Origin of the sequence: Nonomuraea aurantiaca (assembly GCF_020215705.1) — a bacterium.
Classification (GTDB): Bacteria; Actinomycetota; Actinomycetes; order Streptosporangiales; family Streptosporangiaceae; genus Nonomuraea; species Nonomuraea aurantiaca.
In genome coordinates this window covers 170,862-283,266 of sequence record NZ_JAIWNB010000010.1, presented here as the reverse complement: position 1 = coordinate 283,266, position 112,405 = coordinate 170,862, and the positions used below count along the sequence as shown (strand labels likewise).

The 112,405-nt window shown below is 69.5% G+C and carries 113 protein-coding genes (2 of these 113 only partly in view); 57 read left to right on the top strand and 56 right to left on the bottom strand.

Annotated elements, in window-relative coordinates:
• From LDL49_RS24880 to tsaD, 6 genes are all read left to right on the top strand, one after another.
• Positions 1-640, top strand: partial view of a hypothetical protein gene (locus LDL49_RS24880; protein ID WP_225293874.1) — the 3' portion only. It extends 56 nt beyond the left edge of the window; the window shows 640 of its 696 coding nt (coding positions 57-696); the start codon falls outside the window, past its left edge; the stop codon is at positions 638-640.
• A gap of 3 nt (positions 641-643) precedes the next feature.
• The gene (locus LDL49_RS24875; protein WP_225293872.1) at positions 644-1,180 is read left to right on the top strand and encodes a class F sortase; all 537 of its coding nucleotides are present in this window, start codon (positions 644-646) and stop codon (positions 1,178-1,180) included.
• Positions 1,177-2,106: a phosphotransferase gene (locus LDL49_RS24870; protein WP_225293870.1), complete on the top strand. Its 930-nt coding sequence runs from the start codon at positions 1,177-1,179 to the stop codon at positions 2,104-2,106. Before LDL49_RS24875 ends, LDL49_RS24870 begins: the two co-directional genes overlap by 4 nt.
• A gap of 67 nt (positions 2,107-2,173) precedes the next feature.
• Positions 2,174-2,818: a tRNA (adenosine(37)-N6)-threonylcarbamoyltransferase complex dimerization subunit type 1 TsaB gene (tsaB, locus tag LDL49_RS24865; protein ID WP_225293868.1), complete on the top strand. Its 645-nt coding sequence runs from the start codon at positions 2,174-2,176 to the stop codon at positions 2,816-2,818.
• Complete coding sequence (gene rimI, locus LDL49_RS24860) at positions 2,815-3,282, top strand: ribosomal protein S18-alanine N-acetyltransferase (protein ID WP_372470419.1); 468 nt, start codon at positions 2,815-2,817, stop codon at positions 3,280-3,282. The genes tsaB and rimI overlap by 4 nt, the downstream gene beginning before the upstream one ends.
• The gene (tsaD, locus tag LDL49_RS24855) at positions 3,275-4,306 is read left to right on the top strand and encodes a tRNA (adenosine(37)-N6)-threonylcarbamoyltransferase complex transferase subunit TsaD (protein ID WP_225293866.1); all 1,032 of its coding nucleotides are present in this window, start codon (positions 3,275-3,277) and stop codon (positions 4,304-4,306) included. Before rimI ends, tsaD begins: the two co-directional genes overlap by 8 nt.
• On the opposite strand, the gene LDL49_RS24850 is transcribed toward tsaD, so the two are convergent.
• A complete protein-coding gene (locus LDL49_RS24850) occupies positions 4,287-5,210 on the bottom strand; it encodes an NAD-dependent epimerase/dehydratase family protein (RefSeq protein WP_225293864.1) in 924 nt (307 codons plus the stop codon). The genes tsaD and LDL49_RS24850 overlap by 20 nt on opposite strands.
• 98 nt (positions 5,211-5,308) lie before the next feature.
• On the opposite strand from LDL49_RS24850, the gene LDL49_RS24845 reads away from it, so the two are divergent.
• Complete coding sequence (locus tag LDL49_RS24845; protein ID WP_225293862.1) at positions 5,309-5,518, top strand: hypothetical protein; 210 nt, start codon at positions 5,309-5,311, stop codon at positions 5,516-5,518.
• Complete coding sequence (locus tag LDL49_RS24840) at positions 5,497-5,718, top strand: hypothetical protein (protein ID WP_225293860.1); 222 nt, start codon at positions 5,497-5,499, stop codon at positions 5,716-5,718. Before LDL49_RS24845 ends, LDL49_RS24840 begins: the two co-directional genes overlap by 22 nt.
• Position 5,719: 1 nt before the next feature.
• On the opposite strand, the gene LDL49_RS24835 is transcribed toward LDL49_RS24840, so the two are convergent.
• Entirely contained in the window at positions 5,720-7,609 is a 1,890-nt protein-coding gene (locus tag LDL49_RS24835; RefSeq protein ID WP_225293858.1) for an apolipoprotein A1/A4/E family protein, read from the bottom strand.
• A 179-nt stretch (positions 7,610-7,788) separates the two neighbouring features.
• On the bottom strand, positions 7,789-8,985 hold the full coding sequence (locus tag LDL49_RS24830; protein WP_225293856.1) for a class I SAM-dependent methyltransferase: 1,197 nt from the start codon (positions 8,983-8,985) through the stop codon (positions 7,789-7,791).
• 280 nt (positions 8,986-9,265) lie between these two features.
• Between LDL49_RS24830 and groES the strand changes: the two genes are divergently transcribed.
• From groES to LDL49_RS24810, 4 genes are all read left to right on the top strand, one after another.
• Positions 9,266-9,577 (top strand): co-chaperone GroES, encoded by a 312-nt coding sequence (gene groES / locus LDL49_RS24825; RefSeq protein ID WP_184958020.1) that lies wholly within the window; start codon positions 9,266-9,268, stop codon positions 9,575-9,577.
• A gap of 77 nt (positions 9,578-9,654) precedes the next feature.
• Positions 9,655-11,274, top strand: a complete 1,620-nt coding sequence (groL, locus tag LDL49_RS24820; protein ID WP_225293855.1) for a chaperonin GroEL — start codon at positions 9,655-9,657, stop codon at positions 11,272-11,274.
• 386 nt (positions 11,275-11,660) lie between these two features.
• Positions 11,661-12,296 (top strand): sigma-70 family RNA polymerase sigma factor, encoded by a 636-nt coding sequence (locus tag LDL49_RS24815; RefSeq protein WP_225293976.1) that lies wholly within the window; start codon positions 11,661-11,663, stop codon positions 12,294-12,296.
• Positions 12,293-12,445, top strand: a complete 153-nt coding sequence (locus LDL49_RS24810; protein WP_219531431.1) for a hypothetical protein — start codon at positions 12,293-12,295, stop codon at positions 12,443-12,445. Before LDL49_RS24815 ends, LDL49_RS24810 begins: the two co-directional genes overlap by 4 nt.
• Here LDL49_RS24810 and LDL49_RS24805 read toward each other — a convergent pair.
• Complete coding sequence (locus LDL49_RS24805) at positions 12,406-12,783, bottom strand: DUF5319 domain-containing protein (RefSeq protein WP_225293853.1); 378 nt, start codon at positions 12,781-12,783, stop codon at positions 12,406-12,408. The two genes, LDL49_RS24810 and LDL49_RS24805, sit on opposite strands and share 40 nt — an antisense overlap.
• 39 nt (positions 12,784-12,822) lie before the next feature.
• The gene (locus tag LDL49_RS24800; RefSeq protein WP_225293851.1) at positions 12,823-13,812 is read right to left on the bottom strand and encodes a helix-turn-helix transcriptional regulator; all 990 of its coding nucleotides are present in this window, start codon (positions 13,810-13,812) and stop codon (positions 12,823-12,825) included.
• A gap of 432 nt (positions 13,813-14,244) precedes the next feature.
• On the opposite strand from LDL49_RS24800, the gene guaB reads away from it, so the two are divergent.
• The gene (gene guaB / locus LDL49_RS24795) at positions 14,245-15,726 is read left to right on the top strand and encodes an IMP dehydrogenase (protein ID WP_225293849.1); all 1,482 of its coding nucleotides are present in this window, start codon (positions 14,245-14,247) and stop codon (positions 15,724-15,726) included.
• 3 nt (positions 15,727-15,729) lie between these two features.
• Complete coding sequence (locus LDL49_RS24790; RefSeq protein ID WP_225293847.1) at positions 15,730-16,851, top strand: GuaB3 family IMP dehydrogenase-related protein; 1,122 nt, start codon at positions 15,730-15,732, stop codon at positions 16,849-16,851.
• Between the two features lie 199 nt (positions 16,852-17,050).
• Here LDL49_RS24790 and LDL49_RS24785 read toward each other — a convergent pair whose 3' ends face one another.
• Together LDL49_RS24785 and LDL49_RS24780 are read right to left on the bottom strand one after the other, a co-directional pair.
• Positions 17,051-17,833 carry a MerR family transcriptional regulator gene (locus LDL49_RS24785; RefSeq protein WP_225293845.1) on the bottom strand — a complete coding sequence of 261 codons (783 nt, stop codon included), beginning with the start codon at positions 17,831-17,833 and terminating at the stop codon, positions 17,051-17,053.
• Positions 17,834-17,974: 141 nt separating this feature from the next.
• Positions 17,975-19,537 (bottom strand): serine hydrolase domain-containing protein, encoded by a 1,563-nt coding sequence (locus tag LDL49_RS24780; RefSeq protein WP_225293843.1) that lies wholly within the window; start codon positions 19,535-19,537, stop codon positions 17,975-17,977.
• A gap of 180 nt (positions 19,538-19,717) precedes the next feature.
• Here LDL49_RS24780 and LDL49_RS24775 point away from each other — a divergent pair, with 180 nt between their 5' ends.
• The 4 genes from LDL49_RS24775 (at position 19,718) to LDL49_RS24760 (ending at position 23,604) form a co-directional block, all read left to right on the top strand.
• Positions 19,718-20,191 carry a nuclear transport factor 2 family protein gene (locus LDL49_RS24775; protein ID WP_225293841.1) on the top strand — a complete coding sequence of 158 codons (474 nt, stop codon included), beginning with the start codon at positions 19,718-19,720 and terminating at the stop codon, positions 20,189-20,191.
• A gap of 6 nt (positions 20,192-20,197) precedes the next feature.
• Positions 20,198-20,779, top strand: coding sequence for a TetR/AcrR family transcriptional regulator (locus tag LDL49_RS24770; RefSeq protein ID WP_225293839.1), 582 nt, complete (start codon positions 20,198-20,200; stop codon positions 20,777-20,779).
• Positions 20,780-21,520: 741 nt separating this feature from the next.
• Complete coding sequence (locus tag LDL49_RS58455; RefSeq protein ID WP_225293837.1) at positions 21,521-22,954, top strand: serine hydrolase; 1,434 nt, start codon at positions 21,521-21,523, stop codon at positions 22,952-22,954.
• 158 nt (positions 22,955-23,112) lie between these two features.
• On the top strand, positions 23,113-23,604 hold the full coding sequence (locus LDL49_RS24760) for an RNA polymerase sigma factor (protein ID WP_225293835.1): 492 nt from the start codon (positions 23,113-23,115) through the stop codon (positions 23,602-23,604).
• On the opposite strand, the gene pip is transcribed toward LDL49_RS24760, so the two are convergent.
• Both pip and LDL49_RS24750 read right to left on the bottom strand, forming a co-directional pair.
• Complete coding sequence (gene pip / locus LDL49_RS24755) at positions 23,574-24,566, bottom strand: prolyl aminopeptidase (RefSeq protein ID WP_225293833.1); 993 nt, start codon at positions 24,564-24,566, stop codon at positions 23,574-23,576. The two genes, LDL49_RS24760 and pip, sit on opposite strands and share 31 nt — an antisense overlap.
• Positions 24,567-24,683: 117 nt before the next feature.
• Positions 24,684-25,961, bottom strand: a complete 1,278-nt coding sequence (locus LDL49_RS24750; protein WP_225293831.1) for a S1 family peptidase — start codon at positions 25,959-25,961, stop codon at positions 24,684-24,686.
• A gap of 203 nt (positions 25,962-26,164) precedes the next feature.
• Between LDL49_RS24750 and LDL49_RS24745 the strand changes: the two genes are divergently transcribed.
• On the top strand, positions 26,165-26,845 hold the full coding sequence (locus LDL49_RS24745) for an SDR family oxidoreductase (protein WP_225293829.1): 681 nt from the start codon (positions 26,165-26,167) through the stop codon (positions 26,843-26,845).
• 8 nt (positions 26,846-26,853) lie between these two features.
• Here LDL49_RS24745 and LDL49_RS24740 read toward each other — a convergent pair whose 3' ends face one another.
• Complete coding sequence (locus tag LDL49_RS24740) at positions 26,854-27,594, bottom strand: TetR/AcrR family transcriptional regulator (RefSeq protein ID WP_225293827.1); 741 nt, start codon at positions 27,592-27,594, stop codon at positions 26,854-26,856.
• Positions 27,595-27,701: 107 nt separating this feature from the next.
• Between LDL49_RS24740 and LDL49_RS24735 the strand changes: the two genes are divergently transcribed.
• Positions 27,702-28,127, top strand: coding sequence for a nuclear transport factor 2 family protein (locus LDL49_RS24735; protein WP_225293825.1), 426 nt, complete (start codon positions 27,702-27,704; stop codon positions 28,125-28,127).
• Here LDL49_RS24735 and LDL49_RS24730 read toward each other — a convergent pair.
• Positions 28,124-28,693 carry a dihydrofolate reductase family protein gene (locus LDL49_RS24730; protein ID WP_225293823.1) on the bottom strand — a complete coding sequence of 190 codons (570 nt, stop codon included), beginning with the start codon at positions 28,691-28,693 and terminating at the stop codon, positions 28,124-28,126. The two genes, LDL49_RS24735 and LDL49_RS24730, sit on opposite strands and share 4 nt — an antisense overlap.
• 109 nt (positions 28,694-28,802) lie before the next feature.
• On the opposite strand from LDL49_RS24730, the gene LDL49_RS57080 reads away from it, so the two are divergent.
• Both LDL49_RS57080 and LDL49_RS24725 read left to right on the top strand, forming a co-directional pair.
• A complete protein-coding gene (locus LDL49_RS57080; RefSeq protein WP_263655458.1) occupies positions 28,803-28,937 on the top strand; it encodes a hypothetical protein in 135 nt (44 codons plus the stop codon).
• Between the two features lie 63 nt (positions 28,938-29,000).
• Complete coding sequence (locus LDL49_RS24725; protein WP_225293821.1) at positions 29,001-29,567, top strand: alpha/beta hydrolase family protein; 567 nt, start codon at positions 29,001-29,003, stop codon at positions 29,565-29,567.
• On the opposite strand, the gene LDL49_RS24720 is transcribed toward LDL49_RS24725, so the two are convergent.
• The 4 genes from LDL49_RS24720 to LDL49_RS24705 all read right to left on the bottom strand — a co-directional run bounded on the left by LDL49_RS24720 (position 29,557) and on the right by LDL49_RS24705 (position 33,442).
• Complete coding sequence (locus LDL49_RS24720) at positions 29,557-30,381, bottom strand: class II fructose-bisphosphate aldolase (RefSeq protein WP_225293819.1); 825 nt, start codon at positions 30,379-30,381, stop codon at positions 29,557-29,559. The two genes, LDL49_RS24725 and LDL49_RS24720, sit on opposite strands and share 11 nt — an antisense overlap.
• Positions 30,382-30,468: 87 nt before the next feature.
• Positions 30,469-31,440, bottom strand: a complete 972-nt coding sequence (locus LDL49_RS24715; RefSeq protein WP_225293817.1) for a 1-phosphofructokinase family hexose kinase — start codon at positions 31,438-31,440, stop codon at positions 30,469-30,471.
• Positions 31,440-32,573, bottom strand: coding sequence for an N-acetylglucosamine-6-phosphate deacetylase (gene nagA / locus LDL49_RS24710; protein ID WP_225293815.1), 1,134 nt, complete (start codon positions 32,571-32,573; stop codon positions 31,440-31,442). The genes LDL49_RS24715 and nagA overlap by 1 nt, the downstream gene beginning before the upstream one ends.
• Entirely contained in the window at positions 32,570-33,442 is an 873-nt protein-coding gene (locus tag LDL49_RS24705) for an SIS domain-containing protein (RefSeq protein ID WP_225293813.1), read from the bottom strand. Before LDL49_RS24705 ends, nagA begins: the two co-directional genes overlap by 4 nt.
• Positions 33,443-33,570: 128 nt before the next feature.
• Between LDL49_RS24705 and LDL49_RS24700 the strand changes: the two genes are divergently transcribed.
• On the top strand, positions 33,571-34,341 hold the full coding sequence (locus tag LDL49_RS24700; RefSeq protein WP_225293811.1) for a DeoR/GlpR family DNA-binding transcription regulator: 771 nt from the start codon (positions 33,571-33,573) through the stop codon (positions 34,339-34,341).
• 298 nt (positions 34,342-34,639) lie between these two features.
• Entirely contained in the window at positions 34,640-36,370 is a 1,731-nt protein-coding gene (locus tag LDL49_RS24695) for a glycerol-3-phosphate dehydrogenase/oxidase (RefSeq protein ID WP_225293809.1), read from the top strand.
• A gap of 7 nt (positions 36,371-36,377) precedes the next feature.
• On the opposite strand, the gene LDL49_RS24690 is transcribed toward LDL49_RS24695, so the two are convergent.
• Positions 36,378-38,336 carry a beta-propeller domain-containing protein gene (locus LDL49_RS24690; protein WP_225293807.1) on the bottom strand — a complete coding sequence of 653 codons (1,959 nt, stop codon included), beginning with the start codon at positions 38,334-38,336 and terminating at the stop codon, positions 36,378-36,380.
• Positions 38,337-38,374: 38 nt separating this feature from the next.
• Positions 38,375-40,486: a serine/threonine protein kinase gene (locus tag LDL49_RS24685; protein WP_225293805.1), complete on the bottom strand. Its 2,112-nt coding sequence runs from the start codon at positions 40,484-40,486 to the stop codon at positions 38,375-38,377.
• A gap of 73 nt (positions 40,487-40,559) precedes the next feature.
• Between LDL49_RS24685 and LDL49_RS24680 the strand changes: the two genes are divergently transcribed.
• From LDL49_RS24680 to LDL49_RS58450, 4 genes are all read left to right on the top strand, one after another.
• Positions 40,560-42,065 (top strand): succinic semialdehyde dehydrogenase, encoded by a 1,506-nt coding sequence (locus LDL49_RS24680; RefSeq protein WP_225293803.1) that lies wholly within the window; start codon positions 40,560-40,562, stop codon positions 42,063-42,065.
• Positions 42,066-42,080: 15 nt separating this feature from the next.
• Positions 42,081-42,662, top strand: coding sequence for a TetR/AcrR family transcriptional regulator (locus LDL49_RS24675; RefSeq protein ID WP_225293801.1), 582 nt, complete (start codon positions 42,081-42,083; stop codon positions 42,660-42,662).
• A 38-nt stretch (positions 42,663-42,700) separates the two neighbouring features.
• Positions 42,701-43,459 carry an MBL fold metallo-hydrolase gene (locus LDL49_RS24670; RefSeq protein WP_225293799.1) on the top strand — a complete coding sequence of 253 codons (759 nt, stop codon included), beginning with the start codon at positions 42,701-42,703 and terminating at the stop codon, positions 43,457-43,459.
• A gap of 105 nt (positions 43,460-43,564) precedes the next feature.
• A complete protein-coding gene (locus LDL49_RS58450; protein ID WP_308016182.1) occupies positions 43,565-43,783 on the top strand; it encodes a hypothetical protein in 219 nt (72 codons plus the stop codon).
• Positions 43,784-43,798: 15 nt separating this feature from the next.
• Here LDL49_RS58450 and LDL49_RS24660 read toward each other — a convergent pair whose 3' ends face one another.
• The gene (locus tag LDL49_RS24660) at positions 43,799-44,545 is read right to left on the bottom strand and encodes an N-acetyltransferase (RefSeq protein ID WP_225293797.1); all 747 of its coding nucleotides are present in this window, start codon (positions 44,543-44,545) and stop codon (positions 43,799-43,801) included.
• Positions 44,546-44,578: 33 nt separating this feature from the next.
• Complete coding sequence (locus LDL49_RS24655) at positions 44,579-45,055, bottom strand: Lrp/AsnC family transcriptional regulator (protein WP_225293795.1); 477 nt, start codon at positions 45,053-45,055, stop codon at positions 44,579-44,581.
• Between the two features lie 178 nt (positions 45,056-45,233).
• On the opposite strand from LDL49_RS24655, the gene LDL49_RS24650 reads away from it, so the two are divergent.
• Both LDL49_RS24650 and guaA read left to right on the top strand, forming a co-directional pair.
• On the top strand, positions 45,234-46,727 hold the full coding sequence (locus tag LDL49_RS24650; RefSeq protein ID WP_225293792.1) for a DUF885 family protein: 1,494 nt from the start codon (positions 45,234-45,236) through the stop codon (positions 46,725-46,727).
• An 88-nt stretch (positions 46,728-46,815) separates the two neighbouring features.
• Complete coding sequence (gene guaA / locus LDL49_RS24645; RefSeq protein WP_225293791.1) at positions 46,816-48,363, top strand: glutamine-hydrolyzing GMP synthase; 1,548 nt, start codon at positions 46,816-46,818, stop codon at positions 48,361-48,363.
• Positions 48,364-48,451: 88 nt separating this feature from the next.
• On the opposite strand, the gene LDL49_RS24640 is transcribed toward guaA, so the two are convergent.
• Positions 48,452-48,859 (bottom strand): RidA family protein, encoded by a 408-nt coding sequence (locus LDL49_RS24640; protein ID WP_225293789.1) that lies wholly within the window; start codon positions 48,857-48,859, stop codon positions 48,452-48,454.
• Between the two features lie 471 nt (positions 48,860-49,330).
• On the opposite strand from LDL49_RS24640, the gene LDL49_RS24635 reads away from it, so the two are divergent.
• Positions 49,331-50,200: a hypothetical protein gene (locus tag LDL49_RS24635; RefSeq protein WP_225293787.1), complete on the top strand. Its 870-nt coding sequence runs from the start codon at positions 49,331-49,333 to the stop codon at positions 50,198-50,200.
• Here LDL49_RS24635 and LDL49_RS24630 read toward each other — a convergent pair.
• Together LDL49_RS24630 and LDL49_RS24625 are read right to left on the bottom strand one after the other, a co-directional pair.
• Positions 50,197-50,394: a hypothetical protein gene (locus tag LDL49_RS24630; RefSeq protein WP_225293785.1), complete on the bottom strand. Its 198-nt coding sequence runs from the start codon at positions 50,392-50,394 to the stop codon at positions 50,197-50,199. The genes LDL49_RS24635 and LDL49_RS24630 overlap by 4 nt on opposite strands.
• A gap of 17 nt (positions 50,395-50,411) precedes the next feature.
• Positions 50,412-50,897 carry an RICIN domain-containing protein gene (locus LDL49_RS24625; protein WP_225293783.1) on the bottom strand — a complete coding sequence of 162 codons (486 nt, stop codon included), beginning with the start codon at positions 50,895-50,897 and terminating at the stop codon, positions 50,412-50,414.
• Between the two features lie 235 nt (positions 50,898-51,132).
• Between LDL49_RS24625 and LDL49_RS59770 the strand changes: the two genes are divergently transcribed.
• Positions 51,133-51,792 (top strand): DUF2306 domain-containing protein, encoded by a 660-nt coding sequence (locus LDL49_RS59770; protein WP_263655455.1) that lies wholly within the window; start codon positions 51,133-51,135, stop codon positions 51,790-51,792.
• A gap of 175 nt (positions 51,793-51,967) precedes the next feature.
• Positions 51,968-52,330, top strand: a complete 363-nt coding sequence (locus LDL49_RS24615; protein ID WP_225293781.1) for a hypothetical protein — start codon at positions 51,968-51,970, stop codon at positions 52,328-52,330.
• A gap of 64 nt (positions 52,331-52,394) precedes the next feature.
• Here the strand turns inward: LDL49_RS24615 and LDL49_RS24610 are convergent, their stop codons facing one another.
• The gene (locus LDL49_RS24610) at positions 52,395-52,769 is read right to left on the bottom strand and encodes a DUF397 domain-containing protein (RefSeq protein ID WP_308016181.1); all 375 of its coding nucleotides are present in this window, start codon (positions 52,767-52,769) and stop codon (positions 52,395-52,397) included.
• Positions 52,666-53,529: a helix-turn-helix domain-containing protein gene (locus LDL49_RS24605; protein ID WP_225293779.1), complete on the bottom strand. Its 864-nt coding sequence runs from the start codon at positions 53,527-53,529 to the stop codon at positions 52,666-52,668. The genes LDL49_RS24610 and LDL49_RS24605 overlap by 104 nt, the downstream gene beginning before the upstream one ends.
• A 566-nt stretch (positions 53,530-54,095) precedes the next feature.
• On the opposite strand from LDL49_RS24605, the gene LDL49_RS24600 reads away from it, so the two are divergent.
• The gene (locus LDL49_RS24600) at positions 54,096-54,599 is read left to right on the top strand and encodes an ATP-binding protein (protein ID WP_225293777.1); all 504 of its coding nucleotides are present in this window, start codon (positions 54,096-54,098) and stop codon (positions 54,597-54,599) included.
• Positions 54,600-54,642: 43 nt separating this feature from the next.
• On the opposite strand, the gene LDL49_RS24595 is transcribed toward LDL49_RS24600, so the two are convergent.
• The gene (locus LDL49_RS24595; RefSeq protein ID WP_225293775.1) at positions 54,643-55,239 is read right to left on the bottom strand and encodes a short chain dehydrogenase; all 597 of its coding nucleotides are present in this window, start codon (positions 55,237-55,239) and stop codon (positions 54,643-54,645) included.
• A gap of 131 nt (positions 55,240-55,370) precedes the next feature.
• Between LDL49_RS24595 and LDL49_RS24590 the strand changes: the two genes are divergently transcribed.
• Positions 55,371-56,252 (top strand): helix-turn-helix transcriptional regulator, encoded by an 882-nt coding sequence (locus LDL49_RS24590; RefSeq protein ID WP_225293774.1) that lies wholly within the window; start codon positions 55,371-55,373, stop codon positions 56,250-56,252.
• A gap of 57 nt (positions 56,253-56,309) precedes the next feature.
• Here LDL49_RS24590 and LDL49_RS24585 read toward each other — a convergent pair whose 3' ends face one another.
• Positions 56,310-57,581: a CU044_5270 family protein gene (locus LDL49_RS24585; RefSeq protein WP_225293771.1), complete on the bottom strand. Its 1,272-nt coding sequence runs from the start codon at positions 57,579-57,581 to the stop codon at positions 56,310-56,312.
• 253 nt (positions 57,582-57,834) lie between these two features.
• Here LDL49_RS24585 and LDL49_RS24580 point away from each other — a divergent pair, with 253 nt between their 5' ends.
• Together LDL49_RS24580 and LDL49_RS24575 are read left to right on the top strand one after the other, a co-directional pair.
• A complete protein-coding gene (locus LDL49_RS24580) occupies positions 57,835-58,620 on the top strand; it encodes a collagen-like domain-containing protein (protein WP_225293769.1) in 786 nt (261 codons plus the stop codon).
• 92 nt (positions 58,621-58,712) lie between these two features.
• Entirely contained in the window at positions 58,713-59,075 is a 363-nt protein-coding gene (locus tag LDL49_RS24575; RefSeq protein ID WP_225293768.1) for a winged helix-turn-helix transcriptional regulator, read from the top strand.
• A 4-nt stretch (positions 59,076-59,079) separates the two neighbouring features.
• Here the strand turns inward: LDL49_RS24575 and LDL49_RS24570 are convergent, their stop codons facing one another.
• The 12 genes from LDL49_RS24570 to LDL49_RS24515 form a co-directional block, all read right to left on the bottom strand.
• A complete protein-coding gene (locus tag LDL49_RS24570; RefSeq protein ID WP_225293766.1) occupies positions 59,080-60,540 on the bottom strand; it encodes a hypothetical protein in 1,461 nt (486 codons plus the stop codon).
• 19 nt (positions 60,541-60,559) lie between these two features.
• Positions 60,560-61,237 (bottom strand): polysaccharide deacetylase family protein, encoded by a 678-nt coding sequence (locus LDL49_RS24565; RefSeq protein WP_225293764.1) that lies wholly within the window; start codon positions 61,235-61,237, stop codon positions 60,560-60,562.
• Between the two features lie 10 nt (positions 61,238-61,247).
• Positions 61,248-61,910 (bottom strand): class I SAM-dependent methyltransferase, encoded by a 663-nt coding sequence (locus tag LDL49_RS24560; protein WP_225293762.1) that lies wholly within the window; start codon positions 61,908-61,910, stop codon positions 61,248-61,250.
• A 9-nt stretch (positions 61,911-61,919) separates the two neighbouring features.
• Positions 61,920-62,615, bottom strand: a complete 696-nt coding sequence (locus tag LDL49_RS24555; RefSeq protein WP_225293760.1) for a class I SAM-dependent methyltransferase — start codon at positions 62,613-62,615, stop codon at positions 61,920-61,922.
• 5 nt (positions 62,616-62,620) lie between these two features.
• Complete coding sequence (locus LDL49_RS24550) at positions 62,621-63,877, bottom strand: dolichyl-phosphate beta-glucosyltransferase (protein ID WP_225293758.1); 1,257 nt, start codon at positions 63,875-63,877, stop codon at positions 62,621-62,623.
• 74 nt (positions 63,878-63,951) lie between these two features.
• The gene (locus LDL49_RS24545; protein ID WP_225293756.1) at positions 63,952-64,989 is read right to left on the bottom strand and encodes a hypothetical protein; all 1,038 of its coding nucleotides are present in this window, start codon (positions 64,987-64,989) and stop codon (positions 63,952-63,954) included.
• Positions 64,986-66,209, bottom strand: coding sequence for a hypothetical protein (locus tag LDL49_RS24540; protein WP_225293754.1), 1,224 nt, complete (start codon positions 66,207-66,209; stop codon positions 64,986-64,988). The genes LDL49_RS24545 and LDL49_RS24540 overlap by 4 nt, the downstream gene beginning before the upstream one ends.
• 67 nt (positions 66,210-66,276) lie before the next feature.
• Positions 66,277-67,455 (bottom strand): acyl-CoA reductase, encoded by a 1,179-nt coding sequence (locus LDL49_RS24535; RefSeq protein ID WP_225293752.1) that lies wholly within the window; start codon positions 67,453-67,455, stop codon positions 66,277-66,279.
• Between the two features lie 56 nt (positions 67,456-67,511).
• Complete coding sequence (locus LDL49_RS24530) at positions 67,512-68,543, bottom strand: LuxE/PaaK family acyltransferase (RefSeq protein WP_225293751.1); 1,032 nt, start codon at positions 68,541-68,543, stop codon at positions 67,512-67,514.
• Entirely contained in the window at positions 68,540-69,799 is a 1,260-nt protein-coding gene (locus LDL49_RS24525; RefSeq protein ID WP_225293749.1) for an AMP-binding protein, read from the bottom strand. The genes LDL49_RS24530 and LDL49_RS24525 overlap by 4 nt, the downstream gene beginning before the upstream one ends.
• Before the next feature lie 260 nt (positions 69,800-70,059).
• Entirely contained in the window at positions 70,060-70,812 is a 753-nt protein-coding gene (locus tag LDL49_RS24520) for an SDR family NAD(P)-dependent oxidoreductase (protein WP_225293747.1), read from the bottom strand.
• Positions 70,793-71,038 carry an acyl carrier protein gene (locus LDL49_RS24515; protein ID WP_225293745.1) on the bottom strand — a complete coding sequence of 82 codons (246 nt, stop codon included), beginning with the start codon at positions 71,036-71,038 and terminating at the stop codon, positions 70,793-70,795. Before LDL49_RS24515 ends, LDL49_RS24520 begins: the two co-directional genes overlap by 20 nt.
• Positions 71,039-71,199: 161 nt before the next feature.
• On the opposite strand from LDL49_RS24515, the gene LDL49_RS24510 reads away from it, so the two are divergent.
• Genes LDL49_RS24510 through LDL49_RS24500 form a run of 3 tightly spaced genes read left to right on the top strand, consistent with a single transcriptional unit; the run spans position 71,200 to position 75,596 of the window.
• On the top strand, positions 71,200-72,036 hold the full coding sequence (locus LDL49_RS24510; protein WP_225293744.1) for a hypothetical protein: 837 nt from the start codon (positions 71,200-71,202) through the stop codon (positions 72,034-72,036).
• Positions 72,033-73,694: a class I SAM-dependent methyltransferase gene (locus LDL49_RS24505; protein ID WP_225293741.1), complete on the top strand. Its 1,662-nt coding sequence runs from the start codon at positions 72,033-72,035 to the stop codon at positions 73,692-73,694. The genes LDL49_RS24510 and LDL49_RS24505 overlap by 4 nt, the downstream gene beginning before the upstream one ends.
• 15 nt (positions 73,695-73,709) lie before the next feature.
• A complete protein-coding gene (locus tag LDL49_RS24500) occupies positions 73,710-75,596 on the top strand; it encodes a glycosyltransferase family 2 protein (RefSeq protein ID WP_225293739.1) in 1,887 nt (628 codons plus the stop codon).
• 57 nt (positions 75,597-75,653) lie between these two features.
• Here the strand turns inward: LDL49_RS24500 and LDL49_RS24495 are convergent, their stop codons facing one another.
• Together LDL49_RS24495 and pseB are read right to left on the bottom strand one after the other, a co-directional pair.
• Entirely contained in the window at positions 75,654-76,778 is a 1,125-nt protein-coding gene (locus LDL49_RS24495; RefSeq protein WP_225293737.1) for a DegT/DnrJ/EryC1/StrS family aminotransferase, read from the bottom strand.
• Entirely contained in the window at positions 76,778-77,761 is a 984-nt protein-coding gene (gene pseB / locus LDL49_RS24490; protein WP_225293735.1) for a UDP-N-acetylglucosamine 4,6-dehydratase (inverting), read from the bottom strand. The genes LDL49_RS24495 and pseB overlap by 1 nt, the downstream gene beginning before the upstream one ends.
• Before the next feature lie 88 nt (positions 77,762-77,849).
• Here pseB and LDL49_RS24485 point away from each other — a divergent pair, with 88 nt between their 5' ends.
• On the top strand, positions 77,850-78,578 hold the full coding sequence (locus tag LDL49_RS24485) for a cytidylyltransferase domain-containing protein (protein ID WP_225293733.1): 729 nt from the start codon (positions 77,850-77,852) through the stop codon (positions 78,576-78,578).
• Positions 78,575-79,681, top strand: a complete 1,107-nt coding sequence (locus LDL49_RS24480) for a PseG/SpsG family protein (RefSeq protein WP_225293731.1) — start codon at positions 78,575-78,577, stop codon at positions 79,679-79,681. Before LDL49_RS24485 ends, LDL49_RS24480 begins: the two co-directional genes overlap by 4 nt.
• A gap of 43 nt (positions 79,682-79,724) precedes the next feature.
• Here the strand turns inward: LDL49_RS24480 and pseI are convergent, their stop codons facing one another.
• Together pseI and pseH are read right to left on the bottom strand one after the other, a co-directional pair.
• Positions 79,725-80,768 (bottom strand): pseudaminic acid synthase, encoded by a 1,044-nt coding sequence (gene pseI, locus LDL49_RS24475; RefSeq protein WP_225293729.1) that lies wholly within the window; start codon positions 80,766-80,768, stop codon positions 79,725-79,727.
• Positions 80,765-81,268 carry a UDP-4-amino-4,6-dideoxy-N-acetyl-beta-L-altrosamine N-acetyltransferase gene (gene pseH, locus LDL49_RS24470; RefSeq protein WP_225293727.1) on the bottom strand — a complete coding sequence of 168 codons (504 nt, stop codon included), beginning with the start codon at positions 81,266-81,268 and terminating at the stop codon, positions 80,765-80,767. Before pseH ends, pseI begins: the two co-directional genes overlap by 4 nt.
• Positions 81,269-81,424: 156 nt before the next feature.
• Between pseH and LDL49_RS24465 the strand changes: the two genes are divergently transcribed.
• The 3 genes from LDL49_RS24465 to LDL49_RS24455 are packed head-to-tail and all read left to right on the top strand — an operon-like array spanning position 81,425 to position 84,804.
• Positions 81,425-82,864, top strand: coding sequence for a glycosyltransferase family 2 protein (locus tag LDL49_RS24465; RefSeq protein ID WP_225293725.1), 1,440 nt, complete (start codon positions 81,425-81,427; stop codon positions 82,862-82,864).
• A 49-nt stretch (positions 82,865-82,913) separates the two neighbouring features.
• On the top strand, positions 82,914-83,738 hold the full coding sequence (locus LDL49_RS24460; protein WP_225293722.1) for a CDP-alcohol phosphatidyltransferase family protein: 825 nt from the start codon (positions 82,914-82,916) through the stop codon (positions 83,736-83,738).
• Positions 83,739-83,754: 16 nt separating this feature from the next.
• Positions 83,755-84,804 (top strand): sulfotransferase family protein, encoded by a 1,050-nt coding sequence (locus LDL49_RS24455; RefSeq protein WP_225293720.1) that lies wholly within the window; start codon positions 83,755-83,757, stop codon positions 84,802-84,804.
• A gap of 12 nt (positions 84,805-84,816) precedes the next feature.
• Here LDL49_RS24455 and LDL49_RS24450 read toward each other — a convergent pair whose 3' ends face one another.
• From LDL49_RS24450 to LDL49_RS24415, 8 genes are all read right to left on the bottom strand, one after another.
• Positions 84,817-85,881 carry a glycosyltransferase gene (locus LDL49_RS24450; RefSeq protein ID WP_225293717.1) on the bottom strand — a complete coding sequence of 355 codons (1,065 nt, stop codon included), beginning with the start codon at positions 85,879-85,881 and terminating at the stop codon, positions 84,817-84,819.
• Positions 85,878-88,514, bottom strand: coding sequence for a bifunctional glycosyltransferase/CDP-glycerol:glycerophosphate glycerophosphotransferase (locus LDL49_RS24445; protein WP_225293715.1), 2,637 nt, complete (start codon positions 88,512-88,514; stop codon positions 85,878-85,880). The genes LDL49_RS24450 and LDL49_RS24445 overlap by 4 nt, the downstream gene beginning before the upstream one ends.
• A gap of 97 nt (positions 88,515-88,611) precedes the next feature.
• Positions 88,612-89,322, bottom strand: coding sequence for an SRPBCC family protein (locus LDL49_RS24440; RefSeq protein WP_225293713.1), 711 nt, complete (start codon positions 89,320-89,322; stop codon positions 88,612-88,614).
• Positions 89,323-89,397: 75 nt separating this feature from the next.
• Positions 89,398-90,252: an FAD binding domain-containing protein gene (locus LDL49_RS24435; protein WP_225293973.1), complete on the bottom strand. Its 855-nt coding sequence runs from the start codon at positions 90,250-90,252 to the stop codon at positions 89,398-89,400.
• Complete coding sequence (locus LDL49_RS24430; protein WP_225293712.1) at positions 90,249-92,564, bottom strand: xanthine dehydrogenase family protein molybdopterin-binding subunit; 2,316 nt, start codon at positions 92,562-92,564, stop codon at positions 90,249-90,251. The genes LDL49_RS24435 and LDL49_RS24430 overlap by 4 nt, the downstream gene beginning before the upstream one ends.
• Positions 92,561-93,043 carry a (2Fe-2S)-binding protein gene (locus LDL49_RS24425; RefSeq protein WP_225293710.1) on the bottom strand — a complete coding sequence of 161 codons (483 nt, stop codon included), beginning with the start codon at positions 93,041-93,043 and terminating at the stop codon, positions 92,561-92,563. The genes LDL49_RS24430 and LDL49_RS24425 overlap by 4 nt, the downstream gene beginning before the upstream one ends.
• 71 nt (positions 93,044-93,114) lie before the next feature.
• Complete coding sequence (locus LDL49_RS24420; RefSeq protein ID WP_225293708.1) at positions 93,115-93,318, bottom strand: hypothetical protein; 204 nt, start codon at positions 93,316-93,318, stop codon at positions 93,115-93,117.
• Positions 93,308-94,939 (bottom strand): PspC domain-containing protein, encoded by a 1,632-nt coding sequence (locus LDL49_RS24415; protein WP_225293707.1) that lies wholly within the window; start codon positions 94,937-94,939, stop codon positions 93,308-93,310. The genes LDL49_RS24420 and LDL49_RS24415 overlap by 11 nt, the downstream gene beginning before the upstream one ends.
• Before the next feature lie 113 nt (positions 94,940-95,052).
• Between LDL49_RS24415 and LDL49_RS24410 the strand changes: the two genes are divergently transcribed.
• From LDL49_RS24410 to LDL49_RS24385, 6 genes are all read left to right on the top strand, one after another.
• On the top strand, positions 95,053-96,261 hold the full coding sequence (locus LDL49_RS24410) for an ATP-binding protein (RefSeq protein WP_225293705.1): 1,209 nt from the start codon (positions 95,053-95,055) through the stop codon (positions 96,259-96,261).
• Positions 96,258-96,890 carry a response regulator gene (locus LDL49_RS24405; protein WP_225293703.1) on the top strand — a complete coding sequence of 211 codons (633 nt, stop codon included), beginning with the start codon at positions 96,258-96,260 and terminating at the stop codon, positions 96,888-96,890. Before LDL49_RS24410 ends, LDL49_RS24405 begins: the two co-directional genes overlap by 4 nt.
• Before the next feature lie 184 nt (positions 96,891-97,074).
• Entirely contained in the window at positions 97,075-98,475 is a 1,401-nt protein-coding gene (locus tag LDL49_RS24400) for a glutamate-cysteine ligase family protein (protein ID WP_225293701.1), read from the top strand.
• Positions 98,472-99,116 carry a neutral zinc metallopeptidase gene (locus LDL49_RS24395; protein WP_225293699.1) on the top strand — a complete coding sequence of 215 codons (645 nt, stop codon included), beginning with the start codon at positions 98,472-98,474 and terminating at the stop codon, positions 99,114-99,116. The genes LDL49_RS24400 and LDL49_RS24395 overlap by 4 nt, the downstream gene beginning before the upstream one ends.
• A 108-nt stretch (positions 99,117-99,224) precedes the next feature.
• A complete protein-coding gene (locus LDL49_RS24390; protein ID WP_225293697.1) occupies positions 99,225-99,482 on the top strand; it encodes a WhiB family transcriptional regulator in 258 nt (85 codons plus the stop codon).
• Between the two features lie 76 nt (positions 99,483-99,558).
• Positions 99,559-100,254: a CPBP family intramembrane glutamic endopeptidase gene (locus LDL49_RS24385; RefSeq protein ID WP_225293695.1), complete on the top strand. Its 696-nt coding sequence runs from the start codon at positions 99,559-99,561 to the stop codon at positions 100,252-100,254.
• A 31-nt stretch (positions 100,255-100,285) separates the two neighbouring features.
• On the opposite strand, the gene LDL49_RS24380 is transcribed toward LDL49_RS24385, so the two are convergent.
• A complete protein-coding gene (locus LDL49_RS24380) occupies positions 100,286-101,059 on the bottom strand; it encodes a helix-turn-helix transcriptional regulator (RefSeq protein ID WP_225293693.1) in 774 nt (257 codons plus the stop codon).
• Positions 101,060-101,160: 101 nt separating this feature from the next.
• On the opposite strand from LDL49_RS24380, the gene LDL49_RS24375 reads away from it, so the two are divergent.
• Positions 101,161-102,201, top strand: a complete 1,041-nt coding sequence (locus LDL49_RS24375) for a hypothetical protein (protein WP_225293691.1) — start codon at positions 101,161-101,163, stop codon at positions 102,199-102,201.
• A 54-nt stretch (positions 102,202-102,255) separates the two neighbouring features.
• Positions 102,256-102,483, top strand: coding sequence for a hypothetical protein (locus tag LDL49_RS24370; protein ID WP_225293689.1), 228 nt, complete (start codon positions 102,256-102,258; stop codon positions 102,481-102,483).
• A gap of 76 nt (positions 102,484-102,559) precedes the next feature.
• Here the strand turns inward: LDL49_RS24370 and LDL49_RS24365 are convergent, their stop codons facing one another.
• Positions 102,560-103,279 (bottom strand): PIG-L deacetylase family protein, encoded by a 720-nt coding sequence (locus LDL49_RS24365; protein ID WP_225293688.1) that lies wholly within the window; start codon positions 103,277-103,279, stop codon positions 102,560-102,562.
• Positions 103,280-103,512: 233 nt separating this feature from the next.
• Here LDL49_RS24365 and pcrA point away from each other — a divergent pair, with 233 nt between their 5' ends.
• On the top strand, positions 103,513-105,762 hold the full coding sequence (pcrA, locus tag LDL49_RS24360; RefSeq protein ID WP_504854016.1) for a DNA helicase PcrA: 2,250 nt from the start codon (positions 103,513-103,515) through the stop codon (positions 105,760-105,762).
• A 98-nt stretch (positions 105,763-105,860) separates the two neighbouring features.
• Here the strand turns inward: pcrA and LDL49_RS24355 are convergent, their stop codons facing one another.
• Together LDL49_RS24355 and LDL49_RS24350 are read right to left on the bottom strand one after the other, a co-directional pair.
• The gene (locus LDL49_RS24355; protein WP_225293686.1) at positions 105,861-106,871 is read right to left on the bottom strand and encodes a L,D-transpeptidase; all 1,011 of its coding nucleotides are present in this window, start codon (positions 106,869-106,871) and stop codon (positions 105,861-105,863) included.
• Between the two features lie 131 nt (positions 106,872-107,002).
• The gene (locus tag LDL49_RS24350; RefSeq protein ID WP_225293684.1) at positions 107,003-107,776 is read right to left on the bottom strand and encodes a DNA replication complex GINS family protein; all 774 of its coding nucleotides are present in this window, start codon (positions 107,774-107,776) and stop codon (positions 107,003-107,005) included.
• A 147-nt stretch (positions 107,777-107,923) separates the two neighbouring features.
• Between LDL49_RS24350 and galE the strand changes: the two genes are divergently transcribed.
• Together galE and LDL49_RS24340 are read left to right on the top strand one after the other, a co-directional pair.
• On the top strand, positions 107,924-108,910 hold the full coding sequence (galE, locus tag LDL49_RS24345) for a UDP-glucose 4-epimerase GalE (RefSeq protein ID WP_225293682.1): 987 nt from the start codon (positions 107,924-107,926) through the stop codon (positions 108,908-108,910).
• 49 nt (positions 108,911-108,959) lie between these two features.
• Positions 108,960-109,142 carry a VOC family protein gene (locus LDL49_RS24340; RefSeq protein WP_225293680.1) on the top strand — a complete coding sequence of 61 codons (183 nt, stop codon included), beginning with the start codon at positions 108,960-108,962 and terminating at the stop codon, positions 109,140-109,142.
• A gap of 105 nt (positions 109,143-109,247) precedes the next feature.
• Here the strand turns inward: LDL49_RS24340 and LDL49_RS24335 are convergent, their stop codons facing one another.
• Complete coding sequence (locus LDL49_RS24335) at positions 109,248-110,123, bottom strand: hypothetical protein (RefSeq protein WP_225293678.1); 876 nt, start codon at positions 110,121-110,123, stop codon at positions 109,248-109,250.
• A 156-nt stretch (positions 110,124-110,279) separates the two neighbouring features.
• On the bottom strand, positions 110,280-111,182 hold the full coding sequence (locus LDL49_RS24330) for a hypothetical protein (protein ID WP_225293675.1): 903 nt from the start codon (positions 111,180-111,182) through the stop codon (positions 110,280-110,282).
• A gap of 222 nt (positions 111,183-111,404) precedes the next feature.
• Here LDL49_RS24330 and sucC point away from each other — a divergent pair, with 222 nt between their 5' ends.
• Positions 111,405-112,405 carry the 5' portion of an ADP-forming succinate--CoA ligase subunit beta gene (gene sucC, locus LDL49_RS24325; protein WP_225293673.1) on the top strand. 181 nt of this gene lie beyond the right edge of the window, so the window shows 1,001 of its 1,182 coding nt (coding positions 1-1,001); it begins with the start codon at positions 111,405-111,407; the stop codon falls past the right edge of the window.

Genomic DNA, 112,405 nt, shown 5'->3' with positions numbered 1-112,405 from the left:
CGCGGGAGCCATGGTCATGATCGGTGCGGTCGGCTGCTCGGCCTCCGCGCAAACCTCAGCGACTCCCACACCCTCGGCCTCGGCCACCGGCTCGGTCAGCGCCACGCCGACCGTCACCGTGAGCAGGAAACCCATCCTGGTCGAGCTCAGCCCCGCCAAGGTCACCGCGGGTGAGACCTCGAAGGTGTGGATCTTAGCCAATTGCCCCGTCCCCAGCGGCGGCCCCGCGCACACCGGCACCGCCACGTCCAAGGCGTTCATCAACGGTGTGTCGCTGACCACCGCGCCGACGTCCTCGACGGCCACGCCCGCCCCGACCGGCACGGCGGCCGGCAACCCGTGGGTACGCGGCGAGGCGCAGGTGTCGGGCACGGTCAAGCGCGGCACCTACCCGGTCGAGGTCAAGTGCGACGGCACCAACGACACCGGCAAGGCCACCCTGCGCGTCGTCAGCGCGACCGCTGACACCTCCGACGACAGCTCCACCAAGGCGCCCACGAAGGCGCCCAGGGCGGGCGGCGGCGGCACCTTCGGCAAGGACGTCGACGAGGGTTCGGGGATGCCGGTCGGCGGCGTGCTGGTCGGCGCGGCCGTGCTGGCGGCGGCCGGCCTGCTGATCAAGCGCCGCGTCCGGGGCTAGCCGATGGCCCGCCCTGGACGGGTGGTCATCGCGGGAGCCGTCACCGGCCTGGTGCTGGTGGCGTTCGGCAGGTCCTACCAGGCCACCACCAAGTCGGCCGGCTCCGTCGTGCCCGAGAGCATCGACATCCCGTCGATCGAGGTCGAGGCGCCGCTGATGAAGCTCGGCCTGAGCAAGGACGGCGAGGTCGAGCTGCCGCCGTACGAGAAGCCCAAGATGGCCGGCTGGTACACCGGCAGCGCGGTGCCCGGCGACAAGGGCGCCTCGGTCATCATCGGCCACGTCGACACCAAGACGGCCCCTGCGGTGTTCTTCAAGCTCCGGCAGGTACGCAAGGGTGAGATCGTCAAGGTCGAGCGGAGTGACGGCAAGGTCGTCAAGTACAAGGTCGACTCGGTCGAGCAGGTGTCGAAGGACCACTTCCCGGCCAAGCGGGTGTACATCGAGGACGGCCTGAAGCTGGTGACCTGCGGCGGCAAGTTCGACTACGCCAAGGGCGAATACGTCGACAACATCATCGTCTACGCTTCCAGAGCGTGAGCGAGCAGACCCATCCGCCCGCGTCGGGCGCGCGCGTTCCCTGGCCGGAGGTGCATCCGGCGGCCCGCGCGGCCGTCGAGGAGTTCCTCGGCGCCCCCGTGACCGAGGCCGTGACGCAGCCGGGCGGGTTCTCGCCCGCGGCGGCCGCACGGCTGCGTGCCGCGAACGGCCGGCGCGTCTTCGTCAAGGCCGTCGGCCCGGAGCCGAACCCCGACAGTGTCCGCATCTACCAGGCCGAACGCGGAATCGCCGCCGCCCTTCCCGAGTCCGTGCCCGCGCCGCGGCTGCTGACCTCCTTCGAGACCGAGGGCTGGGTGGTGCTGGTCTTCGAGGACATCGAGGGCCGCCACCCCGAGCTGCCCTGGCGCCGCGCCGAACTCGACCGGGTGCTGGCGGCGGTTCGGCGCATGTCGGCCGCGCTCACGCCCGCGCCGATCGAGGCGCCGCCGGTCGCGGAGGTGTTCGGCGAGGCGTTCCGGGGCTGGCGCAGGCTGCTCGGGGAGGACACCACCGGTCTCGATCCGTGGGCGCTGCGCCACCTCGGCGCGCTGGCCGAGCTGGAGTCCGGCTGGGCCGCGGCCGCCGCAGGCGACACGCTGCTCCACGCCGACCTGCGGGCCGACAACCTGCTGCTCACCGACGAGCGCGTCTACGTGGTCGACTGGCCATGGGCCTGCGTCGGCGCGGCCTGGTTCGACTCCCTCGGCATGCTGCCCTCGGTCGCCATGCAGGACGGGCCGCCACCGCAGGAGCTCTTCCCCGACCCCGATCCCGCCGCCACGGCGGTGATCGCCGCGATCTCCGGCTACCTGGTACGGCAGGGCCGGCAGCCGCCGCCACCCGGCCTGCCCACGGTCAGGGCGTTCCAGCGGGCGCAGGGCGTCGTGGCTCTTGACTGGCTGAAACAGCGCACCCGCTGGGCGTGACTCTCTTGGCTGGTGGAAACAGCGCACCGGCTGGGCGTGACCCGGCGGGCGGGTAGGCTAAACAGTCGTGCTGGTCCTGGCCTTTGATACCGCGACGCCCGCCGTCACAGCCGCGCTCCACGACGGGCGGCGAGTGCTCGCCGAGTCGACGACGATCGACGCCCGACGACACGGTGAGCTGCTCATCCCCACCGTCGAGACCGTGCTGCGCGAGGCGGGTGCGGCCCTGTCCGAGGTGACCGCCGTCGTGGCGGGCAGCGGACCGGGCCCCTACACCGGGCTGCGCGTCGGGCTGATGACCGCGCAGGGGCTCGCCACCACGCTGGCCGTCCCCGCGTACGGCATCTGCACCCTCGACGCCGTCGCCTACGGCAGCGGGCTCGCCGAGCCGTTCCTGGTCGCCACCGACGCGCGGCGCAAGGAGGTGTTCTGGGCGCGCTACTCCGACGCCCGCACCCGGCTCGACGGGCCGTTCGTCGACCGGCCCGCCGAGGTGCCGGTGGAGGGCCTGCCCGTGGTGGGTGCCGGTGCCGGGCTCTACCCCGACATCCTGGGGCAATCCGACGCACCGCCGTACCCCTATGCCGGGTTCCTGGCCGCCCTGGCGGCCGAGCGCATCGCGGCGGGGGAGCCGCTCGGCCCGCCGCGCCCGATCTACCTGCGGCGGCCCGACGCGGTGGTGCCCGGCGCCCCCAAGAGGGTGACGGCGTGAAGCGCAGGCAGGTGGACGTGCGGCTCCGGCAGATGGCCGAGGCCGACCTGCCGGCGGTCATGGCGATCGAGCGCGACACGTTCCCGCTCGACGCGTGGAGCGAGGCCATGCTCCGTGGCGAGCTGGCCGACCAGCCGCGCACCAGGCACTACGTGGTGGCCCTCGTCGGCCAGGAGATCGTCGGCTACGCGGGCCTGGCCGCCGCGGCCGACCAGGCCGACGTCCAGACCATCGCGGTCGTCCAGCCGCACCAGGGCACCGGCATCGGCGGCGCGATGCTGGCGGAGCTGCTGGCCGAGGCCGGCCGGCGCGCGGTGCGGGAGATCTTCCTCGAGGTGCGGGCCGACAATCCGCAGGCGCAGGGGGTCTACGAGCACTTCGAGTTCGAGGTGATCGGCCGGCGCCGCCGCTACTACGACGACGGCACCGACGCGATCATGATGAGAAGGAAGCTGGATGGCTGACGCACCCCTGGTCCTGGGTATCGAGACCTCCTGTGACGAGACCGGCATCGGCATCGTCAGGGGTCACACGCTGCTGGCCAACACGATCGCCTCCAGCATGGAAGAGCACGCCAGGTTCGGCGGCGTCGTGCCGGAGGTCGCCTCGCGCGCCCATCTGGAGGCGATGACGCCGACGGTGGAGGCCGCGCTGGCGCAGGCCGGGCTGAAGTTCTCCGACATCGACGCGATCGCCGTCACCGCCGGTCCTGGGCTGGCCGGGGCGCTGCTCGTCGGCGTCGCCGCGGCCAAGTCCTACTCGCTCGGCCTCGGTGTGCCCCTCTACGGCGTCAACCACCTGGCCGCCCACGTCGCCGTCGACCAGCTCGAACACGGCCCGCTGCCCAAACCGTGCATCGCCCTGCTGGTCTCGGGCGGCCACTCGTCGCTGCTGCTCGTGCCCGACGTGGCCGAGGACGTGATCTCGCTCGGCTCCACCGTCGACGACGCGGCCGGGGAGGCGTTCGACAAGGTGGCGCGGGTGCTGGGCCTGCCGTTCCCCGGCGGCCCGCACATCGACAAGGCCGCCACCTCCGGGTCGGGCACGGCCGTCGCCTTCCCCCGGGGCAAGATCGACGACGGCACGCTCGACTTCTCCTTCTCCGGGCTGAAGACCGCCGTGGCGCGCTGGGTCGAGGCCCGCGAGTCGGCCGGCGAGTCCATTCACGTACCCGACGTGGCGGCATCCTTCCAGGAGGCCGTGGTCGACGTGCTGACCCGCAAGGCGCTTCAGGCCTGCCGCAAGTACGAGGTGCGTGACCTGCTGATCGGCGGGGGTGTCGCGGCCAACTCCCGGCTGCGCGCCCTGGCCCAGGAGCGGTGCGACGCGGCGGGCGTACGCCTGCGCGTGCCCCGTCCCGGACTGTGCACCGACAACGGCGCGATGGTCGCGGCCCTGGGCTCCGACCTGGTCGCCGCGGGCGTCACCCCGTCGACGCTGGACATCCCCGCCGACTCGTCGATGCCGATCACGACCGTGCACGTGTGAGCCCCGTGCGATAGGTGGGGTAGGCGGGGGTCCAGCCGAGTTCCTGTTTCGCGCGGTCGCTGGACAGCCGGATGCGCACGCCGGTCATGAAGGCGTGGATGTACGGCGTCGGCCTCAGCAGCGAGCCGGGCACCCGCAGCGGTGCGGGTGCCTTCGCCGCCTCGGCCAGTGCCCGGACATATGCGTCGAAGCTCACCGGCTCGTCGTCAGCGATGTTGTACGCCCGCCCGGCCCCGCCCCGGTCGAGCGCGGTGACGGCGGCCGAGGCGGCGTCATGGACGTGCACGAGCGAGATGACGCCGGCCGGGTGTACTTCCGGCAGCATCCGTCGCCGCGCCATGGCCATCATCTTCCGCGTCGTCACCTCGGGACCGTAGAACAGGCCGTAGCGCAGGGAGATGCCGTCGATGCCCGGCGTGTTGAACACCTGCTCCTCGTTGGCCCGCATCGACCTCATGTGCACGCCGAAAGGGCCCTTGGCGGGCTCGGCGGACGGCCGGTCCTCGGTCACCGGCTCCGGGCCGTGGTCACGGTAGCCGTACCCGAGGAAGAACGACTGCGTGACGAAGCGGTGCGCGCCGATCTCCTTGGCGGCCGCGATCAGGTTGGCCGTGCCCCGGTCGCGCAGCGCGCCCGTCGGATACAGCTGGCGGTGGAACAGCGGCAAACCGGTGATCGCCGTCGCCTGGTGCATCACCGCGTCGGCCCGGTGACCCCGCACCGCGGCGAGCAGGGCGTCGCGGTCCATCATGTCCGCGACCAGGCCCGTCGCGCCTGCCTCCGCCAGCTTGGCGGCACCCCGCTCGGAACGGGTGAGGCCGATCACCTCATGACCGGCGGCGAGCAACTGGGGGATCAGCTCGGTGCCGACGGTGCCGGTGGCTCCTGCCAGAAGTACCTTCATGCCTCTCCTTGTCGTCCGGTGGCGTCCTCCTGCAACGGATGCGTGGTGGGCCGGATGTGACATGCCGAGCTGTCATGTGGCCCAGGTGCCCGTTGCGCGTGTGGCCCACATGCCCGTTACGGTGGGCCGGAACCGTCTCCCGGAGACCGCAGGGGGACCTGGAGGGGGCCGGTGTCGACCTGGCCCAGGTGGGCAATCCGCGGGCCTACCTGATCCGCATCGCTGTCCGGCGGTCCCTGGAGCGGCTGCGTGGCCTGCGCGCCGCCAGAGAGGACCACACCGGCCCGTGCCTGCCCGAGCACTGGTGACCGCCGACTGCCCGGTCACAGCCGCTCAGAACGTCACCACGGGCCTGCTGGTCGTACTGGAGACGCTGTCACCCCTGGAGCGGGCGGCGTTCGCGGCGAGGGCGGGCGGCAGCCTCGCCGACCTGCCGGCGGTGCTGTCTCGGCTCTACGCGCTGGTCAGCCCGGACAAGCCGGCGATCCTGGCGGTGCCGGACAGGTAGCTCAGTCTTTTCTCGTAGGGCGGAGGAGGGCTTCGGCGAGGGCGAGCATGGTCTCCTCCAGAGCGCCCAGGCGCCTGGTGAGGTCGGTGGTGGCGGGCTCGACGATGTCGGTCACCGTCTGGGTGAGCTCGGTGCGGTCGGGGCGCGCCGCGACCAGCTCCGTGAGCACCGCCGCGGCGGCGGCCAGGCGCTCGCCCTGGTGGGTGGTCTGGGAGTCGAGGAGCTCGCCCACCCGCTCGCCGATGCTGAGCGTCGCGGGCAGCTGGCCGATGCGTTGGTTGACGGCCTCGATCCGGTCGTCGACGGCTTCGAGGTGCTCGCCGGCCTGCTCGGCGCGCTGGGCGAGGCCGGTCAGGTTGGTCTCCACGCCGCTGAGCTGGGTGCCGAGACCGTCGAAGCGGGTGGTCACCCGCTCCTCCACCTCGCCCAGGCGTTCGTCGAGCGAGTCCATGCCGTTGTCGAGCTGGTTGAAGCGGCCCTCGTTGCGGGTGGCGGAGTCGATGAGGTGGCGGTCGGCGGCGGCCAGGCGTTCGTCGAGCCGGATGAAGTGGCCGTCGACGCGGCCGTCGAGCGTGTCGAAGCGGTTGTCGTGGCGGGACAGGTGGCCGTTCACGGTGGTCAGGTGGCCGCTCACCGTCGTCAGGTGGCCGTTGACCGTGGTTAGGTGCTCGTCGACGCCGCCTAGCCGGCTGTCGAGGGCGCCGTGGACGTCGAGGAGCTTGCCGTCGACGCCGTCCAGGCGCCCGGCCACGCGCTGCTCGGCCTCGTCGAGGCGGCCCGCCAGGCGCTGCTCGGTCTCTCCGAGGCGGCTGGTGGCGCTCTGGTGGGTGTCGTCGAGATGTTCGGTGAGGGTCTGCCCTGTTTCGAGGAGCCGGGCGGTCAGCGCCTGCTCGGCCTCGTCGAGGCGGTCGGCCAGGCCCTGCTCGGACTCGCCCAGACGGGCGGTGAGCCCCTTTTCGGTCCTGTCGAGGTGCGTGGTCAGGTTCTGCTCGGTCCGGTCGAGGCGGCCGGTGAGCCGCTGGTCCAAGCCGGTCAGGAGGTTTTCGGTCTCGCCGAGACGTTCGGAGAGGCGCTGTTCGGCGCTCTCCACCTGGGCACCCAGCCGGTCCGTGGCCGCGGTGAGCTTGCCGCCGAGCTGGTGGGCGGCGGCGGTGAGCCGGCCGTCGAGCTGCTCGGCGTTGGCGGCGAGCTTGCCGTCCAGCTGTTCGGTCACCCGCTCGGCGGTGGCGGTGAGCCTGCCGTCGAAGCTGTCGGGCAGCTCCAGCAGCGCGCCCTCGATGCGGTCCGTACGGGCGGTCAGCTCGGCGAGCGACTTGTCGATGCGGCTGAAGCGGCCCGCGGCGGCCTCCATGCCCGTGTTGAGGTGGCCCAGCCTGACGCCCAGGTCGCTCATCCGCTTGGTGATGCCCTCGGTGAAGTCGAGGACCGCCTGCAGCTTCTTGAGCACCTCGTCCACGTTGTCGCCGACGGTGCCGACCTCGGCCCAGAGCCCCGGCAGCTCCGCCACCGGCGCGACCCGCTGGTGAACCGACTCCACATGCGCGTCAACGGTGCCCACCTGCTCGCCAACGGCGTCAACGTGGTCGCGTACGGCCTCGACATGCTGGGCCAGGCCCTCCGCCCACATCGGCGGCTTGGCCGCGATCTCGTCAAGGCGTCCGCTCACCGTCTCCAGCGTGCCGCTCAGACCCCCCAGCTCCCGCTCGCGAACCTCCCGGAGCAGCCACTCCATACCCTCAAGGCGCTGGCGGATCTCGTCGAGGACGGCTCCCTGGGTCCGCTGCTCGTAGACGTGGTCCTGGGACGCACGCGCGAGCAGGTCCCGCATCCTTTCGGAGATGGCGGAATCGCCGCCTGCCTGTAGAAGGGTGGTGTGGTTGGAGTGATCCACCGAAAGGCTCCTTCGCTCGCCGACGGTCTGCCGCGCAGCGGTGGGACAGGTCCGGTTTGCAGATGAAACGAGAACGCGGCTAACCGCCAAAGGGGAAGGACTCCCGCGTGCTCACCTTAGCCGCTCGATCAAGGTCCGTCAGGAGCGAAATAAAAGATCGGGGTTGTCCCGAGAACGTCCTATTTTGTCATTTGTGCAGGTGGGGACGGGTGACAAATCAGGACGGAAGGCTTATCCATGATTCGGGTAAGCATGATTACCGCTGTTTTGTCACCCGAAAGACGCAGGTCATTTCTGAGCCGTTCGATGTCGACCGCCGAGGCTCGCTTCTTGATGATGACATTTCCGATTTGCCGTTCGCGGAGGGTGGCGCGGAGGCGCTTCAGCGAGAAGGGCAGCACTTCTTCCACCGCGTAACGCGCGGCCCATGGGGTGTCGAACGGCTCGTCGCCGGTGATGTAGGCGATCATCGGGTCGGGGAGTCGGCCGCCGACCATCTCGGCGACCTCTCCGACAAGGTGCGCGCGGATCGCGGCCCCGTCGGGTTCGTACATGAAGCGACCGACGGGGCCGGTCGGCGCCTCGGCCCCGCGGGCGATGAGTGTCTCTCCGCCGGGCAGCAACGTCGCCCGGCGCACCGACCCCACCGATCCCTCTGCGGTGCCGGTCCAGAGGGCTGCCTCCTTCACCTCGCCCTTGTACGACACCCACTCGGCCTCGGCCTCGCCCGGGATGAACTCGTACGGGATGCCCGGAGCCACCTTCAGGCAGGCCCGCCCAGCCCTGGCGACCAGGTCGAGCACGACCGGCCACGGCGGCGAGTAGGCCATGGGGTCGAACGTCCTGCCCCGGTTCGTCCGGCGGGCGGGGTCGGCGAACAGCCAGTCGTAGTCCTCCGGCGAGACCGTCGCCGCGTCGGCCTCGCGTACGGTGACCCGATCCGCGAGCCCGAGCGCCTCTGCGTTGGCCCTGGCGACGGCGACGGTCAGCGGGTCGAGGTCCACGGCGTCCACGACGCAACCGGCGCGGGCCAGGGCGAGGAAGTCGCCGCCGATACCGCAGCAGACGTCCACGACCCGGGTCCCACCGGCGGGGCCGGCCAGGCGGCGGGCCCGGTGGGCGCCGACCTCGGCCCGGGTGGCCTGCTCCAGGCTGTGCGGAGTGAAGTACATGCGCGCCGCGTCGGCGCCGAACTTGGCCTTGGCGCGCTCGCGCAGCGCCGCCTGGGTGAGCGCGGCCGACGTGAGGGCGGCGTCGTACGACCTGCGCAGCCTCGTCGCCGCGGCCACCGGATCGGCTCCCACCACCTCGACGGCCTCGGCGAGTGCGCGCTGCCCGCGCGGGGTGAGCAACTCGGTGAAGGCGTCGAGATCCACGTCACCCGACGTTAGCGTCTCCCCGCCGCACCCCGGCCTGCCCCCGTGCGTCAACAGTGCGTGTCACCCCAATTACCCTCAACCTTGGGCAAGCTCTTGGGCCTTATCGCTCTGAGCAGACGCGTTCGTGTTGACTGTCAAGCCCCTCTTGCATATGTTTCCTGTTGGCACTCTCCCCTTGAGAGTGCCAACGTGCGACGAGGCAGGTCTGACACCCGCGACGGCAGGCCCCGCTGGTCGCCTCTTCTAGATCATTCAAATCTGAAGGGGAGGTCCGATCGTGACGACCGCCACCAAGGTTCCCGTTAAGCCGCTCGGCGACCGCATCGTGGTTCAGCCGCTTGAGGCCGAGCAGACGACCGCTTCCGGCCTGGTCATTCCTGACACTGCCAAGGAGAAGCCGCAAGAGGGCAAGGTCCTCGCGGTGGGCCCGGGCAACTGGGATGAGGACGGCGACAAGCGTATTCCGCTCGACGTCGCTGAGGGCGACATCGTCCTCTACAGCAAGTACGGCGGCACTGAGGTCAAGTACGGCGGCGAGGAGTACCTCGTGCTCTCCGCCCGCGACGTTCTCGCGATCATCGAGAAGTAAGCCGGATGCGTCGGGCCCCGGGCGCGCGCTTGAGCGCGTGCGGCCGGGGCTTTCGACGCTAGGAGAGGACTTTCAGCATGGCGAAGATCCTAGCGTTCGACGAGGACGCACGCCGCGCGCTTGAGCGCGGCGTCAACGCCCTCGCGGACGCCGTGAAGGTAACCCTCGGCCCCCGTGGCCGCAATGTCGTCATCGACAAGAAGTTCGGTGCTCCGACGATCACGAACGACGGTGTGACCATCGCTCGTGAGATCGAGCTGGAGGAGCGCTACGAGAACCTCGGCGCCCAGCTCGCCAAGGAAGTCGCCACCAAGACCAACGACGTCGCTGGTGACGGCACCACCACCGCGACCGTCCTGGCCCAGGCGATGGTCCGCGAGGGCCTGCGCAACGTGGCCGCCGGCGCCTCGCCGCTGTCGCTGAAGCGCGGCATCGACAAGGCCGCCAAGGCGATCAGCGACAAGCTGCTCGCCAGCGCGCGCCCGGTCGAGGACAAGAAGGAGATCGCGAACGTCGCGACCATCTCCGCCCAGGACGCCAAGATCGGCGACCTGATCGCCGAGGCGTTCGACAAGGTGGGCAAGGACGGCGTTCTCACCGTCGAAGAGTCCAACGCCATGGGCATGGAGCTCGAGTTCACCGAGGGCATGCAGTTCGACAAGGGCTACCTGTCGGCGTACATGGTGACCGACCCCGAGCGCATGGAGGCCGTCCTCGAAGACGCCTACATCCTGCTCACCCAGGGCAAGATCTCCTCGATCTCCGACTTCCTGCCGCTGCTCGAGCAGATCGCGCAGACCAAGAAGCCGCTGCTCGTGGTCGCCGAGGACGTCGAGGGCGAAGCCCTGGCCGTCCTGGTCACCAACAAGATCCGCGGCACGTTCACCTCGGTCGCCGTCAAGGCTCCGGGCTTCGGCGACCGCCGCAAGGCCATGCTGCAGGACATCGCCATCCTCACCGGTGGCCAGGTCGTGAGCGAGGAGGTCGGCCTCAAGCTCGAGAACGTCGGCCTTGAGGTGCTCGGCAACGCCCGCCGCATCGTCGTGACGAAGGACAACACGACCATCGTCGACGGCGGCGGCGACCAGCAGGCGATCGAGGACCGGGTCAAGGAGATCAAGATTGCCATCGAGCAGTCCGACTCCGACTGGGACCGCGAGAAGCTGCAGGAGCGCCTGGCCAAGCTGGCCGGCGGTGTGTGCGTGCTGCGTGTCGGCGCCGCCACCGAGGTGGAGCTCAAGGAGAAGAAGCACCGCCTCGAGGACGCGATCTCCGCTACGCGCGCCGCGATCGAGGAGGGCATCGTCTCCGGCGGTGGCTCCGCGCTGATCCACGTCGCCAAGGACCTCGACGACCTGGGTCTGACGGGCGACGAGGCGACCGGTGTCGCCATCGTCCGCCGCTCGCTGGTCGAGCCGACGCGCTGGATCGCCGAGAACGCCGGTCTCGAGGGCTACGTGGTCACCCACAAGGTCTCGGAGCTGTCGGCGGGCCACGGCCTCAACGCCGCCACCGGCGAGTACGGCAACCTGCTCGACCAGGGTGTCATCGACCCGGTCAAGGTCACCCGTTCGGCCGTCCAGAACGCCGCGTCGATCGCCGGCATGCTCCTCACCACCGAGGCGCTCGTCGTCGAAAAGCCGGAGGAGGAGCCGGCCGCCGCCGGTCAGGGCCACGGTCACGGCCACGGCCACTGAGCCGTCCTTTCCACTGGGCCGTTCCTTTCCGCACCCGACCCGCGCCTGATTCCAGGTGCGGGTCGTGTGCTTTCTCCGGCGCGCCCCTGGTCTCGTACCTCCGCAAAGCCATGTATGGCATATGACATACGGGCAATCCAGGCGAAGCTGCTGAGAGGGTGGGCGAAGGGCGATGAACCGGGAAAGCGCTTTATTCGGGTAAACCGGATGTGTGGCTTAAGCGTCTAGGCGTCTGACAATTTCTGCACATTTGGGGTTATGGGATGAAATATTCTTCCGCAATAAAGGCTTAGTGTGGCCGGTCGATTACTGGCCGTTATCGCCGCGTCAATGTGACCAATCCGTAGCCGTTCGCGATGACGACAGGCCCGATCAGTGCGGGCATCATGCCTATCGTGAGCGAGGGAAGCGTCGCCGACGCCAAAATTGGGGTAAGGCTCGCGTCGAGACTTCCGGCACGGACGGATGACTCCGACCTAAGGGAACTGACGAGCCTCGCCGTGCAGGGAGATCGCAGTGCGATCGAATCTCTGCTGGGCGAGTTGCGTCCGATGGTGGTGCGCTATTGTCGCGCCAGGCTGGGCAGGGTTTCAGGGCAATATCACATTGCCGATGACGTAGCCCAGGAGGTGTGCATCGCGGTCCTGTCCGCGCTGCCGCGATACCGCGACATGGGACGGCCTTTCGCCTCCTTCGTCTTCGGTATCGCCTCGCACAAGGTGGCCGACGCGTTGCGGAGCTCGGTCCGCTCGGCCGTACCGACTCAGGATCTACCGGACGGGCCGGACGATGGACCGGGGCCCGAGGAGACGGTGGTCCGCTACATCGAGGTGGAGTATGCCCGCAGGCTGCTCGCCAGACTCCCCGACAACCAGCGCGAGTTGCTGTTGTTGCGGGTGGTGTCGGGGCTGTCGGCGGAGGAGACCGGTAATGTACTCGGTATGTCACCAGGTGCGGTCCGTGTTGCCCAGCATCGAGCGCTGGCGAGGCTGCGGCAGATGGCCGAACTGGAGTCGGCTTGACGCCGGAGGAGCAGACTGACGCGCTCCTCGACGTGCTGGCCCGCGGCGAGCTGCCCGATTCTCGCGATCCGGCCGCACGGCTGCTCGCCGTGCTGCTGGACGACGTGGATCAGCGGCGCTCCTCGGTGTCGATGACACCGTCGACGTAGCCTCTGGCGTATTCCCAGGTCACGTAGTCGGCCGGGTCAGGGTGAAAGGCCGGCTCGTGCATCTGGGGCTGGCCTTTGTCGATCATCTGGCGCAGATTGCCGCGCAGCAGCTCCCAGTCGAAGAAGTGCTGCTCGCCGCATTCCGGGCAGTCGAGCACCAGTCCCAGCACTCCCTGCTGCTCTAACAAGGAGCGGAAGACCTCGACGTCGGCCAGGTCGGTGATGGCCTCGTCGCGCTCGGAGGCGGTCAGCGGTTCGGCGTCGTCGAGCTCGCCCATCGCTGAGGAAGGGTCGTTCGGGTCGTCCGCGAACGGGTCGCGGGGGACGTCTTCCAGCACCTTCCCACCATATGACCGATGCGGCCACCGCGGTGGTGATTAGCTCAGCCAGCCCCGCCGCGCGGCCTCCACACCTGCGTGAAAGCGTGATTGCGCGCCAAGCTGAACCATGGCGTCGGCAAACCTTGCCCGTACCGTGCGTACGGAGACACCCAGCTGACGGGCTATGGAGTCGTCGCACATGCCCTGCGCCGCGAGCCGCAGCACCTGCACCACGCCCTCGCCGCGGCGACCCCAGGGCAGGGGTACGGCCCGGCCCCACAGCTCCTCGAAGAGCGACCGGAGCATGCCCACGACGATCGGCGTCCGTACCAGGTAGAAGTTGTAGGCGTGGTCGGGCAGGTTGCCGCCCCATAGCGCGGGCAGGCCGGCGGCGTCGGCTCCGGCGGTCATGAACCAGCTCGGCACCCGGTCCAGCGTGCGTACGGCCCCGCCGGCGGCCAGCAGTCTGGTCAGCTGGTCGCGTACGCCGGGCAGGGTCAGCGTGGAGACCGGGATGACGGCCCGCACGTTCAGCAGTTTCCGCTGTTGTGCATCGATCCAAGGATCGGCAAATTTTCGGACGAAGTCCGCCATGGTCCGCTCGTCGGGAATCGCGGTGAGTAAGCGCATCGGCGGGGACTGCACCGCCATGCCCACCACGCTTTCGTAGAGCACGTCGGCCCCGCTCACCATCTCGACCCGGAACGCGCCGTTCTGGTAGTCGTGCCCCACGTCGTAGTCGCGGATCAGCCCGCGGATCGAGCCGAGCGCGGAATCGATACGCCGGCTCTCCTCGGCCAGCCGGTCGAGGCGGTCGGCGATCAGCCGGCCGAGCGCGGCGGCGGGGTGCCGGGCGAGGTATTCGCCCGATTGTTCGTCGATCACTCCGAGCCTGACGAGATCGTCGAGCTGTCTGCTCACTTTGTCGACGGGACCGTCCATGGCCTGGGCCAGTTCGGTACGCGTGGCCCTGTGCAGGCGCAGCACCGCCGTGTAGAGCGCGGTCTGAGCCGGGTCCAGGCCCAGCGTCGCGAGGGGATCGGACACGGTGGGAGACTCGCTGCGCATAAAAGGGGCTCCGTAGGGGGGACACGGGCGTGTCGTGAGAATAACTCGGCGATACGTCCTTGTCCGCTCCTTGCGTGGACTCCTTGGCCACATGTGCAACTTCGTGCAATTGCACGTTTTCACATTGCGGTGTGCCGTTGAGTAACGCAGGCTTAACCCAGCGTCGGCATCCACTTGAGCTGGCAGCGCTGGCCATCAGGACGCGGAGGGGGGTTCGGTGGCGCTTTAATGCGCTTCCGCCCGGATGTCGGTGGCCGGAGGATGGGGCGGATCACCGACCGCCCCATCCTTCGGCTCTTTGGGATGCCGGGGGTACGACGGGCCGTGGGGGTCATCGTGCTCCCGGCCTCGGGACGTTTTGCATGTAGGCCCTAGACTTGCCTCATCAGCATCGGCAGGAGGGGCCGCAGCATGTCCAAGTTCACCGAGACGGGTCTGACCTTCGACGACGTGTTGCTCGTCCCAAGCTATTCAGACCTGCAACCCGGTGACGCGGACACCGGTTCGCGCCTGTCGCGCGGCATCAACCTGTCGATCCCGCTGGTCTCCGCCGCGATGGACACGGTCACCGAGGCCCGCATGGCCGTCGCCATGGCCCGCCAGGGCGGCATCGGCATCCTGCACCGCAACCTGTCGGTGGAGGAGCAGGCCCAGCAGGTCGACCTGGTCAAACGGTCCGAGGCCGGGATGGTCACCAACCCGGTCACCTGCACTCCCGACAACACGCTGGCCGACGTGGAGCGGCTGTGCGCGACGTACCGGATCTCCGGGGTGCCCGTCACCGACCTGTCCGGCGTGCTCGTCGGCATCGTGACCAACCGCGACATGCGCTTCGAGACCGACCAGTCGCGGCCGGTGCGTGAGGTCATGACTCCGATGCCGCTGGTCACCGCCCCGGTGGGGGTGTCGCGCGACGACGCGTTCGCGCTGCTGCGCCGCAACAAGATCGAGAAGCTGCCCCTGGTCGATCCCGACGGCAGGCTGCGCGGCCTGATCACGGTCAAAGACTTCACCAAGAGCGAGCAATATCCGCTGGCCACCAAGGACGCGGACGGCCGCCTGGTCGTCGGCGCCGCCGTGGGCGTCGGCGGTGACGCGGAGCTGCGGGCCAAGGCGCTGATCGAGGCGGGCGTCGACGTGGTCGTGGTCGACGTCGCGCACGGCCACTCCAAGGGCCTGGCCGACATGGTCGCCAAGCTCAAGGCCAACAGCAAGGTCGACGTCATCGGCGGCAACATCGCGACCAGGGCGGGCGCCCAGATGCTCGTCGACGCGGGCGCCGACGCGGTCAAGGTCGGCGTGGGCCCCGGCTCCATCTGCACCACCCGCGTCGTGGCCGGCGTGGGCGCGCCGCAGGTCACCGCCATCTACCAGGCGTCGCTGGCGTGCGGGCCCGCCGGGGTGCCGGTCATCGGCGACGGCGGCCTGCAATACTCCGGCGACATCGTCAAGGCCATCGCCGCCGGCGCCGACACGGTCATGCTCGGCTCGCTGCTGGCCGGCTGCGAGGAGTCGCCCGGTGAGCTGATCTTCATCAACGGCAAGCAGTTCAAGTCGTACCGGGGGATGGGCTCGCTCGGCGCGGTCCGCAACCGCGAGCGCGGCGGCATGTCCTTCAGCAAGGACCGCTACGCGCAGGCCGACATCGGCGGCGAGGACAAATACATCCCCGAGGGCATCGAAGGCCAGGTCCCCTTCCGGGGCCCGGTCGCGGCGGTCGCCCACCAGCTCGTCGGCGGCCTGCGCCAGGGCATGTGGTACGCCGGCTGCCGCACGATCACGCAGATGCACACCGACTGTGAGCTCATGCCGATCACGGCGGCGGGACTCACGGAGAGCCATCCCCACGACATTCAGATGACCGTGGAAGCCCCGAACTATCACAGAAGGTAAGACATGACTCAGCAGGTGGAGATCGGCCGGGGCAAGACCGGTCGCCGGGCCTACGCGCTCGACGAGATCGGCCTCGTACCCTCCCGGCGCACTCGTGACCCGGAGGAGGTCTCGATCGCCTGGCAGATCGACGCTTACCGGTTCGAACTACCCGTGGTCGTCGCCCCCATGGACAGCGTGGTCTCGCCCGCCACCGCGATCGAGATCGGCCGCCTCGGCGGTCTGGCGCCCCTCGACCTCGAAGGGCTCTGGACCCGCTACGACGACCCGTCGCCGCTGCTGGAGGAGTGCGCCTCGCTCGACGCCGAGGCCGCGACCAAGCGGCTGCAGGAGATCTACACGGCGCCGATCAAGGAAGAGCTGATCGGCCGCCGGATCGCGGAGATCCGGGAGTCCGGCGTGACCACGGCGGTCCGCCTGTCTCCGCAGCGTACGGTGCAATATCACAAGACCGTCATCGACGCGGGCGTGGACATCTTCGTCATCCGCGGCACCACGGTCTCGGCCGAGCACGTCTCGGGCCGGGCCGAGCCGCTGAACCTCAAGCAGTTCATCTACGAGCTCGACGTGCCGGTCATCGTGGGCGGCTGCGCCACCTACACGGCCGCCCTGCACCTCATGCGCACCGGTGCGGCTGGCGTCCTGGTCGGCTTCGGGGGCGGCGCCTCGCACACCACCCGCAACGTGCTGGGCGTGGCCGTGCCGATGGCCACCGCGATCTCCGACGTCGCCGCCGCCCGCCGCGACTACATGGACGAATCGGGCGGCCGCTACGTCCACGTGATCGCCGACGGCGGCATGGGCACCTCGGGCGACATCGCCAAGGCCATCGCCTGCGGCGCCGACGCGGTCATGGTCGGCTCGCCGCTCGCCCGCGCGACGGAGGCCCCCGGTCATGGCTTCCACTGGGGCTCGGAGGCACACCACCCGGACCTGCCTCGAGGCCGGCGGGTGGCGTTCGACACGGTGGGCACCCTGGAGCAGATCCTGCACGGGCCGTCCAGCGTGGCTGACGGGTCCATGAACCTGATGGGGGCGTTGAAGCGGACGATGGCTTCGACGGGTTACTCGGACATCAAGGAGTTCCAGCGCGTCGAGGTGGTCGTCGCTCCCACCCAGCGCTGATCGTTTGGGCGCCCACCCGCTTCGGGCCTAAAGGGCTTCGCGGGTGGGCGCTTCGCGCTTCGGGGGCAGACGTCGCTTCCAACGGTACTGATCGTGGGCGGCACCCCGGTGCCACCACCCCGGCGTGACGCCGTACCGCCGCTCCAACGGTGTCTGCGGGCAGATCCCGGCCGGCCGCCGGGCCGAAGGGCCGGGGCGGTCAGTGGGTGCCTGGTCTGGGGATGTGGATGCCGGCGGCGCGGAGCTTGGTCTCGACGAGCGCGACCCCCTGGGCCGCGGCCGAGCCCTGCTCTTCGCCGTGGAGGGCGATCAGTTCGTATCGGGTCGCGGCCTCGGTGCGGGCTTGCAGACCGGTCACGATCTTCAGCTGTGCGGGGTTGGCGAGGAAGTGGTCGGCCATGGCGGTGGCGAGCTCGGCGATGCGCGGGTCGTCCGGTTCCCAGTCCGCGGCTTCGGCGCCGCGCTTGATCAAGGCGACGAACCGGGTGTCTTCGAGGGCCTGCTCGACATGAGTGAGGTAGTCGTCGAAGCCCTCGGGGACCAGGGCCCTGGCCAGCACCCAGCCTTCCCTGGCGGCCGCCACGTCCGCCGCGGAGAAGCCGAGGCCGGACAGCCGCTCCAGCAGCGCCACAGCACGGTCAGGCAGCAGAGCCCGGTCACCATCGGCGAGCCGGCGCAGCGTGTCACGCCGCGCGATCAGCTCCTCGATCCGTTCGTCGAGCTGCCGCTCGACGTCGGCGAGCGCGGTGGCGAACAGCGCGGGGTCGGCGTCGAGCAGAGGCCCGATCTCGGCCAACGGCACCCCGGCGGCGGCCAGCGTCCGGACCTGGACAAGGCGCAACAACTCGGCCGATCCGTACCTCCGGTAGCCGGAGCTGTCGCGTTCCGGCTCCTTCACCAAGCCAAGCTTGTGGTAGTGCCGCACCGTCTTCACCGTGACGTCGACGAATGCCGCCGCCTGCCCGATCGTGACTCCGTTCATCTGCGCAATCCTGCCTTGTGCTCGAGCTCGGCGACTAAGCAGACCACAGCCGAGCATGTGGACGGGCCACGCCGAGCTCGGCGTGGCCCCGGTTCGCGTTCTACCTGATGCCCGCCCTCGAGGCGTACGGGTCACAGGTGCTCAGTCCGTCGGCTGAGCCGGATCGGTCTGCCCACCACCGAACACCTCGTTGAGGAGCCTTTGCTGAGCGTTCTGGAATGCGGCCGCGATGGACAGGTCGGCGTCGTCCACGCAGTTCAGAGCGGCGATCAGGGTCTTGCTGCCGTCGGGTGTGCTGGACATCAGCGCCGCATGGCCCACGGCGGCGCCGTTGTGGGAGATGACCGTGCCGTTGTCCGTGGTCACCACGAACACTCCCAGGCCGTAGTCCATGTTCGGGATGCCCGTCGGGTGCGGGGTGCACATCTCGGCCAGCAGCGGGGCCGGCAGGAGCTTGCCGCCCAGCAACGCGGAGATGAACGTGTGGAGGTCCTGGGTGGTCGAGATCATGTCACCGCCGCTGGAGATCCAGGAGGGGTTCTGGCGGGTGATGTCGATCGTTTTCTGCTCGCCCGCGTCCTCGTACTGGTAGTAGGCGTGGGCGTGCGGCGCGGGGATCTCCGGCGAGGCGTCCGGCAGCATGGTGCCCGACAGCCCGAGCGGCTCCAGGATCAGCCGCCGCATCTCCTCGGCGACCGAACGGCCGGTGACCTTCTCGATCAGCAGCCTGGCCAGCACGTAGTTGGTGTTGGAGTAGCTCCAGCCCGTGCCCGGCTCGAACCGCGCAGGCTTGGACAACGCCAGACGTACCAGCTCCTCCGGCCGGTAGGTCTTGAGCCGGTCGTCCACCCACTCCTTGCCCGTGGTGCCGTAGGGGATGGGGATCCCCGGTACGACCGTCCCGTCGTCGTAGACCTCGCCGCTGAAGTTGAACACCCCGCTGGTGTGCTGCAACAGCATCCGCACCGTGATCCGCTCGTCCAGCCCGAACTCGGGCAGGTAGTACGCCGCCGGGGTGTCCAGCCCGACCTTGCCCTCGGCCACCAGCTGCAGCACCAGGGTCGCGGTGAAGGTCTTGGTGGCGCTGCCGATCCGGACATGCCCGTCGATCGGCGGCTTGGCGGTCCCGCCCAGCACGGCCGCCCCCGCGCTGCCGGCCCACTCGCCCCGCTCATCGTGCACGCGCAGCGAGACCCCGACGAAACCGGAGTCGACGATCTCCTCGATCGCCTTCCGCAACTCCGGGCGATCCTGCCCGGTAGCCGTCTCTGGACCGGCCTCGCGGTCCGCAGTGTCTACCCTGGCGGCGTCGAGGGCCGCGGTGATCTTGCGGGCCATCTCAGTCGTGGCAGGGCTCGGCTGGCCCTGGTGAATCTGGGCGGTCTCGACAGCGATGAGAACGGTGCCGCGGAAGTTGTCGGCCTCGGCCGGATCCTGCTTCTTCAGCAGGTTCATGGCCGTGGTCAAGGCCGGCAGCACGCGGTCGGCGATCTCGGCCACGGACTTGCCGGCCAGGTCCTTGCCCTTGGGGTACGTGGCGAGCACGTGACCGATCAGACCGGTGGCCGAGCCTAGGGCGATGCTGCCGTTGGCAGCGATCTTGTGGGGCTTGCCGGCGGCGCCGGCGGCGGCCATCAGCGACACGGCGCCGTACGCGGCGATCCGCAGGGTGCTCTTGTCCTGGTCGGAAAGGGTGATCGTCATGGTGGTTCGATCCTTCGAATCCGTTATGTCCGGGTCGGCGTTTGCCGCTGCGCCGAGCTTCCACCCTGACCCAAGGTCAACCTCAACTGTGATATAGCTCACAGCTGTGGCGAGGCCGACGACTGACATGGTTACTGCGACCTGCTAGGTTATTGGTCAATCACTAACATAGGAGCGGATATGACAGCCGAGCCAGACGACGCCGGCCGCCGCGCCGCTGCCCAGCACACCGTGGCCGAGCATCTGCGGCTTACCGCGGCGGGCCGCGTCGACGAATGGGTGACGCTGTTCGCCCCGGACGCGGTGCTCGAGTTTCCGTTCGCGCCGGCCGGCGTGCCGCTACGGGTAACGGGGCGCGACGCACTGCTCGCGCACATGAGCAACTTTCCCGAGACCTTCGACGTAGAGTTCGTCGACCTGGCGTTCCATCCCACGGTCGATCCGAGTCTCGTGATCGCCGAATTCCGCTCGACGGGCACTGCACTGCCGACCGGGAAGCCGTACGAGCAGAAGTGCATCTCCGTCGTCCGGACCGATGACGAGGCGCGCATCACCCACTACCTGGACTACTGGAACCCGCTGGTGGCGATCGAGGCCCTCGCACCCCACGACGTGCCGTCCGACCCTGACCTCAGCGTGACTTTTGGAGGCTGAGAGCCCATGCCCGCCGCCGGCACCAGCACGAAGAGCGACGAACGACGTCGGGCCATCGTGGCCGCCGCGATGGACTGCTTCGCGCAGAAGGGTTTCTACGGTACGACGACGCACGAGATAGCCGAGCGGGTCGGCATCTCTCAGCCGTACCTCTATCGCCTGTACCCGAACAAGCAGGCGCTGTTCGCGGCGGTGGTCGACCACGTGTCCGTCGTGATGACCGAAACCTTGGTCACGCACTCGCGGGTGTCGGGTGGGGTCGGTCCGGTGTCCGAGGCGGCGTCTGGTGGGGCCGGGCCGACGTCCGAGGCGGTGTTGGATGCGGCGCGCGGCGCGTATGCCGCGCTCATCGCGGATCGGACCATCCTGCGTTTCCTCATGCACGCCAACTGTGCCGCCGGTGAGCCGCTGGTAGGGGAGGCCGTGCGTCGGTGCTACGCCAAGCAGGTCGACGTCGTTCGGCAGTTGCTGGGCAACGACGACGCCGTGCGGCGCTGGTTCGGCGCCGGAATGCTCGACAACGTGGTCGCCGTCCTGGGTCTGGCCGACATCGATGAGCCGTGGGCGCGGGTCCTCGCCGCTCGATGACCTGACATGGGGGGATACGCCCGCCGACCGATCTAGGCGGGCAGGCTCTACGAGGAGCCGTCGGGGTCGCCGAGGATTATGAACGGCTGACCAACGGGCACCCCCAGCGAGGCACTCGACTGCGCCTGCACCCTCCACCTCATCCTCTGCCACGGCGTGAACTCGAAGGCTGCTTCGTGGCAATACTGATGAGGATCCAGATGATAGAGGTATGCATGAGCTCGGGTAGCGGCCTGGTTCCCGGAAAGCCGCCCGCGATCACCGATCTGCTTCGTATCGGGATCCCGTAGGAGACCTGAGGGATGTGGATGTCTGGGCGATTCCTACCCGTTCGCGGTCGGATGGGGCGTGCGTGACGGTGGCTTGGTCCGGTCTGCGCGGCGGGTGAAGTCGAAGGCGTCGAAAATCCGAAACCAAGATCCAGACTGTGTTAAGGTCACGAACCTGCATCGGGGGATGCCATGACGGGGCGCAGATGTCATCGAGCGGCGGGTGATAAGCCGCGAAGGGCTCTGAGGTCGTCACCTATGAGCGGGCTCGGACGGGTGAGCTCACGGGGATAGCCCCCGGCCATGCGGTGCGATCGCCCTCGCCGGGGGCTGGTCGTGTGACGGTTGCCCCTCTGAGTGCTCTTTCCATGGACGAGCGAGCCCGTTCCTCGCTGTGTTCGAGGTCCGCGTCACCTACCGACAAACCTGGACTCCCTAAGCCGGGAACGTCTACCCAGGAGGATTACAGATCGTGTCTATTTTCCGAACCAGAACGAGTCGTGCCGTGGCCGCGCTGTCCACCGCCTCGCTGCTGTTAGCCGCCGTGACGCCGCCGGCCCAGGCCAGCGCCGATGCCGGCGGCGTCGCCGCCTTCCTGCAAGACACCATGGACGATCTGCGCTTCGAGCAGGTCCTGGACCTGGCGCCGCCGACGTCCCCGCAGGCTCGGACGCTTTCCGGCGGGGTCGACAAGGACGCGAGGACGGCCGCCGACTACGCCCGGTTGTTCGCCAATGCGGCCGATCCCAAACCCATCGTCCAGCAGCCGCAACTCGACGTGACCGTACTGGAACTGGACCGGCGGGGCCGGCCGGTGTCGTCCGGCACGGTCCTGATGAGCCCGCAGTATCCGAACGGGATCGTCGTGCCGGTGGACCAGAACTTCCACACCGACCAGGTGCGCTGGCGGCAGTGGGACGACGCCGGATGGTACGCCAACCAGGGCAAGGGCACCATCGACATCGTGCCGGGCCGGGAGAACGCGCCCATCGACTTCATGCTCCCCTACCCGGCCTCCGTCCTGAAACTGATGGTCAACTTCGGGGTGCTGCGCCTGGTGGACAAGGGCGTGATCAAGCTCGACGACACCTACGACTACCAGCCGACCACGGTCAGCTCACTGTGCGGTGGACCGTCGAGCAACACCATCAGCGCCTACATGGACGCCTCGATCACCTCCTCCTCCAACGCCGCGTCCTGTGCGCTGGTGAAGCTGCTGCACGACAAGGGCGCGGTGGACGAGCTCAACCAGACCTTCCAGGACCTGGGCCTGGAGACCATGCAGCTGAAGAACACCAACCCCGCCAACGGCGGCCGCTGGTCCAACCCCGTCACGATGAGCTCGTTGGACACGGCCAAGCTGCTCGCGCTGGTCGATGGCGTACAGGGCACGGCGTGGACCGCCCCCAACGGCGCACCGGTCACCGGCGCGGTGCTGAGCCCCACCTCCCGCCAGGTCTTCAAGAAGCTGCTCGGCGAGCAGGGCTTCAACGACATGCTCTCCACCACCAACCGGTGCGGCAGCGCGTACCCGGCCGCGGGCATCCCGCAGCGGGTGGCTTCGCGGTGGGTGGCCGCCGATGGCACGGTGACGGTCGAGGGCAACAAGTTCGGCAAGGACGTCCGGCCCTGCAACAAGCAGGCGCAGGTCACGTTCGCGCACAAGACCGGCTGGGTCGGCAACTCGGGAGCTGACGCGGGCATCGTGCGGTCCCTGCCGGGCAAGGCGGGCCGCCACTACGTCGTCGTGGCCTTCACCAACCTCGGCACCCAGTACGTGGACGCCAACCGGCCGGCGACCGAGCCCGGCATCTACCCGGTCGCCTACACCGAGAAGCTGGCCCAGCTGGGCTCGGCGATCGACCGGTACGAGGCCGCCTGGCTCGCCCGACGTACCAAGAGCTGATCATCCGCAGGGCCCGCCGCGTTGACGGCGGGGCCATGACCAATGTTCCCGGCCCGCGACCGTCGCGCGCCGGGAACATTGTCGTCTCTGCTCACTCTCATAACGCCTTTTCGGCAGCTGACCAAGAAGGGAGGTAATCGACGAAGGGAGCATGGCCGGTGCGTCGCAGACAGTCGGACATCGCCACAGACCCGGAGGCTTTCGAAGCCTTCTACCGGCGCCACGTCGACGCGATCACGCGGTTCCTGGCTCGCCGGGTCGATGATCCGCACACGGTCGCCGACCTGGTGGCGGAGGTCTTCCTCGCGGTGCTCGACTCCGCCCACACCTACCGGCCCGGGCTCGGTAGCGAGATCGCGTGGTTGTACGGCGTGGCTCGCAACACTCTCTCGGCCGAGCGGCGGCGGGCGTTCAAGGAGACGAGACTGGCCGATCGCATACGCGGGCGAAGGCAGCTCGACTCCGACGATGTCGCCGAGCTGGAAGAGCGGATCGACGCGGAAAGCGCGGCCAGGCAGGCCTTCCAAGCCATGGCCGGATTTGCAGGCGGCGCCGCTGGCCAGACTCCCGCCCGCCTGCCAGATTCCCGCCCGTCTGTCACACTCCCGCCTGGCAGCCGTCACGCGATCCGCCCCACGGTGGGCGGCTGAACGAGGGAGGCGGAGCGGTAGCCGTCCGTGGCCGCGATGAGCTCGTGCAGCGTGCCGGGTTCGGCGCCCGCGTGACCGGCGTCCTCGACGATCCGCAGCTCCGCCTCCGGCCAGGCCAGATGCAGGTCCCACGCCGCGTCAGGCGGCGTCTTCATGTCATAGCGGCCGTTCACGATCACGCACGGGATGTGCCGGATCGCGGCCACGTCGAGCAGCTCGCCCTCCTCCAGGAAACACGCCTGGCTGAAGTAGTGCGCCTCGATGCGGGAGAAGCCCACCAGCTCCCGGTCGTCCAGAGGTGGCGGCGGGGCGGGGAGCAGGGTGTTCGCCGACAGTTCCCAGGCCGCCCAGGCCCGCGCGGCCGGTACGTGCACCTCCGGGTCCTGGTCGGACAACCGGCGGTGGTAGGCGGCGACCAGGTCGTCCCGCTCCGTCTCAGGGATGAAGTCGCGGAAGGCCGCCCACTCCCGCGGAAAGAGCCGGGCCGACCCGGTGCCGGTGAACGCCCACGCGTCATCGGCCTTGCTCGCCAGGTAGACGCCGCGCAGCACCAGCTCGCTCACCCGCTCCGGGTGCCGCCGCGCGTACGCCAGCGCGAGCGTCGACCCCCACGAGCCACCGAACACCTGCCAGCGCTCGATATCAAGGTGCTGCCTGAGCCGCTCTATGTCCGCCACGAGGTGCCAGGTCGTGTTGGTCTCCAGCGACACCCCGGGGTCGGCCGCATGTGGTCGGCTGCGCCCGCAGTTGCGCTGGTCGAACAGGACGATGCGGTACGCCTCGGGATCGAAGAACCGCCGCTGCGGCGGTAACGACCCGCCCCCGGGACCGCCATGCAGAAAGACGACAGGATTTCCGTCGGGGTTGCCGCTGACCTCCCAATAGATCTCGTTCCCGTCGCCCACTTCGAGCATCCCGGTCTCGTACGGCTCAATCGGTGGATAAAAGGTCTTTTGTTCCATGGCTATCAGACATACACGCCGACGCCACTCCGCGCGCACACCACGTCGCCCACCCCGACACGTGGTCGGGGTGGGCGGGCATTCCTGTCCTTCGGAAGATCCGGCGCGACCCAAGGGCTACCAGACCTGGAGCAAGGCGCCGAATTCCAGGTCCACGTCCCAGACGCGGGAGAATATGATCACGGATCCGCCGTCCGCGGCGCCGCAGTACACCTTCTTGCTGACGGCCGAGGTGATGCCCTGGGCGGCGACCTCGTCGAACCAGTTGGTGTAGGAGTAGACCGGGCCCCCGCTGTCACCGTGTGCGACGGCGCAGCCGCCGCCGACGCTCTTGGCGCGGACCATGTGCTTGACGTACTGACCGTTGGTGTAAGTGCCGCTCCAGCCGGTCTCGGTCACCTTGATGAGGCAGTTCTCGCCCAGGGTGGCCCCGGAGTTGCAGACGAAGTTGCCCACGTGCGCCTTCCACAGCGCCACCACCTTGTTGCTGGTGGAGGCGGTGCTGCTGCCGTCGAAGACGTTGGCGGTCGCGTCGGCGAGCACGATCGCGGCGTCTCGCTTGGCGACGCGCCAGGACAGCTGACCCATGTGGTTCGCCGGGCTGATGCCTCCGCCGTCGTAGAACTGGTCCCAGACATTGCCGCAGTGAGCGGCGGTGAGGAACCCCGGGGTGCCGTACTTGTCATAGACTGCGAAGCCGGAGCTGCAGCCGGCCCCCGACTGCTGGTTCCAGGTCCGGCCGCCCGCGTAGTAGCTGGGCACGTCGTCCTGCCTGCTGTAGGCCGGGCTGAACTCCTCTCCCTTCTCGAGGGTGATCGGCGCGGTCGTGCCGCTGGGCCGCTGCAGCTGCTGCGGGTCGGTGTCCTGCCCGGTGACCGAGAGCCGGATGCCGCTGCCGTCCGGCTGCGGCGCCGCGCCGCTCGCCTGGCCGGCCTCGGCCCACTTATCGGCCTCCTGCAGGAGTTGCGCGTTGGTGTAGGCGGCCGGCAGTACGGTCACCGGAGCCGTCTGCCGTCCCTGGTCGATCGTGGTCTGTACGGCGGGCGGCACCGTGCCCCGCCAGTACAGGCGTACCTCGTGGTTCTCCGGTGCGACGATGATCCCTCCGTACCCGTCGGCGTTCTCGGCCGACTCGGTGAGGCGGTCGGCCACCCCGTTCAGCCGAGTCTGCTCCGAGAACAGCGCCTTCCAGTCGGCGAACCCGCCCGGCACCGCCCCCCGCGGCCCTGTCGCGTCCCTGTCCGGAGTCTTGCCGCCCGAGTCGTCGGTGGCCCGCGCGGTCATGGCCGGGTCGTCGGTGGCGGTCTGCGCCGTGGCTGCCCCCGCGCCCAGAAAGGGCAGCAGCGCACAGGCGGTGCTGAGGATGGTCAGGCGTAAGCGGACTTTCTTCTGCATGAGTTGAACCCCCGTGTGTGTGACAAACGCGAGTCATCACAGCATGGGAATCACGGCATGTTCCGCGTCCAATTACGGGCGCGGTCTGTGCACCCCGCCCTTGCGTCGCATACCGGCTCGTCTACGTAGCGGGAGATTCCGTGTGCTTCTGGTCACCCTGGGATGGGGCTCGGGGAGCGGGTCCCGGGGATAGGCTCGAACGAATGAATCGAATCTGCCTGGTCACCGGGGCCAACCGGGGCATCGGATTGGAGGTCTGTCGCCAGCTCGCGCTGGCGGGGGACACCGTCATCCTTACCGCCAGGGATCTGGGGAAGGCGGAGAAGGCGGCGAGCGGACTGAGCGGGATCGTGGTGCCGCGGCAACTGGATGTCGGTGATCCTGACTCGGTGCGCCGGTTCGTCGAGGAGTTGCCGTACGACAAGGTAGATGTCCTGGTCAACAACGCCGCCATCCACTACGACACCTGGCAGCGAGCCGAGAACGCCGACCTCGACGTCGTGCGGGAGGCTCTGGAGACGAACCTGCTGGGGACCTGGCGGGTGACGTTGGCGCTGCTGCCGTCGTTGCGGGCCGGCGATCATGGGCGGGTGGTGAACGTCTCCAGCGAGGCCGGGTCGCTGGCCGTCATGGGCGGCGGCACTCCCGCGTACACCGTGTCGAAGACCGCGCTCAACGCGCTGACCAGGATGCTGGCCGCCGAGCTGCGCGAGGATCGGATCCTGGTGAACTCCGTCTGCCCCGGGTGGGTGGCCACCGACATGGGCGGGGCCGGCGGGCGGCCGGTCGCCGAGGGGGCGCGGAGCGTGCTGTGGGCGGTGGATCTGCCGGATGGCGGGCCTACCGGGGGGTTCTTCCGTGACGGCGAGGCTCTGGCCTGGTAGTCCACCCGTCAGCCGGTGGTCCGGCGGCGGTGGGCCTTCTGCCTGCAGGCGCCGCCGCAGAAGCGGGGTGGGCGGCCGGTGCGGGGCGCGTGGATGATGGTGCCGCACTCCTCGCAGCGAGCCGCGGGAGCGGGCTCCGCAGAGGTTTCGTTACGGGACTCAAGTTTCGTCACAGGTTTCGTTACGGTGGGCAGCGGGGAGCGTCCGGCGCGGAGGCCGTCCAGGACCAGGGCGGTGGGCCTGCCGGGGGTGGTGCTGTGCGCCTCCATCGTGAGGCATCCCGCCATCAGCGCCATGACGTCCGTCAGCTGCGCGTCCGGGCGTACGGCGCCTGCCTGGCGGGCCCGGTCGAGCAGGGCGGCGAGGGCGAGGCCGTAGCGTCGCCGGGCCTCCAGCGCAATCTCCGCCTTGAGGCCGGAGGCGAAGGATTCGCAGAGCGCCTTGTTGAGTCCGGCCTGCTCGACGGTCGAGGAGAAGGCGGTGAAGAACGCCGCTCCGGTCTCCGCTTCGCCGGTGGCCAGCAGGGCGGTGAGCTCGTCGGCCAGGCGTTCGATCCGGTCGTGGACCACCGCCTCGAACAGCGCCTCCTTGCTGGGGAAGTGCCGGTAGACCGTGCCCGCGCCGACGCCCGCGCGTCTGGCGATCACGTCGAGCGGCACTGACAGACCCTCCGCCGCGAACGCCTCCTGGGCCGCCTCCAGCACGCGGGCGCGGTTGTGCCGGGCGTCCGCGCGAGCGGCGCTCGTCATGTGGCCTCCCATGCGTCGGGCGGTGCCCGGATTGACAAGCGGAACGAGCGTTCCGTAGCGTCTAACCGGGTTGACCGTTCCGATTCTACGCAGAACGAGGAGTTCGCATGACCGTACCGACATACCCGACCGCCCGAGAGGTCGTCGATCGCTTCCTGCGGGCGTCCGTGGACGGCGGACTGGCCGACCTGTACGCCCCCGACGTCGTGATCGAAATACCGTTCGCCCCGGCCGGCATCCCTCGGCGCTCGCAGGGACGTGAGGAGCTGCGGGCCAGGTTCAAGGCCGCCGAAGGCGTGCTGCGCTGGGAGCGGACGGACAACGTGCTGATCCATGAGACCACTGACCCCGAGGTGGTCATCGTGGAGTTCGACATCCACGGCTCTCTCGTCGCCTCGGGGCGGTCCGTCGTCTCGTCGTACATCATGGTCATCCGGGTGCGGGACGGCTTGATCGTCCATTCCCGGGACTACGGGAACCCCATGGCCATGGAGGAGTACCGCGAGGAGCTCATGGGCGCGCTGAACTCCTAACGCGCGTACCTCATGACGACCGCGCCGTTGCCGAACGTGCGCGTCGCGGTCAGCTTGAACAGGGTCGGTCGGAACTCTCCGTCGAAGGCGGGGATGCCCGACCCCGCCACCACCGGATAGGTCTTGACGATCAGCTCGTCGATCTCCGGCAGCAGCGCGCCGGCCAGCTTGCCGCCGCCGCAGAGCCAGATGCCGAGGCCGTCGTCCTCCTCCTTCAGGCGGCGGACCAGCGCGAGGGGGTCGCCGGAGACGAGCTCCACCGCCGGGTCGGCGATCTCCGGGATCGTGGTGGAGAAGACGTACTGACGCAGGTGGGCGTAGGGGCTGGTCAGGCCGATGTCGAGGACCGGCTGGTAGGTGCCCCGGCCCATGAGGACGGTGTCGAAGCACTTGTTGGGCGCGGCGAGACCGATCTGCTTCCGGATGTGGGTGGGGACGATCTCGGGGGCCTCTTCGTTCATGTGGGCGGCCAGGTCGTCGGACACCGGGTAGAAGTCGAACTCGCCGTGCGGGCCGGCGATGTAGCCGTCGATGGAGGTCGCGACGTAGTAGGTGAGGCTTCGCAAGATGATTACTCCAGTTGTAGTACTGCGGATGAAGTGTCTTCATCGTAGTACTACAACTGGAGTGGTTTCTACGTATACGCCGTAAACGTTCTCCGTGTACGCTGTATACATGACAGCGGAAGACGCCACGCTCAAGGTCGTCCCCCAGGAGAAGAAGCCCAGGCGGCGCCTGCGGCGGATCATCATCGTGACGGTGCCCGTGCTGCTGGTGGCCCTGGTCGGCGGCGCCTTCGGGCTCGCCTGATGGGGGAGCGACCTCGCCATCAAGCCGGACCATCGCTTCTCCACGCACCCCGACCACTCCAACGTGGTGCTCGAAGTGAAGCGGGTCGGCTCCGGCGAGAACGTGGTCATCGGCTCGCCCAACGCGTACACGCGAAGGCGCGGGACGTTTCGGATGGTGTGGGACGGCGCCGAGGCGAAGATCGGCGATGTCGTCGCCGGTTCGGCGGGCGCCGTGGAACGGCCCATCCTGAGCGGCCCGGCTCCGTCGGTCGGGACCACGGTGGACGTGACCGGCGTGATGATCAGCGACCCGAAGAGCTCCCTCGGGCTCGACTACTCGGAGGTCTCGGTGCGCACCGAGCTCGGCCCGGCCCCGGCCTGGTACGTACCGGCGTCCGGGTCGACGTGGGTGATCGCGGTCCACGGGCAGAAAGACACCCAGGCCCCGCTGGCGATGGACCGCGTTTTCGTCGCGGCGGCCAAGAAGGCGCACTGGCCGGTGGAGTACGCGGAGTTTCCCGGCGCTGAGCACGTCGAGTCGTGGAACTCCGACCCGGCCCGCTACGAGAAGGCGGTCACCGACTTCTTCACCCGCACGGTGGTCGCGACCGAGCGTGGCCAGAGCGGAGCCGCTGGGCTCAGCTTGTGAGGACGCCGAGGAGGTGGGTCACCTCACGGGCCACGGCGTCGCGGCCCGCCCGCAGGTACTTGCGCGAGTCGACCACCTTCTCGTCGCCGGCCAGGTAGTCGCGTACCGCGCCGGTGAACGCCTTGTTCAGGTGCGTGGCGATGTTGATCTTCTTCATGCCGTGCCGTACGGCCGCGCGAAGGGTGTCGTCGGGCACCCCCGACGAGCCGTGCAGCACCAGCGGGACCGCCACGGCGGCGCGGAGCTCGGCGATGAGGTCCAGGTCGAGCACGGCGTCCTTGGTGGTCATCGCGTGCGAGGTGCCCACGGCGACGGCCAGCGCGTCGACGCCGGTACGCGCCACGTAGTCCACCGCCTCGTGCGGCTTGGTACGCGCGCCCGGCGCGTGCACGCCGTCCTTGCCGCCCACCTCGCCCAGCTCGGCCTCCACCCACACGCCCCGCTCGTGGCACCAGGCGGCCACGTCGGCGGTGGCGGCCACGTTCTCCTCGTCGGGCAGCGCCGACGCGTCGAACATCACCGAGCCGACCCCCAGCTCCACCGCCTCTTCGACCAGGGCGCGATCGGTGGCGTGGTCGAGATGCACCGCCACCGGGACGGCGGCTCCTCTGGCGACCGCGAGGCAGGCGAGCGCGATGGGTTCCAGGGCGCCGTGGTAGCGGACGCAGTTCTCGCTGATCTGCAGGACGACCGGCAGGCCCAGGGCCTCGGCGCCCCCGATGATGGCGGTGGCGTGCTCCAGCTGGATCACGTTGAACGCGCCCACTCCGGCGGGTGATTCGCGGACGATGTCGCCGATTCGGGCGAGGGGCATGACGGCTCCTTTGACGTTTCCTCGGGCGATTCTTCAGATGGTGAAGGCGGTTCCTCGGGCAACTCTTCGGACGGCGAAGGCGGTCCCTCAGACGATGACGATGCGGGGGTGGATGTCGGCGTAGACGTCGCGGTCGAAGTCGCCCGCCACGGGCGCCGCGACCGCCGCGGCGCCCAGCGCCGCCGCCCGGGTGAGCCGCTCGGGCCACGGGGACCGCTCCACGAGCCCCAGCGCCAGCCCGGCGACCAGCGAATCACCGGCGCCGGTCGGATTACCTTTCACCTTGTACGGCATGCGCGCCCGGAAGATCCCCTCGGGCGTGACGGCCAGCAGACCGTCGGCGCCCATCGACACGACCACCGACTCGGCCCCGCGACCGCGCAACGCCTGCGCGCCCTCCTCGGGACCGCCGTCCGGCACCGCCCGCGCGAGCTCCTCGGCGTTCGGCTTGACGATCGAGGGGCGGCCGCCGGGGGCATGCCGCAGCGGCTCGCCGTCGGCGTCCACGATGGCGGGCACGCCGTGCTCGGCGGCGAGGGCGGCCAGGGTCGCGTACGCGTCGAGCGGCACGCCCCTGGGCAGGCTGCCCGAGATGACGACCGCATCCGCCGTGACCAGCAGGTCGGTGAAACGGCCGACCATCCGCCCGAACTCGGCCGCCGTGACCTCCGGCCCCGGCTCGTTGAACAGCGCGGTCTGGCCTCCGGAACCCCGCTCGCCGCCTGGCGCGGCCCCTCTGGAACCCTGCTCGCCGCCCGCCACAGCCTGGCCGGAATCCGCGACCACCAGCGTCGTGCGCGAGTCGGCCGCGATCCCCACGAAGGCGTGCGGCAGTCCGGCCGCCTCAAGGTCGGCCTCGATGGCCCGGCCGGTCGGGCCGCCCGCGAGGCCGGTGACCAGCACGTCCTGACCGAGCGCGGCCAGGACACGGGCCACGTTGACGCCCTTACCGCCGGCCCGCCGGTGTACGGCGGCGACGCGGTTGACCCCGTCCCAGTCGACGCGGGGCACCTGGTAGGTGACGTCGAGGGCGGCGTTGAGCGTCACGGTGAGGATCATCAGGGCTCCACGATCCAGGCTCCGCGCTTCATCACACCCGCCACCTCCAACTCGTCGGACAGGACCACCAGGTCGGCCGCCTTGCCCACGGCGATCGAGCCGGCGCGGTCGGCGACGCCCAGCACGCGGGCCGGCGTCAGCGAGGTGAGCTGGACCGCCTCGGACAGCGTCAGGCCCACCTCCCGCACGGCGCGGCGGAAGGCCACGTCCATGGTGAGCGTGCTGCCCGCGATCGAGTCGCCCTCGGCCAGCCTGGCGACGCCGTCGGTGACGATCACGTCCATGGAGCCCAGCACGTACGTACCGTCGCCCATGCCGGCGGCGGCCATCGCGTCGGTGATCAGCGCGGTCCTGGTGGGCCCGGCGACCTCGTAGGCCAGCCGCAGCATGGCCGGGTGCACGTGCACGCCGTCGTTGATCAGCTCGATCGTCACCCGCTCGTCCTCCAGCAGCGCGGCGACGGGGCCGGGGGCGCGGTGGCCGAGCGGCGGCAGCGCGTTGTAGAGGTGCGTGGCCACGGTCGCGCCGGCCTCGATGCCCGCCAGCGTCTGCTCATAGGTGGCGTCGCTGTGGCCGAGCGCGGCGAGCACGCCCTCGGCGGCGGCCAGCCGGATCGTCTCAAGGGCGCCGGGCAGCTCGGGGGCGATGGTCAGCATGCGTACGTGCCCGCGTCCGGACTTCAGCAGCCCGGCGAACTCCCGCGGCGACGGCTCGCGCAGCAGCCCGGGGTTGTGGGCGCCGCAGCGGGCCCGTGAGATGTACGGGCCTTCGAAATGGATTCCGGCCAGCAGGCCGTCGTCGCACAGCTCGGCCAGTGACGACGTGGCGCGGGCCAGGTCGTCGAGCGCGCCGGTCACCAGGCTGGCCACCATCGTCGTGGTGCCGTGGCGCTCGTGCAGCGCCACGGCGTCACGCGCTCGGTCCTGCTCGCCGGTCGGGAACGAGCCGCCCGCTCCGCCGTGGTTGTGCAGGTCGACAAAGCCGGGCACCACGTGCCGCCCGCCCAGGCTGTGGCCCGCGCGAGGGGCGGCTCCGTGCCCGACGTGCGTGATGCGGCCGTCTTCGATGGTCAACCACCCGTCGTGAACTCCCTCGGGAGTCACGATGCGGGCGTCGGCAAGAGTAAGGCTCATGAAGAAAGGATCACAGATCGGGTGAGGTGCAGGGGCTCGTCCGGGTCGAGACCCCTGGCGAACGCCCTGGCGACCGCGACCCGCTGCGCCCTGATCAGCTCGGCCATCGGGTCGAGCCCGGTCTGGAAGAACGTGCCGCCGGTCTCCTCGACCTGCTCGCGCAGGCCCTCGGGGGCGGTGCCGAGCATCCAGGTGACGCGTCCCGGGCCGGCGATGCTGATGGGGCCGTGACGGTATTCCATCGCCGGGTACGCCTCGGTCCACGACCGTGACGCCTCGCGCATCTTCAGCGCGGCCTCCTGGGCCAGGCCGACCGACCAGCCGATGCCGAGGAAGCTGAACTGCTCCGCGTCGGTGAGCTCGGCGGGGAGCGGGGCCGCCACGGCCTGTTCGGCGTCGGCGATCGCCTGGGTGAGGTCCTCGCCCAGGCTGGCGCGGAGCATGGCCAGCTGCGTGGTGGCGAACCGGGTCTGCACGACCGACTGCTCGTCGGCGTAGTCGAGCACGATGACGTCGTCCGCGGCCGTCATGACCGGCGTGTTCGGGTCGGCGGTGATGGCCGTGGTCCTGGCGTCCGTCCTGCGCAGCAGCTCCAGGACCTCGGTCGTGGTGCCGGAGCGCGTCAGAGCCAGCACGCGGTCGTACGAGCGGCCGGTGGGTGCCTCCGAGGCGGCGAACGCGTCGGTCTCGCCCAGTCCCGCGCGCTCGCGCAGGGTGGCGTAGGCCATCGCGATGAACCACGACGTCCCACAGCCGATGACGGCGACCCGCTCACCGGGGCGGGGCAGCGCGCCGACGGGTACGTCCGCGACGGCGCGACGCCAGCACTCGGGCTGGGAGCCGATCTCGGCCTCGGTGTGGGTGGTCACCACTTGCCTCCCCGTGATTGATTGTTTCTGCTGTTTTTATAGCATAAAGGAGCAGAAATTTGCACCGGTGGCTTGACCTCCCAGGTTGTGCCACGCTTGGCCCCGACGGATCTCAAAGGGGAGGCATCGTGTCCCGCTACGATCGTTGGAACGCGATTCTCGAGCTGCTCGCGCAGGAAGGACGGCTCTCCGTCGAGGAGGCCGCCCAAGAGCTCGACGTCTCCACCGCCACGATCCGCCGCGACTTCGACCAGCTCGCCCAGCAGCAGATGCTCATGCGCACGCGGGGCGGGGCCGTCGCCCAGAGCGTCAGCTACGACCTCCCGCTGCGCTACAAGACCGCCCGGCACGCCGACGAGAAGCACCGCATCGCCGCGGCGGCCGCCGAGCTGGTCTCGCCGGGCGCCGTGATCGGGCTCAACGGCGGCACCACGACCTCCGAGCTGGCCCGCACGCTGGCCACCTGCCCAGCGCTGGAATCGGGCGTCACCATCGTCACCAACGCCCTGAACATCGCCTCGGAGCTCACGGTCCGCCAGCACGTCAAGATCGTGGTCACCGGCGGCGTGGCCAGGCCGCAGTCCTACGAGCTCATCGGCCCGCTGGCGTCGGGCGTGCTCGAACAGGTGACGCTCGACGTGGCCTTCCTGGGCGTGGACGCGCTCGACGTGGAGCTGGGCGCCTCGGCCCACCACGAGGGGGAGGCCAGCGTCAACCACCTGCTCATCAGCCGCGCCGCGCAGGTCGTGGTGGTGGCGGACTCCTCCAAGATCGGCAAGCGGGCGTTCTCCCGCATCTGCCCCACCAACCAGATCGACACGCTGGTCACCGACGCCCAGCTCTCCGACTCTCTCGCCGGCGAGCTGACCGACGCGGGCGTAAAGGTCATCCGCGCCTGACGGGCCGCACCGCTCGCTCCCGCCTCCGTCTCAGTGTGTTCGTCCACTCCTCCGCCTCAGCGCGTTCCCCGACTCTTCCGCGGGCCGTAACGGCGCTCGGCCACCATCCGGTCAGAGGCCGTCTCCTGGAGGCCCCCAAACATGGTCGGCGGGTGGCGGGTGACCCATGCGTGCCGTACAGGAGCCATCTCCTGAGGACCCCAGGCATGGTCGGCGGGTGGCGAGTAACCCATGCGTGCCGTACAAGAAAAGAGTGAAGTTTGTCGCAGGAGACCCTGCGGCGGGTAAGAGGAGGGGCATGGCGGGAAGGGGAATCGCCCGGCTTGGGCCTGGAGAGCGGACCTCGGCGCTGGATTGGATGGGGGCACAGGAACTCGACGTGGTCGTGGTCGGCGGGGGAGTCGTCGGCGCGGGGATCGCGCTCGACGCCGTCACCCGAGGGCTCGACGTCGGCCTGGTGGAGGCGCGCGACTTCGCCTCCGGTACGTCGTCGCGATCCTCCAAGCTGATCCACGGCGGCCTGCGCTACCTGGAGCAGCTCAATTTCGAGCTGGTCAGGGAGGCACTCCAGGAGAGGGCGCTGCTGTTGCAGCGAATCGCGCCGCATCTGGTCCGGCCGGTGCCGTTCCTGTTTCCGATGACCCACCTCGGGTGGGAGCGGCCATACGTGGGGGCGGGGGTGGCCCTCTACGACGCCCTGGGGTTCGCCTCGGGGCTGACCCGCGGGGTGCCGGGGCATCGGCACCTGTCCAGGAGCAGGGCGTTGCGGCTGGCGCCCGCGTTGAAGCGGACCGCGTTCACCGGCGCGGTGCAGTACTGGGACGCGCAGGTCGACGACGCGCGCTACGTGATGACGATGCTGCGCACGGCGGCCACCTACGGCGCGCACGTGGCGCCGCGGGCCCAGGTCGTGGGGTTCCTGCGCGAGGGCGAGCGGGTCACCGGCGTGCGGGTGCGCGACCTGGAGAGCGGCGCTGAGCTGGACGTACGCGCCCGGCAGGTGGTCAACGCGACCGGCGTATGGAGCGACGACATCCAGGAGCTGGTGGGCGGCCGGGGCCAGATCCATGTACGGGCCTCCAAGGGGGTCCACCTGCTGGTCCCACGCGACCGGATCCACTCGCTCACCGGAATCATCCTTCGCACCGAAAAATCCGTACTTTTCGTGATTCCGTGGGGGCGGCACTGGATCATCGGCACCACCGACACCGAGTGGAAGCTGGACAAGGCGCATCCCGTGGCGTCGCGGGTCGACATCGACTACCTCCTCGACCACGTGAACGCCGTCCTGTCCGTGCCGCTGACGCGGGACGACGTCGAGGGCGTCTACGCGGGGCTGCGGCCGCTGCTGTCAGGTGAGTCGGAGGAGACGTCGCAGCTGTCGCGCGAGCACGTGGTGGCGCATCCGGTCCCCGGCCTGGTGATGATCGCCGGCGGGAAATATACGACTTATCGGGTTATGGCGAGGGACGCCGTCGACGCCGTCGCCCACGGGCTCGACCAGCGGGTGCCGAGATCGTGCACGGACCGCATCCCGCTCGTCGGCGCCGAGGGCTACCAGGCGCGGTGGAACGCCAGGCACCGGCTCGCCCACACCTCGGGCCTGCACGTGGCCCGCATCGAGCATCTGCTCCAGCGCTACGGCTCGCTCGTCGACGAGGTCCTGGAGCTGATCGACCACGACAGGTCGCTGGCCCGGCCGCTCGGCGGGGCCGACGACTACCTGCGCGCGGAGATCGTCTACGCGGCCACCCATGAGGGTGCCAGGCATCTCAACGACGTACTGACCAGGCGGACGCACATCTCGATCGAGACCTTCCACCGCGGCCTGGCCAGCGCCCACGAGGCCGCCGAGCTCCTCGCCCAGCCGCTCGGCTGGGACGGCGAGCAGGTCAAGCGCGAGGTCGAATACTTCACCAAGCGCGTCGAGGCCGAACGCCTGTCCCAGCAGCAGGACACCGACCAGGAGGCCGACGCGATCAGACTCGGCGCGCCCGAGATCGTGCCGGTCGCCCTCCCCGAGCAGTGACCCCCTTTTAGCGGAGCGGGATGTACGTCTGCTCGGCCAGCGTGGTCGCGTCGTTGACCTGGACGCCGTCCGTGGAGACGGTCCAGATCGAGTCGCCGATGACCATCGCGCGCTGGATGCTCGGCTGGTACGCCCCGTCCTTCGGCCGCTGGACCGGATGCTTGATCATGCCGAGCTTCGTCACTGCGGAGTCGTCGATCTTCAGGACCACGGCGCCGATCTCTTCCTTGTTCTGCTCGTAGGTGTTGAGCGGAATCACCGACAGGCCGGTCTTGGGCCAGTACAGGAACGCGTGCGGGTCCCACTCCGCCTCGGAGCCCGAGTTCTTCTGGAACATCTGCGACAGCCGCTTCGGGTTCGCCGGGTCGCTGACGTCGAAGAGCGAGATCTGCGTGCCGAGCGTCCGGCCCTTCTCGCTGGCCTCCTGCCCGATCCCGATCAGCCGGCCGTCGCCGCCGGGGTGGAGGTAGGCGGAGTAGCCGGTGATCTTCAGCTCGCCGGTCACCTTGGGCGCGGCCGGGTCGCGCAGGTCGAGCGTGTAGAGCGGGTCTACCTGCTTGAACGTGACGCAGTAGCCGACCGGGCCGATGAACCGGACCGAGTAGATGCGCTCGCCCTCACCCAGGCCGCCCACTTCGCCGACCTTGTCCAGGGTGTCGGCCTTGAGCACGTACACGCTGCTGGTGCTGGTCTTCTGGGCCTCGGAGTTGAGCGTGGTGGCGACGCGCAGGTTGCCGTCGTACTCCGACAGCGAGTACTGGTTCAGCAGCCGTCCCGGCACCTTGCCCGAGGCCACATAGGTGGGCGGACCCGGGTGGCCGATGTCGAAACGGTGGACCTCGGTCTCTTCAGGCGGGGCGGTCGGTGTCGGAGTGGGCTCGGGGCTGAGCGTGACCTTGGCCGAGGGGGTGGGTTCGGTCGGGTCGGGTTCGGTGGCGGGGGCCTGGGGCGTGTCCTCCACGGCCGCCATCGGCACCGGCCACCACCAGCGCGGGTTGCTGGTCACGTACAGGCTCTGGCCGGTGCCGTAGACCGTGTCGCCGTCGGCCGCGAGGCTGATCGGGTCGGTGCCCGCCTCCGTGAGGCCCTGGGCCAGGTCGATGGTGTGCACGGTCAGCAGCGAGGTGCCGGTGTAGTCGGCCGGATGGCTGACCCGCGCGCAGTCGACCGTCTTCTTGGTGACGGTCCCGGCCGCGTCCGTGATCTGGATCTTGGGCAGCCAGGCGTCGAGCGGCGCCCGGCGTACCGCCGCCGCGTTCGCCTTCTTCATCTCGGCCTCGGAGGCGTTCTCCTTCGGTTGCGGAAAGGTGATGTCGGGCTGGCTGCGGGTGACGAGCCGGACGGTCGAGCCGACCATCCTGGCGTCCACGTACGTGCCCTGCGGCTTGATCGTCCCGAGCACCTTGGGCTCACCGGACAGGTCCACCAGCAGGTATCGGGTCTCGCCGACGGGCGCGAACGTCTTGTACATGATGTCGCCCCCGCGATACAGCACCAGCGCGCGGTCGCCCGAGACGAGCAGGTCGGCGGGGGCGTAGGCGGGCTCGTCGGCCTTGGTGAGCTTGACGGACCCGGTGAGCTTCCTGGAGGCCGTGTCGATGATCCGCAGCGTGCCGCCCGCGACCGTGATGATCCGGTTGCCGTCGGTCTTGACCAGGTCGGGCTCGTCCACTCCCGCTTCGTGGGTGTTGGTCGTGGAGTGCTCCGGGGCGGTGTCGGCGGTCGCCTCCATGGACTTCTGGCGGGTCATGTACATGGGCATCGGGCCGCCGAAGCCCCACTGGCCGACGTTGCTCGCCGCGTGCTCGCGTAGCCCGGCGAGCATGTCGTCGCACCCGTTGTAGGAGACCAGGCGCACCTGCAGGCGCTGCTTCACGGGCGCGGTGCCCCCCGGCGCCGAGGTGCAGGCGGAGATGGCCGTCGCGAGGGCCGCCCCGGCCACGACCGTACGGATCAGCGTCTTCATGACCTCATTGACGGATCTCCGCGCCTGGCGGTTCACGATCATCCAGGAGGATCGACCGTGAAGACCGGGCTGAAGTCGAGGTTCTCGGGGATGTCGAGCAGTTTGCGGACAAGTTTGCCCTGGAAGTCCGCCACCTGGATCTCGTCCCTGGGGGAGTTGTCCTGCTCCCAGCAGTAGACGTGGGTCTCGTTGTACCAGCCGAGGACCTTGTCGCAGTCGGAGGTGAACCGGCGGACCCGGTCGCCGCTCTCCGTGTTCCAGACGCAGTGGTCGCCGTCTCCGCCCTTGGGGCAGTTCGTGATGAACACCTTGCCGGAAGGGGAGAAGATGTCCTGCGTGCCGGAGGCCAGCGAGCCGATGTTCGCCAGGGTGCGGGTGGCCTGGCCCTTCGTGTCGTAGAAGCGCAGGCCGCGCCCGGGGGACATGTTGACCACGCCCTCCTCCTCGCCGTCCCAGCCGAAGGCGGTCTTGCGGATCGTGGTGTCGGCCACGGTGACCACCTTGGCGTCCTCGGCCGCCACGTCGACGATGACGAAGCCGAGGTAGAGCCAGTTCTTGCCCGACTCCTTCTCGATGTTGAGCAGGATCTTCGAGCCGTCCTTCGACCAGGCGCGGATGCTGCTGATCAGCGGCTTGCGCACGGTCTTGATCGTGGTCCTGTCGCCGGACCGCCGGTCGGTGATGATCACCGAGTCGTAGTCGTCGGAGGTGTAGTTGCGGCCGCGGCCGACCATGGAGTGGCCGTCGGGCGAGACCAGCGTCTCCCAGTTGCCGGCGTATTTGGTGAACGTGCCGCGCAGTGAGTTGCGGGCGTAGTCGATCCAGTCGTCGGCCTTCTTGTTGTAGATCTCGTACGAGGTCAGCGTGATCGGGTCGGCCGGATTCTCGTACAGGGAGATGGCGCCACCGGGTATTGCCCGCTTCGTGCCCCTCCGCGGCACGCCCGGCGGCGTGGTGCTGGGCTTCCTGGCGGACTCCGTGGTGGAGGCGCGGCTGTTGGCGGTCAGCGTGGCGGCCGGGGGCTTGGTCTGGCTGATGACCACGCCGACGCCGGCCAACACGAGCAGCGCGACGGCCACGGTCACGCCGATGACGATGGGCGCCCTGCTCTTCTTCTGCTGGGAGTGTCCGGGGGAGTACGGGCTCGGATGCGTCGGCCGGTGGTCGCCCGTGGGCGGCGGTCCGTAGTGGTGGCCGGGCGCCGAGGGCGGCCCGCCGGGCAGAGAAGGCGGCCCCGGGTGAAGAGGTTGACCGGTCACGGGCGGTTGGGCATAGGGCGCCCGCCAGGGCTCCGCCGGGGCGGCCGCCGCCGCGGCCTGGGCGAGCATGCCGGAGTTGGGCTCCGGGTGCTGCAGCAGGCGCATGATCACCTGCTCCGCCGTCGGCCGCTGCGCCGGATCCTTGGCCAGGCACGCGGCCACCACGTCGAGCAGCGGACCGTGCAGCCCGCTCATGTCCGGCTGGTGGTTCAGCACCCGGTTGATCACCGCGGGCATCGTGTCGCTGCCGAACGGCGAGCGCCCCGAGGCGGCGAACACGATCGTGCTCCCCCACGAGAACAGGTCGGCCGCCGGTCCGACGGTGTGGCCCATGACCTGCTCGGGCGGCATGTACGAGGGTGTGCCCACCGGCATGCTGCTGATCGTCGAGGTGGCGTTGAGCGCCCTGGCGATGCCGAAGTCGATCACCCGCGGCCCGTCGGCGCCAATGATCACGTTGGCCGGTTTGAAGTCACGGTGCACGATCCCGGCCTGGTGGATCGCGGCCAGCGCGGTCGCCGTGCCGATGGCCAGGCGGTGCAGGGCCGTGCCGGTGCGCGGGCCCTCCTCCTGGACGACCCGCTGGAGGGAGGGGCCCTCGATGAACTCGCTGACGATGTACGGCCGGTCGTGCTCGATGCCCGTGCCGAGCACCGCGGCGGTGCAGAACGGCGCCACCTGCTGGGCGACCTGGACCTCGCGCAGGAACCGGCCCACGCTCACCTCGTCGCCGGCCTGTTCGGGGCGCAGCCACTTGACCGCCACGTGCGTGCCCGCCGGGTCTCTGGCCAGGTAGACGACGCCTTGGCCGCCTTCGCCCAGCCGGCCTAGGAGAGGCAGACCTCCGAGCCTCTCGGGGTCTCCCGGTCTGAGTGGCGCGAAGGAAGGCATGAAGGGATTGTGTCCCCATGCCATGGATTGGCAAAAACTACCCGCCGGTAGCGATCCGGAATACCCTGCTTCCATGCACGTGACGTCCAGTGGCAAGACGGCTGAGATCATCGCACCGTTCACCGGCGAACCCCTCGTCGAGCTGCCCGTTTCCGGGGTGGATGACGTACATACGGCATATGAGAAGGCGCGGGCGGCGCAGGCGGAGTGGGCCGCGCGGCCGGTCGCGGAGCGGGCGCGGCCGTTCCTGCTGCTGCACGACGCGATCCTCGACCGCAGGGACGAGATCCTCGACATCGTCCAGAACGAGACCGGCAAGGCCCGCAAGCACGCCTTCGAGGAGGTGCTGGACGTGGCGGGCTGCAGCCTCTACTTCGCCCGGCGCGCGCCCGGCCTGCTCGCCCCGCGACGGCGCGCCGGCATCTTCCCCGTGGCCACCCGGGTGACGGAGCTGCGCCGGCCCAAGGGCGTGGTCGCGCTGATCACGCCGTGGAACTACCCGCTCTCCCTGGGCGTCACCGACGCCGTGCCCGCGCTGCTCGCCGGCAACGCCATCGTGCATAAGCCCGACACGCAGACCGCCCTGTCGACGCTGTGGACCATCGACCTGCTGGCCGAGCTGGGCCTGCCGCGCGAGGTCTGGCAGGTCGTGCTCGGCGAGCCCGCCGAGGTCGGCGACGCCCTGCTCGACGGCGCCGACTATGTGGCCTTCACCGGCTCCACCCGGGGCGGCAGGAAGATCGCCGAGGAGGCCGCCAAACGGCTCATCGGCTGCTCGCTGGAGCTCGGCGGTAAGAACCCGATGGTGGTGCTCGACGACGCCGACCTGGACCTCGCCGTCCAGGGCGCCATCCGCGCCTGTTTCACCAACGCGGGCCAGCTCTGCCTGTCGATCGAGCGCCTGTACGTGCACACCGCCGTGTTCGACGCCTTCGCCGAGCGCTTCGCCGGGCAGGCGGCCGAGCTCAAGATGGGCACGGGCCACGACTGGTCGGTCCAGATGGGCTCGCTCACCTCGCGGCGCCAGCTGGACGCGGTCAGCGCGCACGTGGACGACGCCGTGGCCCACGGCGCCACCGTGCTGACCGGCGGCAAGGCCCGGCCCGACCTCGGCCCGCTGTTCTACGAGCCCACCGTGCTCACCGGCATCACCGAGGAGATGCGGCTCTGCCGCAACGAGACGTTCGGCCCGGTGGTCGGGCTCTACCGGTTCTCCTCGGACGAGGAGGCGGTGGCGCTGGCCAACGACACCATCTACGGGCTCAACGCCTCGGTCTGGACGTCCGACCTGACGCGGGGCCGCGCGCTCGCCGCCCGGATCAAGGCGGGCACGGTCAACATCAACGAGGGGTACGGCTCGGCGTACGCCTCCTATGACGCGCCGATGGGCGGCATGAAGGCGTCCGGGCTGGGCCGCCGGCACGGAGCCGAGGGCCTGCTCCGCTACACCGAGGCGCAGACCGTCGCCTCGCAGGCCACGTGGCTGGGCTTCGAGCCGCCCTTCGGCATGACGTACGACAAATGGGCGGGCGTGCTGGTCACCACGCTCAAGACCATGAAGAGGCTGCGCCTCAAATAGGTTTACGCTGTACACGTGAGAGATGGGGGAACGGCCGCCCGCATCGCCGAAGTCGCGCAGCGGATCCTCGTCGAGCAGGGCGCCGAGGCGGTGAGCATGCGCCGGGTCGGCGAGGCCGTCGGCGTCACGGCGATGGCCATCTACCGGCACTACCCCAACCGCGAGGCGCTGCTGCGCGCCGTCGCCACCGCCAGCGGCCGTGAGCTGGCCGAGCAGTGGGAGCGACTCCCGCCCGCCGGCCCGCTGGAGGAGCGGATCGACGTCCTGCTCGACGGCTTCCTCGACTTCGCGCTCGGCCGGCCGCACCTGTACACGTTCCTGATGTCGGACGCCTGGGCGCAGGCCCGCCGTTTCCCCGAGGACTTCCGCGCCGGGCAGGGGCCGCCGTTCACCGTGATCGTGGAGCTCGTCGAGGACGGGATGCGCACCGGCATGCTCCGCCGCGACGACCCGCTGGAGGTGGCGCTGACCATCACGTCGAGCGCACAGGGGCTGATCCACCAGTACCTGAGCGGGCGCGTCGCGATGGACGAGGCCGGCTTCCGCGCGCTCTGCCACCGGTCCATGTGGCGGATCATCGACGGCCTGCGCGCGTGAGGCGGAATACCGCGTCCGGCGCGGGTGTCATGATCTCCATGGAGATTCGTTACGTCGGCGGGCCGACCGCGGTCCTGGAGATCGGCGGAGTGCGGCTGCTGACCGACCCCACGTTCGACCCGCCCGGCGACTACCCGATCGGGAACCGGGCGCTGGTCAAGACGGCCGGACCGGCCTTCGGGCTCGACGACGCCGGGGCCGTGGACGCCGTCCTGCTCTCGCACGACCAGCATCCCGACAACCTCGACAAGGCCGGGCGCGCCTTCCTGTCCTCGGCGCCGGTGGTGCTGTCGACCGGCTCGGCGGCCGAGCGAGTCGGCGAACCGGTGCGGGCCCTGCCGAACTGGACGCACACCGAGTTGGCCCGCCCCGGGGGCGGTGTGCTGCGGATCACCGGCGTGCCCGCGCAGCACGGGCCCGACGGGAGCGAGCACCTGGTGGGCGAGGTGACCGGGTTCGTACTGAGCGGTGAGGCCCTGCCGACCGTGTACGTGAGCGGGGACAACGCCTCGCTGGACGTGGTCAGGGACATCGCGGCGCGCGTCGGGCCGGTGGACGTGGCGGTGCTGTTCGCCGGTGGGGCGCGCACGCCGCTGGTGGGTGACGCGTACCTGACGCTGACCAGCGACGACGTGGCCGAGGCGGCCGAGATCCTGGGCGCCCGCCACGTGGTGCCGCTGCACTTCGAGCACTGGGGCCACTTCACGCAGGGCCGGGACACGCTGGTCAAGTCTCTTGCGGGGCTCGGCGACCGCGTGCACCTGCTGGAGCCGGGCGAGCGGGCGACCCTCTCCTAACCGGTCTTCTTCCTCGCCCCTCGCAGGACCCCAGCGTCATAGGGATCGAGGCGAGCGCGTGCATCCGCTGGAGCGGGTGACCCTGTCATGGGAGATGCTGTGGGGATGAGCTGGGAGACGGCGGCACTGGATCTGCTGGCGGCCGGGGCGCCCACGCCGTTGATCGAGTTCCCCGTCGGGGCGCCCGGGGTCACGCTGCTGCTGAAGGACGAGTCCGCTCAGCCCACCGGCAGCCTGCGGCACCGGCACGCCAGGGCGCTTCCCATCCCCGAAGGGGGTACCCAGCCGCCACGGACCGTCACAGAGACCGAGGCGGTCGTGTGACAGGGGAGGAGGGCGTCAGCTCAGCCGGTGGCTGACCCAGACGTTCGGCTCGACGTAGACGGCGTGGTCCTGTGCCACGTCGCAGTACACCGGGCTGAGCGCACCGGGCACCTCGACCGGCCCGGTCCGGTCGAACGGCAGGCCGGTCCACTCGCGCCACTCGGCGAGCGTGCCCGGCACCACCATCGAGCGCGGCGCGACCTTGACGATCTCGCCGCCGGCCCGGACGTGCACGCGCAGCCAGGCGTCGTACGGCAGGCCGTCCTCCCGGGACCTGAAGGCGTACTCCGTCATCGGCGTGTGCGGTTCGAGATGCTTCTGGTTCGGCCGGACCGGCGCCACCAGCTCCCGGAACCCCAGCCGCGCGGCGTGGTCCCGCATCCCGGCCACCATCGCCGGCGACACCCCCGAGCCCAGCAGGTCTCTCCTGACGGTGATCTCCAGCGCGGACACGGCGTCAAGGGGGCGGTCCAGCTTGCGGGCCAGCCACCCCCGGCGGATCACCCCGTCCCAGCCGTCGTCGGGCAACTCGCCGCCGTCCCTGGCCGGGAAGGGGATCATGCAGCCCCTGGCCACCATCCGGCCGGGCTCGGCGTCGTCGTCGGCCACCAGCACGTAGTCGGCGTAGTCCGTCGCGGCGACGGGATAGAACAGGTCCGCGATCGGGTCGTTGAACATGAAGACGCGCCACGAGTGATCCATCTCCCATAACGCGGACGCGAACTCGGGACGCTCGGCGAGCGTGGTGATCCGGAGGGACATGCGGATCATTGTCACACCTGTCGCGACCTTCCTTCAGCCCATTTCCGCCGGCCGCTGGACGGGCTGGTGCTCGGTCTTGAAGATCAGGGTGGTGTGCAGGTGCACGATCTCCGTACGGATCAGGAACCGCTCCAGGGCCAGCCGGTGCAGATGGTCGGCGTCGGCCACGGCCACGTGCACCAGGAAGTCCTCGGTGCCCGCGACGTGGAACAGCGTGATCGTCTCCGGCAGCCCCAGCACGAACGTGCGCAACGGGTCCACGATCCGGCTGGTGTGCGGCCGTACGCGCAGGGCGAGCAGCGCCTGGAGCGGGCGGCCGAGCCGGGCCGTGTCGACGGCGGCGCGGAAGCCGGTGATGATCCCGCGGCGGCGCAGCGACCGTACGCGTTCCAGGGCGGTGGAGGGCGCGACACCGAGCCGCTCGGCGAGATCCTTGTTGGGCAGCCGGGCGTCCTTCTGCAACTCGGCCAGGATCGCGAGGTCGATCGAATCCAGTTCGGCGTTATGCACTATTACCGCCCTCCAATTCGGCAAGGCTAGTCGTACGCCGGCGAATTGCCGAGTACGGCGAGCTGATCGCCAAGGGCGGCATGACGCCCGCGACCTACCGGGACTTCCTGTGCCGAGGCTCTTCACGGCCGCTGATTGGCCGGATCCCGTTGGACTCCGGTGCGCTAGCGTCGGCGGCATGACGGAACTCGACCCCAGGCTCCGCGCCATCACGGATCTGAACGTGCCCGACGCGCGCGAGTCGGGCGGCAGACACGAATACGACGGCAAGATCCAGGATCTGTCGCCCGAAGGCGTACGGGCCGGGCTGGCGCGGCTTGGAGAGGGCGCCGCACCGGCCGACCCGTACGACGCGGCGCATCTGCGGGTCTTCGAGGACGGCCTGCGTACCCAGTACGGCGAGCTGGAGCTGCACCGGAGCAATCCGCTGCCGCACCTGTCGAACCTCGACCTGGCCTGCTACGACCGCGACTATGCGCCTGAGGCCGAGCGCGAGGCCGCCAAGGCCGCGCACCTGGCGCGCTGGCCGGAGGCGGTGACGCACGCGATCGCCGCGCTCGACCGGGTCAGCGCGCCCGTCGCGAGGTCGCTGGTCGCCCCCATACAGGGACTGTCCGCCGGTGTCACGGACGAGGCCGCGCTCGACGCGCACGGCCTGCTGGTCGCGCACATCGAGCGGGCGGCGGCGGTCGGCGACCCCGACGCGTCGCTCGGCGGCGACGCGCTGGCTCGGCTGATGGGCGACACCGAAGGGCTGCCCGTCGACCTCGGCAGGCTGGCCGAGCGCGCCGACGCCGAGCGCGACCGGCTCATGGCCCTGCTCACCGAGGCCTGCGCCAAGCTGGGGCGACGGGGTGAGCCGCCGCTGGACGTCGTACGCGAGCTGGTCAAGCAGCACCCCGACGCCGACGGCGTCATCGAGGCGGCCAGGATCGGCACCGAGAAGGCCATCGCGTTCACCCGTGAGAAGGACCTGGTGCCCTACCACGACGGGGAGTGCCTGGTCGGCCTGGCGCCTGCGTCGCGCCGCTGGGGGATGGCGATGATGTCGTGGAACTCTCCCGGCGAGCCGGAGGGTCCCTCCTGGTACCACATCACCCCGCCCGACCCCGCTTGGCCCGCGCAGGACGCCGAGGAGTGGCTGGAGGTCTTCAGCGACACCACGCTGCCCGCGATCAACGTGCACGAGGTCGCGCCCGGGCACTTCTCGCACGGCCGCGCCCTGCGCCGGGCCGGCTCGGACGTGCGGCGGCTGCTGCAGTCGATGTCGTTCGCCGAGGGCTGGGCGCACTATGCCGAGGAGCTCTGCGTGGAGGAGGGGTTCGAGGCCCAGGACCCGCGCTTCGAGATCGGGGTCTGGGTGGAGGCGCTGATCCGGGTCACCCGGCTGGCCTGTGCCATCGGCGTACACACCGGGCAGATGACGGTCGAGGAGGGCGCCCGGCGTTTCGAGTCCGACAGCCACCTGACCGGACCGGCCGCGCTGTCGGAGGCGAGGCGGGCCACGTTCGACCCCACCTACGGCCGCTACACCTGGGGCAAGCTGCTCATCCTCGACCTGCGCGAGCAGGCGCGCAAGGAATGGGGCGCGGGCTTCACGCTGCGGCGCTTCCACAAGGCCCTGCTCGACCTGGGCTCGCCACCGCTGGGGCTGATCGGCAGCATCCTCTAGGGTCCACGGTGGGGCTGGTCGGGAGCATCTTCTAGGGCCACCCCCGATACACTTGGGAGCACCGCATTCGCTTTGGGGGGTTCTCTCGGTGTCTGAGTTCGACACAGTGCTCGTCGTCGACTTCGGCGCGCAATACGCGCAGCTGATAGCCAGGCGGGTCCGTGAGTGCCACGTCTTCTCCGAGATCGTCCCCTCGACGATGCCGGTCGAGGAGATGCTGGCCAAGAAGCCGAAGGCGATCATCCTGTCCGGCGGGCCCTCCTCGGTCTACGCCGAGGGCGCGCCCGCCGTGCCCCACGGGCTGTTCTCGACGGGGGTGCCGACGTTCGGCATCTGCTACGGCTTCCAGGCCATGGCCCAGGCGCTGGGCGGCGAGGTCGCCCAGACGGGCGTGGCCGAATACGGCGGCACCGACCTCGACGTGCTCAGCGAGGGCGTGATCTTCGCGGGGCTGCCCGCCGCGCAGAAGGTCTGGATGTCCCACGGCGACAGCGTGGCCACCGCCCCCGAGGGCTTCACGGTGACCGCCTCGACCCAGCAGACGCCCGTCGCCGCCTTCGAGGACACCGGGCGCGGGCTCTACGGTGTGCAGTTCCACCCCGAGGTGCTCCACTCCGAGCACGGCCAGGCGGTGCTCAAGCACTTCCTCGACGCGGCGGGCTGCCGCCCGACCTGGACCATGCTCAACATCGTCGAAGACGCCGTCGAGGCGGTCCGCCGGCAGGTGGGCGACGGCCGGGCGATCTGCGCGCTGTCCGGCGGCGTCGATTCGGCGGTGGCCGGCGCGATGGTCCAGCGGGCCATCGGAGACCGGCTGACCTGCGTGTTCGTCGACCACGGCCTGCTGCGCAAGGGCGAGGCCGAGCAGGTCGAGCGCGACTTCGTCCGCGCCACGGGCGTCAAGCTCCGCGTCGTCGACGCCGCCGACCGCTTCCTCAAGGCCCTCGAAGGCGTCAGCGACCCCGAGGAGAAGCGCAAGATCATCGGCCGCGAGTTCATCCGGGTCTTCGAGGACGAGCAGCGCGCCATCATGGCCGACGGCCCGGTCGACTTCCTGGTGCAGGGCACGCTCTACCCCGACGTGGTCGAATCCGGCGGCGGCACGGGCACCGCCAACATCAAGTCACACCACAACGTCGGCGGCCTGCCCGAGGACCTGCAGTTCAAGCTCGTGGAGCCGCTGCGCACCCTGTTCAAGGACGAGGTGCGCCGGGCGGGCGAGGAGCTCGGCCTGCCGACGGCGATGGTCTGGCGCCAGCCGTTCCCCGGCCCCGGCCTCGGCATCCGCATCGTCGGCGAGGTCACGCGGGAGCGCCTCGACCTGCTGCGCGAGGCCGACGCGATCGCCCGCGAGGAGCTGTCGCGCGCCGGGCTCGACCGGGAGATCTGGCAGTGCCCGGTGGTGCTGCTGGCCGACGTGCGGTCGGTGGGGGTGCAAGGGGATGGGCGTACGTACGGGCATCCGGTGGTGCTGCGGCCGGTGACGTCCGAGGACGCGATGACGGCCGACTGGTCGCGGGTGCCTTACGACGTGCTGTCCCGGATCTCCACCCGCATCACGAACGAGGTCCGCGACGTCAACCGGGTGGTGCTCGATGTGACGAGCAAGCCGCCGGGCACCATCGAGTGGGAGTAATGCCGCAGCGCTAAATCACCGGGTGCGCCGATGCCCATGCGTCGTGCCTCGATATCGTCTCGCGTCGGCCACCTTGGCGCTCCATGTCTCAGTCGAGCATTGCGGTGGCTTCGATCTCGACCAGATGGTCGGGCACGTCCAGTGCCGCAACGCCCAGCAGCGTGGCCGGCGGGACCGGAGTGACTCCCAGCTTCGCGGCTCCCCGGGAGATCCCTTCCAGGAGCGAGGGCATCTTGTCGGGGGTCCAGTCGACGACGTAGAAGGTCAATTTGGCCACGTCGTCGAAGGAACCGCCGATCTCGGCCAGGGCGGTGCCGATGTTGAGGTAGCACTGCTCGACCTGCGCGGCAAGGTCGCCTTCGCCGACCGTGATCCCGTCGGCGTCCCAGGCGACCTGGCCGGCGATGAACACCAGCTTCGTCCCGGAGACGATCGCCACCTGCCGGTAGACGTCGATCTTGGGCAACCCGTCGGGGTTGATCAGGGTGATGGCCATACTGCCTGCCTCCTTGCATGGGCGCACCTGTTAGCGCGCGCCCCTTGGTCTCTTGTGATTACTGAGAAACTTTAGGAGAGTGTGCGCTGACATGGAAGAACGCACTTTTCCGTGACTGGGGCACTCGATGGTGACCAAGCAGTTCAGGGGCTCATCCGAGGAAGCGAACTGAGACACGCGTACTCCCCGGCGCGGGAGATCTTCTGGAATGTCAGGCGTTGCTGATCATCGACGTGCGAGAAACCCGCAGGCCAGAAGCTGGCACCCCAATCGCGCACGAGCCGCGCCGACCTGAGAGCGTGGGTTGGGCACGACGATGACCGGCCAGAACATCTGGTCGTGGGGGTTCGGCACCCGTCTTCTTGACACATCGTTGTCACGATCATGGTGACAGATGGTCAAGTTGCGCTCATTCTTTGTTATGGTCACTTCTTGTCCCGATTTTGGGACAACCTTTACCTAAGGAGGACCATGAGGAACACTCCGAGAATCGTCGCTGTCACCACGGTGCTCGCGGCGGCTACGGCTCCCTTGCTGGCGCTCTCGTCTCCGGCGATGGCCGAGCAGCCCGCCAAGACCGTCCAGTCAGCCCAGAACCTGCCGCTGAACTGGCTCTCCCTCCAGGGGCTCACCGAGTCCGCTCACCTGCAGCGCATCAAGCAGTTGCTGGGTGCGGGCTATGTTCCCTCGGCGTTGAGCGTGACCAACGCGGCCAACCCGGAGTACACCTCCGTATGGGTCAAGGACGCCACCCGCAAGGTGAACGTCCTGCAGGACCTGTCGGTCACCGACCTGCCGAAGCGCATCACCGAACAGCAGCAGCTGGGCTTCCAGCCCACCATGATCACTGGTACGGGTGCGGGCGCGGGCGCCGTCTTCGCGGCGGTCTTCGAGAAGACCACCCGCAAGCTGCAGGCCAAGACCGACCTGACCAAGGAGGCCTTGGCGACCGCCAACACCCAGCTCAGCGCCGCCGGCTACCAGATTTCCTCGCTGGACGTGTACGGCACGGCCGAGAAGCCGCTCTACACGGCCGTTTGGGCTGCCGGGGCCGTCACGGGGACCCTCCAGGTGACCACCGGCCAGACCGTGGAGCAGCGCGGCAGGGAGCTCCTGGCGCGGGCGAAGCAGGGTCTGAGTCCCGTTGCCATGGCCGTCGAGCCCGGCAAGCTCTACACGACCGTGTGGGGCAAGGCCAGCTCGACCGGCCTGAAGGAGTACCTGCAGCTGTCCCGCGTGACCTACAAGCTCAAGTCTCTTGAGTTGAAGGGGCTGGGCTACCACCCCATTGTCATGAACGTCGAGGACAACGTCTACGCGGCGATCTGGAGCAAGAACTAACCGTTCGGTGGCCCGCCGCTGTCGGTGGTGGTGTCGAGTTCGCCCACCGGGCGGTCGCCGTACAGGATCGGCAGCGCGAAATATCTCCATCGGCGCTTGTGCGTCCAAAGCCGGCCGTCGAGCTCAAAGAGCTCGACGGCCGGCTTCGCCGGCGTACGGCCGCCGGGTCCCGCCCAGGCCAAGAAGTCGGCCACCGACGCCGGCCACGGTGCTAGCGCATTAGCCAGGCCTGGTCGGCGGAGTCCCGGCACGTCCACTGGATGATCCATTTGCCCGGCTTGCGTTCGGCCTTGCCGACCGCCAGGCACATGTCGGTGGCTCGGTTGCGCAGGCGCTGGTGCTCGTCGTAGATCCATTCCTGCTCGGTCCCGCCGTCGGTGCACGGCCACTGGATCGCGTACTTGCCCTTGACCTGGACACCGCGGGCGATCGCCAGGCACATGCCGGTCTTGGCGTTGATGACCTTGCGCTTGCGGTAGATCCACTGCTGGTCCTTGTTGGTGGAGCAGGTCCACTGGATGACCTTCTTGCCCGCCCGCACTTCGCTCTTGCCCACGGCCAGGCAGAGTTCGGTGGCGGCGTTCATCAGACGCGACCTACTCGCCCCGCTCGCCGCCGAGGCGGGAGCGGTGGCCAGGGAGAGTGCCATGACGGCTGTCGTGGCGACGGCGAAAAGCTTCTTGGGAGCGGCGTCCATGTCGATGACCTTCCTGAGCGGTGTTGATCGCTATGACGCGCGCAATTCCCGGTTTGTTCGGATCTGACGAGCTTCCGGAGGGAAGTCGCGGTTGGCGGAGCCACGGTCTTCAACGGTGGGTGTACGGATCAGCGGGGTCCGTACGCCAGCTTGCGTACCGCTCCGGCCACTCAGAGGCGGATGCCGGAGCAGGCCGTGCCTACAAGACTCCGGATATGCAGAGACGGTATGGCTGATGCTCTCCGTCGCGATCATCGTCAGCCTGGTGCTCATCTATCCGTACCTGGGCCTCGATATCGACAACAGCCGCCTCGATGTCCGCGACAGCCTGCACTATTACGTTCTGGTGGGCCATATCTTCACCGCCGCGGTCGCGCTGGTGCTCGGCCCCTTGCAGTTCATCCCGAAGGTGAGGGCGCGCAGGCGGATCCATCGAACGCTCGGCCGGGTTTACCTCCTCGCCGGGGTTCTGCCGTCCGCGATGACCACGATCCCGGTCGCGGTGTGGTCCGGCCGCCTCATGACGCAGATCGGCCTCACCACCGCCGCTGTCCTCTGGCTCATCACTGCTGGCCTCGCACACCCGGGCTGCCCGTCGGCACGACTTCATCAGCCACCGGAACTGGATGATGCGCAACTACGCGCTGACGTTCCTCGCGGTCACATCGCGCCTCCTTGTTCCCCTGCTGCTGGTCCAGATCCCCTTCGGTGGAGCCGAGTCGGGATCGATAGGAGAAGTTGCGACCTCCATGATTCCGGTCGGTCAGACCCTGGGCTGGATCATCAATCTGATCGTGGTCGAAAGCATCATCAGGAGGCACCGTTTGTCCCGCCTGTGGCAACGAGCCTGAATGCTGTGGGCGTCTGGGGCCCGAGCGGGGAAGACCGCGGTTAATCCGGGAATACGGTCACCACTGGAGACGGGCGCACGCTTGTCGGGGTTCACGATGGGTGGATGGATCGGTGGTGGTTGTGGAGCCGGTCCGGATAATTGGGTCGGGTCCACGGTCGATCGATCCACATTGGGCATCGTATCCGCAGGTCAGTACGGTTCCGCGAAGGGAGTGACGGTGAGCTTCGATCTAGCCTTTTGGCGGCAGAAGCCAGTTCCTACCGTAGAGGAGGCCGCTCAGATTTACGACCAATTGGCGGACGGGCTCTCGGGGGCCGTCGAAGTGAGTTCGGCTGTTGAGGATTTTCATAAGGCCGTGATCTCTGTGTTTCCGGACCTCGCTGAGGAGAATATGGATGAGTCGCCGTGGACCTCTCCTCTCTATGTCACCAGTGAGTGTGTGATAGCGGCTATATCCTGGTCGCGTTCCGGTGAAGTCTCCTCGGTTCTGCTTGATTTGGCATCAAGGCATGGGCTAATCGCTTATGACCCACAGGAGCAAGTGGTTTACGGAATTGCTGGAGAGGCTTCAAGTCGCTGAGAAGTGCAAACGGCAGTCGGTGCTCCTGTGGGCACGGCACGCTGCGCTTGACGGCGGTCGGGACCTACATCAGGTCGTCGAACTCGCCTGCCATAAGTCCACGGCGGAATGCGGCGAACTCGCTACGAGTGAAGTACAGCTTGGGGCCATCGGGATCTTTGGAGTCGCGTAGTGCAATCAAAGGTCTCATGCCGGCTTTGTGTGCTGTCCCGAGTGGTGGGTCATTTTTGGTGCCATCAACTAGTGCCACCTCGACGCAATCTCCGCCCGTTCCATTGGAAAAACTAGACTTGCGCCAGGTCGTACGGGAACGCTGCTCCAGATCCTCGTCTCGCCTACGGTCCACTAGATCCTCCTGCTGCCTGCTCGATGAGGCGTCGGCTCTGATCGGGCCCAAGTGCTCTTGCGCGAAGATGATCAAATAGTCGATTGTAGTCATCTACGTCATCTGGGGCTTCTAGGAAGATGCTGCCTCTCCAGTACTCAAGGTACACGATGTCTGGATCCGATAGCTTTGGGAACTTCAGGATGCGGAACCCGCCGTTCATAGCCGGATGGGCCCCGCTGTCGAACGCAAGTATCTGGATGTTGATGAAGTTCTGCGACGACAGCTCAAGAAGTCGCTGAAGTTGACGACGCATGACGCCTTCGTCGCCCACGTCCCGCCGAATGACAGCCTCATTCAGCACCATCCACATCTCGGGTGGCTTCGCAGAGACTAGACGTTCTTGCCGTTTCATCCGGATTGAGAGATTGCTGGTCAGCTCCTCCTCGGGCGGCAGAGTCGGCTCTGCGTTGATGACGGCACGCGCGTACTCCTCCGTCTGGAAGAGACCAGGGACGTACTCGCTCTCGTAGCCGGAGATCGAGGACGCGTCCTCTTCAAGGCCCACGTAGCTTTGGAAGTATTCGGGGATCGTGTCGGACATTTTGTCCCACCAGCCGCGTTTCCGCGCATCACGGGCCAGTTGAAGGAGTATCTCCTTCGTATGATCTGGTACTCCGTAGATCTCCAGCATCATGGTCACGTCGGTTATGCGGGCGCTGGTCTGGGCCGCTTCTATGCGAGTGATCGTCGGCGGCGAACATCCGAGCCGTTCCGCGACTACCTCGCGGGACATGCCTTTCTCCTTGCGCAAACTGCGCAAGATGGCGGCCAGGCGACGCTGGCGAGCTGACGGACTGCGCTGAGCGGCCATTCCACCTCCATGAGTACGCCAAGTCTCCTAGGTCGATCTTGGTTCCACAACTTGTACTAAGTGCATTCTGCGATATCTCTTGCACTGAGAGTTATGGACCATGCACACTCTGCATGGAAAGCATTGGCATTACCCCGTGTGTGGCCTGGCCTTTTTGTTGCTGAGTGGGCGCTTTGTCGATCCCAAGGGCTGGTTCTATCAGTGTGAACTAAGTACAGATTTGTTCTGATTGGGTCCGATACTCGAAGGGCAGGTCGAGCGATGCGACGTACGCGGAAGCAAGACGACGGGGCGCGATCGAGCCCAACGCCGCCGAGTCGGGAGCAGCAACAATTCCTCTATCTGGCTCGGCTGGCATGGGCTCTGAGAGTGCGAGGTCTGGCTGTTTCGGTTCAGCTACCGCGACGCGCCGAACCGTGTATCGCTGTCCAGCGAGTGTCGGGGCCATTGCTCGTACGGGCCGCGCTGCAGGGCGAGCGGTGGGTCTTCACGTGGGGGAGAGGACGTGATCCGTGGGTCGACGCGCTTGACGAAAGTGCGCCCGAACGAGTGTGGGAGATTGCGCGATGAGCGATCACGCCCTGGTGAGGATGACGCTTCCAGGTGTCGTACGTTCGGTGCCCCTGGCTCGTCGCTGGGTCGCGGACGCACTGACGGCGGCCGGGCATCGGGGAACGGACGGTGTGCGGCTCGTCACGAGCGAGTTGGTGGGGAATGCGGTGCTGCACACCAGGTCGGGACGGCCTGGCGGCGTGGTCATGGTGAAGGTCTTCGAAGTCGGTAAGGCGCTGGCCAGAATCGAGGTGCTCGACGAAGGGGCGTTGACCGTGCCAAAGCCACAGAAACCCGACGACTGTGACTGCCACGGGCGTGGACTGTGGCTGGTCCAGCAGACCTCAGTCCGGTGGGGGACGCGCACTGTGGCCCTGCGATGGAACTTGGTGTGGGCGGAGGTGGCCACGCAAGAGGCCGGCAGCGCGTCGGAGTTCTTGGGTGTGGGCGAAGAACCTGCGGCAGAAGTAAGCGAAGTCCGCCGACCAATGCCGGCCCTTGACGGTCAGAACGGTTAGGTGCCGTGATGGTCGGCAACGCACCAAGAATCCGGCGGGGTGCTCAGGACGCGTTCACCAAAAGGGTGCGGCCGTGGGCGGGGCCTTCCACGGCGTCCACAAAAACGCGCGCGACGTCCGCCGCCGGCGTACCAGTGACGGGATTCATGCCCAGCTCGAGGAGGGTCTCGCGCACCCAGCCGGGGCTGACGGTGTTCAGGCGGACACCTCGCGGCATCTCGATCGCGGCAGCGTGTACGAACGCCTCCAAGCCCGAGTTGACCAGATACCCGAGCGAACTGCCCGGGACAGGCTCCACGAACCGCCCGCTGGTGAGCGTGACGGATCCGCCGTCCCGTACGTGAGTGAGCGCTCGCCGGACCAGGTTCACCTGTCCAATCAGCTTCCCTTCGAGCCCGCTGCCCCAGAAGTCCGCGTCCGAGTGCGTGTCCAGGGGTGTCAGGCCGCCGCTCGCCGCGCAGCACACCACCGCGTCCACCTGGCCGACCTGCGAGAACAGGGCGTCGATTGACGCGGTATCGGTCATGTCCACGCGTACCGGGCCTCGGCGCGACGCGCGTACCACCTCGTGGCGCGCCTCCAACGCCTCGGCGACCGCGCTGCCGATGGTCCCTGTCGCACCGATCACGATGATCTTCATCATTTCTCCCGTTCCGTCTGGGGCAAACCGGAGACCAGACTGCGGCCGACGGTGATCCCCATCCAGCCCTCCGCCGGGGGTACACCTGACAGGTGCAGGCTCCACGGCCGCTGGTCCGCGACACTGGGCATATGGACGTACATGGTGAACTGGGCGAATTCTTGCGGTCGAGGCGGGCACGGCTGCAGCCCGAGGACGCCGGACTTCCCACGTTCGGGGGACGCCGCCGGGTGCCTGGCCTGCGGCGTGAGGAGCTGGCTCAGCTCGCCGGGGTGAGTGCCGGCTACTACACCCGGCTCGAACAGGGTCAGAGCCCCAACGCCTCCGACGCCGTGCTCGACGCCGTCGCCCGCGTCCTGCGCCTGGACGAGGCCGAACGTGCCCACCTCTACTCACTGGCCCGGCCCAAGGCGATGATCCGGCGTCGGGCGGCCAAGCCTGAGCAGGTACGGCCGGGCGTACAGCTCATGATCGAGTCTTTCGGGGACGTGCCCGCGTTGGTCATGGGGCGCTTCCTCGACGTCCTGGCGTGGAACCCGATGGCGCACGCGCTGCTGGCCGGGCACCTCGACTTCGACGCGCCGAGCCGGCCCGCCGAACGGCCCAACATCGCCCGCATGCTGTTCCTCGACCCCCACATGCGCGAGCTGTACGGCGACTGGCCGCGCAAGGCGCGCTCCACCGTCGCCGACCTGCGGCTGATCGCGGGCCGCTATCCCGGTGCCCCGGGCCTGAACGGTCTCGTAGGCGAGCTGACGGTCGGGAGCCCGGAGTTCGCGAAACTGTGGGCCGCGCATTCCGTCGGCGACTGCGGCACCGACACCCGCACTTACCACCACCCCATGGTGGGCACCATGGCGCTCATGGCCGAGTTCATGGCACTGCCGAACGACGAAGGGCAGCGCGTGGCCGTGTTCAACGCCGAACCGGGCTCCCCTTCCGACGCCGCCCTGCGGCTGCTCGCCGACCTGACCACCGCAGGGCGCGAGTCGGCGGCCGGACAAAGGCCGTGACACGCCGCGCCGCCACATGATCAGACCGAAGCGCGGCAGGTATGGCTCTTCAATCTGTTACGGCTTCTGCCCGAGCCGGTCGACGACGCCCATGACGGTGCGCGTGTACACCTGCCAGACGGTTCCCTTCTCGATGCTCCACTCCACACGCAAGGGATCCGGAACGAACTTGCCGTCCTTGACGGTGAACGTCTTGACTCCCGGTTGCTGATTCAGCTCCTCATGATCGGCCACCGCGGTTTCCCGCGCGCCTCGGAAGGCGTACGTCGACGGGTCCAGCAGGACCTCGCGTTTGAGCCACCCGTCGGAGACGCGAGAGACCGACAGCGTCGGACGACCCTCGTCATCCACCGCCGACTCGTTCACCGTCACGCCAGGGAGCTTGGCCATCGCCTTGAAGATGGCGGATTCCTGGGCCGGCGGGGCGATGTTCTGGCTCAGGGTCACGCCGAGCCGCTGGAAGATCCAGCCGTCCTGATCTCCGGCCCTCATGGTATTGATCTTGCGGAACCTGGCCAGCAGTTTGTCGGGGTCGGTGGGCAGCGTGGCCAGCATGGCATAGGTGTTCTCCGGCGTCCGCTTCCTAGGTTTGGTGGTTATCAGCTTGCCACCCACCTTGTAGCCGACCCGCCTGCCGTCGGCTCGCGTCCAAAACTCTTCGATCGTGTTCGTCAACGGCGTCCGTGGCGTGAGCCGCTTGCCCGTGGAGCTCGCGTCTTGGATCCGCATGCGCGACTCGGTGTAGATCCACTGATCGTCGCGTGGCGGCGTGAAGTCCTTCTTCTGTACCGTCGCCGCGATCCTGGTGAGCACCACCTGCGCGTTGGCGGCGGGGAGCGTCGGTTCTCCTCCTCCCACGGACTGGAACACGGTCGCCCCCGTCGCGATCACTACCGCCGAGGCGGCCACCGCCAGCGCCCGCATCGCCCACCTGCGCTTGGGGCTGGGCCTGGCGGCTCGCGCCATGAGGGCGGCGATCTCGGCCAGGGCCTGGGCGAGCCGGGATTTGCGCGCGACCGCGTCCACCGCCCCGGCGACTCGGTCGGCGTGATCCTCCATGGGGTTTTCCGACCCTGCTTTGGCCAGCGCCCGGTATCGGCGTACTTCGGCGCGGCGGTGGCGGGCGATGAGGTTGGAGGCTATGCCGTACAGCCAGGGGCGCGCGTCGGGGCGTGCGAGGTCGAAGCCGGTGCGCTTGTCGAAGGCGATGAGAAACGTCTCCGCGGCGATGTCGTCGGCTAAGGCGCTGTCCAGCCGGTGTGCGGCGTAGCCATGGATCTCGGGGTAGTAGCGGTCGAAGATGGCGGAGAAGCGTTCGGGCTCCCCCACGACTGCTCGATGATCACGGCGTCGCCGACGTGCGCGGGCAGCGCCCGTGACATCGCGATCATCTCTCGGTCCTTGGGTTCACACCTCTCCTTCACCGATCGAGCGGGAAGTGTTCGCGCCGCCGCCTCTCGAAGGCTTTGGCGGCGCAGTTGTGATTGATCCGAGTCCTGTCAGCCCTGGGCCGCGATAGGTGTTCCCCATATTGTCCTGCCCGGGAAGCAGGAATGGCCTGGCTCCCCCGAAGGGAAAGACAATGGCTCTCAAGCTTCCCGGCCGGCGTACGCTTGCCGCCGCATGTGCCGGTGTTCTGGCCGGTACGGTGATCGCGGGCGGATTCGCGTACGCCGAGTCGACGGGGAGCTCCATCTACGGATGTGTGGACAAGAGCACGCACGTCTTACGTGTCGTCGGCGTGACAACCACGTGCAGGAGCACCGAGACGAAGATCTCCTGGAACCGTCGGGGCCCCGCCGGGGCCGATGGCCTGGCCGGTCCGGCTGGTCCGGCGGGCCCGGCGGGCGCTCGGGGGCCGCAGGGACTCCAGGGCGCGAAGGGTGACACCGGGGCCCACGGCCTCCAGGGCGACACCGGCCCTCAAGGCCCCAAGGGCGACGACGGCAAGCAGGGCCCGGCGGGTCCCAGGGGTGACGACGGCAAAGACGGCAAGCAGGGCCCGGCGGGTCCCAAGGGTGACGACGGCAAAGACGGCAAGCAGGGCCCGGCGGGTCCCAAGGGTGACGACGGCAAAGACGGAAAGGATGGTAAAGACGGCAAGGACGGGAAGGACGGAGGCGCGGGCACGAAGGGCCACACGGTCACCCGCAACTTCACGATCACTGAGGCCGGCGACTCGAGTGTGTCCTGCGCTTCGGACGAGATCGTCACAGGAGGCGGCTACATCGCCTCATCCCTGAACCTCTTCCAGGTGTGGGGAAGCGCCCCGGTCGGCAACGGCTGGACCGTCAGGATGCGGAAGGACGGCAACACCTCCTCATCCGCCACCTTCGCCGTGTACGTCATTTGCGCCACCGAAGCCTGACCAAACCGGCGCATCCTTGAAAGACCCTGCTGGCGTAAGCGGCTTTGACGAAGGCTTGTAACAGTGGGTCATGGTGTGTGACCATCAGCGACATGCTTCACAAGAACACCGCTGTAACGCCGCGCGAGGTCCTCGACCGGATCGCCGGAAAGTACGCGATCCAGATCCTCGTGGCGGCGTCCGACGGGCCGGTCAGGTTCACCGACTTGGAACGACTCATCGAGGGCATCAGCCGCCGGATGCTCACCCTGACGCTGCGCGCTCTGGAACGTGACGGTCTGCTCGAACGTACGGTCTACGCCACGGTCCCGCCCATGGTCGAGTACGCGGCCACACCCATGGCGTTGGAGCTCCACGAGGCGATGCTGACGTTCACCAACTGGTCGGTCAGGCACAGCGCGAGCGTGGCGGAGTCGCGCGAGCGCTACGACGCCCGCCACGCGGCCGCCGGCTGACGGGCTAAGCCGGCGTCTCGACATGCTCGGCCGAGGCCGAGGCCGATGCCGGCTCCCGAGGGGGTAGGCGCCGGGCGAGCCGGCCGATGGAGGCGATGAGCAGCGGGACCAGCAGGACGCCGACGAAGATGGGGGAGGCCATGTACCGGAAGTCCTGGGCGGAGATGTTGGCCAGGATGGCGAGCTGCTGCCCCATCACCGGCGCAGCCACGGCGATCACATAGCGGTTGCGCTGCGCCAGCGCGCCCAGGGCCACGGCCAGATAGGACAGGTAGCACCAGAACGCCCCCCGCCACAGCAGCCAGTCGTACTGCGGCTGCTCGGCGGTGGCCAGCCACGAGCTCGCCGCCTGGTAGAGGCCCTGCGACATCGGCCTGAGCGAGTAGACCCAGCGGCCCTGGAAGTCGGGCACCTTGTTGGGTCCCACGTAGGTGTCGGCGTTCGGGCGGAGGGAGAACCGGTAGGTGCGCCCGCCTTCGGCCGTGTCGTCCCCGAACAGCTTCCAGGCGATCGCGCCCCGGCACAGCCTGGCGTCGACCACCATCGCCGGTTGTTCGAGGAGCAGCCGTTTCCAGAGGTCCAGCAGCTCACCGGCGTGCGCGTCGGCCTGCGGCCAGCTGAAGTCACGCCGCCAGATCAGCGGGTTGATCGTGTAGCAGGTGCCGCCCTCGGTCCACCTGGTCAGGGGCGCGACGGCCGTCATGAGGGTCTTGTCCTGCTCGGTGAACAGCTCCGGATGGTCCCGATACGCGACGGCGATGTCGCCGAAGGCCGTGTGGTAGACGTACGTCTTCGACGGGGCCGCGATGCCGAACTGGGGGAACAGCAGGTTGTTGAGCAGCAGCGGGATGGCCGCCGCCACCGTGCCGACCAGCGCCAGCCGTACGCGCATGGCCGAGACGACCACGAGCAGCACGACGATGGCGACGCCCACGATGAGGAAGCCGTTCGCCCGGAACAGCCCCAGCGCGGTCATCAGCAGGCCCAGCCCGAGCAGTCTGCGGTAGGTGACGGTACGGTCGGCGGCCATCGCGGCGCAGGCGGCCGCGATCGCGACCGCGCAGATCGTGAACGGCACGTCCTTCCAGAGCGTGACCGTGAACGCGCCGGCCGTGGGCACCAGCGGCAGGAGTACGGCCACCACCGTCGTCGACCTACGCGGCGCGCCGAGGTTCTTGAGCGCTTCCGTCAGGTAGGTGAGCGCCGCCGCCATGGCCGTGGTCTGCAGGAACGTGACCGTGCCGAGGTCACCGGTGGTCCTGAAGCTGAGCCACAGCAGCGAGTCGTAGAGGACCGAGTGGTCGCCCACCCAGGGCCCGACGAGGGTGTGGCTTAGGTAGAGGACCGAATCGCGGCTGAACAGCCCGGGATAGAACGCCGCCCACCAGCAGGCGAGAACGGCCTGAATAGCGACGAACGTCCCGAGTGGCACCCATCGCCGGCGCTTGGCGATTTCGATCTGCATAGCTCCCGATCCAGGCGGTTCAGGGGTAACTCACCCCGGCTTCCATCACCTTGCCGCGCTCCAGCGTCGGCACGGTGACGAGGTGGTAGCCGCGTTTCTTGAGCTCCTTGATGATCGCCGGCATGGCTTGTACGGTCTGCGGCACCACGTCATGCATGAGTATCACGCCGTCGCGCTTGGCCAACCGGAACACGGCCGCCTTGATTTTCGCTACGTTACGCAGCTTCCAGTCGAGCGTCGTACCGGTCCACAGCACCTGCGCGAGGTTCTGCGACCCCGCCAGGCCCAGCACGCGGTCGTCGGTGGCCCCGTACGGCGGGCGGAACATCTTCGGCAGCGTCCCCGTCTGCTCCTTGATGAGTTCCTGGGTGTTCTGGATCTCGGTGAGGATCTCGTTGTCGAGCAGCGTGGGCAGCGACGGATGCGAATAGGTGTGGTTGCCGATGGCATGGCCTTCGGCGGCTTCCCGTCTGACGATGCTGGGATATTTCTCGACCTGCGCGCCCACCAGGAAGAAGGTGGCTTTGACACGTTCCTTTTTGAGCAGGTCGAGCAGCTTCGGCGTATGGACGCTCGGACCGTCGTCGAAGGTCAAGGCCAGACATTTGACCCGGCTGCAATCGATCTCCGCGGGAGCGCCCGTCGCGGGGAGTGACGTCATCGCTAATGACGCCGCAAGTATGCCGTGAATCACCACATGGGCTAGCTTATGGCCAAAGCCGCCGCCGGAAGACTCGCAGATCGTTCCCATATATGACGCGGTGCGCGGTACGGGACACCTCCAGGGCGAGCCGGTTCTCCGCCGCCCAGTCCTCGATCGTGGTGATCGGCACCGGGTGGATCCACTCGCGGGCGACGATCAGATCGTGAAGCCGGCAGACGGCGTTGCGCCACAGAGGCCGCGCGCTCATGTCCTTGTAGACGAACAGGCCACCGGGCCGTACCGCGGCGCAGGCCCGGTCGAACACCGCCCGCTGCGCCGGAATCGGCAGGTGGTGGATGACGTCCTGCATGTGGACCACGTCGTAGGAGCGGGCCGGCCACGGCGAGCGGGCGTCGCGGTGCTCGAAGCGCAGTGTCGAGCCGCTGTCGCGCAGGCGTACGGCCATCCGCCCGGCCAGCCCGATCGCGACCGGGCACGGGTCGAAGCCGTGCCCCTCGACGCGTTTCCCGCGCGTCGCCATGAGGCCGAGCATCAGCCCGGAGCCGCATCCGATGTCGAGCACGCTCGCGCCCTCCGGCACGTACCCGATCGTCTCCTCGAACGGGCAGACCAGCACCCGCAGCCGCTGCTGGAGCCGCAGGGCCCGGGACGCGTCCGCGTACAGCCGCCGTGCGTCCTCGAGCAGCAGGGTCCGATCGAGCGACACGCCGGTCTCCTAATCCTCGCGGCGGGCACGCAGGAACAGCGTCACGCCCTTGAGCGAACCGACCGGCAGGCACCTCTCCAGCCTCACGACCGCGGACAGGCCGGCGTTGACCAGCGGGGGCACCGGCCCCAGGTCGCTGCCCGTGGACGAGTGCCGGTGCCGGGCGATCAGCGGGCGCAGGAGTACGTTCCAGCTCCACAGCTGCTCGACCCGTAGGCCCGCCTTCTCGACCACGCCGGTCAGCGAATCGCGGCAGTAGCGGCGTACGTGGCCGACGGCGTAGTCATGGGCCGACCACAGCGACATGTCGCAGGGGACCGCGATCAGCGCCCGCCCGCCCGGCCGCAGCACCCTGGCGATCTGCTCGGTGGCCAGGTAGTCCTCCTCGATGTGCTCCAGCACGTCCATGGCGGTCACGAGGTCCACGCTCGCGGGCTCGACCGGCAGGTCACGCGCGTCCGCCTGTACGGCTCGGAGCCCGCGACCCCTGGCCACCTCCACCGCGAGCTCGGAGCAGTCGGTCGCGGTCGCTTCCCAGCCCTCCTCGACGAGGACCACGGTGTTGCCGCCACCGCCCGCGCCGACGTCGAGCGCCCGGCCCGGCCGCAGGCGACGCACCTCGGCACGGAGGACGGCCCGGCGCTCCCGGTACCACCAGTGGCCGTCTTCGAGCGCGGTCATGCGGCGGATCTCTTGTGCTCGCATCTCGTTCATCTCTTGGAGGTGGCCCGCCTCGGGAAGACCCACCGGTCCAGTGCGGCGAAGCGCAGCAGGGTGAGCAGGCAGTACGTGCCGACGGCGGTGGTCGCCTCGAACAGGCGACCGCCCGGTGGCGGCAGGCCGAGCACCGCCATGGTGATGATGGCGTAGTCGGCCAGGAAGGCCGGCGCGGTCCGGACGCGTGGGACCGTACGGTGACCGCCGAGCACGTTGACCGTCCAGCGGCGGGTCTCGGCGCCGGCGAAGCCGGTGAGCAGCAGCGCGGCGAGGTTGGCCGCCGCGGCCGGCCAATGCTCACGCAACGGGAGATAGAGCAGCGCGTAGAGGACCGTCGAGAACACCGCGATCAGGGCGAACGACGCCAACCTGGCTGGCGTCACCGCGCGCGGCCGGGCGACGACCGCGTCCGGATGCGTGGGCGTGAGCTCGGTCGGGTCCGTAGGTGTGAGTTCGGTCTCGTTCGCCACCTTGAGTGCGGCCTTGCCGGTGGACATCGACCACGCCACCCTGGCCAGCCCTCTGAGGTCCTCGACCGCCGTCCTGATGATGCGGACGCGCGAGTCGAGATCCTCGACCCAGTCCACCGGCACCTCGTGGACGCGCAGGCCGTTGTGCTCGGCCAGCAGGAGCAACTCGGTGTCGAAGAACCAGCCGTCGTCCTCGACGCGGTCCAGGAGCGGCCTGATCACGTCGGTTCTGGCGGCCTTGAAGCCGCACTGGGCGTCGCTGAAGCCGACGCCGAAACCGTACCGGAGCAGGGCGTTGTAACCGCGCGAGACCAGCTCCCGCCGCAGCGACCTGCGAGTGCGGGCGCCGCGCGCGAGCCGGGTGCCGATCGCGACCTCGGAATGGCCGCTGGCGAGCGCGGCCACCATCGGGAACAGCGCGCCGAGCTCGGTCGACAGATCGACGTCCATGTACGCGACGATGTCGGCCGGGCTGTCACGCCAGGCGGCCTTCAACGCCGCACCCCGGCCCCTGGTCTCCAGCTTGCGGGCGTGCACCTGCGGGAACTCGCGCGTCAACCCCCGGGCGACCCGCCACGTGCCGTCGATGCTCCCGTTGTCGACGATCGTGATGCGCCACGGCAGCGGGAAGGAATCGCCGAGGAACGCATTGAGCGTCCTGATGCAACCGGGCAGTGCCTTTTGCTCGTTGAGCACCGGAATGACGATGTCCACGGTCGCCAAGGTGACCGGTTCGCCGAGAACGGCCGGACTCCTGTCCATGGCGGAACGCGTGTTCATAGGGGAATGCTGCTGCTGCCGTCCATTGATGCGCGGGCTGTTTCTCCGCATCATTCTTGGAGCTGGACAGACTTTTACCCGGCGCCGAGTTCGTAGACCGAGCACTGGCCGCTGCGGAAACGCAGCGTCGCGAAGCTGTCAAGGGCCGCGCCATTCTCGGTGAATGCCCATTTGACGCCATATTCGCGGACGAGTCGCGCGACATTCTCCGCCGACGGCTGCCGGAACACCGCGTCGTTCGCCGCCAGCCGCGCCTGGTCCGCGAACGGCAGGGCCAGGTAGGAGGTGCCGAACGGCTCACTCCGCGACATCGTGCTCTGGGCGTACGCCCACCCCTCCACCAGCACCCGGCGCTCGCTGTAGGCGGACACCCAGAAGTGGCGGCTGTCGCACACCTTCCAGCCGACGGGCCGGCAGTGCGCGTTGGTCGCCACCACATCGTCGGGCGAGGAGTGGTCCCGCAGCCACCGACCGGCCTCCAGCGCACCCTCCGGCACCATACGCACAGGCGGCGCCGCCGCCCCGTGACTCGACGGCCCGACCCCTTGCGTCAAGGTGACCGGCAGCGCGTAACCGGTGAGCAGCGCGACCGCCGCGACCGCCACGGACCCGCGCCGTTCGCGTTGCGGCACGAACGCTACGGACCCGCGCCGCAGCGCGAGGACCGCGACGACGGCCACCACCACGAGCACGAGGTACGGCAGCACGAGGGGGAACAGTCCGTGGACCGGCATGTCCGGTCCGAGCAGCGCCCGGGCCGCCACCGCGAGCCCGGCCCCCAGCGCGACCCACCACTTGGCGGCGCCGAATCCGCGCTCCCGGCCGAGAACCGCCATCCCGGCCACGGACGCGATCGAGAGGTACGGTCGAGCGCCCTCCAGGAAGTAGTACTGGCTGGCCGACGGATGCCCCAGCAGCACGACGCCGCCGACGCCCCCCGCCCCAATGCCGAGCAACAGCAGCATGCCCGGATCCCGCAGGACCGCCCGCCTGGCCGGCACGCCCAGCAACCCCGCCCATACGCACGCCAGGCAGACGAGATGAATCGCCGTCAGCCCGGCGATCGGCCACATGGGTGCCCTGGCAACCTGCTTGGGGCCGAGGTCCATCACCAGCCCCACACCTGCCGCATGCTCGCGAACGGCGCGAGCACCAACCCTTGCCGCTGGGCCCCGAAGACCACGAACTGCGCGAACGCCAGACAGGCCAGCGTGATCCCGACACCCACGAGGGCAGGCCGCGACCACCGCCTGACGACCAGGACGAGCACCAGCCCACCCAGCAACAGCGGCAGGAACGTCGTCTTAGCCCCGGTCAGCGCTGCCGACAGCACCCCGACCAGCACCCACCCGCCCGGTCCGGTCCGCTCCCGGCGCAGGTACGCGACGAGCATGAGCGCCACAGGGACGCAGAGCAACGCCCCGAACGTCTGCGTCGGACTGGTCCACGCCGTGAACATCGACCGCGACGTGAACAGATCGCTCGCTCCCCGGTACAGCTCCGGGCTGAAGGCGAAGTACGTCACGAAGACCGCCGCCACGCCCGCCCACCACCGCCCGGTCACCCGCCTGGCGAGCACCGCCACCAGCACGACCATGGCCACCATCATCGGCAGCATCGACAGCCGGTAGAGGAGCGTCTGTGGTTCGATCCCGGTGACCCAGCTGGTGGCGGCCATCTCGGCGTAGACGTACCAGTGGTAGGACAGCGGCTCGCCCAGGACCGTCGGGACCGTCGGGGGCATGTGGTGCTTGAGCTCGCCGAGCAGGGCGAGGTGGTAGGGCATGTCGACGTAGGGCGTCGCGTTGCCGGGCCAGGTCAGGCCGTGGCCCCCGTAGAACGACAGGGTGCTCCAGACGACGAGATAGCCGACGACCGCGGCCAGTGCCCACGCGCACCACAGGGGCATCCGCTCGCGACCCGCCGTCCCCGGTCCCGGCCCCGACCGCCAATGCCGTCGTAGCCGGGGTACGGCGACGAAGGCGGCGATCACCGTAACGGGCCAGACGAGCACCAGCAGCGGCAGTCCGACCGCGCGCGCCGGGATGTAGGCCAGCACCTCGACCGCGTAGCCCAGCGCCAGGCCCGCCGCCAGCTCCTCGGCAAGCGACCCGCGACCTCCTGCCAGCGCCCGCCACAGCAGCGTCCCGGGAACCAGCACGCCGACACCGATATATCCCCCGAAAACCGCAAGGTCCCGGACGGAAACCCCACGCCAGACGAGCGCCGCCACGGCCACCAAGACGACCAGCCCCACCGGCACCCAGTCGGGCCACCCCCGCCGCCCGGCCACCGGCGAGGCCACCACCCTCTTCGCCGCCGTGATCGTCATGCGATCACCACGTTCTCTATGGCCGTGATCGTCCTGCGCATCACCACACTCTGGTCCGCCCTGATCGTCATACGATCACGGTCACCAGACGGGTGAACTCGGCCGTGAGGTCCACTCCATCCCAAACCCGGTGGAAGCTCAGCGCGCTCCCCACCGGCACCATCCGATCGACCCCCCGCCCGGCCAGCGCCCCCGCCAGCAACTCCAGCTCGGCCGGGACGAACCCGAAGTGCGTCATGGTCTGATCCCGGCGCTCCACCAGCCGAGCCAGCTCGCCGAGGCCGCCGAGCCGGGCGTGCGTGAACGTCCCGGCGCCCAGCCACCGGCGCGGCGCCGCCTCGGGACCGGCCAGGGTGACACTGGCCAGCGCGTTGCCGTGGAAGTCGATGGCATGGGCGTCGCCGTCGGCCGCCAGCCCGTACGTGGCGACCCGCTTCTCGACCGCCATCGCGGCGTCCACGGACCACCCCCGCTTGGCCACGGCCCGCGCGAGCCAGGCGGTGAACTCCTCGCGCGCCGCGTCGCAGTCGGCGGCCGAGCCGACCCAGTAGACGGTGCGCGGGGACGAGCAGGCCGCCTGGTCGAACCAGTAGGCGTCGTTGGCGAACCCCTCGGCGACCGCCCCCCGCGTGGCGGCCGACGCCGACAGCCAGGCCGCCGCCCGGAGCACCGCGAACGACGTCCGATCGGGAAAGGTGAGGTCACGCGCGTGCGGGGCGAGCGGATGGCGGCGGATCTCGCCGACCGCGGCGTCGCCGCCCCAGATGACCCGCAGGTCGCACGCCGCTGACAGGGCCGCCGTGACGGCGTCGGAACGGTCGTACGTGATGATGTGCTGCGTAGCGGCCACCACGGGATCGGCGTCGGCCAGCGACTCCCGCAGCGTCCGCGTGATCGTCTCGGCCACGGCGCCCGCGCGCGGCGACAGGCGTACCACGTTGCGGTTGCCCATCAGCGCCGACAGCGCCCAGGAGTAGACGAAGACGGTGTCGACGTTCGCGGGCGGGACGTGGAACACCAGGCCGCGCGGCGCCCGCAGGTGATCGCCCCGCGGCCCGTCGAGGATTCGCGTGAGCTCGCTGGGCCGCAGGAAGAAGCCCAGCGACGCCAGCTCGGGATGACGTCGCGCCAGCTCCGGACTCAGCAGGCGCCTCCCGAACCCGGTGAGGAACCCACGAATCCGCTCATCACCCACCGCGAGCGGCTCGCCCCCGGACACCTGGTCGATCAGCGTTTCAACCGACATATCCCGGCAATCCGGAAACCTGGCCCCCACCCACAGCTCGGACGCGACCTTGCTCATCACGCCGCCGACCGCGCCGAGGTGTCGCTGCAGCCGCGCGCCTCCGCCCTGGGCAGCCGCCCGAGCACCGAGAACCGCTTGCCCGGCCACACCCCGTCGTCCACCCCATGCACCACGCCGAGATCCTCCGTCAACAGCACGTGCCCCGGATAGGACGTGGGCAGCGTGCTGACCACCTCGATCAGCCCCGGAACGCCGGGCGGCGCCTCCTGCCACGTCTCCGGATCGCGGATCACGACATCGGCGAAATCTGGGCAGTAGAGCCCGCCTCCGTCCGGCCCCTCCAGGAACACGGTGCCGATCTGCTCGACCATCCCGTAGAAGTCGTGGATCCGCCGCAGCCCGCACTCCTCGCCCAGCCGCCGGCGGAACGTGGCGTTGTCGACGGCCTGCTCGGCCAGCCGTTTCCAGCCCCCGGAGTGGATCAGCACCCCTTGCGAGAGGTCGAGCCCCAGCTCGCGCAGGTGTGACCACGCCATGAAGGTGAACCCGAAGATCAAGTAGGGCGCACCACCGTGCCGCGCGAGAAAGGCCTTGACCGCTTCGGCATCCAGCCCGCCACCCTCGTCGAGCACGAAGGTGTGGTCCCTGCCGAAGTGCATCATGCCGAGCACGCCCGCCCCGCGAGCGCTCAGCGTGGCAGCGCGTATCGCCGACCGGCTGTCGACGATCAGCATCGGCAGCCGCCGCTCGCCCAGCACCGCGCGGAGCGTCGCCGCCAGCATGCGCGGCTGCGCGGCCGCCGCCTCGCGGTCGAGGTAGACGCGGCTGGGCCGCTGCCCGGTCGTCCCGCTGGAGGTGAGCACCCTGAACACCGCGCTCTCCGGCACGCTGCGCAACTCGTGCGTCTTGAACAGCCGCACCGGCAGCCACGGCAGATCCGCCACCCGCTCGTAGGGTCCCACCGCCCCGATCGCGTCGAGAATCCGGCGGTACGGCAGGCACGCCCGCCGATGCCGCTCAGTCAGCGCGACCAGCTCGGGCAGCAGCGCGGCCTCCTTCGCATCCTGGGACAAGGTGAAGACACTCACGTGCGGGCCTCCAGAGCGGGGTAGTCGATCTTCCCGGTGCCGAGCAGCGGCAGCCGGTCCACGCCGCGTACGTCGAACCCGCTCCAGTGGAGCCGCAGCTCGGACCCCAGCCGCCGGGCCAGCGTGGTGCATCCGTCGGCGTCGAGGCCCTCGGCCCAGACCGTGACGCGGTCGTCGCCGCTCGTGGCCGCGACGGGGCCGCGGTCGCGGAGCAGGTGTTCGATGTCGTCGAGGTTGACGCGTACGCCGAAGACCTTGGCGATGCGTTTCATCCGGCCGGTGATGTAGAGGAAGCCCTCGTCGTCGAGGTGGCCGAGATCGCCGGTGCGCAGCACGCCGCCCAGGTCGTCGCCTCTGGCCAGGTCGTCGGCCGTTTCGGCGTAGCCCATCATCACGTTGGGGCCGTGGTAGACGACCTGGCCGTCGTCGATGGTCAGGCGCCCGCCGGGGACGGCCAGGCCCACGGAGCCCGGCTTGGCGGCCAGGCGGTCGTGGGGGAGTACGGCGATGCGGGCGGTCGCCTCCGTCTGGCCGTACATGACGAGGAAACGCTGGGCCTTGGCGGCGAACTCGGTCACCAGGTCGGGCCGCAGCCGCCCGCCCGCCTGGGTCATGGTGGTGAGCGCGGGGTGCTCGACCGGGTCGAAGCGGAGCTTGCGCAGCATCTCGTACTGGTAGGGGACCGCCGCCAGCGAGGTGCACCGGTGCTCGTCGAGCATGGTCCAGAAGGACCGTTCGAGCAGGCCCGCGTCGGTCAGCACCACGGTGGCGCCCGCGGCGAGATGGCTGTTGAGCACCGACAGGCCGTAGCTGTAGTAGAGCGGGAGGCTGGTCGGCGCGATCTCACCGGGCCCGATGGCCAGGGCGGTGGCGATGGCGTGGGCATTGGCCGACACGGCCGACCGCGACAGCCGCACGAGCTTGGGGTTGCCGGTCGAACCCGAGGTGGCGAGCAGGACGGCCAGGTCCGGATGGGGCTCGGGGGTGCCGCCGCGGGCGCGCCGCAGGCCGTCGGCGGCCCGCGTGAAGCCGAGCAGGGCGGCGGGCTTGAACCTGGCGGCCAGCTCGGCCAGCGCGCCGGGCGGCAGATCGGGGTCCAGCAGCGCGATCGGCCTGCCCGCCCGCAGCGCCGCGAGGTAGCGCAGCACGGACGGCAGGTCGTTGCGCATGCCGCAGAACACCGGGCCGGGCGGCAGCGCGGCCAGCGCCTGCATGGTGCTCGCGATCCGAGCGCTCAGGCCGTCACCGGTGAGCACCCCCGGCTCTCCGGCGACGACTATCCGCGCTTCCGGATGCGGAAAGCACTGTGGAAAGCACTGCGGAAGGCGCTCGGGTGTCCGCGCGTCGGGATGTGGAAGGTGCTCCGGTGTCTGCGCGCCCGGAGGCATAAGGCCCTCCCGAGGAGTCAGACCCCCGCCGACCTGCGGTGCGGAACCGTCGGCGGGGTGGGGCGCACCGGAGTGTCCGGAGTGTAGAGAAGCGTTCATGAAGACCGCCCGTCCATCGTGTCGGAGGCTTACAGCACCAGCCCGCCGTCCACCCCGATGACCTGGCCGGTGATGAAGCAGGCGTCGGCGGAGAGCAGGAAGGCGGCCGCGGCGGCCACGTCGCCGGCGGTGCCCAGGCGGCCGAGCGGGGTCGCGGCGACGGTGTCGGCGCGTGCCCGGTCGTCGAGCGTGGAGAGCATGTCGGTCTGGATGTAGCCGGGTGCCACCGCGTTGACCCGGATGCCCTGAGGCCCCAGCTCCTTGGCGGCGGCCAGGGTGAGGCCGAGCACGGCGGCCTTGGTGGCGGAGTAGACGGCCTGCCCCGGCGCCCCCTTGCGGCCCATGACCGAGGAGACCAGGACCACGGCCGGGTCGGTGCCCCTGCGCAGCAGCTTGACAGCGGCCTGCAGGGTGTGGGTGGCGCCCAGCGCGTTGACGTGGAAGAGCCGGCTCACCACGTCGCTGTGCATCATGCCGAGCAGGCTCGCCGCGTGCCCGCCCGCGTTGATCACCAGGGCGTCGAGCCGCCCGTGCCGCCGGTGGACCTCCCGCATCATGGCGGACACCGCGGCGGGGTCGGCCACGTCGCCGTGGACCGTGTCGGTGCGGCCCCCGGTCTCGGCGGCCACCTCGGCCGCCGCCTTGGCGGACCGCTCCTGGTCGCGCCCGTGGAGGACGACCTCGTGACCGGTACGGGCCAGCCGCGCGGCGACGGCGCGGCCGATGCCGAGCGTGGAGCCGGTGACCAGCGCGACCCGGCGGTCAGGTGACGGCGTCGGCACCGTGCTTCTCCAGCAGCTCGGCGGCCTTGGCGAACGAGCTCATGTCGATCATCTCGTCCGTGTCGATCATGATGTCGAACTCGTCCTCCATCGCGGCGACGAGGGCCATGTGGGCCAGTGAGTCCCACTGCGGGATCGCCCGGTATTCGAGCCCGTCGACGTCCCGGTCGGCCGGCAGGCTCAGCGAGGCGCGGAAGACGCCGCGCAGGCGGTCGAGCTGGCTCATCTCTGCTCACTTTCTGTCTTCTGACAACCACGCAGTGTAGCCGTGATCGGCCGTCAACAGAAACCAAGCACCCGTCGTGAGTAATAGAACCGTATAACGGCGAGTGCCCGCCGTGTCGGGCTGAGAATGTCGCAGGGGGCGCGTCAACCGCTACAGGGGGAATGATGGACGAATCCAATCACTGGTACGGGCACTCCCGCATAATCGGCCGATACTGTGAACTGGCGGAAGACACCCCCCGGCGAATACAGGGTTTCCTGCAGCACGGCTGGAACTATCTTCACGGATTTCCGCCCAACGACCACTGGTGCAGCCCCGGTTACCCCCGTTTCGTCTGGTCTGACGTGCTCAGGAGGCGCGGCTGGTCGATGGGCCGCCGTGGTCACTATGTCATCGGCGCGCCGTGGATCTACCTTCTCGATATGGAGCCGGAAATGGCCGCGGTCCCCGAAAGGAAGGGTACGATCTGGTATCCCTTCCACGGCTGGGAAAAGCATTCGGTCAGTGGCGACCATGCCCGGCTGGCCGCCGAAATCGCCGAAGTGGAGACGGGGCCGGTGACAATCTGTCTTTACTGGTTGGAATTCGCTAATCCGGACATTCGGCGGGCTTATCGGTCGGCGGGTTTCCGGGTCATCTGCCATGGTGAGCGTGGTTCGCGGTGGGATGGCAGGGGACGCGACTTCCTGCCCGGCCAGCTCGCCGAGCTGCGGCGGCATCGCCGGGTGGCGTCCAATCGGCTCGGCAGCGCGCTGTTCTACGGCGCCTCCGTGGGCTGCGACGTCGCCGTCTACGGGGACCCGATGCAGCTGGAGGACGAGCGGCCCGAGTACGGCGGCACCGCCCGCCGCATGCGGCTCTGGCCCGAGCTGCACGGCGTCCGCGTCGACCCCGACGCGGCCAGCGAGGCGGCCCGGCAGGAGCTGGGATTCGAGTATCAGGCGACACCAGAGGAGCTACGGCGAATGTTCGGCTGGAAGCGGGCGCGATGCGCATGAATGAGGCACCCGAGAACGTCCGGCTGATCGGCGGCGAGATGCTGCTGTGGTCAGACTCGTCCCATACGTCCGGCGTCACGGACTGGCGGGGCGTGGCCCTGGAGCTGGTCAGACGCCTGCTCCCCATCGAAACGGAGGAAGACGGGAAGGCCAGGGTGCTGCTGGTCGGGCCGCATCCGCGCGGCTTGGTGGACGAGGTGGTGGCGCGGGCCGCGTCCGTGGCCGTGCTGCTGCGCTCCTATCCCGACGCCTGCGCTCTCGCCGAGCGCCATCCCGATCTGGCCGTGCACTGCGGCCGTCTGTCGGCCCTGCCCGAGGGCGAGCCGTACGACCTGGTCCTGGCGCTCGACGGGCTGCGGCGCACGCACTCGGCCGAGGAGGTGGCGCCGCCCTGGCGTGAGTCGCTGGGCGCGCTCGCCGCCCTCGTCGCGCCGGGCGGCCGGTTCGTCCTGAGCGTGAGCAACGACCTGGGCATCGACCGGTTCGTCGAGGCCAGGCCCGCCGACCGGGACAGCGGCGACGAGCACTGGGAGCCGCACGGGTTCGACCAGGGCTACCCTGACGGGCCCGGTGCCCTCGACGAGGAGCTGGCGGCGGCCGGACTGACCCCCGAGAGGTGTTACGCGGCCTATCCGGGCCGCGCGGCGCCACGCGCGCTGCTCGGCCGCGAACTGCTCGGGTGCGACCTGCCCGACGCGCTCACGGTGCCGTTGAGCGCCCGTGGCGGCGACAGGATGCTGGTGGCCGATCCGCTGCGGCTGACCCGGCTGGTGTTCAGCCACGGTCTCGGCGAGCAACTCGCCCCGCTGTGGGTGGCCATGGCGACCCGACCCTCGAACGCGCCCACGGTGCGGGCGGACGTGTCACCCGGCCAGTTCGAGGATTCGCCCACGGTGCGGGCGGACCTGCCGCTCGGCCTGTTCGAGGAGGGTCACGCCGTACACGAGGTCATCTGGGGCGCCACCCGCCGGCTGCCGGACGGCGTGGAGCGGGCCATCCCCGCGGGCCGGGTGCTGGAGGAGGTCCTGATCGAGGCGTGCGCCCGCGAGGACGTACGGGCGGTCCGCGACCTGCTCACTGTGCTGGGCGACTGGGTCGAGATGGGCGGCGACGCCGCGGCCGACAACCTGGTCTGGGACGGCGAGCGGTTCGCCGCCATCCATGCCCTGCCCCCGCCCCCCGCCCGGCCTGCCGACCGCGTGGTGTTGTGCCGGGTGTTGTGGCGGTTCGCGGTACGCCTGCTGGCCGCCGGTCACCACCACCCGTGGCCGTGGCCGCGGCAGGCCGAGCAGCTGACCCTGACGCTCTGCGGCATGGCGGGCCGGCCGTGCGACCAGGCGGATCTCGACCTGGCCCGCAAGCTCGACGCCGAGCTGGGGCAGCCGGCCGAGCTGAGCGACGCCGCCCCGACGTACCGGGACCTGCTCGGCGCGCGGGACCGGCTGGCCGACCAGCTGACCGCCGCGCTGGCCAGGGTGTCCCGCCTGGAGACCAAGCTCACCTACCGCGAGCGCGAGCTGCTGCGGGCCAGGGGCCGGCTGAGAAAGAGCCAGCGGAAGTCGGCCGCCTATCGCAGGACGCTCGGCTACCGGCTCTCGCGCCGCCTGGCCCGCCCGCGCAGGGTCGCCCGCCGGGTCCTGCGCCTGCTGTCCGGCTGACGAAGAGGAGTTCCCGTGCCGGTTCTTTCGGTGATCGTCCCGTTCTACAACGTCGAGAAGTACATCGGTCCCTGCCTGGATTCGCTGGAGGCGCAGAAGCTCCAGGACCTTGAGATGATCTGCGTGGACGACGGCAGCACCGACGCCGGCGCCGCCGTGGTCGAGGCCCGGATGGCGGCCGACCCGCGGATCAGCCTCGTCCGGCAGGCCAACCAGGGGGTCGGGCGGGCCCGCAACATCGGCGTCCGCCGGGCCACGGGGCGCTACCTGGCCTTCGTCGACGGTGACGACAGGGTGCCGCCCCGCGCGTTCCAGCGGCTGGTCGCCTCCTTGGAGGCCACCGGTTCCGATCTGGCCTGTGGCAACGTCATGCGGCTCCACCGCAACCTGCTCGTACCCTCCTGGGCGCACAAGCAGGCGTTCGCCGAGTCGCGCAAGCGCACGCACATCACCCGCCACCCGCTGCTGATCCGCGACCGCATGCTGTGGAACAAGGTCTACCGGCTCGACTTCTGGAACGCCCTCGGCCTGACCTTCCCCGAGCGCATGTACGAGGACCAGCCGGTCGCCATGGCCGCGCACGTGGGCGCCTCGTCGGTCGACGTGATCAAGGGCATCGTCTACCACTGGCGGCAGCGCGACGAGGAGGGCGCCTCGATCACCCAGCGCCGCCTGGAGCCGGCCAACCTGCGTGACCGCCTGCTGTCGGTGCTGGAGACGGCCGCGCTGCTCACCACCGGCGCGCCCGCGCTCAAGCCGGACTTCGACCGCGACACGCTCGAGATCGACATGAGCGTCGCGGTGGAGGCGATGGCCATGATGGGCGCCGCGGCCGATCCCGGCCTCGTCGACCTGGTCGTCCGCTATCTCGACGGCGTCGCGCCGGAGGCGTGGCAGAGCATCCCGTTCACGCAGCGGCTCCAGGTGCACCTGCTCCACAGGCGTCGCCTGGACGAGCTGGCGCGCGTCTTCGAGCAGGACCGCGCGGGCCGCCTGCTTCCCCGGGTCAGCCCTCCTGGCCTGCTGCGCAAGCGCTGGTACGGCCGGCACCCGGCCATGCCCAGGCACCTGTCGGAGGTGTCGGCCGAGCTCAAACTGTCGGCCCGGCTGGTCGGGCTGGAGTGGCGCGACGGCGAGCTCGGCGGTGAGGGCCGGGTGAGCATCGGCCGGTTCGACGTGTCGGACCTGCGCGGGACGAGTGTGCAGGTGTGGCTGCAGGAGCGCCGGACCACTGACATCGTCCCGTTGTCCGACCAGCGCGTCTCGCCGACCTGGGCGAGCGTCGAGCGGGAAGAGGGCGATGCGGCGGCCGAGCACGGTTTCTCCTTCGCGTTCGCGTTCGACCCGGCGACGCTGACCCGCGCGCAGCTCGCCCGGCGGGGGCACTGGGATCTGCGGGTACGGTTGCGCGGCCCCCGGCTGAAGCTGGAGGCGAAGGTCGTCGGATCGCGCTGGCTGCCGCCGCTGGTGCCCGCGCCGAAGCGCAGGGCGGGCGTGTGGCTGGTGCCGGTACGCGCCGGCGGCGGGGCCTGGGGACTGCGGCTGCGCCGGGCCGAGGCGCTGATCGGCGAGTGCCGGGTGGACGGCGACGACCTGGTCTTCTCCGGCGAGCTCAGCGACCCGGGCGACGGCGATCCGGTGCTGCGGTTGGTGCGCAGGAGCGACGGCGAGGAGATGTACTTCCCCCTCACGCTGGCCGGGCAGAGCTTCCGGGCCCGGGTGTCGCTGGTGGACATCGACGAGGTCGTCGGTCGCGAGTCGCGCTGGGAGTTCGTCATCGACCAGGGCCGGGAGATCCGGCCGCTGGTACGTACGCGGGCGCGGCCGATCGTGACGGTCGCCGAGCGGCGCTTCCTGGTGGACCGGGGCGACGACGGCTGCCTCATGCTCGCCGAGCGATGAGACAGCCGTCGGTTCCAGCGCCGTCGGTCCGGGATGGCCAGTGCATGGCCGGTGCCGTCAGCCCAGGATGGCGCGCAGCCGGTCGACGACCTCGTCCTGCTGCTGGTCGGTGAGGTCGGGGAAGAGCGGCAGCGAGAGCTGCTCGGCGTAGTAGGCCTCGGCTTCGGGGCAGATCCCGCGCCGGTAGCCGAGGTCCTCGAAGACCGGATGCCAGTAGGCCGGGATGTAGTTGACCTGCACCCCGATGCCCTCGGCCCGCAGGCGCTCGTAGACCTCCCGCCGGCGGCCGTCGCGGACTCTGACCGGGTAGAGGTGCCAACACGGCGTGGTGTACGGGCGCCACGCGGGCAGCGTCAGGCCCGGCAGGTCGCCGAGCAGCGCGTTGTAGCGGGCGACCAGCTCGATCCGCCGCGCGCGGAAGCGTTCGAGCCGCCGCAGCTGGCTGAGGCCGAGCGCGCAGAGCACGTCCGGCAGCCGGTAGTTGAGGCCGAAGTCGTGGACCTCCTGGTGCCAGCCGCCGTGGCCGGGATCACGCAGCTCGGCCGGGTCCCGGACCAGGCCGTGGTTGCGGAAACGGGCGGCACGGACATAGCGGTCACGGTCGCGGACGGCGACGGCGCCGCCCTCGGCGGTGGTCACGGTCTTGGTCGGGAAGAACGAGAACGTGGTGAGGTCGGCCTGCTCCCCGACCGGCCGGTCCTTGTAGCGCGAGCCGAGGGAGTGGGCGGCGTCGCCGATCAGCACGGCTCCTGCCCGGTCGGCGATCTCGCGGAGTTCGTCGTAGTCGGCGGGATGGCCCGCGTAGTCGACCGCGGTGATCGCCTTGGTGCCGCCGCCCGCCAGTGACTCGACCGACGCGGGATCAAGGTTGCCCGTGTCGGGCTGCACGTCGGCGAAGACCACCCGGGCGCCGCGCATGGCGGCGGTGGCGGCCGTCGCCACGAACGTCAGCGGCGAGGTGATCACCTCGTCTCCCGGCCCGACCCCGGCCGCCGCGTACGCGACATGCAGGGCCGCCGTGCCCGACGTGACCGCCAGGCACGGCACGCCGCCCGTCCAGCGGGCCAGCTCGGCCTCGAACGAGCCGACCATGGGCCCGGTCGTCAGCCACTCGCCACGCAGCACCTCGGTCACGGCCTCGACATCGGTGTCGGCGATCGACTGCCGCCCGTAGGGGAGCATCAGACGCCCACCGTCACGATGGCGCGCAGGTCCTCGACCGACAGCCAGCGGTCGTTGGTGTCGGAGCGATAGGCGAAGCCGTCCGGCAGCAGCTCGCCGCCCTGCGGGGGCACGTAGCCCCAGCTGGCGATCGTCGGCTGCACGACGTAGCGGTCGCTCAGGCGCAGGGTCCTGCGGCCGTCGTCGGGGCCGATCATCTCCTCGTGCAGCTTCTCGCCGGGCCGGATGCCGATCTCGTAGACCGGGCTGCGGGGCGCCAGTGCCTGGGCCAGGTCGGGCAGGCGCATGCTGGGGATGCGCGGCACGTACAGCTCGCCGCCCTGCATCAGGTCGAAGGAGTCGACCACGAATCGGACGGCCTGGTCGAGCGTGATCCAGAACCGGGTCATCCGCTTGTCGGTGATCGGCACGCTGCCGCCCTCCTGGGCCAGCCGCAGGAAGAACGGCACCACCGAGCCCCTGCTGCCCACCACGTTGCCGTAGCGGACCACGGCGAAGCGGGTGACGTGGCTGGCGGCGTAGTGGTTGGCCGAGACGAACAGCTTGTCGGCGACCAGCTTCGACGCGCCGTACAGGTTGATCGGGCTGGACGCCTTGTCGGTGGAGAGCGCGACGACCTTGCGCACGCCGCAGTCGATGGCCGCCTCCACCACGTTCTGGGAGCCGGAGACGTTGGTCCTGACGTATTCGAACGGGTTGTACTCGGCCGTGTCGACCTGCTTCAGTGCCGCCGCGTGCACGACGTAGTCGATGCCGTGCATGGCCCTGGCCAGGCGGTCCCTGTCGCGTACGTCGCCGATGAACCAGCGCAGCCGCTGGTCGTCGTCGAACAGGTGACGTGCCTCGTACTGCTTGAGCTCGTCGCGCGAGAAGACCACCATGCGGCGCACATCGAGGTGGTCCAGCGCGTGCCGGACGAAAGCCTTGCCGAAGGACCCCGTGCCTCCGGTGATCAGAATTGACGATCCACTGAGAATGCTCACGCGGCCCCCCGCCGTAGTCATCCGAGCTGCCCGGTAGCATAGCGCGATCGTTCGATGACACACGGTCACATAGGGGAATGGGGCTTCGGTGCGGATTGTCGGAATCATCCAGGCGCGCATGGGCTCGACGCGCCTGCCGGGCAAGGTCTTGCGCGATCTCGGGGGCCGTTCCGTGCTGGGCTGGGTGGTCCGTGCGGTACGCCAGGCGGACGCGGTCGACGACCTGGTGGTGGCGACCACCACGGAGGCGGCCGACGACGCGGTGGTGGCCGAATGCGGCAGGCTCGGCGTGTCCTGGCACCGGGGACCGGTCGACGACGTGCTCACCCGGTTCACGCAGGCGCTGCGGAGTCACCCGGGCGAGGCCGTCATGCGGTTCACGGCGGACTGCCCGCTGCTCGATCCCGTGGTGATCCGCGAGGCCGCGCTGGTCTTCCGCGCGGTGCCCGGTCTCGACTACCTGAGCACGGGCCTGGCCCGCACCCTGCCGCGCGGCCTCGACGTGGAGATCGCGGGGCTGGCCGCCCTGGAGCGGGCCGACCGGGAGGCCACCGCCCATCACCGCACGCACGTCACGTCCTACCTCTACACGCATCCGGGGGAGTCGCGGCTGCTCGGCCTCGCCTACGCGCCGGCGGCGGCCGACCTGCGGGTCACGCTCGACACCGAGGACGACTGGCGGCTCATCTCGCGGGTCGTCGCGGAGCTGGGCGACCGGTGCGTGCCGGTACGGTCGCTGGTCGGCTGGCTGCGGGAGCGGCCCGAGGTGTGCGAGCTCAACGCGCACGTGGCGCAGAAGGCGTTGCAGGAGGCGTGACGCACCGGGTGGGGTTCCGCTGCGACGCGGGCGTGGCGAGCGGGGTCGGTCACCTGATGCGCTGCGTGGCGCTGGCCGAGGAATTGTGCGGGCGGGGGGCCGAGGTGCTGTTCCTCGGGGACGTGGCGGGGTCGGCGTGGGCGGAGTCGCAGCTGCGGCAGCGCGCGTTCCCGCTGTGCCCGGCGCCCGCGGAGCCGCGGGCGCTGGCCGAGCTGGTGCGGGTGCTCGGGCTGGACGCGGTGGTGCTGGACTCGTACGTGCTGGCCCCCGGTACGGGCGCGGCGCTGCGGGCGGCGGGCACGGCCGTGCTGGCGATCGTCGACGGCGACCCGCTGGGCCAGGAGGCGGACCTCTACCTCGACCAGAACCTCGACGCCGAGCTACGCCCCTTCCGACGTCCGTTCTCGCGCCCGGGGGAGGCCGCGGACGGGTCGTGGGGTGGGCCCAATGGCGCGCCGGGGGGTGGGCCGAAGGGTGCGCCGGGGGGATGGTCATGGGGTGGGCCCGAGAGCGGGCCGTGGGATGGGCCTGGGGGTGGGCGGCTGGCGGGGGCTCGTTATGTGCTGCTGCGGGACAGCGTCCTCCTGATGCGGGGCACCGCCCGCCGCCGCCCGGCCCGGCCGGAGGAGCCGCTGGTGCTGTGCTTCTTCGGCGGCACCGACAGCGCCGGCGTGGCGCCGGCCTGGGCCGGGGCGCTGCGTGCCACCGGGCTGGCGTTCCGGGCGACCGTGGTCAGCCCGGTGCCGTTCGAGGTGGACGGGCCCGTCACGGTGATCCCGCCGACGGACCGGCTGCCCGGCCTGATGGCCGAGGCGAACCTGGTCATCACCGCGGCGGGCTCGGCCGTCTGGGAGCTGCTGCACCTGGGCGTGCCCACCGCGCTGAGCTGGGTGGCCGACAACCAGCTGATCGGCTATGAGACGCTGGTCGGCGGCGGGCTCGCGGCGGGGCTGGGACCGGCCCCGGACGCGGCGGCCGTCGGCGTCCTGGCCCGCCTGCTCGCCGACCCGGCGGCCCGCGAGGAGTACGGCAGGCGCGGCGCCGGGCTGATCGACGGCCGCGGCAGGGAGCGCGTCGCCGACGCGCTCCTCGCCCTCCTCTGAACGAGCCCTCCTCTGAACGAGCCCCCTCCGAACCAAGTGCCCGTCAGACCAGGTCCCAGGTCAGTGGTGTGCCGATCGTGGCGTCCCTGGCGAAGCGGCGACCCATCACCTGCGCCGCCGCCGCCGGCGGCAGCCCCCCGGCCGGCCGGATGGAGCGGACGTTCTGCTCCGTCACCGGCTCGCCCGCCCGCACATCCCGTACGACATACAGCGACCGCCGGAACCGCAGCCCCTCGCGCTCGGAGGCCCGCGGCCCGATGACCGCGCTGCCCAGCGACTGCCAGGCCCGCTCGCTCTCCACCACGAGCGCCGCGAGTTCGGCGGGCTCCAGCGAGAACGCCGAGTCGACGCCCCCGTCGCCCCGGTCCACCGTGACGTGCTTCTCGATCAGGCACGCGCCGAGCGCGACCGCCGCGACCGCCGCGCCGATGCCGGGCGTGTGGTCGGAGACGCCGACGACCGCGCCGGTGAGCCCGGCGAGCAGCGGAAGCGAGCGCAGGTTGCTCTCGGCGGGCGCGGCGGGGTAGGCGGCGGTGCAGGCCAGCATGGCGAGCTGCGTGCAGCCCGCCTCGCGGGCGGCCTCCGCGGCGGCGTGGATCTCGCCGATCGACGCCATGCCGGTGGAGATGATCAGCGGCTTCCCCGTGGCGGCGGCGAGCCTGATCAGGGGCAGGTCCACGATCTCCGAAGAGGCGATCTTGTAGGCCGGGGCGCCGAGACTCTCCAGCAGATCGATGGCCGTGGGGTCGAAGGGCGAGGAGAACGGGATGAGCCCACGTCCGCGAGCCCTGGCGAAGATCGGCTCGTGCCACTCCCATGGCGTGTGCGCCCGCTCGAAGAGCCGGTAGAGACGCTCGCCGCCCCACAGCTCGTGCTCGGCACCCACCCGGAAGGCGGGGCCGTCGGCGTCGACGGTGATCGTGTCGGGGCGGTAGGTCTGCAGCTTCAGGGCGTGCGCGCCGCTGTCGGCCACCGCGTCGACGATGGCGAGGGCCTGTTCGAGGCGGCCGTTGTGGTTGCCCGACATCTCGGCGATGACGAAGGGGGGCTGTCCCGCCCCGATAGCGCGCCCGGCGATGGAGATCATGCGCTGTCGTCCTTTCTGCTCAGTTGCACGGTGACGACGTCGCGGCGGACGCCGTCGATGTCGCGCCGGTGGACGGCGACCTCGGCGAACCCGAAGCGCCGGTGCAGCCCCCTGGCCGCCTCGTTGCGGGCGAGCACCTCGCCCCGCAGCGTGGTCAGCCCCAGCGGTCCGAAGGCGTGGTCGATGGCGGCCCGCTCGAGCCCGATCCAGGCCGGCAGCAGCGCGCCCGACGGCTCCAGCCCGGCCAGGTCGAGGTAGAACCCCCACTCGCCGCTCCGCGCGGTGGGGTCGAGCCCGGAGAACGTCACCACCCCCGCGGCGGTCCCGTCGTGGTCGTAGATCAGCACCCGCCTGGCCGGATCGTCCTTTACCGCGGCCCACCACCGGGCGTGCTCGGCCTCGGCGATGACGTGGGTGGTGAAGCTCGCCGCTCGCACCCTCGGGTGGTTGCGCCATCGGCGGATGGCGGGCAGCTCATGGTCGTGTACGGGTCTCAGCACGGCTTCCCCCTACTCAGCGCGCTCGATCCATTGCACAACGTAGCGGATCCATCCGGCAAAGAGCTGATCAGAGTGCGGCATCGAACGTCGTGCCGGAGTGATGGCCAGGGCATGCTGCCCTCGACCCCAACCCCGACCCCAAGGGAGCTCCTCGGTATGACGCCCATCCTCAGCGTCGTCGTCCCGATCTACAACGTAGAGCCGTATATCGGCGAATGTCTGGAATCTCTGGCGGCTCAGACACTGGAGGACATCGAGGTCATCCTCGTGGACGACGGCTCACTGGACGGAAGCGCGCGGCTGGCCGGCGAGTTCGCGGCCCGCGACCCCCGCTTCGTCCTGCTCGACCAGCCGAACCAGGGCCCAGGCCCGGCGCGCAACGCGGGGATCCGGCGGGCCCGCGGCACCTATCTGGCCTTCGCGGACAGCGACGACGTCGTGCCGCCCAAGGCGTACGAGCTGCTGGTGGAGTCGTTGCGGGAGAGCGGCTCGGACTTCGCGTGCGGCGGGGTGCTGCGCCTGGCGGAGGGCGAGCTGGCCGTGTCGTCCATGCACGAGAAGGCGTTCCGGCGCCCCGCGCGGGGCGCGCACATCCGGGAGCGCCGGTCCCTGATCAGGGACCGCACGGTCTGGAACAAGGTCTACCGGCAGGACTTCTGGCGTAAGCACGAGCTGGAGTTCCCGGCGGGGATCTATGAGGATGTGCCGCTCAGCATGCGGGCGCACGTGCTGGCGACGGGCGTCGACGTGCTCACCGACGTCGTCTACCACTGGCGCAAGCGCGAGGAGGGGGAGAGCTCGATCACCCAGCGGCGGGCGGAGCTGCCGAACCTGGCCGAACGGCTGGCCGCCATCCGCGCGGTCCGGGCCTTCCTCACCGAGCAGGCGCCCGAGCTCACCGACGCCTTCGACGGCCTGGTGCTGGAGAAGGACATCCTGTTCCTGTTCCAGGCGCTGGAGTACGCCGAGGACGACGAGATCGGGCCGCTGCTCGAACTCTCGCAGGAGTGGCTGGCCGGGCTGAGCCCCGTCGCCCTCGGCGAGGTGGCGTCGCTGCGCAGGCTCGAACTCCACCTGCTGAGCCGCGGCCTGGTCGAGGAGTTGCGGGTGGTGCGCAGGTTCAGGCGCGACTCGGTCGACGGCACCCCCATCGTGCCGCACGAGATCGGCTGGTACGGCGACTACCCCTACTTCCGCGACCGGACCCTCCAGATCCCCGACGCGGTCTTTGAGGCGAGCGACGAGGTCAAGCTGCTGGCCACGGTCCATGAGTGCGGCTGGACGGGGAGCCGCTTCGAGGTGCGCGGCGAGGTGGCCCTCCACCGGGTGGCGCGGGAGCCGAACCGGGTCGGCATGTGGCTGACCGACGGCGAGCGCCGGGTCCCGCTGGAGGTACGGCGCACGGGCGGGCAGGGCGTCTCGGTGGAGATCGACCCGGCGCTGCTCGAAGAGGGCGGCCCGAGCTGGCGGCTGCACGCACGGGTGGAACTGTGCGGCCTGGTGTTGAAAACGTGCTTTCGTGATGCCGAGGCGCAGAAGGTCTGGCGGCTGTCGGTTCCAGGATGGTCAAGAACCGGCATGGACATCGCCCAGTAGTTCCAGAGAGTAATTGGATCACGGCGTTGCGTCGCCATGCTTGGAAGCCATGAGGACCTATTCGCTCGATGACGTCTACGCGACACGCAAGCGGAGAGACTCCTGGTGGACCGTGTACTTCGTGGACCCGGTCGCCTGCCGGGCAGCTCTGCTGGTGGCCAACCACACGCGGTTGACGCCCAACCAGCTCACGGTGGTCTCGCTGGTCCTCGGCATGGTGTCCGCCGTATGTCTCGCGATGGACCTGCTGGCCGCGGGGGCGGCCATGTTCTATCTGAGCTTCATGGTGGACTGCCTTGACGGCAAGATAGCGCGGCTCAAGGGCTCGGGGACGCCCTTCGGCCTGTGGCTCGACTACGTCGGCGACCGGATCAGGGTGGTGTGCTGCGCCGCCGGTCTCGCCTACGGCCAGTACGCGCTCACCGGCGACGTTCGCTACATCGTCATGGGCGCGGCGGTGGCGGTGGTCGACCTGTTCAGGTACGTCAACGCGCCGCAGATGAAGCGGGTCCGCGAGACGGTCAAGGCCGAGCGGGAGGCCGACGGGGAGGCCCGGGCGGAGGAGGAGGACGAGCCCGAGGTGCGGATACCGCGCCAGAGGCCGCCGATGAGCCGGTCCCGTCGTCTCGTGCGGCGGATCAACAAGGCGATGGCCCGCCGCCGTATCCGCGCCCACCTGATCAGCGGCATCGAGTTCCACGCCGCGGTGTTCGTGGTCGCGCCGCTCGTGGGCACCGTGGCGCTGATCCCGGTTTCCGCGGTCGCCAGCGTCTCGTTGCTGGTCAACGAGGTCTGGCTCGTCCACCGGATGTGGCTCTTCACGCGCAAGCACAGCGTGCCCTCCACGAGGAGCCGAGAGCACGTTCTCGTCTAAGTTTTCGGGGGTTTTCATGTCAGACCGGCCCATTTTCGTCGTCGGCTGTCCGCGCTCCGGCACCACGATGCTGCAGCTCATGCTCCACTCGCACCCGCGGATCGCGGTGCCGCCGGAGACCAGGTTCCTGGTGCCCGTCTACCACCGGCGCCGCTCGTTCGGCGACCTGCGCGTCGAGGAGCGCCGCCGCGCGCTCGCGGAGTGGATCGCGGGCGACCGCAGCACCAAGTTCCGCGAGCTCAAGCTCGACAAGGAGGACTTCGTCCAGCAGGTCGTCGACGGTCCCGGGACGCTCGGCTCGGTGCTCGGCACCACCTTCCGCATGTACGCCGACCGCTTCGACAAGCCCCGCTGGGGAGACAAGCGGCCGAGCTACGTCAAGCAGGTCGACATCCTGCTCAGGCTTTTCCCCGACGCCCAGTTCATCCACCTGATCAGGGACGGCCGCGACTGCGTCTCGTCGCTGAAGGAGATGCCCTGGTACACCCTGGACTCCTTCCACGCGATCTCCACCTGGGCCGAGGCCATCGACGCGGGCAACAGGCTGCGGCGGATGCTGCCCGAGGACACCTACTACGAGCTGCGGTACGAGGACCTCACCGACGACCCGGCCACCGAGATGAAGAAGCTCTGCCACTTCCTCGACGAGGACTTCGACCCGAGTACGGTCTCTCCGCGCGAGGCGGCCACCGTGGCGGTCCCCGCGCACAAGGTCTGGCACAGCAACACGCACGGCGAGGTCACCCGCGCCAGGGTGGGCAGCTGGGCCAAGCGGCTGGAGGACTGGGAGATCTCGCTGTGCGAGCAGGTGCTCGGCGACCGGCTGGAGGCCAACGGCTACGAGCTGTCCGGCGCGCCGGCGGCGGCCAAGGAGCACCTGGTCACCTGCCACAAGACGATGCAGAAGCGCCGCGCCAACCGGATGCGCAAGATGGTGCGCGACCGCATCAACCGGCTGCGCGAGCCGAGCCCGGTCGCCGCGCTGCTCACCTCGAAGCAGCAGCTGCTCGCCGGGATACCGCAGCCGCGCAACGAGTCGCCCGAGCTGGCCCAGCGCGCGCGGTAGCAGATCTGCTCGTCACCTGGTCAGGTGGACGAACAGGGCTTCCCAGCGGTCCAGGACGTGGTCGAGCCGGAAGGCGTCGGCCCGTGCCCGAGCGGCGGCGCCCAGGCGCCGCCGCTCCCACGCCGAGCCCATCAGCCGGGCCAGCGCCGCGCCGAACGCGCCGACGTCCCCGGCCGGGACGAGCACCGGCCCCACCGACCGCACGCCGCCCGACACGTCGAACGCCACCGCGGGCACCCCGTGCGCCGCCGCCTCCAGCAACACGACCGGCAGCCCCTCGTGCTCGCTGGTCAGCCCCAGGATCGCCGCCTTCAGGTATTCGCCCGTCATCCGGGCGGCGGGGACGCGGCCCCTGAACACCACGCGCTCCCCGACCCCCTCACGCGCGGCGTGCGCGCGCAGCCGCTCCAGCTCGCCACCGTCGCCGATCAGGTGCAGCTCCCACGGCGCCGGCGCGCCGGCCCTGGCGAACGCGCTGATGAGCCGGTCGAACCGCTTGATCCCCTCCATCCGCCCCACTCCCAGCACCCGGGGCGTCTCCAGCCCGGACACCTCCTCCGGCCAGCGCGCCAGCGGGTTGGGCAGGGCCCAGGTGTTGGGCAGCAGCGCGTCCTCGGAGAAACGCCAGGCGTCGTCCTCGCTGAGGAAGACCGCCTGGTCGAGGTTGAGGTAGTGCTGTCTGATCGAGCCGAGGTGCCAGCAGCCGCGGGCGTGCTCGTACGAGCCGTGGTACTGCCCGACCCGATGGAGCGAGCCGGGCAGGACGGACGTCAGCCGCGTCACCACTCCCGGTGAGGTCAGCACCGCGAAACCGCCCCGCATCGGGTCGAACAGGGCGGCCAGCCGCTCGTCGGCCCGCCTGCGTGCCCGCGCGCTCTGCGGTCCCAGGGGCTCCGGGCTGATCACGTGACGCCGGTAGCCGGGCTCCTCGACGTAGCGGAACGGCGCCGCCGCCCGGTGCAGCCCGACCACGTGCACGTCGTAGCCGCGTTCGGCCAGCCCCTGCGCCAGGGTGTGCGTCACCTGCTGGATGCCCCCCAGCGTGTCGGCGTCCATGCAGGCGAACACCACGGTCACGACGCCGCCCGGTGCCCGAAGAAGGCGTCCACGACGCGCGCGGCGGCGTCTCCCCGCTCGTCCGCGCACCACAGCTCGCGGAAGGCCGCGTAGCGCTCGGCATGGGCCGCGTGTACGGCCGGCAGCTTCCGCAACGCCTCGACCACCTCCTCGGTCGTCGTGACGCACGGCCCCGGGGCGATCGCCGGCAGGTCGTGGTAGACGCCCCGCTCGGTCAGCCGGTACTCGTCCCAGTCGTCGATCAGGAACACCATGGGCTTGCCGGTCAGCGCGTAGTCGCACATCACCGACGAGTAGTCCGTGAGCAGCGCGTGCGAGGCCAGCATCAGGTCGTTGATCTCCGGGTACGACCCGGCGGGCCGGACGAAATGCCTGACGTGCTGCGGGGTCCTGAAGCGTTCCACCGGGTGCGTGCGCAGGATCAGCACCCACTCGCCGGCCAGCTCCTCGGCCATCAGCTCCAGGTCCGCCCGGATCGACTGCCCGCTGTTCTTGGCCCGGTCGCGATAGGTGGGCGCGTACAGCAGGATCTTCCTGCCGGGCGGTATCTCCAGCCGTTGCAGCACGTCGTGCCTGCTCTCCTGGCGCACCAGCGCGTCGCAGCGCGGCGTGCCGTACCTGAGGACCTGGCCCGTGTAGCCGTTGGAGGGCAGGAAGACCCGCGAGAACTCGGCGCTCGGGGCGATGAGCGCGTCCCAGCGGGCGACGGCGGCGCGCCACTCGGCGCGCGGGCGGTCGAAGTCGGCGCGCAGGTCGGGCGCGTCGAAGCCGACCGACTTGATGCCCTGTCCATGCCAGGTCTGGAGATAGCGGGTCCCGGGCGGTTTCGGGTAGTTGAGCGGGAAGCCGTGGCTGTCGACCCAGATGCCGGCGCGGGCCAGCAGCCATACGTACCGCCAGCCGCCGCGGCGGACGAGCCGGGCGTCGGCGGGGAAGTTCGCCCGGCACCTGGCCACCGACCAGAAGACGCGGATCGGCAGGCCGCGCCGCCGCAGCTCCTCGTAGATGGCGCGCGGGCTGCCGGTGTAGCCCTTGCCGACGTCGGCCTCGAACAGGGCCAGGTCAGGGCGGGGCGGAAGCAGGCGGATCACCGCCTTGTAGAAGCGCAGCTTCATCGCCGGCGTGCTGAGCCGCCGCAGCAGCCGGCGCTTGAGCCGGTGGAGCCGTGACCTGACCGATGGGACGCGCACGCGCAGGTACGCGGCGTTGCCCTCGGCCGTGACCCGGCGCCCCGCCGGCAGCGCGACCGGCGCCATGTCGGGCGGGGCCATCAGCCGGTCGGTCGTGGTGCGGCCGTCGCAGCTCCTGGTGAACCCGATGCGCGGCTCGCACGAGGCCGCAGGCGTGAAGGCGATCTCACTCACGTAGCCGCCGTCACCGGACGCGACCGGCTGGATGGGGACGCGTTGGCCGCCGAGCTGGAGGAAGGCCGTCCACTCGACCGGCAGCACGCCGAAAGGGTCGTAGGTGTGCACGCTCATCCGGATCCGCTCGCCGTCCCCGGCGATCTCGGTCACCTCGTGCCGCAGCCGGGCCGCGCTGTAAGGCAGCTCGGCCATCCGCAGCCGGGTGATGTCCATGCCGGGCGCGACCGTCGTGCCCCAGTACGTCCGTCCCTCATGGCGTACGGCGGCCCGTGGGGCGGCACACGGGTCGGGCAGCGACCGGGCGGCCACCAGCAGGTCGTCGACCCGGTCGTCGAGGATGAGATGACAGCAGACCCGGGCCATCGGCTCGATCCGCTCGAACACCTCAAGCGGGATCTCCTCCAGGTACGGCCGCACGACGGAGGCGAACTCCTTCGCCCACACCCGGCCGCGCCGGGGCAGCGGGTTGAGGTACACGCGCAGGTCCTGCCTGAGGAAGCGGTACTGCCGGTCGGGCACCAGGTCTCCGGCGCCATGGGCACGCAGCACGTCGTCGCTCATCCGGGCCGCCGCCACGCGATGCCGTACGTTGTCCATCTCCTTGATGTTGAGCGAGATGGAGCGGTCGTCGGGCGCGCGGTGCCAGTGGTAGACCACCCAGGGCACGACCGCGAACCGGCGCGAGACGGCGTACAGGCCGGCCGCGAAGACGTGGTCCTCGTAGTGGAGGCCCTCCGGGAAGCGCAGCCCGTTCTCGCGTAGGAAGCGCACGTCGTAGAGCTTGTTGGTGCTGAAGCAGTCGAGGAACAGCTCGGGCTCCGCGCCGATGCCCGCCACGACCCGCCGCCTGGCGAACAGTGTGGGGTAGTAGGGCGCCAGCCGGCCGCTCCGCTCGTGCAGCCGGGAGATCTGCCCGGCCACGAAGTCGGCGCCGGTCCGCTCGATCTCGCCGAGCAGGCTCTTGCAGGCGTGCCTGGGCAGCTCGTCGTCGCTGTCGAGGAACATCACGTACGGCGCGGTCGTCGCGTCGAGACCGTCGTTCCGGGGTGCGCCGCAGCCGCCGCTGTTGACCTGCCGGCGCAGGTAGCGGACGCGGGGATCGGAGCGCGCCAGCTCGCCGGCCACCCGGGGCGTGTCGTCGGTGCTCGCGTCGTCGGCGATGATCACTTCGAGGTCGTGCAGCGACTGGCCGAGTACCGATCGCACGGCCCGGGGCAGGCGGGCCGCGTCGTTGTAGGTGATCACGACAACAGTGCAGTCCGGCATGCTCATCTCCCCCGAATGTCCCCCGAAATAAGACATGTGGTGATGAACTGCCCCGGCTTTGGGAGAAGTGTCCGGACTTGATGGTGTCTTTGCTGAATCAGCGCATGAGGCGTCTGATCAGCCAGCCGAGGAGCAGCAGCCCCGCGATCGCCCCGGCGACGGGTGCCAGGCGCTTCAGTAGCGGTGTCCCGGCGATCTCCAGCAGGTCGAGCGCCTCCTCGTCGGGCGTGCGCGACGTACGCAGCGTCCCGGCGGGCCGGACGTCCTCCTCGGGACCGGGCACCACGCTCAGCCGCGGCTCACTCTCCCCAGGCTCCAGGGGCTCCGGGGCCGCTGGTACGGCGGGTGCCTCGTGAGCCGGCTCGGTCAGCAGTTGCGCGAGGTTGGCGGCGAACCTGTCGATGAGCTTCGCGCCGACCTCGGCCATGACCCCGCGCCCGAACTGGGCGGGCCGGCCGGTCACGTTGAACGACGTCTCCACCAGGACCGTGGTGGACCCGTCGCGCGGCGTCAGCGTGGCCTTGACGGTCGCCGAGGCCGTCCCCGCGCCGCGCGCCTCCTTGCCCGACGCCTGGATGGTGAGTGTATGGGCGTCCTTGTCCACGTTCTCGAACCTGGCCACGCCACGGTAGGTCACGGTGATCGGGCCGACCTTGACCTTCATCCGGCCGGTGAACTCGTCGCCCTCGAAGAGGTCGAGTGACGCCCCCGGCAGGCACGGCGCGACCCGTCCGACATCGAGCAGCACGGCCCACGCCTGCTCGACCGGCACCGGAACGCTGAACTCATGCTCGAACCGCATCGCCATGGATCCGCTCCTCTCCGCTGATTGCGACATTACGTCTGAGAAGGGGCGCCCCGAAAGGGCGCCCCCTCGAACCGGTCAGGGAGACCCGGCGGCGTGGAGTATCGCGCGATGGGTCAGCACCCTGGCCAGGTGCCGGCGATAGTCGGGTTGGGCGTGCAGGTCGGAGGGCGGAGAGGTGCCGGCCGCCGCCTCCTCGCACGCCCGCCGTACGTCATCACCCATCTGCATACCCCGCAGAGCGGTCTCGACCACGCGGGCCCGCACGGGCGTCGGGCCCATGTTGGTCAGGCCGATCCGCGCCTCCTCGATCGCTCCGTTGGAACGCTTGACCGCCGCGGCCACTCCGACGGTGGCCCACGACTGCGCGGTCCGGTGGAACTTCTCGTAGTGGTAGCCCCAGCCGGCGCCGAGCTTCGGGAGCCGCACCCCGACCAGGACCTCTCCCGGCCCCAGCGCCGACTCCAGGTAGTCGACGAAGAACTCGGCGGCGGGGATCTCCCGCTCGCCCTCGGCCGACCTGGCCACGAAGACGCCCTCCAGCGCCAGGACCACCGCGGGCAGGTCGCCCGCCGGGTCGCAGTGCGCCAGCGAGCCGCCGAACGTGCCGCGGTGGCGTACGGCGGGATCGGCGACCGTCGCGGTGGCCTGCGCCACCAGCGGGCAGTCGGCGTTGACCACGCCGGAGCGCAGCACCTCGTCGTGCGTGGCCATCGCGCCGATGAAGACGTGGTCGCCACGGTCGTGCACGCCCGTCAGCTCGGGCAGGCGGCCCACGTCGACCAGCTTCGACGGGTAGGCCAGCCGGAGCCGGAGCAGCGGGAGGAGTGACTGGCCACCGGCGAGGACCTTGGCGTCCTCGTCGGCGGCGAGCTCCTGGACGGCCTCGCCGAGCGAGCCGGCGCGGACGTAGTCGAACTGGGCCGGGATCATCGCAGCGCCCTCCAGATCCGCTCGGGTGTACATGGCATCTGGATGTCGTGGATGCCGCGTGGTCGCAGCGCGTCGACGATGGCGTTGACGACCGCCGGGGTCGAGGCGATCGTGCCGGCCTCGCCGACGCCCTTGGCACCCAGGGGATTGCTGGTGGCCGGGGTCTCGGTCCGGTCGGTGACGAAGTCCGGCAGGTCCATCGCCGTCGGCAGCAGGTAGTCGGCCATCGTGGTGGTGAGCAGGTTGCCCTCCGAGTCGTAGACGGCCTCCTCGTACAGCGCCTGCGCGACGCCCTGCGCGATGCCGCCGTGGATCTGGCCCTCGACGATCAGCGGGTTGACCACCGCACCCACGTCGTCGACCGCCACGTACGAGCGGATCTTCGCCATGCCGGTCTCGGTGTCCACCTCCACCGCGCACAGGTGCGTGCCGTGCGGGAAGGAGTAGTTCTCCGGGTCGAAGGTGGCGTCGGAGTCGAGCCCGGCCTCGACGCCCTCGGGCAGGTCGTGGGCGGTGAACGCGGCGTAGGCCAGCTCCTGGATGGTCTTCTGGGAGTCGGTGCCCTTCACCTTGAACACGCCCTCGGCGAACTCCAGGTCGTCGGGCGCGCATTCGAGCAGGTGCGAGGCGAGCTTCCTGGCCTTGTCCTTGACCTTGTCACACGCCTTGAGCACAGCGATGCCGCCGACCGTCAGCGAGCGCGAGCCGTAGGTGTCCATGCCCTTGTGCGCGATCGCCGTGTCGCCGTGCAGCACCGTGATGTCCTCGAACGGCACGCCGAGCGCGTCGGCCGTGATCTGGCTCCACGCCGTCGCGTGGCCCTGGCCGTGCGGGGAGGTGCCGGTGATGACCTCGACCTTGCCGGTCGGCAGCATGCGTACCGAGCCGTGCTCCCAGCCGCCCGCGCCGTAGTTGGCCGCGCCGAGCATCCGGGACGGGGCCAGCCCGCACATCTCGGTGAACGTGCTCACGCCGATCCCGAGCTGGACCGGGTCGCCCCGGTCGCGCCGGTCGGCCTGTTCGGCGCGCAGCTTGTCGTAGCCGAACAGCGCCATCGCCTTGTCCGTCGCCGCCTCGTAGTTGCCCGAGTCGTAGGTCAGCCCGGAGATGGTGGTGTACGGGAACTCGTCGTGCTTGATCCAGTTGCGCCGCCGTACCTCCAGCGGGTCCAGGCGCAGCTCGGCGGCCAGCTCGTCCATGACCCGTTCGATGCCGTACGTCGCCTCGGGCCGGCCCGCGCCCCGATAGGCGTCGGTCGGCATCTTCGTGGTGAAGACGCCCGTACAGCCGAACTCGTAGGCGTCCATCTTGTAGATGGCGTTGAACATCGACGCGCCGAGCATCGGTATGCCGGGCGTGACCAGCATCAGGTAGGCGCCCATGTCGGCCAGTAGCTCCACCTGCAGCCCGCGGATCCGCCCGTCGGCCTCGGCCGCCAGCCTGAGGTGCTGGATCTGGTCGCGGCCGTGGTGCACGGTCAGGTTGCCCTCGGAGCGGGACTCCGTCCACTTGACCGGCTTGCCCAGCCGCTTGGTGAGCAGCAGGCACAGCACCTCTTCCGCGGTGACCTGGAGCTTGGAGCCGAACCCGCCGCCCACGTCGGGCGCGATCACCCGGATCTTGTGCTCCGGGATGCCGGTCACCACGGCCAGCATGACGCGCAGGACGTGCGGGATCTGCGTGGACGACCAGAGCGTGAAGGAGTCGCCGTCGGTGCCGGCGAGCACCGCCCGCGGCTCCATCGCGCTCGGGATGAGCCGCTGCTGGATGTAGGTCCGGTCGATGACCACGGGCGCGTCCCTGAAGGCCGCCTCGACGTCACCCGAGGTGATCTTCACGGTGTACGCCTGGTTGCCCGCCTCGTGCACCTTGGGGCTGTCGGGGGCGAGCGCCTCGTTCATGTCGAGTACGGCCGGCAGCGGCTCGTAGTCGACCTCGATCGCCTCCAGCGCGTCCGCCGCCAGGTAGTGGTCGGTGGCCACCACGCAGGCGACGGCCTCGCCCACGTAGCGCACCTCCGACACGGCCATCGGCGGGTGGTCGGGGATCACGATGTCCTCGCTCACCGGCCAGGCGCACGGCAGGCTGCCCTGCTCGGCGGCGAAGTCCTGGCCGCCGAACGCCGCCACGACGCCCGGCAGGTCGCGTGCCGCCGAGACGTCGACCCGGGTGATCCGCGCGTGCGCCATCGGGCTGCGCAGGAACATGACGTGCAGCATCCCCGGCTGCCGCAGGTTGTCGGTCCACTGGGTATGCCCCGTCAGCAGCCGCCGGTCCTCCTTGCGCTTCCTCGCCTTGCCCACCTCGGTCATGACGTCCTCACCGCCTGGCCCATCTCCTGCGCGCCCCGGCGTACCGCGCGGACGATGTTGCAGTAGCCGGTGCACCGGCAGAGGTTGCCTTCCAGGCCCTCCCTGATGGCGTCCTCCGACGGGTCCGGATTGTCCCTGAGCAGGTCGATCGCGGCCATGACCATGCCGGGGGTGCAGTAGCCGCACTGCAGGGCGTGTTCCTCGTGGAAGGCCTGCTGCATCGGGTGCATCGACCCGTTGGCGCCCAGTCCCTCGATGGTGACGACGTCGCAGCCGTCGGCCTGCACGGCGAGCACCGAGCAGCTCTTCACACTCTTGCCGTCGAGCATGACGGTGCAGGCGCCGCAGTTGCTGGTGTCGCAGCCGACCGGGGTGCCGGTCTTGCCCAGACGTTCTCGTAGCAGGTGGACGAGAAGGAGCCGCGGCTCGACTTCCTCCTCGTACTTGACTCCGTCGACGGTGATGGCCATGCGAGGCATACGTCCTCCCAGAGGAGCGCGGGAAAGGCGGACAAGGCCCAACGTACGCCGGTGTTTGCCCCGGTCAAGGGTTACTTGCCGCGGATCACCCGCGCGATTACGGCGACGAGCCCCGCGAAGCCCAGCCCGATGATCACCAGAGACACCAGGACCAGGGGGTCCGTGATCGCGCGGGTCAGGAGCAGGATGCCGAGCACCACGAAGAGCGTGCCGCTCAGCAGTGCCATCCAGTCCGTCCGGTGCACCCTGCGCGGCTTGTCGACCTCACGCGGCACGCCGCACCTCCATGTCGCCGAAGCCGCCCCGCAGGTTCAGCACAATGGTCGGGACGGCGCCCTTCGGCCGCGTGTCGGGCTCCAGCACCTTGTCGAACTTGACGTCGACGCCGCCTCTGAGCGACTGGTCCACCTTGATGTCGCCGACCTTGTTGGTGGCGTGCACCTCGACCCGTGTCGTCGGTGGCACGATCACGGTCAGCTCGCCGATCGAGACCTTGGCGTTGACCGTCAGATTCGCGCCCGGCGTGAGCTTGAGCTCGGACAGGTCGAGCCGGCCGTCCCCGACGCCCACGTCGTAGATCCGGCTCGCCTCCGCCACGGTGGTCGGCCGCCAGACGGAGTCGCCGACATTCCGCGGCAGGTCGCCGACCATCATGCCGAGGCCGATCAGCAGGGCGACCAGGGTGCCGGCCGCGACCAGTCCCGCGCCGCGACCCCACCAGGCGGCGATGAGCAGCCCGGCGCCGATGGTGACGAGTACGGCGCCGCCGACCAAGGTGGGACTGGCCCCCGAGGCGGACCTGGCTTGGACCGCCACGACGATCCCTCCAATGATGATTGCCAGCAACATGGTCATGGCGCCGATGAACGATCTGGGCCGCTTCTGCTTCTGGCGGGGCGGGGGTGTCTGCCTGCCGTACAGGGCGGGGTCGTACGGCGAGTAGCCGCTGGCCCGCCGGCGCGGGTCGAGCGGCTGGAAGGGGCCGTTCGGCGCGAACGGCTCGCCGTAGGTGAGTGCGGTCCTCGAGCGCGGCGGGGTCTCGGGGGCGGGCCTCTGGAACGGCTCCGCCCGCTGGTCGGGCGCCGCTCTCTCGTACGGCTCCGCGCGCACGGCGGCCGGCTCATCGGCCGGCCTGTCGCTCGGCGCTCGCGTCGGCTCGGCCGGCCTGTCGATCGGTGCTTCCGCCGGCTCGTCGGTGGCCCGGTCGTCGATCGGCACGTCGGCGGGGACGGGGTTGACGCGCGTCGGGGCGGTCGGCGGCTCCGATCCGGCGGGAGACGCGGTCACCGTCTCCGCCGGCGTCACCGTCTCCGTCACGGGTTCGCGTGGGTACGGCTCGGCGGCCGGGCGGGGCCGCGCATAGCTCGTCGTGGGCGGGGTGTGGCCGGGAATGGGCGAATACGTGAAGTCGTTCAGGTACGGCCCGGGCGCGCCCGGCCGGGCGCGGCGGGTGAGCCGCTCGGGCATCGACCGGACCAGGCCGAGCAGGTCCACGCCGTTGGTGTGCGCCGCGAGCAGCCCGATGGCCAGCATCATGCCGACCACCAGCGTGCCCGAGTCGAGCCAGACCGTCGCCAGGTTGAGGCCGAGCCCGGCGGCGAGCACCGCCGTCAGCAGCGCCAGCACGGTGGCGGCGTCGAAGTCACGCCCGGTCCACTGCTCGATGTAGCCGGGCCGTCCGTTCGGCTCCTTCATCAGCAGGAACGCCGCGATGTACAGGAACAGCCCCATCCCGGAGCCGAAGAGCAGCACCGCGAAGGCCACGCGGAACACCACCGGGTCGATCCCCGTGTATCGCCCGAGGCCGGCGCAGACTCCCATGAGGAAGCGCCCCTCGCTGCTACGTCGCAGCGCGGTCGGCGGAGCGGCCGGTTCCTTCGGTGGTGCTTCTGTCATGCCACTATCGTGGCCCCACCGGCCCGCCGTCTGCATCCGGGAGACCCCTGACCCGACCCGGGGGTTGTTCCCTGATGTCCTCAACGCGGCGGACATGTGACGATGGCGATGTTATGGCGGACCAGAAAATTCTTGCCCAAGCCGGTGGCGACGCGCCCTACCGCCGGATGATGCGCCCCATGGAGGGCCGGCTGCTCGGTGGCGTGGCACAAGGGCTGGCGGCTCAGCTGAAGCTCGATCCCGTGGTGATCAGGCTGATGTTCGTGCTGCTCAGCGTGGTCGGCGGGGTGGGCGGGGTGGCGTACGCGGCGCTCTGGATGATCACGCCCCGCGTGCCGTACGAGGGGCAGCCGCCGCAACGCGACTGGAGCCAGCTCGCGGCGTTCAGCGCGATCGGCGTGGCGCTGTTCGCGTTCGGCTGGCTGACCGGCGCCTCCCAGGGGGGCATCGCCATCCTGCCGTTCGCCGTGGTCGGCATCGGCGCGCTCATCCTGTGGCAGCAGGCCGATCCCGAACGCCGCCGCAGCTGGGTGAGCGGGGCGACGAAGAGCATCAGGAAGAACCGGGTCCGCACACTGCTCGGCATCGCCCTCGTCGTCATCGGTGCGGCGGGCTTCCTGGCCGCTCAAGGGGAGCTGTCCGCGGCCAAGCCCGGCCTGATGTTCACCATCGTGGTGGTCGGCGGCCTGGCGGTCATCGCCGCGCCCTGGCTCGCGGGCCTGTGGAAGGAGCTCCAGCTGGAGCGGCGCGACCGCATCAGGTCGGAGGAGCGGGCCGAGGTCGCGGCGATGGTGCACGACTCGGTCCTGCACACGCTCACGCTGATCCAGCGCGTCGCGCACGACCCGCGCGAGGTCACCAGGCTCGCCCGCGCGCAGGAGCGCGACCTGCGCAACTGGCTCTACCAGCCCGCCCAGGACGCCGACGCGACGCTCGCCGCGGCCGTACGCAGGATCGCCGCGGAAGAGGAGGACGCGCACGGCGTGCCGATCGAGGTGGTCTGCGTGGGCGACATCGAGCTCGACTCGGCCGGCAAGCTCGGCGCCATGCTGAAGGCGTCGAGGCAGTCGATGGTCAACGCGGCCAAGTACTCTGGCAGTCCGTCTATTTCCGTCTATGCCGAGGTAGAGGGCGAAGAAGCCACGATTTTCGTGAAGGATCGTGGCAAGGGATTCGACCTCGACGCGGTGCCTCTCGACAGAATGGGGATCAGAGAGTCCATCATCGGGAGAATGGAGCGTCACGGCGGCGCCGCCAGGGTGCGCACCGAGCCCGGTGAGGGCACGGAAGTGATGTTGACGATGAAGGTGGAGAGGCAATGACCAGGGTGCTGATCGTCGACGATCACCGGCTGTTCCGTTCCGGCGTACGGGCCGAGCTGGGCGACTCGATCCAGGTCGTCGGAGAGGCCGAGGACGTCGAGACGGCGGTCAAGGCGATCGCCGAGCTCGCCCCCGACGTGGTCCTGCTCGACGTGCACATGCCCGGCGGCGGCGGGCAGGAGGTCCTGCGCAGGGTGCTCGGCGCCGGGTCGCAGGTACGCTTCCTGGCCCTGTCGGTGTCCGACGCGGCCGAGGACGTGATCGGCGTGATCCGCGGCGGCGCCCGCGGCTACGTGACCAAGAACATCAGCGGCACCGAGCTGACCGACGCCATCCGCCGGGTGGCCGACGGCGACGCGGTCTTCTCGCCGCGGCTGGCCGGGTTCGTGCTCGACGCGTTCGCCTCGTCGGAGGCGCCGTCGATCGACCCCGAGCTCGACTCGCTGACGCAGCGCGAGCGCGAGGTGCTCCGGCTGATCGCCCGCGGCTATGCCTACAAGGAGATCGCCAAGGAGCTGTTCATCTCGGTCAAGACGGTCGAGACGCACGTGTCGTCGGTGCTGCGCAAACTCCAGCTGTCCAACCGGCACGAGCTGTCCCGCTGGGCCACCGCGCGGCGTCTGGTCTAGCGGTTTCGCGAACTCGGACCGGCGTCTGGTCTGGCGGCTTTTCTGGGTCAGAGGCGGCGTGTGTCGGTTTTGTCGGGCCGAAATGCTGGCTTAGTTGGCTCTGGCGTGCGACATTTCCAGAATGGGCAGGGACGTGCCGGTCGTCGTGTTCAGTCGGGACGATCGTCGGAAATATCGGGAAAAAGTGCGACGATGCCTGGACGTCTTCGCCCAGATGCTCCGCGATGCCCGCTTCGAGGTCGATCGGCCCCTCGCCGGGCTGGAGATCGAGCTCAACATCGTGGACGCCGCGGGCGAGGCGGTCATGCGCAACGCCGAGGTGCTCGCCGCGATCGAGCAGCCCGACTGGGCCACCGAGCTGGGCCAGTTCAACATCGAGATCAACATCGAGCCCCAGGAGCTGGGCGGCGACGGGCCGCTCAGGCTGGAGAACGACGTCAGGGCGCGGCTCAACCACGCCGAGGAGCGCGCCCAGTCCGAGGGCGGCCACCTGGTCCTGATCGGCATCCTGCCCACGCTGCGCGAGCAGGACATCGGCGAGGGCACGCTGTCGGCCAACCCGCGCTACCGGCTGCTCAACGAGCAGATCTTCGCCGCCCGCGGTGAGGACCTACACCTGTCGATCGAGGGCATAGAGCGCCTCGACACCCACGCCGACAGCGTCGCGCCCGAGGCCGCGTGCACCAGCGTGCAGCTCCACCTGCAGGTCAGTCCGGAGCAGTTCGCCGCGCACTGGAACGCCGCCCAGGCCATCGCCGGGGCACAGGTGGCCGTCGCCGCCAACTCGCCGTACCTGTTCGGCAAGGAGTTGCACCGCGAGACCAGGATCACGCTGTTCGAGCAGGCGACGGACACCCGTCCCGCCGAGCTGAAGGCCCAGGGCGTACGTCCGCGCGTCTGGTTCGGCGAGCGGTGGATCACCAGCGTGTTCGACCTGTTCGAGGAGAACGTCCGGTACTACCCGGCGCTGCTGCCGCTCTGCGAGGACGAGGACCCGCGGGCCGAGCTGGAGCAGGGCCGCATCCCCGAGCTGCACGAGATGACCCTGCACAACGGCACGATCTACCGGTGGAACCGGCCGGTGTACGCGGTGGTCGGTGGCACTCCGCACCTTCGGGTGGAGAACCGGGTGCTGCCCGCCGGGCCGTCCGTGGTCGACATCGCGGCCAACGCGGCCTTCTACTACGGGTTGATGGCCGTACTCCCGCATGCCGAGCGGCCGATCTGGAGCCAGATGTCGTTCGCCGCCGCCGAGGACAACCTGAACAGCGCGGCCAGGCACGGCCTCGACGCACGTCTCTACTGGCCGGGACTGGGAGAGGTGTCCGCGGGCGAGCTGATCCTGCGCCGCCTGCTCCCGCTGGCCCACGAGGGACTCGGCAAGTGGGGCGTGGACCGGCCCGTGGCCGACAGGCTGCTCGGGATCATCGAGGGCCGGTGCCTGTCCGGCCGTACCGGAGCGACCTGGCAGGTGGAACGGGTCCAGGCGCACGGCGGCGACCGGCACGAGGCGCTGCGGTCGATGACGCTCGAGTACATCGAGCGGATGCACGGCAACGAGCCGGTGCACACTTGGGAAGTGTGACGCCTTTCAGAAGACCCCTGGCCCTTGTCCTGGTGTTCCTCCTGGCCGCGTGCGGGCTGTCCCGGCCCGCTTCCATGGACGCGTCAGGGGCCGACACGTTCGAGGGTGACGTGCGGACGGCGCGGGAGCTGACGGAGGCATTCTGGAAGCAGCAGTTCAGCGCCCTCGGCAGGACTTACCGCCCTATTACCGATTTCGTACCCTATTCCGGGAAATCAGGGCCGAATTGCGGCGGCCAGCCTGCCGTTCCGAACAATGCCTTCTACTGCCCTGACGGACATTTCATTGCCTATGACCAGGACTGGATGAAGTCGCTCTGGAGCGAGATGGGAGACGGCTCGGTCTACCTGATCATCCCCCATGAGTTCGGACATTCGGTGCAGGCGCAGCTGCGGGCCGGCTTCGAGCTGAACGTACAGGCGGAGCTGCAGGCCGACTGCTACGCGGGCGGCACGCTGGCGTCGCTCGTCAGCTCGGGCGCGCTGCGGGCGGAGCCGGGGGACGAGGACGAGCTGTTCCTGAACCTGGAGGCGGCGGGCGACCCGACGGACGACTGGCTCAATCCCAGCGCCCACGGCACGGCCCAGCAACGCCAGCAGTCCTTCGCCAACGGCCTCAACGGCGGAGTAGGCGCCTGCTGATCTTTTGTCGGGGTTCGCGGTTGATGGGCGAGGGCCTGCTGGGGATGTATGCGCGTGTCAACCCAAAGGATGATGCGGCCGATCATGACGTCGGCATACCGTTGTCCCATGCCATTGGGAGAGATCGGCTGGCTGCGCGGGGGTGCCTGCAGATCCAGTGATCCTGAGCTGTTCTTCCCGCTCGCGCCCTCCGCCACCCAGGAGGCCCGCGCCAAAGCGGTCTGCGCCACCTGCCAGGTCCTGACCGAGTGCCGCTCCTACGCGCTGACGGCAGGGGAAACGGACGGCATCTGGGGCGGCCTGACCCCGGAGGAGCGCCGACGCTCCCGCTTCCCCTCCGGCTGGCGCAGCCCAGCCGCCAGCTAGCGCCGAGCATCGTGGGCCACGTGTGGGCTGCGCCTGGCACGGCCCGTGACGGGCGAGGGCGACGTAGCCTGCAGGAGTGCTGCTTCGCTCGATCGCCGTGCTGGCCGTGGCCAACGTCCTCAACAACCGGGTGGCGCCCCGCCTCGCCCCCCTGACCTCCGCCGCCGCGACCGCCGCCCTGGTGGCGATGGCGCGACGGTCCGGGGTGTCATGGCAGGAGCTCGGGTTCGAGCACGGGCCAAGGGGCGCGGCGATCGGCGGCGCCCTGGCAGCGGGTGTCGCCGCCGTCTACACGGCCGGGGTCGCGATGCCACGCACCCGGCCGCTGTTCCAGGACGACCGCGCCCTGTCGCTGTCGCGCGCACGCGTCCTGGAGGAGGCGCTGGTCCAGGTCCCTCTGGGCACGGTCCTGCTGGAGGAGATGGGTTTCCGCGGCGTCCTGTACGGCATGCTTCGCCGTACCCACGGGACCGTCGCCGCGACAGCGGTGTCGTCGGTGCTGTTCGGGCTGTGGCACATCCTCCCGGCCATCGACATGTCCCGCGCCAACCCGGCACTCGGCGCCCTGGCGGCCGGCGAGACCCCCGGCCGCCTGGACACGGCCCGCGTGGTGGCGGGCAGTGTGGCGTCGACGGCCGCCGCAGGCGTCCTGTTCTGCGAACTACGCCGCCAAGGCGGCTTGACGGCCCCGACCATGCTGCACCTGGCGACCAACTCTCTCGGCTACCTCTTCGCCCGAATCGCCGGAAAGCCGCCCGCGCCCACCAAATGAGATCGCTCCGAGTCGTCGGCTCGACGTCGACTCACGGCGGGTTGGCGCGGCCGGATGGGAGGAGGCCGAGCGAGCGGGCCTTCTGCAGCGCCATCACCCGGTCGTGCACGCCCAGCTTGCGGTAGAGGTTCTCCTTGTGCTTGTTCACCGTCGCCTCCTTGATGCTGAGCCGGCGGCCGATGGCGTACGCGGTCAGCCCTTCGCTCAGGAGCATCAGAACCGCCATCTCGCGCAGGGTGATCCTGTGCTCGGCCGGGTCCGCGAGCTCGGACAGGCGGAACACCACCTTCTCGTGTGCGTCGACCGTGTTGAGGAGTGAACGCGCGAGACCGGCGTATTCGAGATCCCGGCCGCTGTAGCCGGTGCCATCGCGGCTCATGATGACGCCGCGGATCTGACCGGGCCGGGAGTCCAGAGGCAGGGCGAGCTGGCGGTCGATGCCGATCGCCGCCCTGCCCGCGTGGTAGGCCTCGCTCCTCCACCAGTCGCCGTCGGCGACGTCGTCCATGGCCAGAGGTGTTCGGTCTCCGGTTCGTGCGTAGTGACGGAGCAGCGGGTGCGCACGCATGTGGGAATGGATGAGGGCGTCCAGCGGTGCTTGGTGCAACCAGTCGGGCGACCCGGTCAGCGCGTGCCCGGTGCCCGCCGCCCAATCCAGGTCGATGAGCACCGCCAGATCTCCCGGCAGGTCCGTCGTCAGCCGCTCCATCAGCAGGGGCCAGACGCGTACCGGCTCCCTCGCCGTGAGGATGTCCATCGCCAGGTCGTGAATGCGTCTGCCATCCTCCCTGAACAAAGACGTCATGGGCGCATTGTGCATGAACGATTACCATCTGGCACGGCGAATAGGAAGTACGCACTTCTTCGTATTCACCGGCACGGCCGAGCGGCGGGACAGTGTGGGACATGACGCGAGGAACTATCCGTTTCGGATTACGCCTGGCGGGAGCCGCGCTGCTCGTCACCACCACGCTGACGGCGGTGACGGCGGTGACGGAGGTGCCCGCCTACGCCAGCCCCCTCGACGCGATGCGCCGATGTACCGAGGGCCAGGTCGCGAACCACGACATCCCGCACCTGCTCGTTTGGGGCAACGGCGGCGGCGGGGTCCCCGTTGGCCGCGACCCGAGCAACATCATCGAGCCGGGTGACGTGTTCCAGATCATCCCGGACATGAGTTCGCGAGTGGATCCTGACGACTGGGAGGGCGGCAGCCTCGGCCCCGACGGCAACGGGCAGGTCGCGACCCAGGGATGGCCCTACCCCGGCCTGGCCCAGTACTCGGCCGTGCTGCGCTTCAACAACAAACCCGGAGGCTGGACGAGCGACGCGCGGCAGGCGACCGCGTTCAATCACTGCACGGTCTTCCAGGACAACGCCCCGGCCAGGTTCTCCTTCGGCGTGAACGACCCCAAGACGGGCGACAACCACGGCGCCTGGACCTTCCACGTGCTGATCTGGAAGGCATCCGCCCCGACCACCGGCCCCATGGACAGGTGCGGCCGGAACCTGCCGGCGACCGGGCCGCGGGATCGGGCCGACACCTCCCTGGGAGTCGCCGGCAACGGCAGTTTCGGCAGTTTCCCCACGGGGCCTACGCCGGGCAACTTCCTGAGGCAAGGGGACGTCCTGCGCCTCGAACCCGATTACGCGAGCAGAGCCCGCATGGACTACTTCTTCGCCGACCACGGTCCCAACGGCACCAGCAGACCGGCCGCCGCCACCGGCTGGCCGTACCCCGACCTGTTCGAGTTGTCGCCCATCCTGCGCTTCAACAACAACCCGGTCGGCTGGATAGGCGATCCCGTGCAGGCGACGGCCCTCGGCGGATGCATGCTCTGGACCGACGCCCGGCCCGTCCGGCTGCTGTTCGGCGTCAACGACCCCGATCTGTCCGACAACTCCGGACAGTGGAACTTCCGTATTCGGATATACGGCCGCGATTAGGGCGTGTCTCGTAGGCGGGGCAGCCAGGTGGCGCAACTCAGAAGGAGTGAGCAGATGCCTTTCGATGACTACCAGCGGGAGAGCTCCCGGCGGATAGACCACCAGCGGGAAATGGTCCGGCGCTCCACCGACGAGTCGGCGCGCAGGCGCGATCGCGAAGAATGGCGTGCCCGCCGTAACAGCGACAAGGACGACCTGAGCCTCGGGACGCAAGTCATCATCGCCGTCGTGGCTCTCGTCATCTTCTTTCTTGTGGTGTACCCGCAGCTGCCCCACCACTGAGGGGCGGCTGGTGAAGGACGCGCGCAATCGCTCCGCGGGGGTTACATCCGGCTCAGGGGGATGGCCCGGAGGGGGGTCAGGCCGTTGTGACGGTTTGGAAGCCCTCCGCGTAGTGGCCCTCGCCGAAGCCGGCCTGTTCGGCCCACGCGGCGAAGCGGGTCTTCACGAAGTCGGCGAAGCCCTCCACGTGTCCCACCTGGCTGACGTGCGACAGCAGGGCCGCCAGCTTGCGGTCGATCGCCTCTGTGATGTCCGTCCAATGGTTGGGGGTGGAGCCGCCCATGAGCCAGACCTCACGGACCGTCCAGGCGTCCAGGCCCTCGTCCTTGACCAACTCGGGGAAGGCGTACGGGTTGCGCGCGTCGGGGTAGACGGCGTCGAGGGTGGAGCCGCCCACCGCGCGGTGGTCGGGGTGACTGGGGGCGATGAACTGGTAGTTGCGGTCGGGGTGGTGGGTGATCACCAGGTCGGGGCGTACCTGGCGGATGACCCTGGCGATGTCCTTGCGCAGCTCCAGCGACGGCACCACCGTGCCGTCCGCGTGGCCGAGGAAGCGGACGTCCGTGACGCCCACCGCCTTGGCGGCGGCCGTCTGTTCGGCTCTGCGTAGTTCGGCCATGCCGGTGTTGTCGAGCGTACGTTCGTTGCCGCCCGCGTCGCCGTCCGTGACCAGCAGGTAGGTGACCTCGACCCCCCGATCGACGAAGAGGGCGACCGTGCCCGCGGCGCCGAAGTCGGCGTCGTCGGGGTGCGCGGTCACGACAAGTACCCGGTTGATCTCGTTGTCGGCGAGCATCTTCTCCCTTTCGGATCGTTCACTGACGACAACCAGCGGTTCGCGGCCGACATTCCGGGCTGCCGGCGCCGGCGATCGATGGATCCGCCGTCACGGTTTCCGGGCGGCCAGGCGGATGGGCTGCGGTGGCGGGGGCCGCGGTCCAGGGGTTTGGAGTGGATTGTCGGTTTTTTGGGGGTGGGATTCCAGGCGTCGAGGCGCCGTTTGTCGGTGGAGAGTCTTAACCTGGGTGCGTGCCGACCCAAGTCTCTGTTGACCACCCCTTGCTCGATGGCCTCAACCCGCAACAGCGGGAGGCCGTGATCCATCACGGCGGTCCGCTGCTGATCGTGGCGGGGGCGGGGTCGGGAAAGACGCGGGTGCTCACCCATCGCATCGCCTACCTGCTCGCCGAGCGTGAGGTGCATCCGGGCGAGATCCTGGCCATCACCTTCACCAACAAGGCCGCGCGCGAGATGAAGGAGCGCATCGACCGGCTCGTCGGGCCCAGGTCGAAGGCGATGTGGGTGATGACGTTCCACAGCGCCTGCATGCGCATCCTGCGCCGCGAGGCCAAGCGGCTCGGGTTCCCCTCCAGTTTCTCCATCTACGACCAGGCCGACTCGCAGCGGCTGATGGCGATGGTGTGCAGGGAGATGGACCTCGACCCCAAGCGCTACCCGCCGCGGTCGTTCTCCGCCCAGGTGAGCAACTTCAAGAACGAGCTGGTCGACTACGAGACCGCGCTCGACAAGGCGGGCTCCCACCTGGAGAAGGTGCTCGCCGAGGCCTACAAGAGCTACCAGCGCAAGCTCACCGAGGCCGGCGCGATGGACTTCGACGACATCATCATGAACACGGTGACGCTGTTCCAGCTCTTCCCGGAGGTGGCCGAGCACTACCGGATGCGGTTCAGGCACGTGCTCGTCGACGAATACCAGGACACCAACCACGCCCAATACATCCTGATCAGGGAGCTGGTGGGCCGCCCCGACCTGCGCACGACCGACGGCGAGCTGGTCCGTTCGGGTGCCGACCAGTCGGAGCTGTGCGTGGTCGGCGACGCCGACCAGTCGATCTACGCCTTCCGCGGCGCGACGATCCGCAACATCCTGGAGTTCGAGCGCGACTACCCCGACGCGCGCACGATCCTGCTGGAACAGAACTACCGCTCCACCCAGAACATCCTGGCCGCCGCCAACGCCGTCATCGCCCGCAACGAGTCGCGCAAGCCGAAGAACCTCTGGTCCGACCAGGGCGACGGCCCCAAGATCGTCGGTTACGTGGCCGACAACGAGCACGACGAGGCCATGTTCGTGGCCCAGGAGGTCGATCGGCTCAGCGACGAGGAGGGCGTCAAGGCAGGCGACGTCGCGATCTTCTACCGCACCAACGCGGCCTCCCGGGTGTTCGAGGAGATCTTCATCCGCACCGGCCTGCCCTACAAGGTGGTCGGGGGTGTGCGCTTCTACGAGCGCAAGGAGGTCAAGGACCTGCTGGCCTACCTGCGCGTGCTGGCCAACCCCGCCGACGTGGTGTCCATGCGGCGCATCCTCAACGTGCCCAAGCGCGGCATCGGCGACCGGGCCGAGGCGATGCTGGAGGCGCTCTCGTCGCGCGAGCGCATCTCCTTCTGGGAGGCGCTGCGCAGGGCCGAGGAGGCGTACGGCATGGCGACGCGCTCGCTCAACGCGGTGCGCGAGTTCGTCGCGATGATCGAGGGGCTGATCGGCAAGGCCGAGGGCATGCCGCCGTCGGCGCTCGCGGAGGAGATCCTGGTCGCCACCGGCTACCGCGCCGAGCTGGAGGCTTCGGAGGATCCGCAGGACGAGTCCCGGCTGGAAAACCTCAACGAGCTCATCTCGGTGGCCTCGGAGTTCGAGGAGGCCAATCCCGAGGGCACGCTGGTGGAGTTCCTGGAGCAGGTGTCGCTGGTGGCCGACGCCGACCAGATCCCCGAGGCCGACGGCGGGCAGGGCGTGGTCACGCTGATGACCCTGCACACCGCCAAGGGGCTGGAGTTCCCGGTCGTCTTCCTGACCGCGATGGAAGACGGCGTCTTCCCGCACATCCGCTCGCTGGGCGAGCCGAAGGAGCTGGAGGAGGAGCGCCGGCTGGCCTACGTGGGGATCACCAGGGCCCAGAAGCGCCTCTACCTCACGCGGGCCGCCGTACGCAGCTCGTGGGGCTCACCGTCGTTCAACCCGGCCTCGCGGTTCGTCAACGAGGTGCCGGTGCAGCTGCTGGACTGGCGTACCCCGCCGGAGAAGTCGGCCTGGAGCGCGGCGACCCGGCGCGAGCCCGCGCAGGCGGCGGCGCCGAAGAAAGGCGCCCGCACGGTGCCCACCCTGACGCCCGGCGATCGGGTGACGCACGACGCGTTCGGGCTGGGCACCGTCGTGTCCGTGGACGGAGTGGCGGAGAAGACCAAGGTCAAGATCGACTTCGGGAGCGGAGGCGAGAAGACGCTGCTCCTCGCCTACGCTCCGCTGGAAAAGCTCTGACCCGTAAAGGATCTGACCGGCCGCTCCCACCTGCCGGAAGACCCGGAAGGCTCCCGTCTGCCGGAAGACCTGCCGGACAGCTCCGGCAGGTCGGGGGCTCAGCTCTTCTGCTGGGCGCCGTTCGGGAGGGCGCTGCCCTTCTTCCACTCGGTCCAGTTGAGCTGCCAGTAGCTCCACCCGTTGCGCCAGTCGAGCTTGCGCTTGGTGCCGGTGATCTTCACGACGTCACCGCGCTGGGCGATGCCGTAGAACCACTTGGCGCCCGCCGGAGTGGCCCGGACGCAGCCGTGGCTCTGGTTGGACCGGCCCAGAAACTGGTAGTAGCCCGCGCTCTGGTGCACGTACTCGCCGCTGTCGGAGATGCGCACCGCCCACGGGATCTCCTCCTTGTAGTAGCGAGGGTCCTTCGGGTCGGTGACGCCCATCCACGCCGAGGTCATGGTCTCCATGGGCTTCTTGTTCATTGTGAGGTGGGTGCCGCTGGTGGTCAGGTAGACGTCCACGCCGTTCTTCAGCAAGCCGCCGCGGCCCGCGCTGATGGGGATCGACTTGACGAGCTTGCCGTCGCGCCGGACCTTCATCACGTGGCTGCGGGTGTTCACCACCGAGATGTTGGAGTAGCCGACGGCGAAGCGCCGGCTGACGTCCTTGGTCGCCTCGTTGCCGGGCAACTGGCTGAGGCGGGCGGTGAACTGCACCTTCTGGTGCGGACGGTAGTACGTCTTGGTGCGGTAGACGACCTTGCGGTCCGTCACCCAGCGCCAGGCGCCGTCGACCGGCCGGTCCGCCTGCACCTGCAGGACGGCCTCGGCCGCCGCCCTGTCGGCCACCTTGCGGTCGAACGTCACGATGATGGGGAAGCCGACGCCCACCTTCTCCTTGGCTTCCCCCTCGGGGGTGATGTCGGCGATCTCCAGCACGGCCTTCTTCGCCGCGATCTTCTGTACCGGGCTCTTCGGTACGGCCTTCCTCGGCACGGCGGCGCCGGCCGCGTGCACGGGGGTGGCGGCGGCGGCCTGAGCCACCGGGGCAGGCGTTCCTTCCGTGCTACAGGCCGCCACCGTGGTGATCAGGGCGGCCAGAGCCAGCATCCGGGGGAGGGGATTCAAGGGTTACTCCAGGACTATGTCTACGCATCAGGCGTCTCATAAGTGAGACAACCAAAAGATGCCATACGTGGTCGTCTGGCTATAACGATCATGTAACGCCTCTTGGGATCCTGGTTTGCGGCACGCCTGGCTCAGTCGTTGAGCTTGGTGGTGATCTTGCTCGCGGGCGGCGACTTGATCGACACCTTGGCGCCCCAGCCGGTGTAGCGGGTCTCGATCGTGACCGCCTTGTCCTCCCACCAGGAGATGTCCAGGAAGTCCGTGGCCTTCCACGTGGTGGTCAATTGGCTCGGCAGCCCCTTGGCATCGACCTTGAGGGCGTATGTGACGGTGGCCTCGGTGTCGGAGCGCATCGGGATCGAGCTGCTGAACCAGGGGGAGATCTTGAAGAGCTGGGTGAAGGTGATCTGGCCGCGGTAGGTGGACCCGCTGAGCTTGCCGTTCTTCACCAGGGCGGCGAGCGTCGCGGGCTCGGCCGGGCTCACCACCTGGCCGAACCAGCTGCTCATGGTGCTGAGGTTTATCTTGCTGTACGTCTTGAACCAGGTCTTGCCCTTCGGCATGTCCTCGCTCAGGGTGCCGCCCGACACCCACGCGACGTCACCGATCGCGATGGTGCGCTCGGGAGTGGTGTTGTGCCCGTCGTACAACGGACTGGAGAACTTCCCGGTGATGTCCCAGCCGGTGATCCCCTTCTTGCCGAACTGGATGCTGCCCGTGCGCCGGACCAGCGGATCCTCGTTGACGGCGCCGACGAACGCACTGACGTCGGTGAAACGGACCCCGTGCCCGGCCACGAGCTGCGCCTTCAACGCCGCGACGGGGTTCTTCGGCGCCGCTTGAGCGGGGACGGACGAGACGAGTACGGCGACGCCGGCCGTGAGAGCGGTGATCATGAGTTTCATGGAGCGCCATCCTGCCGACAAATGATCACGGCCGCACCTCATTACTCAATCGGGAGTACCTCGCCCGGGAAAGCCACGATGACGGCGGGACACCCGAGTCGGCGCGAATGACGCCTGGCTCGGCGGGGGACCCAATAGGGTGCCGGGATGCGGGTACTGATTTCGGGTGGGGCGGGGTTCATCGGGAGCACGGTCGCGTCGGCGTGCCTGGACGCGGGGATCACGCCGGTGATTCTCGACAGCCTGGTCACGGGGCGGCGGGAGTTCGCCGAGGGCCGGGCTTTCTACGAGGGCGATATCGCCGACGGGGCGCTGGTCGACAAGGTCTTCGCCGAGCAGCCCGACATCGAGGCGGTCATTCATTGCGCCGCGCTGATCGTGGTGCCGGATTCGGTGGCCGATCCGGTCGGCTACTACCGGGCGAATGTCACCAAGAGCCTGGAGTTCGTGGATCACCTGCTGCGCAACGGGTGCGAGCGGATGATTTTCAGCTCCTCGGCGTCGATCTACCGCACGGGGGACGATCATACGGTCGACGAGCGGTCGCCGCTCGACCCGCAGAGCCCCTACGCGCGGACGAAGGCGGTCTGCGAGGCGATGTTCGCCGATATCGCGGCGACCCGGCCGATCAACGTGCTGTCCCTGCGCTATTTCAACCCGATCGGGGCGGATCCCGCGATGCGCACCGGGTTGCAACTGCGGCGGCCGAGCCACGCGCTGGGCAAGATGATCGGCGCGTACGAGGAAGGCGTGCCCTTCCAGATCACCGGCACCGACTACTCCACCCGTGACGGCTCGGGGATCCGCGACTACGTCCACGTCTGGGATCTGGCGGCGGCGCACGTGGCCGCCTTGCAGCGCTTCGACGAGCTGGCCGAGGCGGAATCGGTCATCAACCTGGGCACCGGCTCGGGGACGACCGTGCGTGAGCTGGTCGACGCGTTCAACCGGGTGGTGGCGCGGCCGGTCGAGGTGGTCGAGGCCGAGCGGCGGCCCGGCGACGTGGCGGGCGCCTACACGCGCAGCGACCTCGCGCACCGGCTGCTGGGGTGGCGGCCGCGCTACTCGATCGAGGAAGGGATCAGGCACTCGCTCGAATGGGCCGCCGTACGGGACTCGCGCCTGGCCGGATGAGCGACCCGCCGCCGTCGCCGACCTGGCGTGGCCATCCTGGGCTCGTCCCGTGAACATCCTCGGCGTCGACAACATTCTGGTCGGCGTGGGCGATCTGGCGCGGGCCAGGGAGTTCTACGGTGGCGTGCTGGGGTTGCGGGAGAAGTCCGCGACGGAGGAGATGGCGCTGACCGACTACGTCAAGCAACCCCGTCTCTCCCGCCTGACGACGGGAGAGACGGGAGAGGCGTGAGCCCGGCTGTCTCACGGTGGAGCTGAGGGCGAGCCGGTCTGTCTTACGGTGGAGCCGAGCGTGAGCCCGGCTCGCTCCCGGTGAAGCCGTACAGCGGTGCGCTGGTTACTTCGCGATGCTGCTGAGCGGGAGCGTCAGCGAAGGAATCTCGTCCGTGCTGTCCGTGCCGTCCTTGAGCTCGTCCGTCACCTGGTCGGCCGGCGGCGCCGTGATCTTCACCGCGTTGCCCCAGCCGCTGTACAAGGTCTCGACGCTGAGGCTCGACTCGTCGTCCATGTTCGAGGAGAGCGCGGCCAGCGGCATCGTCGTGACCAGCCGGGAAGGCAGGCCCTTGGCATCGACGGTGAGCTTCCAGGAGATGGCGACCTTCGACGTCTTCTTGCTGGGCGCGCCGAGCAGGAGGTTGCCGCGGAAGGACGGGGAGATCCTGCGCAGGTCACCCACGGTGATCTTGCCCGCGTAGCCGCCCTTGGCCGGCTTCGCGCTCTTGAACAGGGTCTTGATCGTGGCCGACTCGGTGAGGTTGAGCGGCTGGCCATAGACGCCGCTCAGGCCGGAGAACGGCACGTTGCGCATCCTGACCCAGGTCTTGTCCGTGGGCAGCAGGTCTACCCAGAGCCCGCCGGACAGGTAGGACGTCTTGCCGATCGTGATCGTCCGCTCGGGCCTGGACAGGGCCTTGAGGGTCTTGTCCTCGCTGTCGGCCGGTCCCATCATCTTGACGTTGAACTTGCCGGTGATGTCGGACGCGGCGACGCCCGTCTTGCTGAACTGGTACGCCCCCGACCGGCGGGTGATGATGCCCCGCATGCGGCCTTGGATGGCAGTGGTGCGCTCGGTGAACTTCACGCCCTTGCCGGCGACGAACTGCTTCTTCACCGCGGCGACCGGGTCCTTGGCGGCCGGTGCCGCCTGTGCCGGCCCGGCAGCCATAAGTGTGGCGGCCGACGCTAAAGCCAGCCCCGTGATGATGCGCTTCATATCAATGCCCTCGTCTCTGATTTACGGAAGCGGGAGGATCCTGCCAAACGAAGATCACGACGATATCTCAACCGATTGTCCGCAGCGAGGAAAATATGTGGATTTTTCGTGCAGAAGGGCCCCGACGCCGTCGGGGCCCTTTGTTGAAATTTCTGACTATGGGGTGTTTCCATCGTCGTCAGGCGGAACGCTGACGTAGTTCCTGTCGATGGCGGCCGGCGGCTCTGGGGCCTTCTTCGTCAGCTCCTTGATGTCCGCGACCTGGTCGGATGGGGGCGCGGTCACGTTCACCGCGGTGCCCCACTCGGTGTATCGGCTTTCGGTCGCGGCGCTGAGGGTGACCTTCTTGGTGACCTTCATCGACCACGAGATGGCCAGCCGCTTCACCAGTTTTCGCGCGTCGAGCGTCAGGCGCCAGGAGATCACGGTTTTGGCGGGCTTGCCGGTCGGCTTCCCCGCGATCTGCTCGCGGAACGTCGGCGACAGCTTGTACAGCTCGGCGAAAGTGACCGAGCCGCGATACTGGGCGCCGCTTACCGTCTTCTTCGTGGCCAGCAGGTATTTGAGCGTCGCCGGTTCGAAGACGTTGATGAGCTGGTCGCCGTACGCGGCCGAGGAGGGGCTGCCGTTCATGCCGACCCAGCTCTTGTTCTCGGGCACCAGGGTGCTGTACAGGCCGCCGTTGACGTACATGCGCCTGCCGACGCTGACGAGGTAGATCCGCTCGGTGAGCAGGTCGACGGAGTCGGCGATGGAGGCGTCCTTCGCCGCCAGCTTGTCCAGCCGCGCCCGCTCCTCCCGCGAGAGGATCGGAGTACGGGTGTTCTCCGCGCCCGCGATGCCCTTGGGGCCGAACCCGATCACGCCCTGCCTGTCGGCCTGCGTGTAGGACTCACCGCCGACCTTGATGCTGGTCCGCTCGGTGAACTTGACTCCCTGCCCCGCGACGAACTGCTTCTTCAGCGCCGCCACCGGGTCCGCCGGCTTGGCCTGCGCGTACGCGGGACCGGCCACGGCCAGCGCGGAAACTGCCACCGCGCCGGCGATCCATCGCCTCATAGATGTGGGTGCCCTTCTTCAGATGTCCAGAAATATCGTGCTGAAGTGAGATCACCGTCACATAACGGGATAACCGAGACCCGATGACCTGGTCAGGTCAAGCTTGGGGCTAGGCTTCACTGGCGGAAACGCCCGGCACGCACGCACGGGGTGGCCCGGGCCGTCGAACATTTCAGTCGGACAAGCGTCGAACATCAGTCGGATAAGCAAGGACGGACCCTCGTGGACCTGTTCGAACATCAGGCGAAGGAGCTCTTCGCTGACTACGGCATTCCGGTGCCACGCGGCATCGTCGCCCACACCGTGGAGGAGGTGCGGGCGGCGGCTGAGCAGCTGACCGGCCGCGTCGTCGTCAAGGCCCAGGTGAAGACCGGAGGCCGCGGCAAGGCCGGTGGCGTGAAGGTGGCCGATGACGCCGCCGATGCCGTTGACAAGGCCAATGCCATCCTGGGCATGGACATCAAGGGCCACACGGTCCACAAGGTGCTCGTGGAGGAGGCCAGCGCGATCGCGGAGGAGTACTACTTCTCCTTCCTGCTCGACCGCGCGAACCGTACCTTCCTCGCGATCTGCTCCGCCGCGGGCGGCATGGAGATCGAAGAGGTCGCGCACACCGCGCCCGACAAGGTGGCCAAGATCCCGGTCTCCGCGCTGGACGGCATCGACCGCGCCAGGGCGCGGGAGATCGCGGCCGCGGGCGGGCTGCCCGAGAAGGCGCTCGACGGCGCCGCCGAGCTCATCGAGAAGCTCTGGTGCGCGTTCGTCGACGAGGACGCCACGCTGGTCGAGGTCAACCCGATGATCCTGTCGGCTGACGGCCAGGTGAAGGCGCTCGACGGCAAGGTCACGCTCGACGACAACGCCGCGTTCCGTCAGCCGGAGCACGAGGCGTACGCCGACAAGAACGCCGAGGACCCCCTTGAGGCCAAGGCCAAGGAGAAGGACCTCAACTACGTCAAGCTCGACGGTGACGTGGGCATCATCGGCAACGGCGCGGGCCTGGTCATGTCCACCCTCGACGTGGTCGCCTACGCCGGCGAGGCGTTCCCCGGTAAGCCGTCGCCCGCCAACTTCCTCGACATCGGCGGTGGCGCCTCGGCCGAGGTCATGGCCGCGGGTCTGGAGATCATCCTGTCCGACCCCAGCGTGAAGTCGATCTTCGTGAACGTCTTCGGCGGCATCACCTCCTGCGACGCGGTGGCCAACGGCATCATCTCGGCCTT

Bases quoted from the DNA above. Each gene is read 5' to 3' on its own strand.
- LDL49_RS24790 (WP_225293847.1), top strand. From the start codon at position 15,730: ATGACTCAGCAGGTGGAGATCGGCCGGGGCAAGACCGGTCGCCGGGCC.
- LDL49_RS24465 (WP_225293725.1), top strand. From the start codon at position 81,425: ATGACGCCCATCCTCAGCGTCGTCGTCCCGATCTACAACGTAGAGCCG.
- galE (WP_225293682.1), top strand. From the start codon at position 107,924: ATGCGGGTACTGATTTCGGGTGGGGCGGGGTTCATCGGGAGCACGGTC.
- LDL49_RS24635 (WP_225293787.1), top strand. From the start codon at position 49,331: ATGAGGAACACTCCGAGAATCGTCGCTGTCACCACGGTGCTCGCGGCG.
- LDL49_RS24540 (WP_225293754.1), bottom strand. From the start codon at position 66,209: ATGACGATCACGGCGGCGAAGAGGGTGGTGGCCTCGCCGGTGGCCGGG.
- LDL49_RS24670 (WP_225293799.1), top strand. From the start codon at position 42,701: ATGGAGATTCGTTACGTCGGCGGGCCGACCGCGGTCCTGGAGATCGGC.
- LDL49_RS24770 (WP_225293839.1), top strand. From the start codon at position 20,198: ATGCCCGCCGCCGGCACCAGCACGAAGAGCGACGAACGACGTCGGGCC.
- LDL49_RS24405 (WP_225293703.1), top strand. From the start codon at position 96,258: ATGACCAGGGTGCTGATCGTCGACGATCACCGGCTGTTCCGTTCCGGC.
- LDL49_RS24695 (WP_225293809.1), top strand. From the start codon at position 34,640: ATGGCGGGAAGGGGAATCGCCCGGCTTGGGCCTGGAGAGCGGACCTCG.
- LDL49_RS24550 (WP_225293758.1), bottom strand. From the start codon at position 63,877: ATGAACACGCGTTCCGCCATGGACAGGAGTCCGGCCGTTCTCGGCGAA.
- LDL49_RS24610 (WP_308016181.1), bottom strand. From the start codon at position 52,769: ATGACTACAATCGACTATTTGATCATCTTCGCGCAAGAGCACTTGGGC.
- LDL49_RS24650 (WP_225293792.1), top strand. From the start codon at position 45,234: ATGACGGAACTCGACCCCAGGCTCCGCGCCATCACGGATCTGAACGTG.
- LDL49_RS24390 (WP_225293697.1), top strand. From the start codon at position 99,225: ATGCCATTGGGAGAGATCGGCTGGCTGCGCGGGGGTGCCTGCAGATCC.
- LDL49_RS24735 (WP_225293825.1), top strand. From the start codon at position 27,702: ATGACCGTACCGACATACCCGACCGCCCGAGAGGTCGTCGATCGCTTC.
- LDL49_RS24750 (WP_225293831.1), bottom strand. From the start codon at position 25,961: ATGCAGAAGAAAGTCCGCTTACGCCTGACCATCCTCAGCACCGCCTGT.
- LDL49_RS24850 (WP_225293864.1), bottom strand. From the start codon at position 5,210: ATGAAGGTACTTCTGGCAGGAGCCACCGGCACCGTCGGCACCGAGCTG.
- LDL49_RS24775 (WP_225293841.1), top strand. From the start codon at position 19,718: ATGACAGCCGAGCCAGACGACGCCGGCCGCCGCGCCGCTGCCCAGCAC.
- LDL49_RS24690 (WP_225293807.1), bottom strand. From the start codon at position 38,336: ATGAAGACGCTGATCCGTACGGTCGTGGCCGGGGCGGCCCTCGCGACG.
- LDL49_RS24365 (WP_225293688.1), bottom strand. From the start codon at position 103,279: ATGCTCGCCGACAACGAGATCAACCGGGTACTTGTCGTGACCGCGCAC.
- LDL49_RS24590 (WP_225293774.1), top strand. From the start codon at position 55,371: ATGGACGTACATGGTGAACTGGGCGAATTCTTGCGGTCGAGGCGGGCA.
- LDL49_RS24515 (WP_225293745.1), bottom strand. From the start codon at position 71,038: ATGAGCCAGCTCGACCGCCTGCGCGGCGTCTTCCGCGCCTCGCTGAGC.
- LDL49_RS24580 (WP_225293769.1), top strand. From the start codon at position 57,835: ATGGCTCTCAAGCTTCCCGGCCGGCGTACGCTTGCCGCCGCATGTGCC.
- LDL49_RS24535 (WP_225293752.1), bottom strand. From the start codon at position 67,455: ATGTCGGTTGAAACGCTGATCGACCAGGTGTCCGGGGGCGAGCCGCTC.
- LDL49_RS24375 (WP_225293691.1), top strand. From the start codon at position 101,161: ATGACGCGAGGAACTATCCGTTTCGGATTACGCCTGGCGGGAGCCGCG.
- LDL49_RS24370 (WP_225293689.1), top strand. From the start codon at position 102,256: ATGCCTTTCGATGACTACCAGCGGGAGAGCTCCCGGCGGATAGACCAC.
- LDL49_RS24435 (WP_225293973.1), bottom strand. From the start codon at position 90,252: ATGATCCCGGCCCAGTTCGACTACGTCCGCGCCGGCTCGCTCGGCGAG.
- LDL49_RS24440 (WP_225293713.1), bottom strand. From the start codon at position 89,322: ATGGCGATGCGGTTCGAGCATGAGTTCAGCGTTCCGGTGCCGGTCGAG.
- LDL49_RS24330 (WP_225293675.1), bottom strand. From the start codon at position 111,182: ATGAGGCGATGGATCGCCGGCGCGGTGGCAGTTTCCGCGCTGGCCGTG.
- LDL49_RS24785 (WP_225293845.1), bottom strand. From the start codon at position 17,833: ATGAACGGAGTCACGATCGGGCAGGCGGCGGCATTCGTCGACGTCACG.
- LDL49_RS24740 (WP_225293827.1), bottom strand. From the start codon at position 27,594: ATGACGAGCGCCGCTCGCGCGGACGCCCGGCACAACCGCGCCCGCGTG.
- LDL49_RS24680 (WP_225293803.1), top strand. From the start codon at position 40,560: ATGCACGTGACGTCCAGTGGCAAGACGGCTGAGATCATCGCACCGTTC.
- LDL49_RS24570 (WP_225293766.1), bottom strand. From the start codon at position 60,540: ATGCAGATCGAAATCGCCAAGCGCCGGCGATGGGTGCCACTCGGGACG.
- LDL49_RS58450 (WP_308016182.1), top strand. From the start codon at position 43,565: ATGAGCTGGGAGACGGCGGCACTGGATCTGCTGGCGGCCGGGGCGCCC.
- LDL49_RS24575 (WP_225293768.1), top strand. From the start codon at position 58,713: ATGCTTCACAAGAACACCGCTGTAACGCCGCGCGAGGTCCTCGACCGG.
- LDL49_RS24415 (WP_225293707.1), bottom strand. From the start codon at position 94,939: ATGACAGAAGCACCACCGAAGGAACCGGCCGCTCCGCCGACCGCGCTG.
- LDL49_RS57080 (WP_263655458.1), top strand. From the start codon at position 28,803: ATGACAGCGGAAGACGCCACGCTCAAGGTCGTCCCCCAGGAGAAGAAG.
- LDL49_RS59770 (WP_263655455.1), top strand. From the start codon at position 51,133: ATGCTCTCCGTCGCGATCATCGTCAGCCTGGTGCTCATCTATCCGTAC.
- LDL49_RS24720 (WP_225293819.1), bottom strand. From the start codon at position 30,381: ATGCCCCTCGCCCGAATCGGCGACATCGTCCGCGAATCACCCGCCGGA.
- LDL49_RS24625 (WP_225293783.1), bottom strand. From the start codon at position 50,897: ATGGACGCCGCTCCCAAGAAGCTTTTCGCCGTCGCCACGACAGCCGTC.
- LDL49_RS24505 (WP_225293741.1), top strand. From the start codon at position 72,033: ATGAATGAGGCACCCGAGAACGTCCGGCTGATCGGCGGCGAGATGCTG.
- LDL49_RS24640 (WP_225293789.1), bottom strand. From the start codon at position 48,859: ATGGCCATCACCCTGATCAACCCCGACGGGTTGCCCAAGATCGACGTC.
- LDL49_RS24430 (WP_225293712.1), bottom strand. From the start codon at position 92,564: ATGACCGAGGTGGGCAAGGCGAGGAAGCGCAAGGAGGACCGGCGGCTG.
- pseI (WP_225293729.1), bottom strand. From the start codon at position 80,768: ATGATCTCCATCGCCGGGCGCGCTATCGGGGCGGGACAGCCCCCCTTC.
- LDL49_RS24380 (WP_225293693.1), bottom strand. From the start codon at position 101,059: ATGACGTCTTTGTTCAGGGAGGATGGCAGACGCATTCACGACCTGGCG.
- LDL49_RS24745 (WP_225293829.1), top strand. From the start codon at position 26,165: ATGAATCGAATCTGCCTGGTCACCGGGGCCAACCGGGGCATCGGATTG.
- guaB (WP_225293849.1), top strand. From the start codon at position 14,245: ATGTCCAAGTTCACCGAGACGGGTCTGACCTTCGACGACGTGTTGCTC.
- LDL49_RS24335 (WP_225293678.1), bottom strand. From the start codon at position 110,123: ATGAAGCGCATCATCACGGGGCTGGCTTTAGCGTCGGCCGCCACACTT.
- LDL49_RS24425 (WP_225293710.1), bottom strand. From the start codon at position 93,043: ATGCCTCGCATGGCCATCACCGTCGACGGAGTCAAGTACGAGGAGGAA.
- LDL49_RS24455 (WP_225293720.1), top strand. From the start codon at position 83,755: ATGTCAGACCGGCCCATTTTCGTCGTCGGCTGTCCGCGCTCCGGCACC.
- LDL49_RS24350 (WP_225293684.1), bottom strand. From the start codon at position 107,776: ATGAAACTCATGATCACCGCTCTCACGGCCGGCGTCGCCGTACTCGTC.
- pip (WP_225293833.1), bottom strand. From the start codon at position 24,566: ATGGAACAAAAGACCTTTTATCCACCGATTGAGCCGTACGAGACCGGG.
- LDL49_RS24605 (WP_225293779.1), bottom strand. From the start codon at position 53,529: ATGGCCGCTCAGCGCAGTCCGTCAGCTCGCCAGCGTCGCCTGGCCGCC.
- LDL49_RS24815 (WP_225293976.1), top strand. From the start codon at position 11,661: ATGCCTATCGTGAGCGAGGGAAGCGTCGCCGACGCCAAAATTGGGGTA.
- LDL49_RS24510 (WP_225293744.1), top strand. From the start codon at position 71,200: ATGATGGACGAATCCAATCACTGGTACGGGCACTCCCGCATAATCGGC.
- LDL49_RS24780 (WP_225293843.1), bottom strand. From the start codon at position 19,537: ATGACGATCACCCTTTCCGACCAGGACAAGAGCACCCTGCGGATCGCC.
- nagA (WP_225293815.1), bottom strand. From the start codon at position 32,573: ATGAGCCTTACTCTTGCCGACGCCCGCATCGTGACTCCCGAGGGAGTT.
- LDL49_RS24600 (WP_225293777.1), top strand. From the start codon at position 54,096: ATGAGCGATCACGCCCTGGTGAGGATGACGCTTCCAGGTGTCGTACGT.
- LDL49_RS24495 (WP_225293737.1), bottom strand. From the start codon at position 76,778: ATGCTCCCCTACGGGCGGCAGTCGATCGCCGACACCGATGTCGAGGCC.
- LDL49_RS24715 (WP_225293817.1), bottom strand. From the start codon at position 31,440: ATGATCCTCACCGTGACGCTCAACGCCGCCCTCGACGTCACCTACCAG.
- LDL49_RS24685 (WP_225293805.1), bottom strand. From the start codon at position 40,486: ATGCCTTCCTTCGCGCCACTCAGACCGGGAGACCCCGAGAGGCTCGGA.
- LDL49_RS24460 (WP_225293722.1), top strand. From the start codon at position 82,914: ATGAGGACCTATTCGCTCGATGACGTCTACGCGACACGCAAGCGGAGA.
- LDL49_RS24595 (WP_225293775.1), bottom strand. From the start codon at position 55,239: ATGAAGATCATCGTGATCGGTGCGACAGGGACCATCGGCAGCGCGGTC.
- LDL49_RS24875 (WP_225293872.1), top strand. From the start codon at position 644: ATGGCCCGCCCTGGACGGGTGGTCATCGCGGGAGCCGTCACCGGCCTG.
- LDL49_RS24555 (WP_225293760.1), bottom strand. From the start codon at position 62,615: ATGCGAGCACAAGAGATCCGCCGCATGACCGCGCTCGAAGACGGCCAC.
- LDL49_RS24660 (WP_225293797.1), bottom strand. From the start codon at position 44,545: ATGTCCCTCCGGATCACCACGCTCGCCGAGCGTCCCGAGTTCGCGTCC.
- groL (WP_225293855.1), top strand. From the start codon at position 9,655: ATGGCGAAGATCCTAGCGTTCGACGAGGACGCACGCCGCGCGCTTGAG.
- LDL49_RS24410 (WP_225293705.1), top strand. From the start codon at position 95,053: ATGGCGGACCAGAAAATTCTTGCCCAAGCCGGTGGCGACGCGCCCTAC.
- LDL49_RS24445 (WP_225293715.1), bottom strand. From the start codon at position 88,514: ATGCCGGACTGCACTGTTGTCGTGATCACCTACAACGACGCGGCCCGC.
- tsaD (WP_225293866.1), top strand. From the start codon at position 3,275: ATGGCTGACGCACCCCTGGTCCTGGGTATCGAGACCTCCTGTGACGAG.